Annotated in this window: 96 protein-coding genes and 4 pseudogenes (1 of these 100 running past the window's edge); 28 read left to right on the top strand and 72 right to left on the bottom strand. The window is 66.5% G+C overall.

Annotated elements, in window-relative coordinates; all coding sequences use genetic code 11:
- Positions 1–288: the end of a VC0807 family protein gene (locus tag NH14_RS22770; protein WP_052148021.1), read on the top strand. Its footprint begins 366 nt before the window's first position; the window shows 288 of its 654 coding nt (coding positions 367–654); its start codon lies off the left edge, out of view; its stop codon occupies positions 286–288.
- Between the two features lie 117 nt (positions 289–405).
- A complete protein-coding gene (locus tag NH14_RS22765) occupies positions 406–2,898 on the top strand; it encodes an FUSC family protein (protein WP_035525904.1) in 2,493 nt (830 codons plus the stop codon).
- Positions 2,899–2,979: 81 nt separating this feature from the next.
- On the opposite strand, the gene NH14_RS22760 is transcribed toward NH14_RS22765, so the two are convergent.
- On the bottom strand, positions 2,980–3,174 hold the full coding sequence (locus NH14_RS22760) for a hypothetical protein (RefSeq protein ID WP_035525902.1): 195 nt from the start codon (positions 3,172–3,174) through the stop codon (positions 2,980–2,982).
- 112 nt (positions 3,175–3,286) lie between these two features.
- A complete protein-coding gene (locus NH14_RS22755) occupies positions 3,287–3,745 on the bottom strand; it encodes an Lrp/AsnC family transcriptional regulator (protein WP_028219143.1) in 459 nt (152 codons plus the stop codon).
- A gap of 126 nt (positions 3,746–3,871) precedes the next feature.
- Here NH14_RS22755 and NH14_RS22750 point away from each other — a divergent pair, with 126 nt between their 5' ends.
- Positions 3,872–4,555, top strand: a complete 684-nt coding sequence (locus tag NH14_RS22750; protein WP_084225380.1) for a cysteine dioxygenase family protein — start codon at positions 3,872–3,874, stop codon at positions 4,553–4,555.
- 82 nt (positions 4,556–4,637) lie between these two features.
- Here NH14_RS22750 and NH14_RS22745 read toward each other — a convergent pair whose 3' ends face one another.
- The 4 genes from NH14_RS22745 to NH14_RS22730 all read right to left on the bottom strand — a co-directional run bounded on the left by NH14_RS22745 (position 4,638) and on the right by NH14_RS22730 (position 7,033).
- The gene (locus NH14_RS22745) at positions 4,638–5,282 is read right to left on the bottom strand and encodes an NAD(P)-dependent oxidoreductase (RefSeq protein ID WP_035525900.1); all 645 of its coding nucleotides are present in this window, start codon (positions 5,280–5,282) and stop codon (positions 4,638–4,640) included.
- Between the two features lie 129 nt (positions 5,283–5,411).
- Complete coding sequence (locus NH14_RS22740; protein ID WP_035525899.1) at positions 5,412–5,861, bottom strand: Rrf2 family transcriptional regulator; 450 nt, start codon at positions 5,859–5,861, stop codon at positions 5,412–5,414.
- A gap of 87 nt (positions 5,862–5,948) precedes the next feature.
- Positions 5,949–6,470: a BCAL1086 family glycoprotein gene (locus NH14_RS22735; RefSeq protein ID WP_052148020.1), complete on the bottom strand. Its 522-nt coding sequence runs from the start codon at positions 6,468–6,470 to the stop codon at positions 5,949–5,951.
- A 2-nt stretch (positions 6,471–6,472) separates the two neighbouring features.
- Positions 6,473–7,033 carry a GNAT family N-acetyltransferase gene (locus NH14_RS22730; RefSeq protein WP_084225378.1) on the bottom strand — a complete coding sequence of 187 codons (561 nt, stop codon included), beginning with the start codon at positions 7,031–7,033 and terminating at the stop codon, positions 6,473–6,475.
- An 89-nt stretch (positions 7,034–7,122) separates the two neighbouring features.
- Here NH14_RS22730 and NH14_RS22725 point away from each other — a divergent pair, with 89 nt between their 5' ends.
- Together NH14_RS22725 and NH14_RS22720 are read left to right on the top strand one after the other, a co-directional pair.
- Positions 7,123–7,704, top strand: coding sequence for a DJ-1/PfpI family protein (locus NH14_RS22725; protein ID WP_035525897.1), 582 nt, complete (start codon positions 7,123–7,125; stop codon positions 7,702–7,704).
- 206 nt (positions 7,705–7,910) lie between these two features.
- Positions 7,911–8,234, top strand: a complete 324-nt coding sequence (locus tag NH14_RS22720; RefSeq protein WP_035525896.1) for a hypothetical protein — start codon at positions 7,911–7,913, stop codon at positions 8,232–8,234.
- 19 nt (positions 8,235–8,253) lie between these two features.
- Here NH14_RS22720 and NH14_RS22715 read toward each other — a convergent pair whose 3' ends face one another.
- Positions 8,254–10,047 carry a sensor histidine kinase gene (locus tag NH14_RS22715; protein WP_084225376.1) on the bottom strand — a complete coding sequence of 598 codons (1,794 nt, stop codon included), beginning with the start codon at positions 10,045–10,047 and terminating at the stop codon, positions 8,254–8,256.
- Positions 10,048–10,488: 441 nt separating this feature from the next.
- Here NH14_RS22715 and NH14_RS22710 point away from each other — a divergent pair, with 441 nt between their 5' ends.
- Both NH14_RS22710 and NH14_RS22705 read left to right on the top strand, forming a co-directional pair.
- Entirely contained in the window at positions 10,489–11,691 is a 1,203-nt protein-coding gene (locus NH14_RS22710; RefSeq protein ID WP_035525894.1) for an ammonium transporter, read from the top strand.
- A gap of 83 nt (positions 11,692–11,774) precedes the next feature.
- On the top strand, positions 11,775–13,007 hold the full coding sequence (locus tag NH14_RS22705; RefSeq protein WP_035525892.1) for a glycosyltransferase: 1,233 nt from the start codon (positions 11,775–11,777) through the stop codon (positions 13,005–13,007).
- A 54-nt stretch (positions 13,008–13,061) separates the two neighbouring features.
- Here the strand turns inward: NH14_RS22705 and ccmI are convergent, their stop codons facing one another.
- The 14 genes from ccmI to napE all read right to left on the bottom strand — a co-directional run bounded on the left by ccmI (position 13,062) and on the right by napE (position 23,874).
- Positions 13,062–13,934 carry a c-type cytochrome biogenesis protein CcmI gene (ccmI, locus tag NH14_RS22700; RefSeq protein ID WP_035525890.1) on the bottom strand — a complete coding sequence of 291 codons (873 nt, stop codon included), beginning with the start codon at positions 13,932–13,934 and terminating at the stop codon, positions 13,062–13,064.
- Entirely contained in the window at positions 13,931–14,413 is a 483-nt protein-coding gene (locus NH14_RS22695) for a cytochrome c-type biogenesis protein (protein WP_035525887.1), read from the bottom strand. Before NH14_RS22695 ends, ccmI begins: the two co-directional genes overlap by 4 nt.
- Positions 14,410–14,946, bottom strand: coding sequence for a DsbE family thiol:disulfide interchange protein (locus NH14_RS22690; protein WP_035525885.1), 537 nt, complete (start codon positions 14,944–14,946; stop codon positions 14,410–14,412). Before NH14_RS22690 ends, NH14_RS22695 begins: the two co-directional genes overlap by 4 nt.
- Positions 14,943–16,973, bottom strand: coding sequence for a heme lyase CcmF/NrfE family subunit (locus NH14_RS22685; protein ID WP_035525883.1), 2,031 nt, complete (start codon positions 16,971–16,973; stop codon positions 14,943–14,945). The genes NH14_RS22690 and NH14_RS22685 overlap by 4 nt, the downstream gene beginning before the upstream one ends.
- The gene (gene ccmE / locus NH14_RS22680) at positions 16,970–17,479 is read right to left on the bottom strand and encodes a cytochrome c maturation protein CcmE (protein WP_035525881.1); all 510 of its coding nucleotides are present in this window, start codon (positions 17,477–17,479) and stop codon (positions 16,970–16,972) included. The genes NH14_RS22685 and ccmE overlap by 4 nt, the downstream gene beginning before the upstream one ends.
- Complete coding sequence (locus tag NH14_RS22675) at positions 17,476–17,628, bottom strand: hypothetical protein (RefSeq protein WP_167556493.1); 153 nt, start codon at positions 17,626–17,628, stop codon at positions 17,476–17,478. The genes ccmE and NH14_RS22675 overlap by 4 nt, the downstream gene beginning before the upstream one ends.
- Positions 17,625–18,368 (bottom strand): heme ABC transporter permease CcmC, encoded by a 744-nt coding sequence (ccmC, locus tag NH14_RS22670; RefSeq protein WP_052148019.1) that lies wholly within the window; start codon positions 18,366–18,368, stop codon positions 17,625–17,627. Before ccmC ends, NH14_RS22675 begins: the two co-directional genes overlap by 4 nt.
- 5 nt (positions 18,369–18,373) lie before the next feature.
- Entirely contained in the window at positions 18,374–19,042 is a 669-nt protein-coding gene (gene ccmB, locus NH14_RS22665) for a heme exporter protein CcmB (protein ID WP_035526331.1), read from the bottom strand.
- A complete protein-coding gene (gene ccmA, locus NH14_RS22660; RefSeq protein ID WP_035525880.1) occupies positions 19,030–19,692 on the bottom strand; it encodes a cytochrome c biogenesis heme-transporting ATPase CcmA in 663 nt (220 codons plus the stop codon). Before ccmA ends, ccmB begins: the two co-directional genes overlap by 13 nt.
- 66 nt (positions 19,693–19,758) lie before the next feature.
- A complete protein-coding gene (locus tag NH14_RS22655; RefSeq protein ID WP_035525878.1) occupies positions 19,759–20,376 on the bottom strand; it encodes a NapC/NirT family cytochrome c in 618 nt (205 codons plus the stop codon).
- A 9-nt stretch (positions 20,377–20,385) separates the two neighbouring features.
- Positions 20,386–20,868 carry a nitrate reductase cytochrome c-type subunit gene (locus tag NH14_RS22650; protein WP_035525876.1) on the bottom strand — a complete coding sequence of 161 codons (483 nt, stop codon included), beginning with the start codon at positions 20,866–20,868 and terminating at the stop codon, positions 20,386–20,388.
- Positions 20,869–20,880: 12 nt separating this feature from the next.
- The gene (gene napA, locus NH14_RS22645) at positions 20,881–23,364 is read right to left on the bottom strand and encodes a periplasmic nitrate reductase subunit alpha (RefSeq protein WP_035525874.1); all 2,484 of its coding nucleotides are present in this window, start codon (positions 23,362–23,364) and stop codon (positions 20,881–20,883) included.
- Between the two features lie 12 nt (positions 23,365–23,376).
- Positions 23,377–23,673 (bottom strand): chaperone NapD, encoded by a 297-nt coding sequence (locus NH14_RS22640; protein WP_052148018.1) that lies wholly within the window; start codon positions 23,671–23,673, stop codon positions 23,377–23,379.
- A 45-nt stretch (positions 23,674–23,718) separates the two neighbouring features.
- Positions 23,719–23,874 (bottom strand): periplasmic nitrate reductase, NapE protein, encoded by a 156-nt coding sequence (gene napE, locus NH14_RS22635; RefSeq protein WP_035525870.1) that lies wholly within the window; start codon positions 23,872–23,874, stop codon positions 23,719–23,721.
- An 825-nt stretch (positions 23,875–24,699) separates the two neighbouring features.
- Here napE and NH14_RS22630 point away from each other — a divergent pair.
- The 3 genes from NH14_RS22630 to NH14_RS22620 are packed head-to-tail and all read left to right on the top strand — an operon-like array spanning position 24,700 to position 32,565.
- On the top strand, positions 24,700–26,103 hold the full coding sequence (locus NH14_RS22630) for an MdtA/MuxA family multidrug efflux RND transporter periplasmic adaptor subunit (RefSeq protein WP_035525868.1): 1,404 nt from the start codon (positions 24,700–24,702) through the stop codon (positions 26,101–26,103).
- Between the two features lie 5 nt (positions 26,104–26,108).
- The gene (locus NH14_RS22625; protein ID WP_035525866.1) at positions 26,109–29,240 is read left to right on the top strand and encodes an MdtB/MuxB family multidrug efflux RND transporter permease subunit; all 3,132 of its coding nucleotides are present in this window, start codon (positions 26,109–26,111) and stop codon (positions 29,238–29,240) included.
- A 4-nt stretch (positions 29,241–29,244) separates the two neighbouring features.
- Positions 29,245–32,565, top strand: coding sequence for an efflux RND transporter permease subunit (locus tag NH14_RS22620; RefSeq protein WP_035525864.1), 3,321 nt, complete (start codon positions 29,245–29,247; stop codon positions 32,563–32,565).
- 72 nt (positions 32,566–32,637) lie between these two features.
- On the opposite strand, the gene bamE is transcribed toward NH14_RS22620, so the two are convergent.
- Genes bamE through NH14_RS22605 form a run of 3 tightly spaced genes read right to left on the bottom strand, consistent with a single transcriptional unit; the run spans position 32,638 to position 34,231 of the window.
- Positions 32,638–33,192 carry an outer membrane protein assembly factor BamE domain-containing protein gene (gene bamE, locus NH14_RS22615; protein ID WP_152617129.1) on the bottom strand — a complete coding sequence of 185 codons (555 nt, stop codon included), beginning with the start codon at positions 33,190–33,192 and terminating at the stop codon, positions 32,638–32,640.
- A gap of 50 nt (positions 33,193–33,242) precedes the next feature.
- Positions 33,243–33,671 carry a hypothetical protein gene (locus tag NH14_RS22610; RefSeq protein ID WP_052148017.1) on the bottom strand — a complete coding sequence of 143 codons (429 nt, stop codon included), beginning with the start codon at positions 33,669–33,671 and terminating at the stop codon, positions 33,243–33,245.
- Positions 33,668–34,231 carry a peroxiredoxin gene (locus NH14_RS22605; protein WP_035525862.1) on the bottom strand — a complete coding sequence of 188 codons (564 nt, stop codon included), beginning with the start codon at positions 34,229–34,231 and terminating at the stop codon, positions 33,668–33,670. Before NH14_RS22605 ends, NH14_RS22610 begins: the two co-directional genes overlap by 4 nt.
- Positions 34,232–34,563: 332 nt before the next feature.
- Between NH14_RS22605 and NH14_RS22600 the strand changes: the two genes are divergently transcribed.
- Positions 34,564–36,510 (top strand): putative bifunctional diguanylate cyclase/phosphodiesterase, encoded by a 1,947-nt coding sequence (locus NH14_RS22600; RefSeq protein ID WP_035525860.1) that lies wholly within the window; start codon positions 34,564–34,566, stop codon positions 36,508–36,510.
- A 52-nt stretch (positions 36,511–36,562) separates the two neighbouring features.
- On the top strand, positions 36,563–38,005 hold the full coding sequence (locus NH14_RS22595; protein ID WP_035526323.1) for an HDOD domain-containing protein: 1,443 nt from the start codon (positions 36,563–36,565) through the stop codon (positions 38,003–38,005).
- Between the two features lie 36 nt (positions 38,006–38,041).
- On the opposite strand, the gene NH14_RS22590 is transcribed toward NH14_RS22595, so the two are convergent.
- The 20 genes from NH14_RS22590 to hpnI form a co-directional block, all read right to left on the bottom strand.
- A complete protein-coding gene (locus NH14_RS22590; RefSeq protein ID WP_084225374.1) occupies positions 38,042–39,403 on the bottom strand; it encodes an EAL and HDOD domain-containing protein in 1,362 nt (453 codons plus the stop codon).
- A gap of 218 nt (positions 39,404–39,621) precedes the next feature.
- Positions 39,622–39,924 (bottom strand): helix-turn-helix domain-containing protein, encoded by a 303-nt coding sequence (locus tag NH14_RS22585; protein ID WP_035525858.1) that lies wholly within the window; start codon positions 39,922–39,924, stop codon positions 39,622–39,624.
- Positions 39,908–40,291, bottom strand: a complete 384-nt coding sequence (locus NH14_RS22580) for a type II toxin-antitoxin system RelE/ParE family toxin (protein ID WP_035525855.1) — start codon at positions 40,289–40,291, stop codon at positions 39,908–39,910. Before NH14_RS22580 ends, NH14_RS22585 begins: the two co-directional genes overlap by 17 nt.
- A 311-nt stretch (positions 40,292–40,602) precedes the next feature.
- The gene (locus NH14_RS22575; protein ID WP_035525853.1) at positions 40,603–41,397 is read right to left on the bottom strand and encodes an ABC transporter substrate-binding protein; all 795 of its coding nucleotides are present in this window, start codon (positions 41,395–41,397) and stop codon (positions 40,603–40,605) included.
- Positions 41,398–41,628: 231 nt separating this feature from the next.
- Positions 41,629–42,723, bottom strand: a complete 1,095-nt coding sequence (gene astE, locus NH14_RS22570) for a succinylglutamate desuccinylase (RefSeq protein ID WP_035525851.1) — start codon at positions 42,721–42,723, stop codon at positions 41,629–41,631.
- Positions 42,707–44,071, bottom strand: a complete 1,365-nt coding sequence (astB, locus tag NH14_RS22565) for an N-succinylarginine dihydrolase (protein WP_052148016.1) — start codon at positions 44,069–44,071, stop codon at positions 42,707–42,709. The genes astE and astB overlap by 17 nt, the downstream gene beginning before the upstream one ends.
- Before the next feature lie 9 nt (positions 44,072–44,080).
- On the bottom strand, positions 44,081–45,544 hold the full coding sequence (astD, locus tag NH14_RS22560; protein ID WP_035525849.1) for a succinylglutamate-semialdehyde dehydrogenase: 1,464 nt from the start codon (positions 45,542–45,544) through the stop codon (positions 44,081–44,083).
- Positions 45,545–45,586: 42 nt separating this feature from the next.
- On the bottom strand, positions 45,587–46,633 hold the full coding sequence (gene astA, locus NH14_RS22555) for an arginine N-succinyltransferase (RefSeq protein WP_035525846.1): 1,047 nt from the start codon (positions 46,631–46,633) through the stop codon (positions 45,587–45,589).
- A complete protein-coding gene (gene aruF, locus NH14_RS22550; protein WP_035525844.1) occupies positions 46,630–47,733 on the bottom strand; it encodes an arginine/ornithine succinyltransferase subunit alpha in 1,104 nt (367 codons plus the stop codon). Before aruF ends, astA begins: the two co-directional genes overlap by 4 nt.
- 35 nt (positions 47,734–47,768) lie before the next feature.
- Positions 47,769–48,986, bottom strand: a complete 1,218-nt coding sequence (locus NH14_RS22545; RefSeq protein WP_035525841.1) for an aspartate aminotransferase family protein — start codon at positions 48,984–48,986, stop codon at positions 47,769–47,771.
- Positions 48,987–49,194: 208 nt separating this feature from the next.
- Positions 49,195–50,178 (bottom strand): GlxA family transcriptional regulator, encoded by a 984-nt coding sequence (locus NH14_RS22540; RefSeq protein WP_084225394.1) that lies wholly within the window; start codon positions 50,176–50,178, stop codon positions 49,195–49,197.
- A 71-nt stretch (positions 50,179–50,249) separates the two neighbouring features.
- A complete protein-coding gene (locus NH14_RS22535) occupies positions 50,250–51,059 on the bottom strand; it encodes an ABC transporter ATP-binding protein (protein WP_035525836.1) in 810 nt (269 codons plus the stop codon).
- Positions 51,060–51,087: 28 nt separating this feature from the next.
- A complete protein-coding gene (locus NH14_RS22530) occupies positions 51,088–51,801 on the bottom strand; it encodes an ABC transporter permease (protein WP_035525833.1) in 714 nt (237 codons plus the stop codon).
- Between the two features lie 18 nt (positions 51,802–51,819).
- Positions 51,820–52,509 (bottom strand): ABC transporter permease, encoded by a 690-nt coding sequence (locus tag NH14_RS22525; protein WP_176329283.1) that lies wholly within the window; start codon positions 52,507–52,509, stop codon positions 51,820–51,822.
- A gap of 329 nt (positions 52,510–52,838) precedes the next feature.
- Entirely contained in the window at positions 52,839–53,903 is a 1,065-nt protein-coding gene (locus NH14_RS22520) for a patatin-like phospholipase family protein (protein WP_035526315.1), read from the bottom strand.
- A 140-nt stretch (positions 53,904–54,043) separates the two neighbouring features.
- A complete protein-coding gene (locus tag NH14_RS22515; RefSeq protein ID WP_407947175.1) occupies positions 54,044–54,625 on the bottom strand; it encodes a hypothetical protein in 582 nt (193 codons plus the stop codon).
- Positions 54,626–54,714: 89 nt separating this feature from the next.
- On the bottom strand, positions 54,715–55,857 hold the full coding sequence (locus tag NH14_RS22510; RefSeq protein WP_052148015.1) for a lysylphosphatidylglycerol synthase domain-containing protein: 1,143 nt from the start codon (positions 55,855–55,857) through the stop codon (positions 54,715–54,717).
- Entirely contained in the window at positions 55,854–56,834 is a 981-nt protein-coding gene (gene hpnK / locus NH14_RS22505; RefSeq protein ID WP_084225372.1) for a hopanoid biosynthesis-associated protein HpnK, read from the bottom strand. Before hpnK ends, NH14_RS22510 begins: the two co-directional genes overlap by 4 nt.
- Positions 56,834–58,255 carry a hopanoid biosynthesis associated radical SAM protein HpnJ gene (gene hpnJ, locus NH14_RS22500; protein ID WP_035525823.1) on the bottom strand — a complete coding sequence of 474 codons (1,422 nt, stop codon included), beginning with the start codon at positions 58,253–58,255 and terminating at the stop codon, positions 56,834–56,836. The genes hpnK and hpnJ overlap by 1 nt, the downstream gene beginning before the upstream one ends.
- A gap of 201 nt (positions 58,256–58,456) precedes the next feature.
- Complete coding sequence (gene hpnI / locus NH14_RS22495) at positions 58,457–59,761, bottom strand: bacteriohopanetetrol glucosamine biosynthesis glycosyltransferase HpnI (RefSeq protein WP_084225370.1); 1,305 nt, start codon at positions 59,759–59,761, stop codon at positions 58,457–58,459.
- Positions 59,762–60,487: 726 nt separating this feature from the next.
- Here hpnI and NH14_RS22490 point away from each other — a divergent pair.
- Positions 60,488–61,483: an LLM class flavin-dependent oxidoreductase gene (locus tag NH14_RS22490; protein ID WP_035525820.1), complete on the top strand. Its 996-nt coding sequence runs from the start codon at positions 60,488–60,490 to the stop codon at positions 61,481–61,483.
- A 29-nt stretch (positions 61,484–61,512) separates the two neighbouring features.
- Here NH14_RS22490 and NH14_RS22485 read toward each other — a convergent pair whose 3' ends face one another.
- Entirely contained in the window at positions 61,513–62,595 is a 1,083-nt protein-coding gene (locus NH14_RS22485; RefSeq protein ID WP_035525818.1) for an alpha/beta fold hydrolase, read from the bottom strand.
- Positions 62,596–62,837: 242 nt separating this feature from the next.
- Between NH14_RS22485 and glgC the strand changes: the two genes are divergently transcribed.
- From glgC to NH14_RS22460, 5 genes are all read left to right on the top strand, one after another.
- On the top strand, positions 62,838–64,109 hold the full coding sequence (gene glgC / locus NH14_RS22480) for a glucose-1-phosphate adenylyltransferase (RefSeq protein WP_035525816.1): 1,272 nt from the start codon (positions 62,838–62,840) through the stop codon (positions 64,107–64,109).
- Between the two features lie 71 nt (positions 64,110–64,180).
- Positions 64,181–65,641, top strand: coding sequence for a glycogen synthase GlgA (gene glgA, locus NH14_RS22475; RefSeq protein WP_035525813.1), 1,461 nt, complete (start codon positions 64,181–64,183; stop codon positions 65,639–65,641).
- Between the two features lie 194 nt (positions 65,642–65,835).
- Positions 65,836–66,711, top strand: coding sequence for a pyridoxal kinase PdxY (pdxY, locus tag NH14_RS22470; protein WP_035525812.1), 876 nt, complete (start codon positions 65,836–65,838; stop codon positions 66,709–66,711).
- A 98-nt stretch (positions 66,712–66,809) separates the two neighbouring features.
- Entirely contained in the window at positions 66,810–67,271 is a 462-nt protein-coding gene (locus tag NH14_RS22465) for a hypothetical protein (RefSeq protein WP_035525809.1), read from the top strand.
- 257 nt (positions 67,272–67,528) lie between these two features.
- Entirely contained in the window at positions 67,529–68,662 is a 1,134-nt protein-coding gene (locus NH14_RS22460; protein ID WP_052148041.1) for a branched-chain amino acid ABC transporter substrate-binding protein, read from the top strand.
- Positions 68,663–68,669: 7 nt separating this feature from the next.
- Here NH14_RS22460 and NH14_RS22455 read toward each other — a convergent pair whose 3' ends face one another.
- The 3 genes from NH14_RS22455 to NH14_RS22445 all read right to left on the bottom strand — a co-directional run bounded on the left by NH14_RS22455 (position 68,670) and on the right by NH14_RS22445 (position 73,017).
- Positions 68,670–70,613, bottom strand: coding sequence for a DUF3857 domain-containing transglutaminase family protein (locus tag NH14_RS22455; RefSeq protein WP_052148014.1), 1,944 nt, complete (start codon positions 70,611–70,613; stop codon positions 68,670–68,672).
- The gene (locus NH14_RS22450; RefSeq protein WP_035525806.1) at positions 70,610–71,671 is read right to left on the bottom strand and encodes a helix-turn-helix transcriptional regulator; all 1,062 of its coding nucleotides are present in this window, start codon (positions 71,669–71,671) and stop codon (positions 70,610–70,612) included. Before NH14_RS22450 ends, NH14_RS22455 begins: the two co-directional genes overlap by 4 nt.
- An 83-nt stretch (positions 71,672–71,754) precedes the next feature.
- Complete coding sequence (locus NH14_RS22445) at positions 71,755–73,017, bottom strand: aspartate aminotransferase type Ic (protein WP_035525803.1); 1,263 nt, start codon at positions 73,015–73,017, stop codon at positions 71,755–71,757.
- A gap of 165 nt (positions 73,018–73,182) precedes the next feature.
- Here NH14_RS22445 and NH14_RS22440 point away from each other — a divergent pair, with 165 nt between their 5' ends.
- The gene (locus NH14_RS22440) at positions 73,183–74,052 is read left to right on the top strand and encodes a LysR substrate-binding domain-containing protein (protein ID WP_035525801.1); all 870 of its coding nucleotides are present in this window, start codon (positions 73,183–73,185) and stop codon (positions 74,050–74,052) included.
- Positions 74,053–74,098: 46 nt separating this feature from the next.
- Here the strand turns inward: NH14_RS22440 and NH14_RS22435 are convergent, their stop codons facing one another.
- The 4 genes from NH14_RS22435 to NH14_RS22420 all read right to left on the bottom strand — a co-directional run bounded on the left by NH14_RS22435 (position 74,099) and on the right by NH14_RS22420 (position 78,376).
- Positions 74,099–74,755: a hypothetical protein gene (locus NH14_RS22435; protein WP_035525799.1), complete on the bottom strand. Its 657-nt coding sequence runs from the start codon at positions 74,753–74,755 to the stop codon at positions 74,099–74,101.
- A 200-nt stretch (positions 74,756–74,955) separates the two neighbouring features.
- On the bottom strand, positions 74,956–75,651 hold the full coding sequence (gene hutC, locus NH14_RS22430) for a histidine utilization transcriptional repressor HutC (protein WP_035525797.1): 696 nt from the start codon (positions 75,649–75,651) through the stop codon (positions 74,956–74,958).
- 100 nt (positions 75,652–75,751) lie between these two features.
- On the bottom strand, positions 75,752–77,299 hold the full coding sequence (gene hutH / locus NH14_RS22425; RefSeq protein ID WP_035525795.1) for a histidine ammonia-lyase: 1,548 nt from the start codon (positions 77,297–77,299) through the stop codon (positions 75,752–75,754).
- A 141-nt stretch (positions 77,300–77,440) separates the two neighbouring features.
- A complete protein-coding gene (locus NH14_RS22420) occupies positions 77,441–78,376 on the bottom strand; it encodes a LysR substrate-binding domain-containing protein (RefSeq protein WP_035525793.1) in 936 nt (311 codons plus the stop codon).
- A gap of 170 nt (positions 78,377–78,546) precedes the next feature.
- On the opposite strand from NH14_RS22420, the gene NH14_RS22415 reads away from it, so the two are divergent.
- Entirely contained in the window at positions 78,547–78,729 is a 183-nt protein-coding gene (locus NH14_RS22415) for a hypothetical protein (RefSeq protein WP_028221745.1), read from the top strand.
- A gap of 10 nt (positions 78,730–78,739) precedes the next feature.
- Here NH14_RS22415 and NH14_RS22410 read toward each other — a convergent pair.
- The 3 genes and pseudogenes from NH14_RS22410 to NH14_RS34025 form a co-directional block, all read right to left on the bottom strand.
- A pseudogene (locus tag NH14_RS22410) lies at positions 78,740–79,203 on the bottom strand (DUF899 family protein).
- A 53-nt stretch (positions 79,204–79,256) separates the two neighbouring features.
- Positions 79,257–79,586 (bottom strand): SRPBCC family protein, encoded by a 330-nt coding sequence (locus NH14_RS22405; protein ID WP_331253466.1) that lies wholly within the window; start codon positions 79,584–79,586, stop codon positions 79,257–79,259.
- 8 nt (positions 79,587–79,594) lie between these two features.
- Positions 79,595–80,056: an ArsR/SmtB family transcription factor gene (locus NH14_RS34025; RefSeq protein ID WP_331253465.1), complete on the bottom strand. Its 462-nt coding sequence runs from the start codon at positions 80,054–80,056 to the stop codon at positions 79,595–79,597.
- A gap of 152 nt (positions 80,057–80,208) precedes the next feature.
- Here NH14_RS34025 and NH14_RS22395 point away from each other — a divergent pair, with 152 nt between their 5' ends.
- The gene (locus tag NH14_RS22395) at positions 80,209–80,622 is read left to right on the top strand and encodes a beta-propeller fold lactonase family protein (protein ID WP_052148013.1); all 414 of its coding nucleotides are present in this window, start codon (positions 80,209–80,211) and stop codon (positions 80,620–80,622) included.
- Between the two features lie 136 nt (positions 80,623–80,758).
- On the opposite strand, the gene NH14_RS22390 is transcribed toward NH14_RS22395, so the two are convergent.
- Positions 80,759–82,168 carry an NCS2 family permease gene (locus NH14_RS22390; RefSeq protein WP_035525785.1) on the bottom strand — a complete coding sequence of 470 codons (1,410 nt, stop codon included), beginning with the start codon at positions 82,166–82,168 and terminating at the stop codon, positions 80,759–80,761.
- Positions 82,169–82,655: 487 nt separating this feature from the next.
- Between NH14_RS22390 and NH14_RS22385 the strand changes: the two genes are divergently transcribed.
- Positions 82,656–83,654, top strand: a complete 999-nt coding sequence (locus NH14_RS22385) for a PRC-barrel domain-containing protein (RefSeq protein ID WP_035526293.1) — start codon at positions 82,656–82,658, stop codon at positions 83,652–83,654.
- Positions 83,651–84,928: an MFS transporter gene (locus tag NH14_RS22380; protein ID WP_035525782.1), complete on the top strand. Its 1,278-nt coding sequence runs from the start codon at positions 83,651–83,653 to the stop codon at positions 84,926–84,928. The genes NH14_RS22385 and NH14_RS22380 overlap by 4 nt, the downstream gene beginning before the upstream one ends.
- Positions 84,929–85,257: 329 nt before the next feature.
- Here the strand turns inward: NH14_RS22380 and NH14_RS22375 are convergent, their stop codons facing one another.
- Positions 85,258–85,731: a DUF3331 domain-containing protein gene (locus NH14_RS22375; RefSeq protein WP_084225368.1), complete on the bottom strand. Its 474-nt coding sequence runs from the start codon at positions 85,729–85,731 to the stop codon at positions 85,258–85,260.
- Between the two features lie 775 nt (positions 85,732–86,506).
- Entirely contained in the window at positions 86,507–87,415 is a 909-nt protein-coding gene (locus NH14_RS22370; protein WP_035525779.1) for a LysR family transcriptional regulator ArgP, read from the bottom strand.
- 156 nt (positions 87,416–87,571) lie between these two features.
- Here NH14_RS22370 and NH14_RS22365 point away from each other — a divergent pair, with 156 nt between their 5' ends.
- Positions 87,572–88,189 carry a LysE/ArgO family amino acid transporter gene (locus NH14_RS22365; protein ID WP_035526288.1) on the top strand — a complete coding sequence of 206 codons (618 nt, stop codon included), beginning with the start codon at positions 87,572–87,574 and terminating at the stop codon, positions 88,187–88,189.
- A gap of 39 nt (positions 88,190–88,228) precedes the next feature.
- Here NH14_RS22365 and NH14_RS22360 read toward each other — a convergent pair whose 3' ends face one another.
- The 5 genes from NH14_RS22360 to wecB form a co-directional block, all read right to left on the bottom strand.
- Positions 88,229–89,086, bottom strand: a complete 858-nt coding sequence (locus NH14_RS22360; protein WP_237179741.1) for an alpha-amylase family protein — start codon at positions 89,084–89,086, stop codon at positions 88,229–88,231.
- Positions 89,087–89,166: 80 nt separating this feature from the next.
- Complete coding sequence (locus tag NH14_RS22355; protein WP_237179740.1) at positions 89,167–91,752, bottom strand: NfrA family protein; 2,586 nt, start codon at positions 91,750–91,752, stop codon at positions 89,167–89,169.
- Positions 91,749–93,947 (bottom strand): glycosyl transferase family protein, encoded by a 2,199-nt coding sequence (locus NH14_RS22350; protein WP_276511620.1) that lies wholly within the window; start codon positions 93,945–93,947, stop codon positions 91,749–91,751. Before NH14_RS22350 ends, NH14_RS22355 begins: the two co-directional genes overlap by 4 nt.
- A gap of 2 nt (positions 93,948–93,949) precedes the next feature.
- Positions 93,950–96,364, bottom strand: coding sequence for a cellulose biosynthesis cyclic di-GMP-binding regulatory protein BcsB (locus NH14_RS22345; protein WP_244143480.1), 2,415 nt, complete (start codon positions 96,362–96,364; stop codon positions 93,950–93,952).
- A gap of 94 nt (positions 96,365–96,458) precedes the next feature.
- Complete coding sequence (wecB, locus tag NH14_RS22340; protein WP_276511619.1) at positions 96,459–97,655, bottom strand: non-hydrolyzing UDP-N-acetylglucosamine 2-epimerase; 1,197 nt, start codon at positions 97,653–97,655, stop codon at positions 96,459–96,461.
- Positions 97,656–98,015: 360 nt separating this feature from the next.
- Between wecB and NH14_RS22335 the strand changes: the two genes are divergently transcribed.
- Positions 98,016–99,122 (top strand): zinc ribbon domain-containing protein, encoded by a 1,107-nt coding sequence (locus NH14_RS22335; RefSeq protein ID WP_035526272.1) that lies wholly within the window; start codon positions 98,016–98,018, stop codon positions 99,120–99,122.
- Between the two features lie 70 nt (positions 99,123–99,192).
- Positions 99,193–100,197, top strand: coding sequence for a hypothetical protein (locus NH14_RS22330; protein WP_052148011.1), 1,005 nt, complete (start codon positions 99,193–99,195; stop codon positions 100,195–100,197).
- Here the strand turns inward: NH14_RS22330 and NH14_RS22325 are convergent.
- Positions 100,194–100,965: pseudogene (locus NH14_RS22325) on the bottom strand (MmgE/PrpD family protein). The gene NH14_RS22330 and the pseudogene NH14_RS22325 overlap by 4 nt on opposite strands.
- A gap of 56 nt (positions 100,966–101,021) precedes the next feature.
- Positions 101,022–101,882, bottom strand: coding sequence for an HTD2 family dehydratase (locus NH14_RS22320; RefSeq protein ID WP_052148008.1), 861 nt, complete (start codon positions 101,880–101,882; stop codon positions 101,022–101,024).
- A 213-nt stretch (positions 101,883–102,095) separates the two neighbouring features.
- Here NH14_RS22320 and NH14_RS22315 point away from each other — a divergent pair, with 213 nt between their 5' ends.
- Positions 102,096–102,629, top strand: coding sequence for a LysR family transcriptional regulator (locus tag NH14_RS22315; protein ID WP_052148007.1), 534 nt, complete (start codon positions 102,096–102,098; stop codon positions 102,627–102,629).
- Positions 102,630–102,732: 103 nt separating this feature from the next.
- Here the strand turns inward: NH14_RS22315 and NH14_RS22310 are convergent, their stop codons facing one another.
- On the bottom strand, positions 102,733–105,060 hold the full coding sequence (locus NH14_RS22310; protein WP_035525773.1) for a cytochrome P450/oxidoreductase: 2,328 nt from the start codon (positions 105,058–105,060) through the stop codon (positions 102,733–102,735).
- A gap of 185 nt (positions 105,061–105,245) precedes the next feature.
- On the opposite strand from NH14_RS22310, the gene NH14_RS22305 reads away from it, so the two are divergent.
- Positions 105,246–106,784, top strand: a complete 1,539-nt coding sequence (locus tag NH14_RS22305; protein WP_084225362.1) for an NYN domain-containing protein — start codon at positions 105,246–105,248, stop codon at positions 106,782–106,784.
- A 301-nt stretch (positions 106,785–107,085) separates the two neighbouring features.
- On the opposite strand, the pseudogene NH14_RS22300 reads toward NH14_RS22305, so the two are convergent.
- From NH14_RS22300 to NH14_RS22275, 6 genes and pseudogenes are all read right to left on the bottom strand, one after another.
- Positions 107,086–107,325 (bottom strand): annotated as a pseudogene (locus tag NH14_RS22300) (hypothetical protein); the annotation flags it as partial.
- Positions 107,326–108,094: 769 nt separating this feature from the next.
- Positions 108,095–108,664: a hypothetical protein gene (locus NH14_RS22295; RefSeq protein ID WP_152617127.1), complete on the bottom strand. Its 570-nt coding sequence runs from the start codon at positions 108,662–108,664 to the stop codon at positions 108,095–108,097.
- The gene (tssJ, locus tag NH14_RS22290; RefSeq protein ID WP_168727128.1) at positions 108,661–109,179 is read right to left on the bottom strand and encodes a type VI secretion system lipoprotein TssJ; all 519 of its coding nucleotides are present in this window, start codon (positions 109,177–109,179) and stop codon (positions 108,661–108,663) included. The genes NH14_RS22295 and tssJ overlap by 4 nt, the downstream gene beginning before the upstream one ends.
- On the bottom strand, positions 109,179–111,038 hold the full coding sequence (gene tssF, locus NH14_RS22285) for a type VI secretion system baseplate subunit TssF (protein ID WP_168727154.1): 1,860 nt from the start codon (positions 111,036–111,038) through the stop codon (positions 109,179–109,181). Before tssF ends, tssJ begins: the two co-directional genes overlap by 1 nt.
- Positions 111,035–114,583 (bottom strand): ImcF-related family protein, encoded by a 3,549-nt coding sequence (locus NH14_RS22280; RefSeq protein ID WP_237179739.1) that lies wholly within the window; start codon positions 114,581–114,583, stop codon positions 111,035–111,037. The genes tssF and NH14_RS22280 overlap by 4 nt, the downstream gene beginning before the upstream one ends.
- A 70-nt stretch (positions 114,584–114,653) precedes the next feature.
- Positions 114,654–115,343, bottom strand: a pseudogene (locus NH14_RS22275) (hypothetical protein); the annotation flags it as partial.

The following is a 115,343-nucleotide window of genomic DNA, read 5'->3' as shown; positions in this document are numbered from 1 at the left end:
GAGGGCGCCGCGCGGCTCGAACAGCTTTGGAACGAGAACCGCAGCTTCGCGCGCGCCATGCGCCTGCTCTCTGTCGTCTGGGGCGCCGGGCTCATGGCCGATGCCGCCCTGCGCACGTACCTCGCCGCCACCTGGCCAATCGAGCGCGTCCTGATCGCCCTGCCGATGATCGGCTATGGCATATTCGGCGCACTGCTCGCGTGGACCTTCTGGTATCGCACGCGCATGCTCCGCATCCGCGGCACGCGCGGGCTGCTCGGCGACGCCTCCACGCTGCGCGCGGACTGATCTACGAGCGCCCCCCGCGAAATACAGAGACAGGCAGATCGCGCCCGAAATCATTTAAACTCAGCGCCACAATCAGTCCGCGGCGCACCGTCCGCACCCGAACCCCTCCGGCAGTCGATGCGCTACTCCGTAGAAATCAGGAAATTCCTTTACAGCCAGTATTTCTACGGCGGCCTGCGCATCGCGGTCGGCATCTCGCTTCCGGCCATCCTGTGCCTGTTCGTGTTCGACAAGAGCGATCTCGGTTTCACGATCTCGACCGGCGCGCTCGGCGCCTGCGTGGTCGACATGCCGGGCCCGCTCAAATATAAGCGCAACGAGATGCTCGCGTGCAGCGCGATCGGCTTTCTCTCCGCGTATGCAACCGGACTCGCCACCTTCAGCCCGGTCGCGCTGTGGGCCACCGTCGTGCCGCTCACCTTCGCGCTTTCGCTGATCGTCGTCTACGGCAACCGCTGGCCGCAGATCAGCTTCGCCACGCTGTTCATGATGGTGATGACGCTCGAAGACCACTTCACGCCGCATCAGGCGCTCGTCAACGCGTCATGGATCCTGCTGGGCGGCCTCTGGTACACGGGCTGGTCCACCCTCGTGAGCCGCTTGATGCTAGATCGCATCGAGCAGCAAGCGATCGCCGAAAGCGTGTTCGCATGCGCCGACTATCTGCTCGCGCGCGCGCAGTTCTTCGACCTCGATAACGATCTCGACGAGTGTTACCGCAATCTCGTCGCCAAGCAGATTGCGGCGGTCGAACGCCAGGACGCCGCGCGCGACATCGTCCTGCGCAACCTGCCCAAGCTCAAGAGCGGCAAGATCGACGCGCGCCGCGCGATGCACTTCAACCTGTTCATCAATACGGTCGATCTGCACGAGCTGTTCGTGGGCGCGCATACCGACTACCCGCTGGTGCGCAACACCTTTGGCGGCTCCGATCTGCTGGCGTTCTACCGCGACCTGATCCGCAAGGCCGCGGCCGATCTCGAGGACATCGGCCTCGCGGTGCTGCAAAACGAACCGCCGCGCGCGACCATCAACGTGAAGGCCGAACTGCGCGCGATCGAGTACGAACTCGAGCTGCTCAAGAAGCGCGATCTGCCCGCGACGGACCCCGAGGCCTACGCGGCGATCTCGGCCTCGTTCCGGCGCATCTGGAGCGCGACGCGCCTGATCGACCGGATGCGCCGCGACCTCGCGAACGACACGCCGCCGACCGAGACGGAGGTGCGCATCGACGAGGCGCTCGAGCGCTTCGTGACGAGCCGGCGCGTGCCCTTCCTGCAGATCTTCTCGAATCTCACGATGGCCTCGCCAAGCTTTCGCCACGCGCTGCGCGTGACGATCGCCGTGGCCGTGGGCTTCTGGCTCGGGCGCCTGTTGCCGCTCACGAACGCCTACTGGATCGTGATGACGAGCATCATCATTCTGAAGCCCGGCTATTCGCTCACGCGCCAGCGCAACGCGCAGCGTATCGTCGGCACGCTGATCGGCTGCGTGGCCAGCATCGCGCTGATCCTGCTCGTGAAAGAGCCGCTCGTGCTGCTGGTCTCGATGTTCGCGGCGATGGTGATGAGCTACAGCCTGCTGCTCTTCAATTACACGGCGAGCGTGGTGTTCACTTCGGCCTATGTGCTGCTGATGTTCCATCTGCTCGCGCCGGGCAACATGCGCATCATCGGCGAGCGTGCGATCGACACCGTCGTGGGCTGCATGATCGCGATCGGCGCGAGCCATCTGTTCCCCTACTGGGAATACCGGCTGATGGGCAAGCTCGTGAACGACATGATCGCGGCGACGCGCAGCTATCTGGAAGCGAGCTGGTGGTGGAGCGGACGCACGCGCGGCGCGCAGCCGGCGTTTACGGGAGTGGGAACAGGAGCCGCACCCGCCGCCGAAGCGGCTGCGCGCATGCCGGCCTTCGCGACAGCGTCAAGCGGTGCGCCGGTGGCTGCCATGCAGGCAACCCACGCTGCAGGCCAGCAGACACCTCGCGACCGGGAGCAGGCCGTCGGCGAGCAAGCCGCAGTGGTCGTCGAAGCCGCGACCGAAGCAATCGAAGCAACCGAGGAAGCCACAACGAAGAAGCCGCCATCGACCTCGGCTGGCGCCGCCGTCCCGGCGCTCGCGCGCGACTTCCGCTACCGGCTCGCGCGCAAGAACGTGCACATCGCGTTCGCCAATCTCGGCCAGGCATTCCAGCGCATGATGCTCGAGCCGAAGTCGGCGCAGAAGTTCGTCCCCGAGCTCAACGATCTGCTCGTGCGAGGCCACGTGCTGGCCTCGCAGATCACGGCCACGGCGCCGCTGTTGCGCGACACGGCGAAGGCCGGACCGGGCACCCAGCTCGATGCGCTAGAGCACGCGCTCAACTGCGTGCGCGAGAACCTGGTGGCCGCCGAAGCCGGCACACCGGTCCCCGACGATCAAATCGAAATCACGAAGCGCATGACGCGCGAACTCGACACGATGGTGGTGGAAACGGAGCGCTCGCTCGGCCCCGCGAGCGAATTCGCGCAGGACGTGAAGCTGCTCGCGCATCACTGCAAGCAGATGCTTGCGGCGTCCTGGATCCTTCGCAAGGACGCGAGCGTGATCCGGCTACCCGAGGAATAAAAAACGGCAGCGATAACCCATGTCGCTGCCGCATCGGGCATCGCCGGCGCTCCTCGTCACATCAGCACGCCCGGCATCGCATCACTGCGCGGCGCTGGCCGCCGACGGCGCAGCGGCGCTCGCGGCAGCGCTCGCCGCCTGCGCGCCGGCATTCTCCTCGTACTCGTGCTTGCTGCGCAGCGCATTGAAGAGCACGGTACCGATCACGACAAGCACCACCACCACTATCATCACGCCAACGCCAAAGGTGGGATTCTTCTTGCGCGGTTCGTTCATGGATCGTGCCCTGCCTGGGGGATGAAAAGAAACGCGCATTCTACGCCGCCATGCCTGCAGCGGGCTTGCAGGCGACATTACGGCGAGCGCGGAAAGACGCGGGGAAAGGCACTCAGACACCGCGCACCGGCAGCGCGGTCGAATATTTGATCTGCTCCATCGCAAAGCTGGAGCTCACGTCGAAAAGCGCAACCGCGCGAATCAACTGCTTGTAGACGCGGTCGTAATCGTCGATATCGGACACCACCACGCGCAACAGGTAGTCGGTTTCGCCGCTCATGCGATAGGCCTCCACGATCTCCGGAATCTCCTGCACCGCGCGCGTGAAGGCCTGCGCCCACGCCTCGGTGTGCTGGTTGGTGCGCACGGCGACGAATACCGTCGTGCCCACGCCCAGCTTCTTCGGGTCGCACAGCGCCACCTGGGCGCGGATGACCCCGGTCTCCTTGAGCCGCTGCACACGCTTCCAGCATGGGGTCTGCGAAAGATTCACGCGTTGCGCCAACTCCGCGACCGGCATGGTCGCATCCTGCTGCAATAGCTCCACTAGCTTTCTGTCGATGATATCCATTTCCCGTCTCCCCGCAGGATAGAAATTTCTTCTATTTTACGTCGCAGGGAGGAAAGAGAATGAAAACTCTTTCTAGGCGCCCGGGGCTATAACTTTCACATCGAGAACGACGACAAGAGCCCCGCCATGAACGCCCCATCCGAACCCGTCCTGCTTCAAGCCATGCGCTCCTCCGGCATGGCCAACGCGGCTGGTGCGGCCGAACACGATGCTGCGGTGGCGCGCCTGTGCGCGGCGCTCGATGCGGCTTTCGACGCTGGCCGCCATTCGGGCGAGCGTGGCACGCCCGCCGATTCCGATCTATCGCGCAGCGGCGCTTTCGCGCGCGGTGTGCGCGCCGCGCTGACACAGGCGCTGGCCGCCCCCGCGCTCGTCACGGCTGCGCAGCGCGAAGGCAGCGCCGAGAAGTATCGCCGCCATCTGATCGCGGCCGATCCGCTCGGGCGCTATGCAGTCGCTTCTCTCGTCTGGCAACCGGGCCAGGCGAGCCCGATCCACGCGCATCACACGTGGTGCGGCTACGCGGTGCTTGAAGGCACCTTGACCGAGATGCTCTACGTCTGGGACGAGGTGCGCCAGGGTGCGGACGTGATGCGCGCGCACCCGCGCGCGGCAGGCGCCATCAGCTTCGGCGGACGCGGGCGCGCGAACATTCACCGGCTCTCGAACGGCAGCGCTGGCGCATGCGTTTCGCTGCACGTCTACGGTGTATCGGGAGAACAGTTCGCCACGCACGTGAACGACATCGTGCCGCTCGTAAACGCCGAAACTCATGCGTCAGACACCATCGTTCTGGCGCACGCCGTATAGACACGTTCTCGCCGCCGCTGAAGCCGCCGGGCGGCGATGATCGATCTACCCGCTCGATCCCCCGATAAAGCTCCTTCGCCGATCAATACGCCACGGTTGCAATCTGGCGGATGAAGCGGCCCTGCTCCAGTTCGTCGACGAACGCGATGGCATAGTCCTCGGCGGAGATCCGGCTTTCGCCGCGCGCGTCGACGATCAAGGTGTCTGCGCCCGTGCGGAACGTGCCAGTGCGCTCACCCGGCGCGATCAGCGCGGCAGGCGCGAAGAAGGTCCAGTCCAGATCCGTCACCGTGCGGTAATAGTTCAGCGCAACGCGGTGCGCAAGCGCAATCGGCTTGTACGCGTCGGGGAAGCCTTCGGTGTCGACCAGTTGCACGCCGGGCGCGACTTCGAGCGAGCCCGCGCCGCCCACCACCACGAGGCGCGCAAGACCGGCTGCCCGCGTGCCTTCGACGAGCGAGCGGCTCGCCGTCTGGAGGTCTTCGAGCTGGCCCATGGGCGGCGCGTAGGCGCTCGCGACCACGTCATGCCCGCGCACCGCCGCCGCCACGTTCGCGGCGTCGAGCAGATCGGCTTTCGCTGCGTGGACGTTCGGCCCCGCCGCAACGCGCTCGGGCTGGCGCACCAGCGCGCTCACTTGATGGCCGCGCCGCGCTGCTTCCGCAGCGATGCGCGAACCGACCATGCCCGTTGCGCCGAACAGCGCGATCTTCAGTGACTTGCTCATTTCCCAACTCCTCTATAAAACACATGTGTAACTATATTAGTTACATTTAAGGATCCAAAAAAACGGGGCAATGCCCCGTCAGGACAAGCCCCCCGCGTTTAGCGCGCGGTTTTCACGCTGCCGCCTTCTTCACTTCCGACGCGCGCGCTCAAGCTTGCGCTCGTTGCGCTGCATGTCCTCGACGACATCGGCGAGCGTGCGCGTGGCGAGCGACGCCTCCATGGCGCGCTGCGCGTCGTCGATGATGCCGCGCAGCGTCTGCTGGATGTGCCGCCCCACCATGCAGGCCGGATTGGGCTCTTCGCGATGCATGGCAAAGAGCTGGGCGTCGTCGACCGCGCGGTAAATCTCCAGCAGCGTAATCGTGCGCGGCTCGCGCGCCAGCAGCGCCCCGCCGCCCGCGCCAAGCTGCGATGCGCTGAGCCCCGCATTGGCGAGCATCGTCAAGAGGCGGCGGATCAGCGCGGGGTTCGTGTTCACGCTGCCCGCGATCATCTCCGAGGACAGCGGCACACCCTCCTGTAACGCCAGCAATGCGAGCACATGGACGGCAAACGCGAAACGGCTACTCGTATTCACAACAAACCGGCCGCTGGAAACGCGGTGAGATAAAGTGTAACCATCATAATTACATTAATTTCGCCCGTCAACCGCAGATGCCCATCGTCATTTCGCGCCCGACGCCGCCGAGCCGGTCGCCGCTGCGCTGCTCGCAGCCCAGCGTTGCAGCGAGGTTCCCGCCATCGACAGGCCAGTGCCGGTGGCCGCGGCCGCGTTGCCGAGCAACGCGTGAGCCGCACTCGCCGCCGCCTGCCACTGCCCGCGCGCCTGCGAGGCCATTGCGTCGGCCGAAGCGCTCGCGCCCGAAGCAATCGATGCGGACGTTCCCTCGCCCTGCGACTGAAGCTGATCGCGAGTCTGCGCCTGCGTTTGCGACGCCACCTCGCCAAGCTTGCGCTGTGCGGCGTCGAGTTGCTGGTTCACGTAGCTGGCCGCCTGGTCCAGCGTCCGGGCCGCCTGCGCGCTGGCCTGGCTGGCCGCGAGCTGAGCGGCCTGCTGCGCAGCATCGGCGGACTTCTTGCTCAGATCGGCCACCGTCGCATTCTGCTTGTCGCAGCCGGCAGCGAGCGCCACGCACAGCAGCATGGGCACGATGCCCAGCCGTTTTAAAACCTTCATCGAAGACATGGTCACCCTGAAAAAAGCACCGCACACAGCGGCTTGCAAAGATGAAAACGCGGCAATGATACGCTGCCGCGCCGCACGACCTCCTGAGCGACCAGCGAAAAACCCGCGCGCTCGAACACGGGGCGCGCCAGCGCGCTGGCGTCGGTGTCGAGCGTGCTCGCCCCCGCCTCGCGCGCCAGCGCCTCCATGCGCGCGATGAGCGCCGAGGCGAGGCCGCGGCGCGTCCAGCCCGGCGCGACATAGAGCATCTCCACATGGTCGGCGGGAAAAAGCTGGCCGAATGCGACCGGCTTGCCCGCGTATTCGGCAACGAGCGTCACGCCACGCGTGAGGCGCGCATCGAAGGCGTCGAGATCGTCGGCTACCGCAGCCCAGGCCGCACGCTGCGCGCCGTCGTAGTGCGAAGCGGTCAGCGTCAGGATGGCGTCGCGAAAGAGCGCGGCGAGCGGCGCCGCGTCGCGGCGCGCCACATAGGCACGCCAGACGATGGCGTCATCTGCGCGTTGCGTATCGGGATCGGCACCGGGATTGGCCGCAGTAGCCTTCGCAAAATCGTCAAGCATGCTGAAATAGACTGTGTGGATACCCGTTGCGTTCCACCGTGCCCCACCGCAGCGGGCCACAGCAACCACAACCCTCATGGAGCCTCGCGATGGCAGTCAAGAAGATCCTTTTTCTCACGGGCGATTTTGCCGAAGACTATGAAACGATGGTGCCCTTCCAGGCGCTGCAAGCCGTCGGTCACAAGGTCGATGCCGTGTGCCCCGGCAAGAAGGCCGGCGAGCGCATCAAGACCGCGATTCACGACTTCGAGGGCGACCAGACCTATACCGAAAAGCCGGGCCATCAGTTCGCGCTGAACGCCAGCTTCGACGAGATCGATCCGCAGCAGTACGATGCGCTCGCCATCGCGGGCGGCCGGGCACCCGAGTACCTGCGCCTGGACCCGAAGGTGATCGCGATCGTGCAGCACTTCGCGCAAGCCAACAAACCCGTGGCCGCCATCTGCCATGCGGCGCAATTGCTTGCAGCAGCCGAAGTTATTCGCGGCAAGCGCATCTCGGCCTATCCGGCCTGCGCACCCGAAGTGCGTCTCGCGGGCGGCGAATATGCCGATATCGCCATTGATAGCGCCGTGACCGATGCACCGTTCGTCACGGCGCCGGCCTGGCCCGCGCATCCCGAATGGCTGCGTCAGTTTCTCGCCTTGCTCGGTACGCGCATCGAGCCCTGACAGATGAAGCGCGCGCCGCCGTGCGCGAGCGGCGCGCTGCTTTAACTACTCTAACCGCGCTAACCGCTTTAACGATCCGAATTTCAACCGATCAAGCTAATATCTGACAATACTTAACCTAATCGCGCACAAATTCGGACAATTCCGATGCGAGCCCCACCCCTGCGTTTCCGACAATATCGCTTTGATTGCGGGAAGGTACGGCGATGGATTTGATGGATTGGGTGGTGTTACTCGCGATTGCGGTGATGGCAATCGCATTCTTTTGCACGCGCACGGGCCAGCGCAGAACTTCAGCCGAACGCGCACGTCATGCACGCGGCACGCGCATGCTGATCCAGGCGGCCATCGCACTATGGGGCGCGCTGTTCGTGCTCGAGCGCACGCTGGTCTCGCCTGGCAGCTTGCCTGTCGCGCACCTGAATCCTCACACCGCGCTGGCCGTCGTGCTCGCACTGGCCGGCGCGGCCTGCCTCTGGTCGATTCGCGGCCGTAGCCTCCTCAAGCCGCGGCGCATTTTCGCCTGCTGACCCGCGCTCCCTCCATGGCCTACAAATCGGCCAGCGGCCCATCCACGGCCGGTGCGCCGACCACAGCCACGGGCGCGCTGCGCGGCACGCCTGCGTCGCTTGCGGAAGCCGGCCCTGGCCTGGACTCCGCCGGCCCCGCGCCATCGCCCGCGCCGTCGCCAGACCGCCCGAGCGTGCGCTCATGCGCGATCACGAGCGCCGCGGCGACGCCCGGCGCCGGCGGCACGACCGCAAGCGCGTCAGGCAGCGAAAGATAGAACGTCGTCCCCTCGCCTTCGACCGATTCCACCCAGATGCGCCCGCCGTGCCGCTCGACCATGCGGCGCACGAGCGCGAGCCCGATGCCCTCGCCTGGAGCGACGTTGCCGTGCATGCGCTGGAAGGCCTGAAACAGGCGCGGCCGCGCCACTTCAGGAATGCCGAGGCCGTTGTCGCGCACATAGAAAATCTGCAGCGACTCCACGCCCGGCGGCGCATCCGCCGTGCCGATCTCGACACGCCCCTCGCGCGCGGGATCGAGATAATTGAGCGCATTGCCGATCAGATTCGCGAACACCTGCTCGAGCGCGGTCGGGTCACCCCATACCGGAGGCAATCCGCGCACGCTCACCTGGGCGTTGCGCGCGCGCACCGAGGCATGCATCGCGTCCACCACGCGCTGCACCAGCTCCTGCACGTTGACACGCTGACGCCGGTACTCCACGCGCCCCACGCGCGCTAGCCGCAAGAGCGCGTCGATGATATGCGAGGCCCGCAGCACCGCCGTCTGCAAATAGCGCAGCGCTTCGCCGATGTCCTCGTTGATGATCCGCTCGACGCGCGCCCGCGCCTCGGGGCCAAGCGACGATCGCGCCACGCGCTCGCGCAAGTCCTCACACGCGTGATTGAGTTCGCGCGAAAAGCCTTGCAGGTTCACGAGCGGCGCGCGCAAGTCGTGCGAGACGCTGTGAATGAACATCTCGTTTTCCTGAGTCTGCTGGCGCAGATCCTCATTGATGCGCGCGAGCTGCTCGGCGCGGCGCGCGAGGTCGGCCTGGAAGCCGAGCCGCAGCCGCTCCGCCTCCACGAGCTGCTGGCTGATCCGATGGAGCATGAGATCGAGCTCGGCGATTTCGTCGTTGCCGGTCGCCAGCGGCGCGAGCGGCTCATTGCCCGCGAGCCGGCTCGCGTTGTCGGACAGCGCATCGAGCCGCCCGCGCACGCCGCGCGTGAAGACCCAGACGGCCAGCGCCAGGAGCATGATCGAGCCGATCACCGCGGTCATCACGAGCGACTGCTGCTGCGCGCGCGCCTGCTCGGCGTCGGTGATGCGCATCACGTCGAGGCGGCGCTCCTCGGTCTGGAACGCGGTGACCTGGGTGCGCACGCGGTCGAGCGCATCGAAGTCCGTGTAAGTGCGAAAGCGCTCGACCAGGTCGGCACGGCGTCCCGCATGCAGCAGGTCCTGAATGCGGTCCGACCACTGGCGATAGTTCTGCACTGCCTGGCGGATCCGCTGGGCGCGTTCGACCTGGGACGGGTTGTCGGCAACAAGCTCCGCGAGCCGGTCGATGCGGCGATCGACGTCCATCCACAATGCCACCGGCGTCGAGAACCGCGCGTCGCTCGCGGCCACCGCGCCGCGCAATTGCACCGATTCGACCAGCACCGGCTCCAGCACGCGGCCCGCCTGCGCGAGCACGGCCTGGCTGCGCTGGCCCAGGACCTCGGCATTCTCCGCATCGGCCTCCGCCTTCACGATGGCCGACAGCAGCGTCAACTCGAAGACGGCCGGGATCGCGATCAGCAACAGCCCTTTGGTGGTGAGGCGCATGGGATGGCGGTTCGGGAAGTCCGGACGACTAAAGGTTTGGGTTCGATCATTATTATGTCGGCGTTTGCCCGCCTACGTGCGCCCGACGTGCGAGCGATGTGTGGCCCACCGAATATTTTCGGATCGCCGACGATTGGCTTTAAAAGAAAGGTAAATCGAATAATTCGCCCCGAACTGGCGCGTCGCCTCACCACTTTGGCGCGCAGGCACTGCGATTGTGCCGATCTGTGCCATCCCATGCCGCGCCGCCTCGCACCCGCGGCGTGCGCACTTATTTCGTGCGCGCGATCACGGCGCATGAAAGGCCGCTCCGGTGCACGCGCGCACCGTCAAATGGCTTGCCGCCGCATGGCGCTCACCAGTTTGGCGCGAAGCTGGCCCGCATCTTGCTCTTTGTGCCTCCATTTATGCGCCCATTCAGGGCAAGGGCAGAACTTCAGGATGGACAATCTCAAGACCGGCACCGACACGCTGTTCCTGCTGCTGGGCGCGGCCATGGTGCTCGCCATGCATGCGGGCTTCGCGTTTCTCGAACTCGGCACCGTGCGCAAGAAGAACCAGGTCAACGCACTCGTGAAGATCCTCGTCGATTTTTCGGTCTCGACGATCGCGTACTTCTTCATCGGCTACACCATCGCCTACGGCGTGCAGTTCTTCTCGCACGCCGACGTGCTCGCCGAGCACAATGGCTATCAGCTTGTGCGCTTCTTCTTCCTGCTGACCTTCGCGGCGGCGATTCCGGCCATCGTTTCGGGCGGCATCGCCGAACGCTCGAAGTTCAACCCGCAACTGTTCGCGACTTTCGTGATCGTCGGCTTCATCTATCCGTTCTTTGAAGGCATGGTGTGGAACAACCGCCTGCATTTCGAGGATGCGATCACGCATATGTTCGGCGTGCCGTTCCATGACTTTGCCGGCTCGGTGGTGGTGCACGCATTCGGCGGCTGGGTCGCGCTGCCCGCCGTGCTGCTGCTCGGACCGCGCCACGGCCGCTATTCGCGCGACGGCCGCATCGCCGCGCATCCGCCCTCGAACATTCCGTTTCTCGCGCTCGGCGCGTGGGTGCTCGCGGTGGGCTGGTTCGGCTTCAACGTGATGAGCGCGCAGACCATCGACAAGATCAGCGGCCTCGTGGCCGTGAACTCGCTGATGGCGATGGTGGGCGGCACGCTCGCCGCCTGGCTCGCGGGCCGCAACGACCCGGGCTTCACCTATAACGGGCCGCTCGCGGGCCTCGTGGCCGTGTGCGCGGGCTCGGACGTGATGCATCCGCTCGGCGCGCTCGCGACGGGCGCAGTGGCCGGTGTGCTGTTCGTCTACATGTTCACCTGCGTGCAGAACCGCTGGCGCATCGACGACGTGCTCGGCGTGTGGCCGCTGCACGGCCTGTGCGGCGCGTGGGGCGGCATTGCGGCGGGCATCTTCGGCATGCGCGCGCTGGGCGGGATCGGCGGCGTATCGATGGGCGCGCAGATCGTCGGGACGATTGCCGGCATCGTGATCGCCTCGCTGGGCGGCGTGGCGGTTTATGGTGCGCTGCGCGCCATCGTGGGCCTGCGCGTCGATCAGGAGGGCGAATATAACGGCGCCGATCTGTCGATCCACAAGATCAGCGCGACGCCGGAGCGCGAAACGGTCTTCTAGGGTCTGCGCACCTTGGCTTCGGTGAGTGTGGCAGCCGGATAAAATCCGACTCGAACGCCGCCCCGCCCCCCGAAGATCACCGCATGAAGCTCACCGTCGTCACCTACGGAACCGAAGGCGATACCCGCCCGCTCGCTGCGCTCTGCCGGGCGCTCATGGATGCAGGCCACGAAACGCACCTGCTCGCCGACCGCGCGACGCTCGGCTCGGCCGAAGCGCTCGGCGTTCCGGCGTCGGCGCTCTCGGGCGATATACGCGCGGCGCTCATGCCGGACGCGGCGCTGGGCTCGGTGGTCAGCGGCCGGACGAGCTTCGACGCCACGGCAAAGGCGCTCGCCTCGATTGCGAACGCCAGCACGCGCGCGTGGATGCAGGAAGTGGCCGACGCCTCGGCGGGACGCGACGCCATCGTCGTCTCGGGGCTGGCCGCGTTCGTCGGGCTCTCGGTGGCCGAATACCGGCGCGTGCCGGCGCTGGGCGCGAGTCTCATTCCGCTCACGCCCACGCGCGACTTCGCGTCGCCGTTCCTGCCGCCGTCCAAAGTGCCGCGCTGGCTCAACCACGCCAGCCAACGGCTCGTGAACGCGCTGCTATGGCGCGCGTTCCGGCACGCGACCAACGCGGCGCGCGCCGAGGTCTGCGGCCTCGCGCCGCGCGGCGGCGTCTGGACCGACCATCCCATGCTCTACGGCGTCTCGCCGAATCTGCTGCCGCGCCCGCGCGACTGGCCCGCGAACGCCACGGTCTGCGGTCAATGGCGCCAGGCGTCGGGCAGCTGGACGCCGCCCGCCCCGCTCGCGCGCTTTCTGGACGCTGGCGAAGCGCCGCTGTACATGGGCTTTGGCAGCATGGCCGGCTTCGATTGCGAGCAACTTGTGACAACGCTGATCGAAGCCGCGGAAGGACGTCGCGTGCTGTTCTATCCAGGCTGGAGCGGTGTGGATACCACGCGGCTGCCGGAGAATTTTTGCGTGATCGGCGAGGCGCCGCACGACTGGCTATTCGCCCGCACGAGCGCGGTCGTCCATCACGGCGGCTCGGGCACGACGCATTCTGCTTGCCGGGCCGGCGTGCCGTCGGTGGTGGTGCCGTTCGCGGGCGACCAGGCCTTCTGGGCACACCAGCTCGCCGCGCTGGGCGTGGCGCCGGCCGCCGTCGATGGAAGGCGTTTGCACGCGAGCGCGTTGAAGCAGGCCATCGCGTTCGCGCAGCGCGACGACGTCAAGGCGCGCGCTGCCGCGCTCGGCAGCCGCATGGCGCAAGAGGATGGCCTGGGCGTCGCGGTAAGCGAGGTCGAGCGGCTGCTCGCGCGCTAGTTCGAAAGCCGTGACGGTCAAGCACGCCGTTTCGCAACGCTTCGCAAGAACCCGTCAAGGCGCCCGCACGCCATGCGCCTTCGCGGCCAGATCCTCGATCATGTCGATATTGTGCTGCGCCTGCGCGGCAGTCTGCGGATTCGCCACGGCCTTCAAACGCGTCCAATAAGCGACCGCTTGCCAATAGTCGCGCCGGTCGAGCGCCGCGGATCCCGCGAGCGCCAGCGCTTTCGCGTTGGCCGGGTCCAATGCGAGCGCAGCCTGAATGCTCTGCATCGCCTCTGCGTTCAGGTCCCCGCCGCGCAGTGTCGCGAGTTCGTCGGCGTAGTCCGCGAGCAGCCCCGGATCGGCAGGCGTCAAGGCGAGCGCGCGGCGATACGCGGCGACGGCGTCCGACGTGCGCTCCAGCGCGGCATATGAGCGCGCAAGCATCGCCCAGCCCGTAGCGTCGTCCGGTTGTTCGCGCAACCGCACCGCAAGCCGGCTCACCACGTATTCGAGCGATCCTTGCGTGCCCATATGGCTATCGGCCTGCTTGCCGCTGACGCTTTCGATCGCCGCCGCAACGGGATTGCCGACCCGCATGTAGAGCACGAGCGCCCCCGCCGGCAACAACGCCATGAGCAGCGCCGCGACCGCGGCGCGCGTCACGTTGCTCATCGGCCGTTCCCCGGCCGAAGGCGCAATCCGGTCGCTGGTGTCATCGACGAGTTGCCGCTCCAGCTCGCGCTTCGCCTGCGCCTGATGCTCGGCGGGAACGAGGCCCGCCGAGCATTCGTGCTTGAGCTCGGCCATTCCCGAGCGGTAGATCGCGACGGCCATCGTCTGCGCGTTCGTGCGCGAATCCGCGCCGCGCCAAAGCGGCACGAGCACGCACGCGAGCGCGATCGCCATCATCGCCGCGAGGATCGACCAAAAAGCAATCATGACGCCGCGCCCTCCTCCCCATGCCCGCGCAAGGCCGCGACGCGCGCGCGTTCGCCGGCATCGAGCGCCGCGGCGCTCAGGCCGCGCCGATGCACGATACTGCGCCACATCGCCCAGGCACCCGCTGCGAGCACGATGAACGGCCCCAGCCAGAGCGCCCAGGTAACCGGCTTTAGCGGCGGCCGGTACAGGACGAAGTCGCCGTAGCGGCGCACCATATAGGCCTTGATCTGCTCGTCGGTTGCGCCGCTGCGAACCTGGTCGCGAATCTGCGCGCGCAGGTCGGCGGCGAGTTCGGCGTTCGAGTCGGCGAGGCTCTGGTTCTGGCACACGACACAGCGAAAACTTTCGTCGAGCCGCCGCAGGCGCGCATCGGTGTCCGCTGCTCCCGATAGGCCTGCTGCCGCGCTCGCGCATGCCTGCGCGAGCATCAGCGCAACCCCGAGCACGGCGACCCACACTCGCACGTAACGATTCATGGCGCGCCCTCGTTCTGGAGCTTGCGCACGAGCGGCAAGATCTCGCCATCGATTCGCGCACGCGTGAGCGGGCCGGCCCCGCGATAGCGCACGACCCCGGCGCGGTCGACCACGAAGGTCTCCGGCACGCCATACACGCCATAGTCGATCGCGGTTTGCCCGGTCCGGTCGACGATCGACGATGTATAGGGATCGCCCGCATCCGCGAGCCATTGCAGCGCGTTCTGCCGTTCGTCCTTGTAGTTCAGCCCCAGCACCGGCGCAACGTGCTGGCGCGCCAGATCGACCAGCAGCGGATGTTCGTCACGGCACGATTCGCACCACGACGCCCACACGTTCATGATCCAGACCTGCCCGCGCAGGTGCTGGGTCGACAGACGCTGCGCGGGCTCGTGGAGTCTCGGCAAATCGAATTGCGGCGCGGGCTTGCCTATCAACGCCGATGGCAGCCGGCGCGGATCGTGCCGCAATCCGGCCGCCAGCAGCGCCAGCAACGCCGCGAGAACGCACAGCGGGATCAGGTAGCGCTTCATCGGCCGGCCTCGCCCGCTGCTCCCGTGCGTTTCGCGACCGCTGGCACCTCATGCACCGCCACGCCGGCGGGCCGCTCCGCCCGCTGCGTGCGGCGCTGGGCAACCAGGCGGTAGCGCCGGTCGGTTGCCGCGAGCAGTCCGCCGAGCGCCATCAGCAGACAACCGCCCCAGATCCAGCGCACGAACGGCTTGATCTGGATGCGAATCGACCACGCATTGGCGCCGACCGGCTGATCGAGCGCCACGTAGAGATCGCGCAGCACGCCGTGGTCGATGGCCGCCTCGGTGATCGGCGTGTTCTGGACCGCGAACACCCGCTTCTCGGGAAAGAGCGTCGCAACCGGCTCGCCGCCGCGGCTGGCCACGAGTGTCGCGCGCGTGGCCCGATAGTTAGGACCAGAAACCGCCTGCACGCCATCGTAGCGAAAATCGTAGCCGTTCACCGCGACGCTCTCGCCGGGCCGCAGCAGCACGTCGCGCTCGGACTCGTAGCCCTTGACGAGCGTGACGCCGACGATGAACACACCCACGCCCGCATGCGCGAGCCACATGCCCCAGGTCGCGCGCGGCACGCTGCGCAAGCGAGCGAGGATCGATCCTTGCAAGCCGCGCAAGCGTTCGCGCATGCTAACGGCCACGCTCGTCAGGGTCCACGAGGCCAGCAGCACGCCGAGGCTCACGAGCGGGCGCCAGCTTCCCAGCAGCCATGGCAATACGATTGCTGTGAGAACGCTCACGAGCGCCGCCCAACGCAGCCGCACGGCAAGCTCCGGCACGCGCGCGGACTTCCAGCGCGCGAGCGGCCCGAGGCCCATCAGGAAAATGGCGGGCGTCATGATCGGCGCGAACACGCTGTCGAAATACGGCGCGCCCACCGAGAGCTTGTCCGCCCCCAGCGCATCGAGCAGCATCGGATAGAGCGTGCCGAGCAGCACCGAACCCGCCGCCACCATCAAGAGCAGATTGTTCGACAGCAGCAGCGCCTCGCGCGAGACCGGCTCGAAACCCGCACCGAGCCCGATTTGCGGCGCGCGCCACGCGAACAGCATGAGCGCCCCGCCGGTCGTCAACGCCAGCAATGCGAGGATGAAGATGCCGCGCGCAGGATCGGAGGCGAACGCATGCACGGACGTGACCACGCCCGAGCGCACGAGGAAGGTGCCAAGCAGACTCAGCGAAAACGCGCAGATGGCCAGCAACGCGGTCCAGCTGCGAAAGCTGCCGCGCTTTTCGGTGACCACCAGCGAATGCATCAGCGCGGTGCCAGCGAGCCACGGCATGAACGACGCGTTCTCGACCGGGTCCCAGGCCCACCATCCGCCCCAGCCAAGCACGTAGTAGGACCAGCCGCTGCCGAGCGCAATGCCGAGCGTGAGGAACATCCACGCGGCCGTGGTCCATGGCCTCGACCAGCGCGCCCAGGCCGAGTCGAGCCGCCCCGCCAGCAACGCCGCGATCGAGAACGAGAACGCCACGGAAAAGCCGACGTAGCCCATATACAGGATCGGCGGATGCATCACCATCCCGGGATCCTGCAGCAGCGCGTTGAGATCGCGGCCATCCATCGCGGGGGGCATCAGGCGCGCAAACGGATTCGACGTGAGCAGCAGGAACGACAGAAAGCCCACGGCGATCCAGCTCATGACGCCGAGCACGCGCGCCACCTGCTCCATCGGCAGTTGACGGCTGAAACAGCTCACCGCCACCATCCAGAGCGTCAGCAGCAAAACCCAGAGCAGCAGCGAGCCCTCATGGCCGCCCCAGACCGCCGCCAGTCGATACATGGCGGGCAGCATCGAATTCGAATTCTCGACGACATAGACGACCGAAAAGTCGTTGCTCCAGAACGACCACATGAGCGTGCCGAACGCGAGCGCGACGAACCCGAACTGCGCGCGCGCGGCGGGCCACGCAATGCGCATCCAGCCGGCGATGCCCAACTGCGCGCCAAGCAAAGGCAGCACGCCCGTGATCAATGCGAGCATCAGCGCGAGAATCAGCGCGAAGTGACCGATCTCGGGAATCATCGCTGGACTCCCTGATCGGACAGGCCCGCCGCGACCCGCACGGCGGCAGGTTTCGTCGCGGGTTGTGCGCCGGGTTGCCCACTCCCAGCAGCCTGCCGCAGCGCGCTGCTCACCTCGGGCGGCATGTACTTTTCGTCGTGCTTCGCGAGCACTTCGTCGGCGTGAAACTGGCCGTCGTCGCCGAGCCGGCCCTGCGCAACGACGCCGCTACCCTCGCGAAAGAGATCGGGCAGCGCGCCGCGATAAACCACCCGTACCGACGACGTCGTATCGCTCACGACGAAGCGCACCGTCAACCCATCGGCATCGCGCCTGAGCGAATGACGCTCGACCAGCCCGCCAAGCCTGAAGCGCTGCGCGAGCGGCGCCTCGTGCGAGGCCACCTGGCTTGGCGTCACGAAGAACATCATGTTGCTGCGCAGTGCATTGAGCACGAGTGCGCACGCCAGCCCGGCACTGACGACCCCGGCGGCCAGCAATCCGAAACGACGGTACCGTGCTTTCACCGGCCCTCCACGGAGCGATCATCGTGCGCGCGCGCCTGGCTGCGCACGATCCACGCCTCGACGCCCAGCAAGCCGAAGGTCACGGCGAGCACCACCGCGAGATACGGCGTATGCGCGAGCATCGTCATCACGCTGGTCAGGGCATTCATGCCGGACGCTCCTCGATATGGATCCGCCATGACGACACGCGCTCGCGCGCACGCATGATGATGCGCACGCGCGCGAGCACAACGGCGATCGCGTAGCACCAGAAACCCGCGGTCATCACGACCAGGCCGCACACCATCGACGCGCTCATCGCCACCCCGCTGCCGAAGCCGAGCGACGGCCCCTGATGCAGGGTGTACCACCACTGCACCGAAAAGAAGATCACCGGGATATTCACCACGCCGATCAACGCGAGCACGGCGCACGCGCGGTCGGCGCGGCGCGTGCCGTCGATGGCCGCGTGCAGCGTCATGAAACCCGCGTAGAGGAACAGCAGGATCAGTTCGGAAGTAAGCCGCGCATCCCAGACCCACCAGGTGCCCCACGCGGGCTTGCCCCAGAACGCGCCCGACACGAGCGCGATAAATGTGAACAGCGCACCGGTGGGCGCGAGCGCCTGCGCCATCATGGCCGAGAGCCGCGCGTTCAGGACCAGATCGAGCGCACAGTACGCGGCCATCACGAGGTAGATGAACATCGACATCCACGCTGCGGGAACGTGAACGAACATGATGCGATAGACATTGCCCTGGAGGGCATCGGCCGGGGCGATCGCGAGCCCGATCACGAGCCCCGCGCATACCAGCAACACAGCCGTTATGCCGAACACCGGCACGAGCCGCTTCGCGAGGCCATCGAAAGCCGATGGCGAGGCGTAGCGGAACCAGTTCACACGCGTCATCTGCGTCACTCCATGGCAATGCGCAATGCCGCCGCGCTCGCCCATGGGCAGAGCCACGCGCCCACGCACAAGGCGGCGCCGAGCAGCGAAAAGCTCGCTTGCATGCGCCCCGGCACTCCAGCCAGATCCGCCGCGCTCACACCGAAGATCAGCACGGGCACGTAGAGCGGCAACACCAGCAGGGCCAGCACCACGCCGCCGCCGCGCACACCGAGGGTCAGCGCCGCCCCCATCGAACCAATCAGGCTCAGCAGCGGCGTTCCGAGCAGCAAGGTGCCCATCAGGTAAAGCGTTGCGCGCCAGTCCAGCGCGTACTGAAGCGCGACAACCGGCACCAGCAGCACGAGCGCCAGCCCGCTCGTCAGCCAGTGAGCGACGATCTTGCCGAACACGATCGCAGGCAGCGGCAGCGGCGAAAGCAGCATCTGCTCGAGCGCGCCGCTCGCGTAGTCGCTGCCGAACAATTGCCCAGCCGACAACATCGCCGCAAATAGCGCCGTCACCCACAGCACGCCGGGCGCGATCGTCTGCAGCGTTTTCGCTTCGGTGCCGATGGCGATTGGAAAGAGGCTCGATGCAACGACGAAGAACATCAGCGCGCCCAGCGTGACGCTGCGTCTGCGCCAGCTCAGCATCAACTCGCGGCGGATGATGCTGGGCATCACTTCAAGCATGCGCCGCTCCGTTCGAGATAGAGATGACGCGTGCGGGCCGCTCCGCTTTCCAGCGGCCGGTGCGTTGTGAGCGCGACGATGCCGCCCGCGCGCAGATGCGTATCGACGCAGGCAGTGAACCAATCGGTTGCGGACGCATCGAGTGCATCGCCGGGTTCGTCGAGCAGCCACAGCGGCTTGCGGCCGAGCATCAGGCGCGCCAGCGCGACGCGGCGGCGCTGGCCCTGCGAAAGGCGGCTCAGGCGCGTATGCCTCAGCGCGTGCAGCCCGGTTTGCTCGAGCACTTTGTCTTCGTGCGAGGCCGGATCGTTGCTGCCATCGTTGCCGCCTGGCGCATCGGCTGTGCCGAGCAACGCCGCAAAGCGGATGTTCTCCAGCACGGTGAGGTCGTCGCTGACGCCGTTGGCATGCCCGACGTACGCAAGCTCGCTGCGGAACTGGCGCGGCGCGCGGCGCACATCGTCGCCGCGCCAGCAAACCCGCCCCCTCGCAAGCGGCAGCAGGCCCGCTAGCGCACTGAGCAAGGTCGTCTTCCCGCTGCCGTTCGCGCCGTGGATCTGCAGCGCCCATCCCGGCTCGATGCTGAGGTCGATGCCGCTTACGATCGTCCGGCCGCCGCGCTCGACGGCAAGCTGTTCAATGGAATACATGGCAAGAAGTCGTTGGCGTTGGCGTTCAACCAGGTCCCCCATCTCAGGAACCATCGAAAGAAAAGCTCACTGCTTTTTCCCGCTGCCTCCCAGTGCGCCGTCCTGCGCCGCCTCGGCCATGTTCGGCAGGTGATGCGCAATGCCCTTGTGACAGTCGATGCAGGTCTTTTCTCCCGTTTCGAGGAAACGCGTGTGCGCCTCCTGAGCGCGCGGACTCTGGCGCGTGAGATCCATGTATTCGAACGAGTGGCAGTTGCGGCATTCGAGCGAATTATTCGCCTTGAAACGCGCCCATTCGTGCTCGGCGAGTTCGAGCCGCTTGGCCTCGAACTTCTCGCGCGTATTCACCACGCCGAAGATCTTCGCCCACACTTCCTTCGATGCCTGCATCTTGCGCGCGATCTTGTCGGTCCAGTCGTGCGGCACGTGGCAGTCCGAGCACTTCGCATGCACGCCCGTGCGGTTGCTGTAGTGAATCGTCGTTTTCAACTCGGCGTAAGTGTTGTCGCGCATCTCATGGCAACCGACACAGAACGCTTCCGTATTGGTCCATTCCATCGCCGTATTGAAAGCTCCCCAGAAGACCACACCTGCAATGAAACCGCCCAGCGTCAGAAAGCCCAGGCTGAAAAACGCACTCGGCCGCGTGATCGCCCGCCAGTAGCGTCGGAACAAGTCGCGCATGTGAGCCCCCTATTTCTTCGCTTTCCGCGGTGCGCCCTGCGCCTTGACATCCTCGATACCCGCAAAAGTGTTCTCGACCAGCGGCTTGGCGTCCGCCTGCGGGACGTGGCATTGCGTGCAGAAATAGCGGCGCGGCGCGAGATGCCCGAGTGTCTCGCCGTCACGGTCCGTATAGTGCGAAATGCCGACCGGCACCGCGCCGCTCTCGGCCGCGCGGCTGCCGGCGTGACAGGCCAGGCATTTGTTCGCATTCCTGTCGAGCTGATAGCCATCGATCTTGTGCGGAATCGTCGGCGGCTGCTGCGCGTAGGCTCGCCCGCGAATGACGTCTTTATTTTCCGTCGGCCACATAATGGGCGGCGTCGCCTCTTCATTCAGGGGCGTCGTGCCGCGCAGCGTGTCGAAAAACGTCTTGCCGGGAACGGTAGGTTGCTGCGCCCAGGCCGCCAGCGCCACGACCGAGGCAATAATGAGCGCAATCCAGTTTCGCATGGCGGGCTCCGTTTAGACCCTGACAATCTTGACCGCGCACTTCTTGAAGTCGGTCTGCAGAGAGATCGGATCGGTGGCGTCGAGCGTGACCTTGTTGATCAACTGGCTCGAGTCGAACCACGGAACGAACACGAGTCCGCGCGGCGGCCGGTCGCGCCCGCGCGTTTCGATGCGCGTGAGAATGTAGCCCCGTCTCGACATCACCTTGACCTCGGTGCCGCGGCGCACGCCCATGGCCTTCGCATCGTCCGGATGCATGAAGCACACCGCATTGGGAAACGCGCGATAAAGCTCCGGCACCCGCCGCGTCATCGATCCCGAATGCCAGTGCTCGAGCACGCGCCCGGTGACCAGCCAGAACGGAAACTCCTTGTCCGGCGACTCGGCGGCCGGTTCGTACGGCAGCGCGAAAATCACGGCGCGGCCATCGGGATTGCCGTAGAACTGCCAACCGGTTCCGGCCTTGACATAGGGATCCGTGCCTTCCTTGTAGCGCCAGCGCGTTTCCTTGCCGTTGACCACTGGCCAACGCAGACCGCGCGCCTTGTGATAGTCGTCGAACGGCGCGAGATCGTGGCCGTGGCCGCGGCCGAAACTCGCATATTCCTCGAACAGCCCCTTCTGGATATAGAAGCCGAACGCTTTGGCCTCGTCGTTGCGGTAGCCGGCATCGGCGTCCTTGAGCGGGAACTTGTCGACCTGCCCATTGCGGTAGAGGACGTCGTAAAGCGTCTTGCCTTTATATTCGGGCTTCTTCGCCAGCAGGTCGGCAGGCCAGACTTCCTCGACCTTGAAGCGCTTCGAGAACTCCACGAGTTGCCACAAGTCTGAGCGCGCTTCGCCCGGCGGCGCCACCAGCTGATGCCAGAACTGCGTGCGCCGCTCGGCGTTGCCGTACGCCCCCTCCTTCTCTACCCACATGGCGCTCGGCAGGATCAGGTCCGCAGCCACGGCCGTGACGGTGGGATACACGTCGGAGACCACCACGAAGTTCGCGGGGTTGCGATAGCCCGGCAATCCCTCCTCGTTGATGTTCGCGCCGGCCTGCATGTTGTTGTTGACCTGCACCCAGTACGCGTTGAGCTTGCCATCGCGCAACATGCGGTTCTGCAGCACCGCGTGATAGCCAGGCTTTTCGGGAATCGTGCCCGCAGGCAACGCCCAGATGCCCTCCGCCTTTTCCCGATGCTTCGGGTTGGTCACGACCATGTCCGCCGGCAGACGATGCGAGAACGTGCCCACTTCGCGCGCCGTGCCGCACGCGGACGGCTGCCCCGTGAGCGAAAACGGGCTATTGCCGGGGGTCGAGATTTTGCCGGTCAGCAGATGCAGGTTGTAGACCATGTTGTTGGCCCATACCCCGCGCGTATGCTGGTTGAAACCCATGGTCCAGAACGACACGACCTTGATGTTGGGATCGGCGTAAAGCTGCGCGAGCTGGTCGAGCTTCGCCTTCGACACGCCCGAAATTTTGGTCACGTAGGCAGCGTCGTACTTCGAGACGAACTTCGCGAACTCGTCGTAGGTGATGGGCTTGGCCCCGCCCGGGTCCTTGGCATTCTGCGCGGCTTTCTGCAGCGGATGGTCGGGGCGCAGTCCGTAGCCGATATCGGCGTTGCCTTGCTTGAACACCGTGTATTTGTCGACGAAGTCGCGATTGACCTTGCCGTTCTTGATGATGTAGTTCGCGATGTAGTTGAGCACCGCGAGATCGCCCTGCGGCGTGAACACGATCGTTTCGTCAGCGAGCTCGCACGAGCGGTGCTCGAAGGTCGACAGCACCACCACCCTGGTCTTCGGCGCGCTGAGGCGACGCGACGTCACCCGGGTCCACAGCACCGGATGCATCTCGGCCATGTTCGACCCCCACAGCACGAACGCGTCGGTCTGCTCGATATCGTCGTAGCAGCCCATCGGCTCGTCCATCCCGAACGTGCGCATGAATCCCTGGACCGCGGAGGCCATGCAGTGCCGCGCATTCGGGTCGAGGTTATTGCTGCGAAAGCCGGCCTTCATCAGCTTGACCGCCGCATACCCTTCCCACACCGTCCACTGGCCGGAGCCGAACATGCCCACCGCCGTGGGCCCCTTGTCCTTGAGCACGCGCTTCCACTGCGCGGCCATCTCATCGAAGGCCCGATCCCAGGAGACCGGTGCGAACTCGCCATTCTTGTCGTACTTGCCGTCCTTCATGCGCAGCAGCGGTGTCGTGAGCCGATCCTGCCCGTACATGATCTTCGAGAGGAAATAGCCCTTCACGCAGTTCAGGCCGCGGTTGACCTCCGCCTGCGGATCGGCCAGCGTGGCGACCACCTTGTCGTTCTTTACGCCGACCTGCACGCCACAACCGGTGCCGCAGAAGCGGCAAGGCGCCTTGGACCATTTGAGATCGTCGTCCGCCGCCAGCACAGCGCCGCCTGGCAGGGTGACGCCCGCAGCCGCGGCGGCCGCTGAAGCCGCGGTTTGTTTGATGAATTCGCGACGGGTCAGCTTCATCGACAAACTCCCCTATTCCGGCGATTCGATGTTCTCGTGATGCTGATAGACGAGCGCGGAGGCATGGACCCCCGGCAAGGCATTGATTGCACTGAGCTGCTCTTCGATCGCCCGCGAGTGCGCGCCCTCGAGCGTGACGACCATGCGGCCGTCCGGCGTCGCGGCGTGAACCTGCGCGCCGGGCAGCATGCCGAGGGTTTGGGAGATGCTCTCGCACCGATCGCTTTGGGCGTATATCACGACCCCCGCTACATGAAACTCGTGGGATGTGGCCTTATCGCAGGTTGCATTTTGAGTTTCAACGGACATGGCAGTGCCGCCCTCAGGATGATATTCGCTATGGATAACTAAAAATTAGTGTGGCGGGCCGCCGATCAGCAACTGGTAAAACCACACCGCGAATCCGTATGCGGCAATGAGCGCTACCGTGAGCACGGGGACCATAACGACGGTCAGGAACAGGAAGCTGCGCAGTTCCTCTGATTTTCGCACCGGGTCGATATCGCTCATTCGGAATGACCTCTTGGATTCGCTTACGCGAACTATTCAAAAGATGTACGAGCAGCGGATATATTCTTGTTAAACAATTACAAGATAGTCAAGAATAAATTTGATTTTCTGATTGGTTTGATAACGATTCGAGAGAGCGGGCGCGAACAAACCTCTGGGCGCAAAAAAAAAGCGCCACGTGCGAACGTGACGCTTTGAAAAGTTCTAGCCATTCCGAGGGCCGTGCTAGAACCTGAGAGACGGTAATCGACCGCTGGCCGGGCCGACGCATTTATGCAAAATGCATACTCCGAGATACTTAAAAACCCCGCAACGGTGGCGGGGTTCTCGGCATGATTCGGCGTCTTGGAGGCCACGTCGAAAGTGCGTTAGATTTTTTATCCAGACGGTGACTAAGTCAAGCAAAATCTCGCCAGAATGCGTGAACAGTCAAACATTTGCCTTCAATTCCCCGCTTACCTGTTATAACCCTTATTTTCGCCCCCCAATTCGCCGACCGCCTCTCATAACGCCCGGGCAAGCTGTAACCACCGTAATGCACCGAAAGATACCGCGCTGGACTGTAACGGAGCCAGCAACGTAGCATCATGCTTTTTGGCTGCATCGGTCTGCCATCAAGGCGCCGGGGGTGAAAAACGGCCCAGCGGCCCATCGGCTTGCTTCCCGACAAGCACCTGACATCGACCTTGCCCGCGTCTCGCGTAGCATCGCGTCATGCGTAACCCATGCGCGATCCAAGCACGCCCCATGCACGACCGAGGGCGCGCGCCCGACCAATCCGCTCAACCGACACGCACGTCACCGATTTTGTTACCGACCTGACCGATGGATAAAGAAGAACAGCGCCCGGATTCCCCTCGTCGAGACACCCCGCCCTCCCCTGCCGCCCCGGGCGGCCCGGCGCCGCGCAAGCGCCGCGGCAAGCTGATCGCGTTCGCCATCGTGCTGGTCGTCGCCGCCATCGGGTTGCTGCGCTGGCAGCCCTGGAACAAGAACCCGAATGGCGCGGCCGGCCCCGCTGCCGCAAGCGGCGCGCGCACGCGCCACGGCGGTCCCGGTGCGATGGCGAACCAGCCGCAGCCGGTCAGCGTGGCAACCGCGAAGTCCGGCGACATGCCCATCGTCATCACGGCGCTCGGCACGGTCACGCCGCTGGCCGCCGTCACGGTGCGCACGCAACTTTCCGGCACACTGCAAAGCGTGAACTTCGAGGAAGGCCAGATGGTGAAGAAGGGCGACGTGCTCGCGCAGATCGACCCGCGCCCCTATCAGATCTCGCTCGCCAATGCCGAAGGCCAGCTCGCGCGCGATCAGGCGCTGCTCGCCACCGCGCGCCTCGACCTCAAGCGCTACCGGACGCTGCTCGCCCAGGACTCGATCGCGAGCCAGCAGGTCGACACGCAGAGCTCGCTCGTGAAGCAGTACGAGGGCACGGTCAAGTCGGATCAGGCCAACATCGACACCTACAAGCTCGATCTCGCGTACGCGCGCATTACCGCGCCGGTTTCCGGGCGCGTGGGCCTGCGCCAGGTCGATCCGGGCAACTACGTGACGCCCGGCGACACCAACGGCATCGTCGTGCTCACGCAGTTGCAGCCGATCAGCGTGATCTTCACAACCTCCGAAGACAATCTGCCGCCCGTCCTCAAGCAGTTGCGCGCGGGCACGAAGATGTCGGTCTCGGCCTACGACCGCAGCAACACCACGCTGCTCGAAAACGGCTTCCTGCAAACCCTCGACAACCAGATCGACACCACCACCGGCACCGTGAAGCTGCGCGCGAGCTTCGCCAACAGCGATGGCTCGCTGTTCCCGAATCAGTTCGTCAATGCGCGGCTACTCGTCGACACGATTCATAACGCGGTGATCGTGCCCACCTCCGCTGTGCTCAATGGCTCGCAAGGTACGTATGTCTATGTGGTGAAGCCCGACAACACCGTCACGGTGCGGCTCGTGAAGGTCGGCCCGGTGGACGGCGAGCGCACCAGCATCGCCTCCGGCCTCGCCGCCGGCGAGCGTATCGTGACCGACGGCTCGGACCGCCTGCGCGAAGGCTCGAAGATCGCTATCCCCGCCGCGCGGCCCAGGCACGCATCGGGGGCTTCAGGAGCCTTGGGCGCTTCGCGCGCCATGAGCGGCGGCGCATCGTGGGCCGCCGCGGCATCGGGCGCGGCATCAGGTGCACACCGCGGCCATCGGTCCAAGACCCCTGAAGCATCGGGCCAGTAAGCCGCATGAATCCATCCCGCGCCTTTATTCTGCGTCCGGTCGGCACGGCGCTGCTGATGGCGGCGATCATGCTGGTCGGCCTCGTCGCGCTGCGTTTCCTGCCGCTTTCCGCCCTGCCCACGGTCGATTACCCGACCATCCAGGTGCAGACCTTCTATCCGGGCGCGAGCCCCGAAGTGATGACCTCCTCGGTCACCGCGCCGCTCGAGCGCCAGTTCGGCCAGATGCCGTCGCTCAACCAGATGTCGTCGCGAAGCTCGGCGGGCTCCTCGGTCATCACGCTGCAGTTCAGCCTCGACCTCCCGCTCGACGTCGCCGAGCAGGAGGTGCAGGCGGCCATCAACGCCGCGGGCAACCTGCTGCCCTCGGACCTGCCCGCGCCGCCGATCTACGCCAAGGTCAACCCCGCCGACGCGCCGATCCTCACGCTCGCGATCACCTCGAAGACGCTGCCGCTCACGCAAGTCCAGGACCTCGCCGACACGCGCCTCGCGCAAAAGATCTCGCAGGTCGCGGGCGTGGGCCTCGTGAGCGTCACGGGCGGCCAGCGCCCGGCCGTGCGCATCCAGGCGAATCCGCGCGCGCTCGCGGCCTACGGCCTGAATCTCGACGACCTGCGCACGAGCATCTCGAACCTGAACGTCAACACGCCCAAGGGCGGCTTCGACGGCCCCACGCGCGCGTACACGATCGACGCGAACGACCAGTTGACCGACGCCGAAGCCTATAAAGAAGCCGTGATCGCCTACCGTAACGGCCGCCCGGTGATGCTCACCGATGTCGCGAACATCGTGCAGGGCGCCGAGAACACCAAGCTCGGCGCGTGGGTGGACAGCACGCCCGCGATCATCCTGAACGTGCAGCGCCAGCCGGGCGCCAACGTGATCCAGGTGGTGGACAGCGTCAAGAAGATCCTGCCGCAGCTGCAGGAAGCGCTGCCCGCCTCGCTCGACGTGCAGATCGTCACCGACCGCACCACCACGATCCGCGCCTCGGTGCGCGACGTGCAGTTCGAACTGCTGATGTCGGTGGTGCTGGTGGTGCTGGTGATGTACCTGTTCCTCGCCAACATCTACGCGACCATCATTCCTAGCCTTTCGGTGCCGCTCTCGCTGATCGGCACGCTCGCGGTCATGTACCTGTGCGGCTTCTCGCTCGACAACCTTTCGCTGATGGCGCTCACCATCGCGACCGGCTTCGTGGTGGACGACGCCATCGTCATGATCGAGAACATCGCGCGCTACGTGGAGGACGGCGAATCGCCGCTCGAAGCCGCGCTCAAGGGCTCGAAGCAGATCGGCTTCACCATCATCTCGCTCACGGTTTCGCTGATCGCCGTGCTGATTCCGCTGCTTTTCATGGGCGATGTCGTAGGCCGGCTCTTTCACGAATTCGCGATCACGCTCGCCGTGACCATCGTGATCTCGGCCGTGGTCTCGCTCACGCTCGTGCCGATGATGTGCGCGAAGATGCTGCGCCACACGCCGCCGCCCGAGAGCCATCGCTTCGAAGCGCGCATGCACGCGTTCTTCGAGCATGTGATCGCGCGCTACGGCGTCGCGCTCGAATGGGTGCTCGCGCGCCAGCGCCTCACGATGCTCGTGTTCTTCGCTACGCTCGTGCTCACCGGCATCCTCTACGTGGTGGTGCCCAAGGGCTTCTTCCCCGTGCAGGACACTGGCGTGATCCAGGCGATCACACAGGCGCCGCAGGCGGTCTCGTACGCGTCGATGGCCGAGCGCCAGCAGGCGCTCGCCGCGGAGATCCTCAAGAACGAGAACGTGGAGAGCCTCACGTCGTTCATCGGCGTGGACGGCACCAACATCACGCTCAACAGCGGGCGCATGCTCATCAACCTGAAGCCACGCGACGACCGCAGCGAAACGGCGAGCCAGATCATCCGCGACCTCCAGCAGTCGGTCTCGCACATCACGGGCGCGTCGCTCTACATGCAGCCGGTGCAGGACCTCACGATCGATTCGACCGTGAGCCCGACGCAGTACCAGTTCATGCTCACGACGCCCAACATCCAGGACTTCGCCACCTGGGTGCCGAAGCTCGTGCACCGGCTGGCGCAACTGCCCGAACTCGCCGACGTCGCGACCGACCTGCAGGACCAGGGCCAGTCGGTGTTCATCGAGATCGACCGCGCCAGTGCCGCGCGCTACGGCATCACGCCGGCAACCGTCGACAACGCGCTCTACGACGCCTACGGCCAGCGCATCATCTCGACGATCTTCACGCAGTCGAACCAGTACCGCGTGATTCTCGAAGCCGATCCCGTGATGCAGCACTACACGGATTCGCTGAACTCGATCTACCTGCCTTCCTCGACCTCGACCACGGGCCAGGTGCCGCTGTCGGCCATCGCGAAGTTCCACGAGCGGCCCGCGCCGCTGCTGGTCTCGCACCTCTCGCAGTTCCCGGCCACCACCATCTCGTTCAACCTCGCGCCCGGCGCGTCGCTGGGCGCGGCGGTCAAGGCGATCCAGCAGGCCGAGCAGGAGATCGGCCTGCCGCGCTCGTTCCAGACGCGCTTCCAGGGCGCGGCGCTCGCGTTTCAGGCCTCGCTCTCGAACGAGCTGTTCCTGATCTTCGCGGCCATCGTGACGATGTATATCGTGCTGGGCGTGCTCTACGAGAGCTTCGTGCACCCGATCACGATTCTCTCGACGCTGCCGTCCGCGGGCATCGGCGCGCTGCTCGCGCTGATCATGACCGGGCACGATCTCGACATCATCGGCATCATCGGCATCGTGCTGTTGATCGGCATCGTGAAGAAGAACGCGATTATGATGATCGACTTCGCGCTCGACGCCGAGCGCAACGAAGGCAAGCCGCCGCGCGAAGCGATCTATCAGGCCTGCCTGCTGCGCTTCCGGCCGATCATGATGACCACGCTGGCCGCGCTGTTGGGCGCGCTGCCGCTGATGCTCGGCACCGGCGCGGGCTCGGAGCTGCGCCGACCGCTCGGCATCGCCATCGCGGGCGGGCTGATCGTGAGCCAGGCGCTCACGCTCTTCACCACGCCCGTGATCTACCTGGCGTTCGACCGGCTCGCAACGCGCATGCGCCAGCGCTTCGGCGGCGGCTCCCATCGCACTCCGCCCGCGCCTTCGTCCCCGCCGGAGCACTGACGCGATGAATCTCTCGCGCCCGTTCATCAACCGCCCCGTCGCCACCACGCTGCTCGCGCTCGGCATCGCGCTCGCGGGCCTCTTCGCGTTCGCGAAGCTGCCCGTCGCGCCCTTGCCGCAAGTGGACTTCCCCACCATCTCCGTGCAGGCTTCGCTGCCGGGCGCGAGCCCGGAGACCGTGGCCACCAGCGTGGCGAGCCCGCTGGAGCGGCACCTGGGATCGATCGCCGACGTCTCCGAGATGACCTCGCAGAGCTCGGTGGGCAGCACGCGCATCACGCTGCAATTCGGCCTGAACCGCGACATCGACGGCGCCGCGCGCGACGTGCAGGCCGCCATCAACGCCGCGCGCGCCGACCTGCCCTCGAGTCTCCGGCAGAATCCGACCTATCACAAGGTCAACCCCGCCGACGCGCCGATCCTGATCCTCGCGCTCACCTCGCCCACGCTCAGCGCGGGCCAGCTCTACGACTCGGCGGCCACGGTGCTGCAACAGTCGCTCTCGCAGGTGGACGGCGTGGGCGAAGTCGATGTGAGCGGCTCGGCCAACCCGGCCGTGCGTGTGGAGCTGGAGCCGCACGCGCTCTTTCACTACGGCATCGGCCTCGAAGACGTGCGCGCGGCGCTCGCCTCGGCCAATGCGAACAGCCCGAAGGGCGACATCGAGTTCGGCCCCAAGCGCTACCAGCTCTACACCAACGACCAGGCGAGCAAGGCGAGCCAGTACAAGGACCTCGTGATCGCCTACCGCAACGGCGCGGGCGTGAAGCTCTCGGATGTGGGCGAAGTGGTCGATTCGGTCGAGGACCTGCGCAACCTCGGCCTCGCCAACGGCAAGCGCTCGGTGCTCGTGATCCTCTACCGCCAGCCCGGCGCGAACATCATCGAGACCGTGGACCGCGTGGTCGCGATGCTGCCGCAACTGAAGGCCTCGCTGCCCGCCGACGTCGAGGTGATTCCCGCCTCGGACCGCTCGGTCACGATCCGCGCCTCGCTCAAGGACACCGAGCACACGCTCATGATCGCGGTGGCGCTCGTGGTGATGGTGGTGTTCCTGTTCCTGCGCAACTGGCGCGCGACGCTGATCCCGAGCGTGGCGGTACCGATCTCGATCATCGGCACCTTCGCGGCCATGTACCTGATGGGCTTCTCGCTCGACAACCTCTCGCTGATGGCGCTCACCATCGCGACCGGCTTCGTAGTGGACGACGCCATCGTCGTGCTGGAAAACATCTCGCGCCACCTCGAGAACGGCGTGCCGCGCAGGCGCGCCGCGCTGCTCGGCGCGCGCGAAGTGGGCTTCACGGTGCTCTCGATCAGCGTCTCGCTGGTGGCCGTGTTCCTGCCCATCCTGCTGATGGGCGGCATCGTCGGGCGCCTCTTTCGCGAGTTCGCGCTCACGCTCTCGCTCGCGATCGGCGTGTCGCTCGTGGTCTCGCTCACGCTCACGCCGATGATGTGCTCGCGCCTGCTCGAACAGCCGCAGGAGAAGAAAAAAGAAGGCCGCTTCGGCCAGTGGCTGGAGCGCGGCTTCACGCGCCTGCATCGCGGCTACGAGCACACGCTCGGCTGGGCGCTCGCGCATCCGCGCCTGATTCTCATGACGCTCGTGGCCACCATCGCGCTGAACGTCGTGCTCTATGTGTATATCGCCAAGGGCTTCTTCCCGCAGCAGGACACGGGCCGCCTCGTGGGCGGCATCCAGGCCGACCAGTCGACCTCGTTCCAGGCGATGAAGGTGAAGTTCGCGGAGATGATGAAGATCGTCGGCGAGAATCCAGCCGTCGATCAGGTGGTGGGCTTCACGGGCGGGCGCGCAACCAATTCGGGCTTCATGTTCGTCTCGCTCAAGCCCAAGAGCGAGCGCAAACTGTCGGCCGATCAGGTGATCGCACAGTTGCGCGAGCCGCTCTCGCACGTGGCGGGCGCGCGCACCTTCCTGCAGAGCGTGCAGGACATCCGCGTAGGCGGGCGGCAGTCGAACGCGCAGTATCAGTTCACGCTGCTCGCCGACAACACTGCCGACCTCTACAAGTGGGCGCCGAAGCTCACCGAGGCGCTGCAGGCGCGCCCCGAACTCGCCGACGTGAATTCGGACCAGCAGCAAGGCGGCCTCGAATCGATGATCACGATCGACCGCGCGAGCGCCGCGCGCCTGAACATCAAGCCCTCGCAGATCGACAATACGCTCTACGACGCCTTCGGCCAGCGCCAGGTCTCGACCATCTACAACCCGCTCAACCAGTACCACGTGGTGATGGAAGTCGCGCCGAAGTACTGGCAAAGCCCGGACATGCTCAACCAGATCTGGGTGAGCACCTCGGGCGGCAGCGCGAGCGGCGCTCAGAGCACCAACGCAACGGCGGGCACGGTCACGGGACCGGCCACGTCAAGAGCATCGACAGGCGGCACGGGCGCAAAATCAGGCACAAGCTCGGCCTCGAGCGCTGCGGCCATCGCCGCCGACTCCGCGCGCAATCTCGCGATCAACTCGATCGCGGCGAGCGGCAAGTCGAGCGCCTCCTCGGGCGCGGCTGTCTCCACCGCGAAGGAAACGATGATCCCGCTCTCGGCGATCGCCTCGTTCGGGCTGGGCACGACGCCGCTCTCGGTGAATCACCAGAGCCAGTTCGTGGCCTCGACGATCTCGTTCAACCTGCCGCCGGGCAAGTCGCTCTCGGACGCCACCCAGGCCATCTACGACACGATGGCGCAGATCGGCATGCCGCAAACCATCCACGGCAGCTTCCAGGGCACGGCACAGGCGTTCCAGCAGTCGCTGAACAACCAGCCGCTGCTGATTCTGGCGGCGCTCGCGGCGGTGTATATCGTGCTGGGCATTCTCTACGAGAGCTATATCCACCCGCTCACGATTCTCTCGACGCTGCCATCGGCGGGCGTGGGCGCGCTGCTCGCGCTGCTGCTGTTCAAGACCGAGTTCAGCATCATCGCGCTGATCGGCGTGATCCTGCTGATCGGCATCGTGAAGAAGAACGCGATCATGATGGTGGACTTCGCGATCGATGCATCGCGCCAGGGCCTGAGTTCGCGCGACGCGATCTATCAGGCCTGCCTGTTGCGCTTCAGGCCGATCATGATGACGACCTGCGCCGCGCTGCTGGGCGCGCTGCCGCTCGCGTTCGGGCGCGGCGAAGGCGCGGAGCTGCGCGCGCCGCTCGGCATCTCGATCGTGGGCGGGCTGATCGTGAGCCAGGCGCTTACGCTCTATACGACGCCGGTGGTGTATCTGTATATGGACCGCCTGCGCGTGTGGTGGGATGCGAAGCGCGGGCGTGTGGAGCCGCCGCCGAGGGTGCTGGAGTGAAAGGCGACTGAAGGCTGGATGTGCGTCGGCGGCTGCTCTGCTCCTGGGATTCAGCCGTCAACGCGCACCGCTTCAATGCTGCTCATGCCCCGGCGCATCCGAGCGCGAAGTGCGGACCACGAGCCCATCGGGCGAAAAATGCGCGTTGAACATGCCATCCCCGGCCACGCCGCCTTCGGCCCAGTGCCAGCTCCACACTTCCTCGTGGCTCAGCGCGTATTTCGCGATCGTGGCGGGCTTGCCGAGCAGGCGGCGCACCTCGTCCTGCGTCATGCCGGGCACGACCTGAGCGATATTGCCCGCCGTGAGCGCCTGGGTCATCGCGACCAGCTTGCCGTCAGCGTCGAAGTCGAGCATCCATGTGGTCAGGCCGTTCGGGCCGCGCGGATATTCGAGGCGCTGCGCGCCGTCGTCGTCCTCCCACACCATCTCCGGCTTGCCCGCCTGACGCCGCACGTCCTCGACCGTCGAGACGCCGATTTTCAGGCCGCCGAACGCCATGGAATCCGGTTTGACGGCGTTCACGGCATCGGCGACTTTCTGCTGGTCGCAGGCGGTCAAGAACGTGGCACTCGTGGCCGCGAGCGCAAGTGCTGCACAAAAGCTGCGAAAAATGCGGTGAAGCATGAGCAATTCCGATGAGTTCAGACAAGCAGCGTTCGACCCCGCGCCGCGTTTCAAAGTTTCTGCGCAATCGCCAGCGTAAAAATACGCGCCCAGCGCTTCGCCTCGCGCTCGCTCGGCATCGGCAGCGACCAGAGCAGCGGGCCCGCGTCGGCCACGCGGAGCTGGACCTGCCAGCCGCTTGCGTCGCGCGCGGGCTGAGCGCCTTGCAGATCAGCGAAGATGTATGCGCCGCGCGTCTCGCCGAGCTTGATTTCGCACAGCCGCTTGCCGGCCGCGAGCCGCACATCGCCCCACGCGCCCGCGACGCGATGAGTCCAGTCGCCCTCGCCGCGCAGGGAAAGAAGGAAACCTGCAAGATACCAGCGCGCACCAAGCACGGTCCTGGCGCGATGGCCCGGGTTTGCCGCAAGGCAAGCCCAGACGCGCGGCCGGCGGCGCGCGGCACAGGACGTGCTACGCGCCGCCAGCATGGCGATCATTGTTGCGGATGCTGCGCCGCCCATTCCTTCACGGCGCGCAACGTGTTCTCCACGTGCTTGTCGGGCGAGAGGCTCGTGTATTCGTAAATGATCTTGCCGTCCGGCGCGATCACGTAGGAAACCCGGTTGGCCATGGCTTCGTGCATCGGCATCGACGCGTCGTAGGACTTGATGATCTTCGAATCCTCGTCGGCGGCAACCGGGAACTTGCTGCGGCACTCGCTCACCGAGAACTTCGTGAGCGTGTCGATGTTGTCGTGCGAAACGCCAATCACGGTCGCGCCGTACTGCTTGTACTGGTCGACGGCTTCGGCAAAATCATGCGCCTCGATCGTGCAGCCCTTGGTGAACGCCGCCGGGTAGAAGTACAGCACCACCGGCCCCTTCTTGAGTTCGCTGGCCAGCGAGTAGTTATAGGTCTTGCCGCCCAGCGACGCCTGCGTCGTGAAGTCGGGCGCTGAGTCGCCCGGCTTGAGCGTCGCCTGCGCGCTCAGCGTAAAGAATGCGAGTCCGGCGCACACGAGCGCCGCGGCCCCCGCCGCGAAATACCTCGGTTTCATGTCGGATGTCCTCTTATGACTGCGAATGCGTCGCCGGTTGCCGGGCCAGCGCGGCAGCCCGGACACGGGCGGCGCTGCATGGCGAAATGGTCTGCGGTGCGCCGGCCTCGGTCGGCCGCGTCCAGCGACGGCCCTATTGGAACATACTCCGCCGGCGCGCGCAGGGTACGGAGCAGCCGGCCTTGCCTCGTACCGCGAGGTTCCCGCGCGGCCGATTTTCCACCGATAGCTAAAGATTTCGCTGCGGGAGTCGATATCTCGGTCTGATGGGCGCGTCAAGCGGCGCTCCCAGCTCGACCCGCAGACTCGTACATAGGTTGCCAGCGACACACATGGAAGCGAACAGGATTACCTCGCCCCTGCCGGGGTGGCTGCGCACGGTCATGGGCCGCCTGCGGCCACGCACCATCCGCACAGGCGAGCAGGACGGAGCCCGCTGCGGCGCCCTGCTCGCCTGTGCGGATGGTGCGAGTGAGGCGAGTGGGGCGCCCGGCCACCCGGCGGCCGCGGACGGCCGGGAACTTGCGCGCGCCGCAACCAGCGAGGCCGCCGGGTCCGATGCCGTCTCGCGCGCGTTCGAGCAGACCGCCGCCACGGTGGATTTCCTCGTGCACGTCGACCGCAATCTGCGCTTTCTCTACGTCTCCGACGCGAGCCTGCGCTTTGCCGGCTATCACCGCGAGTTCCTGCTCGGCGCGTCGCTGCACGACCTCGTCGCGCCCGGCGATCTCGAACGGCTCGACGCGCTGTTCGCCCGCGCACTGCTGAGCGGCGCAGTCGAAAAAGACACGATCGATCTCGTGAAGGCGCTCACCTATCCGCTCGCCGTCGAGCTGCGCGTGCAGCGCGCCGCCTATGCGGGCGTGGACGGCTTTTCCGTGGCCGGCTTCGACGTCTCGGACTGGCAGCGCGCGCAGACGCGGCTCACGCACGCGCTCCACCACGATCCGCTCACGGGCCTGCCGAACCAGGCGGGGCTCGATCCCGAACTCGAACGCGCCCTGGCCGAAGCCGACCGCCACGGCACGCCGATCGCCCTTCTGCTGCTCGATCTCGACGACTATCAGCGCGTGAACCGCGCGCTAGGCTACGATGCCGGCGACGAATTGCTGCGCGAAACCGCGCGCCGCCTCGCGCACCTGACCCAGCAAGGCGAGTTCATCGCGCGCACGGGCAGCGACGAATTCGCCATTCTGATCACGCCGCCCGCCGACATCCGCAGCGCCGCCGAAACGCTCGCGCGCCGCCTGCTCACGTCGATCCTGCAACCGTATTCGTTTCGCGACCAGCCGGTGCATCTGGCGGCGAGCATCGGCATTGCGTTTTATCCCGAGCAGCACGCGGACTGCTGCGAGAGCAACGAAAGCGATATGCAGCCGGACAGCCCCTCGCTGATCCGCCGCGCCGACCAGGCGCTGCAACAGGCCAAGGCCGCGGGCGGCAACACGCTGATGCTGCATGTGGCCGACCACGACCCGACCGACACGCTGCGCCTCAAGCTCGAATCGGATCTCCATGACGGCGTGCGCAACGGCGAGTTCTCGGTCGCATTCCAGCCCATCACGAGCAGCGCCACGCACGGCGTGGTCGGGGTCGAGGCGTTGATGCGCTGGCAGCATCCCTTGCACGGCGACGTGTCGCCATCGACATTTATTCCGCTTGCGGAGTCCGTCGGCCTGATTAATTATCTCGGCAACTGGGTTTTGAAGGCGGCCTGCATGCAACTGACCCAATGGGACGAGCAAGGCATCGCCTTGCAGTACGTCGCGGTCAACGTGTCGCCGCAGCAGTTCCGCAATCCACGCTTCAAGGAGAGCGTCGAAGAAGCGCTCGGGCTCACCGGCATCGATCCGCGCCGGCTCGTCTTCGAGATCACCGAAAGCGTGCTGATGCATGATCCGCAGCACGCAGTCGCGCTGCTCGAGGAGCTTACGGCGCTCGGCATCCGCTTTGCGGTGGACGACTTCGGCACCGGCTATTCGAGTCTTGCGTATTTGCAGCGCTTCCCGCTTTCGAAGCTGAAGATCGACCGCAGCTTCGTCGTGAACCTGCTCACCTCGCGCAACGATCAGGCGATCGTCAATGCCGTGGTGGGCCTCGCGCGCACGCTCGAACTCGAACTCGTGGCCGAAGGCGTCGAGACCGAGGCGCAGCGCGAGCTGCTCACGAAGATGGGCTGCGATCATATCCAGGGATGGCTCGTCTGCAAGGCATTGCCTTCGGAGGAACTCTCGCAGCGTTTCGAGTCGCGCACCTTGCACGTTCACAGCGTGCATTGAGCATGGCACCGACCGATACAAGCAGGCCATTAGCGAAAATGACATGGTTCAGATGGTAAAGGCAGTCCTGCTCGACCGGCTCTGGGCTCGCATGAACGAGCGCGGCGACTTCCCCATGCTGTCGCAATCGCTGCGCTCGACCGTGGCCGCCATGACCAACGACGACTACGACTTCAGCGCGCTCGTGAAGGTCGTGCTCTCGGACTTCGCGCTCACGCAAAAGGTGCTGCGTCTGGCCAACTCCGCCATGTACATGGCCTTCGGCGGCAACATCACCACCGTCACGCGCGCGCTGATGGTGCTCGGCATGGACGCGGTCGGCCATCTCGTGGTGGGCTTGAAGATCGTCGATCACTTTCATCACAGCGCGCCGCGCCGCATCGACGCCAAGCTCGAACTGAACCGCACGATGCTCTCGGGGTGCGTCGCGCGCAAGCTCACCGAACGCGGCGACCTGCGCGCGGGCGAGGAAGCCGTGGTCTGCACGCTGATGCGCCAGGTGGGCAAGCTTCTCGTGGTTTTCTATCTCGAACCGGAGTGGGACCAGATCCGCCGCGATTGCGACCAGGGCGCGGCCGAGGACGATGCCTGCATCGACGTGCTGGGCGTGACCTTCGCCGAGATCGGCCAGGACGCGGCCTCGCGCTGGCGCCTGCCCGAAGCGATCCGCGACGGCATGGGCGAATACGATCCTGCGGCCAACGAGCCGCGCCAGGTGCAATGGCTGCGCGCCATCACGAACTATTCGACCGAGGTGGCGCGCGTGCTCACCACAGCGAGCCTCACCGACGAAGCGCGCGAAGAACACATTGCCGAACTCGCGCAGCACTATGGCCGCGCGCTCAACACCGACCCGGAAACGCTCGTGCAGATGAGCCTCGCGCTCGCCCGCGAGGAAGCCAACGATGGCGTGATGCGCGAGATCGTCGAGCTGCGCGCGAACGCCGACGCCATTGCGCGCGAGTCGCTCAACCCCGAGGCGCGCATCTCGGCAGGCGTGGAAGATCTGCGCGCGCTGCCGCCCGGCAGCCCGCTCCAGACGGCGCTCACGCTTGCCACGGAGACCGTGCTGGCCGGGCTCGGATTCGCACGCACGATCGTGTTCGTGCGGCGCGGCTCGAACATGTTCGAGGCGCAGCGCGGCTTCGGCCCGCAGGTCGAGGGCCATCTCGACAAGCTCGCATTCAGCGCGGCGTTCCAGCCCGACGTGTTCCATCTCGCGATTGCGAACTCGGTGGGCATCTTTATAGAGAATGCGCGCGACCCCAAGATGCTCGCGCGTCTGCCCGCGTGGTACCGCGCGCGCCTCGACGACGCGCGCGCGTTCGTGTTGCTGCCGGTAGCCCACGCCGGCGAGCCGCCTGTGGCGCTGCTCTACGGCGACTGGCTGCTGAGCCAGGAGCCGCGGAAGATATTGCCGAAGGAAATGAGCGCATTGAACGAGCTCGCTCACGAGCTCGCGCGGTTTTTCTCGGCGAGTCCGGTGAAGCTGTAGGTGCAGGTGCGGGCGAGCTCGCCGGCACCTCGATCGTCAATCCTCGATCCGCTCCAGGCCCTCGGCCTCGGCATTGCGCTCGGCCGTGCCGGCCCACGCCGCCGCCGCGAGCGCAAGCGCCGCCAGCGCGCCCGCATCGAGCGGCGCTAGCGTGGCGCACACGGTATCCACAGCTGCCCAGTCGGCGCGCTCGAGTGCCTCGCTCACGTCGAGCAGCCGGCCCAGCACGCCTTCGCGGCGCGCGATGGCCGCGCGGATCGGCTTGGCTAGCCTGAGCACTTCGAGCGTCTGGTCGAGCGGACCGCCGAACACGGCGTCGACGAACGAAAACACGCCAACGAGAAACGCCGCGTCTTCCTCGGCGGGCCCGGCTTCGGGCAGTAGCGCGGCGGCGAGTTCCATGAAGCGCGCACGCGTGGCGGCCAGTTGCAGGAGCGGGTCGTCTTCCAGCGCGATCTTGCGAGCGTCCGCGTACAGCAACAGTTGCGTCCAGCGCGCGATGCGATTGGTGCCCGTTGCGTTGATCGCCTCGCGCAGCGTGCTCACCTTGCGTCCGAGACTAAAGCTGCTCGAATTCGCGAGCCGCATCAGATGCATCACCAGCACGGAATTGAGCTTCAGCTCCGCTTCGAGCTGCATCACGGTCGGCTCCGAGGCCAGCAGTTGCAGCAGGCCCAGCAATGCCTGGCGCGGCGCGCTCGCCCGGCGCGCCCCGCCGCCCTGCGGCTTTGCGAAGTAATAACCTTGGAAACGGTCGAAGCCCAGCGCGTGAGCGCGCTCGTATTCGGCGTGTGTATCGATGTCGAGCGCCACGAGGATCTTGCCCGCCGCCTTGAGCACACTCGCAAACTTCGGCAGCAGCGCGGGCGCGATGCCGCGCGGATCGAGTTTGACCGCGTCCGCATAGGGCAGCAACTTCGCGAACGACTCGTCGGCCTGCGTAACGTGATCGAGCGCGAAGCGATAACGCTTGCCGTGCAGCTTGACGAGCCGCGCGATCAGTTCAGGATCGGCGCCAATGCCGGGCGGCAATTCCAGCATCACGCGATCGGCGGGCAGGCGCAGCAGCACGTCGTCGAACAGCAGCTCGCGCGTGACGTCGAGCCACGCCGGGTGGCCGGTAAGCGCCGCACGCAAAGTGGAAGTAGCGAATGCTTCGACGAGCGCTTTATTCTGCGCCGCGTTGCCGTCGGACGACGGCTCTTGCGCGACGCCTTCGCGCGCAACCACGCGTGGCGCCATCTCGAACGCGCAAAGCACGCCGTCACGATCGAGCACGGGCTTGCGAGCGAAATAGGCGTGACAGGAGTGGGCCGATGGTTCCGCCGGCGTGCCGGTCGTTCGATGGCTGTCTTCGACGCCCGACATGCGCGGCCGGTCTGCGGCACTGAAGCTCATGGGTCCCCCGCGAAGCGCCACGCTGTACGCGGCGTCTGGTCGTATGGTCTCTTGCGATGTGTTCTTGCTTGTTCTTGCCACCCGCTCGCGCGCAGCCAGCAAGGCCACGGCGGCGTTTTCTTTCTTGAGCGATTTTAGCCTGGGCCCATCCAGCGCGCATATGAAGCGCGAAGCCGGATGAAATAAAAGCGACTCCTCGACGCTGGCCGGGCAAGCGGTCAGATGATGGCCTGCAAGCCCTTGTCGGCAATGACGTTGAGCAGTTTGAGCGCCGGTCCGGTGGGATGGGTCTGGCCTTGTTCCCACTTGCGCACGGTAGAAGCCGACGTATGCAAGTGGAGCGCGAATACCGGCTGGCTGAATTTCAGGTCTTCACGCAGGCGCTTGATGTCGGCAGCGCTGAATTCACGCACCGGGGGCGGGCAAATCGCGTCGAACTCGCGCATCGTGACTTTGTCGATCGCGCCGGCTTCATACAGCGCGGCCAGGTCGTCGCGCAGAGACTCAATGATCTTGCTCACAATGCACCTCCAATAACACGCCAGCCTGCAGCGCCCTCGCCAGGGCTTGCTCTGGCATTTCCAGAAACACCTTGCCGGCGAACTGCAAGCCATTTTTCTCGTCCTGCGTGATGTTCGCCTTGTCGCTTTTCGGGAACCCGTGCAGGAACACATAGCGACTACCGATCCGTGCCGACAGCAGCGTACGGTAGCCACCACGCTTGCCGCAACCGAGGCGGGCCACTCTCATTTTGTAGAGAAAGCCGCCGAGGTCCGCGTCGATCAACCCGCTTCGCATCTCCCGGACTGCTTTGCACAAGGTTGCGTCCGGTAGCTTCTCGGCCGCTTGCCACCGGGCAAAGTCCCTCCGTTTAAAAACGCGCTTCATCTCGATCTCCAGACTATACCCGAAACGGGCATACTTTTACCAGCCCTGATCTGCCGCCTGGCGCAAGGAATCGTCTCGGTTGGAATATGACGACTGCCCCATCGCGACCAGCCAGGGAAATCTTGCCTGGAAAATCCGGGTGCTAACCTATGTCGAAACGCGTAGGCGTGCATCTGGAGTTGTGCTGCATCAACTCCAGGCTTGGTGAGTTGGTGAGCGCGATCTGCACCGTGACGACGCTTCAAAACAAAAAATGCCGGCGAAGCAAAGCCTCGCCGGCATCCACAAGAAACTCGCTCGTAAAACGCCTTTTACTTGAGCACGACCTTCACGTCGAAGTACTTCGCAGCGATCTTGTCGATCGTCCCGTCAGCCTTGAGCTCCTTGAGCGCACCATTGAGCGCGGCCTTCAGCGCCGCGTCGTTCTTGCGCACGCCGTAGCCGACGCCTTCGCCGAGCAGCTTCGCGTCGACGATCTTCGGTCCCGCGAAGGCGAAACCCGCGCCCTGCGGCTTGTTCAGGAAGCCCTTCGACGCTGCTTCGGCGTCCTGGAAAGCAGCATCCAGACGGCCCGAGGCGAGGTCGGCATAGATCTGGTCCTGGGTCTGATACGGCACAACGTCGACGCCCGCGGGCGACCACTTGGCCTTCGCGTAAGTCTCCTGGATCGTGCCCTGGAGCACGCCCACGTGCTTGCCTTTGAGCGACTCGGGCGTAGGCAGCAGCGGGCTGCCCTTCTTCGCGATCATCTGGTTGGGAATCGCGTAGATCGGATCGGTGAAATCGATGGCCTGGCGGCGCTGATCCGTGATCGTCATGTCCGAGTTGATGGCGTTGAACTTGCGCGCCTGCAGCGCCGGAATCAGGCCGTCGAACGAGTTCTCCACCCACACGCACTTGACCTTGAGCTTCGCGCAAACGGCGTTGCCCACGTCGATGTCGAAGCCCTGCAGCTCGCCGCTCGGCGACTTCGATTCGAACGGCGCATACGACGCCTCGACGCCAAAGCGGATTTCCTTGAGGTCAGCGGCATGGGCTGCGCCCGCAGCCATGGTGAAGGCCGCGCACAGCGTGAAGGCGGCCAGCTTGTTCCAGTTCATGTTCATCGGTGTCTCTTTCCAGTCGAATTGCAGCGCGCTTCAAGCGTCTGTTCAGAGGTCTGCTTCAGAGGTCATGAGGCGCGCTTCGGCGCAGGATCGCTGCGCCAACAAAGCGGTTCAAACCGGCGCATCGTCTATGACGCGCCCCAGCAACCGCGAGGGCGCGATTGTACCTTGCTCATACCGCGCCCCGCGCCGCCGGCCGGAAAACCCCGCCAGGCGGGGTTTTCGCGTGGTTCATGTGAGTGAAGCGAGGGTTTCGGCGGTCGTGTCGACCACCAGCAGGCCCGCGCGCAAGCCGGGCTTCACGGTGGGATTCGGAAACACGATGCGCTCTTCGTCGCGCGCGACGACGTAGCGATACGCGCCGTCCTCCGCGAGCAGCGTGCCGCGCGCGAACGGCGTGAAGTTCGCCACGTCGGCGGCCACGTGCAGCGCGAACGCGTCGCTCTGCTTCGTGATCTGGCCGATCACCGTGAACACGCGCGGCATCGGCGCGTCCTGGGTCGCCTGTGCGCCCGAAACGAGCCTGCGCACGGCCGCGTCCGCTTGCGCGAAGCGCGCGAGATCGTTTTGTCCGAACGGCCGTACCTTGCCGAGTTCGAGCGTGCATGCGATGGCGCCGCAAGCATCGGCGGTAAATGACGAGTACGTCGCGCCCTTCTCCGTGTGGATCAGGACCGCGGCGATATTCGCGTCGGCGAGCCAGTCGAACATCGCGCGCGTGGGCGCGTCGCCCGTATAAGGCAGCAATGCGAACTGCTCGAATGCGGAAGCGCGGATCGCCGTGTGCAGGTCGAGGTGCCAGCGCGCGCCGGAGGCATCGGACGCTTCGACAAAAAAGCGCTGCGCCGCCGTTTCGAGCGCAACGGCGCGCGGCGCCTCGCGGCTTTGCGGCACGCGCGCGTGGCGGCCGCTGAAGAGGCGGTTGAGGTCGTCGTCTTCGTAGCGCGTGGCGGCGCGCATCGCGACCACGTTGCCGAGCACGACCAGCAAACGGCACGCGAGCACAAGATGGCCTGCTGCCAGATCGGCGACCATTCGCGAAAGCAGTTCGATGGGCGCGGTCTCGTCGCCGTGCACGCCTGCGGAGAGCAGCACGCTCTTGAGCGGCTCGCCGCGCGCGCCGCCGGTGTGCACCGGCTCGAGTTGCAGCACGCCCTCATCGAGCCATTGCCAGCGCACCGCACCATACGCGCAGGTGCCTTGCACCTCGGCGGCGCTGGCAGGCCGCTCGCCTGCCAGCGTCGCAGCCAGAAAATCTGCGAGGCAATCGGGCGTGGCCGCGCTCGCCGTCTGCGGCGAGCGGAGCGCCTCAGCGCTGGAAGTCATAGAGCGACCCCAGACCGAGAATCTGCGTGAGTTCGTCGAGCGCGGTGCGCGACTCCACCAGCAGCGCCGGATCGGTGAGATCCTGGGGCGCGAGGCGGTCGCGGTAGTGCTTGCCGATCCACGCGTCGAGCTTTGCGAACAGCGCATCGTTCATCCACACGCCCGGCGCGACCGCTGTGCGCTCGGCCTCGCTCAGCACCACGCGCAGGCGCAGGCATGCGGGGCCGCCGCCGTTCTTCATGCTCTCGCGCAGGTCGAAGACGAGCACCTCGTCGATTGGGCCGCTCTTCGCGGCCAGCTCGTCGAGATAGTTCGCCACGCGCGGATTTTCGCGACATTCCTGCGGCACGACGAGAATCTGTTTGCCGTCGGCGCGGCTCAAAAGCTGGCTGTTGAACAGATACGACGAAACGGCATCGGCCACGCTCACCTGCGCGTCGGGCACTTCGATTACGTCGAACGGTGCGCCGTGCGCTCCGAGCTTCCTGCGCAGTTCGTCGTAGACGTTGTTCTGGTCAACGAATGCCTGCTCGTGGCAAAACAGCGTGCTGCGGTTGCCCACGGCAATCACGTCGTTATGGAACACGCCGGCGTCGATCACCTCGGGGCGCTGCTGCGCGAACACCGTGGTCTCTTCGGTGAGGCCGTGGCGCTGCGCGATCGCGCGGCTCGCCTCGAAGGTCTGGCGCGCCGGGAAGCGCTTGGGCTCCGGCCCGCGCCGGTACTCGCTGCGGCCATAAACGAAGAACTCCACGCCGCGCTCGCCGTACTGCGCGCAAAAGCGCGTGTGGTTCGCCGCGCCTTCGTCGCCAAGCGCGGGCGTGCCTGGCAGCGCGTCGTGCACCACGAAGTGCGACGGGTTCGCGAAGATCGTCCCGAGCGTGCGGCGCGTGGATTCGTGCTCGATGGCGCGATGGAGCTTGCTGCACAGGTTCGCGGGCGTGAAGTGCACGCGGCGCTCGGGGGTGTCCGCCGAAGGACTCACGGTGGCCGCGTTCGCGGTCCACATCGCGGAAGCCGAGCTTGCTGCCGCGAGCAGTTCGGGCGCGTCCTTCGCGGCGCGCGCGATGGCGTCGGCGTCCTTGCCCGTGAAGCCGAGTTCGCGCAACAGGCGCATCGCGGGCCGCTCCTGCGGCGGCAGCACGCCCTGCGCGAAGCCGAGATCGGCGAGGCGCTTCATCTTGCGCAGGCCCTGCTGCGCGGCGGCGCGCGGGTTCGCAACCGACTTCTCGTTGTTCTGCGAAGCGACGTTGCCGAACGAAAGCCCGGCGTAGTTGTGCGTGGGACCGACGAGGCCGTCGAAGTTGGCCTCCAGGGTACCCGTGAGTGCCGTAGTGAGTTGGGTCATCGTCGATCCTCAGAATTGAAGGCCCGGCGAGACGCTCGCGGGCATGGTCAGCTGTGCGCTCTCGACCGAAGCCATCGGCCAGGCGCAGTAGTCGGCGGCGTAGAATGCGCTCGGACGATGGTTGCCCGAGCGGCCCGGGCCGCCGAAGGGCGCGCCGCTCGACGCGCCGTTGGTCGGGCGGTTCCAGTTCACGATGCCCGCGCGGATCTCGCGCGAGAAGCGCTGCCAGAGCGCCGCATCATCAGCGAGCAGGCCCGCCGAGAGGCCGTAGGCCGTGTTGTTGGCCTGCGCGATGGCGTCGTCGAAACCGGCGTAGCGGATGATTTGCGCGAGCGGCCCGAAGTGCTCTTCGTCGGGCAGATCGGCCACATTCGTCACGTCGAGAATGCCGGGCGTGACGAAGCCGAGCGACGGGTCGCGCTGCTCCATGCGCAGCAGGGACTTCGCGCCGCGCTCGAGCAGATTCGCCTGCGCGTCGACCAGCTTCGCTGCCGCGCGCGCCGAGATCACCGCACCCATGAACGGCTGCGGCTCGGCGTTGTATTCGCCCACCGCGATGCGCGAGGACACCTCGACGAAGCGCTCGATGAAGCGATCGCCGAACGCGCCGGTGGGCACGAGAATACGGCGCGCGCAGGTGCAGCGCTGCCCCGCCGAAAGAAACGCCGACTGGATCGCGTGATGCACGGCGGCGTCGATGTCTTCCACGGGCGCGACGACGAGCGGGTTGTTGCCGCCCATCTCCAGCGCGAGCACGATCTCGGGGCGGCCGCCGAACTGGCGATGCAGCAGCGTGCCCGTATCCGAGCTGCCCGTGAAGAACAGCCCGTCGATCTGGCGATGGTTCGCCAACGCGATGCCGGTGTCGCGCTCGCCCTGCACGAGATTGATCACGCCCGCGGGCAGCCCCGCTTCGCGCCAGATCTCAACCGTTGCGCGCGCAACGTCCGGCGCGAGCTCCGAGGGCTTGAACACGACCGCGTTGCCCGCGATCAGCGCCGGCACGATGTGCCCGTTGGGCAAATGACCGGGGAAGTTATACGGGCCGAACACGGCCACCACGCCGTGCGGGCGATGGCGCAGCACGGCCACGCCGTCGGCCATGTCGCTGCGCTTTTCGCCGGTGCGCTCGCCATAGGCCGTGATCGAGATCGCGACCTTGGCGGCCATCGACGCGGCTTCGGTGCGCGCCTCCCAAAGCGGCTTGCCGGTCTCGCGGCCGATGGCCTGCGCGAGCTGCTCCTTGCGCTCGGTGACGAGCGCCGCGAAGCGCTTGACGATCTCGCAGCGCGCCTCGAACGGCGTCTGCGACCATTCGACGAACGCGCGGCGCGCCGCGCTCACGGCGCGGTCCACGTCCTCGGCGCTCGCGGCGTTGCCGCTCCACACGGTCTCGCTCGTGCCCGGATTGCGCGAAACGAATGCGGGGCCGCTAGCCGCGCACCATTGTCCATCGATGAAAAGCTCGTTCATGGTCATCCTTATCTTTCAGCGTGGCTTCCGCAAGCCCCGCCCTTAACCTTGTTTCGGCTTGTGCGCCGCACCCAGCACGCGCACCGGATCGCCTTGCGCGACGTTCAGCGCCGCCGCTTCCTCGGCGCTCAGCGTGAACGCGCCGTCGCGCACGACACCCGGAGCGAAGCCCACGCGGAAGTCGGTCAGCGACGTGTTCGACACGAGCGAGCGCACGCCCTCCTCCGCCTGCGCCGCGCCCGCGGTGCCACCAATATGCACCGGCACCACCACGCTCTCGCGCACCGTGCGCAAGTCGGCGGTATGGCATTCGAGCACGGGACCCGCATCGAAGATATCGACGTGATTCTCGTAGCGCAGTCCTTCGGCTTCGAGCATGCGGCGCGCCGGCACCGTGTCCGCGTGCGTGAGGCCCACGCAGGCCTGCGCATCTTCGGGCAGCAGCTCGACATACACCGGAAAGCGCGGCATCAGCTCGGCGAGAAATGCCTTGCGGCCATGCGAACTCAGGTAGTCGGCGGCATTGAAGTCGATTTGATAGAAGTGCGAACCGACCGCGCGCCAGAACGGCGAAGTGCCATCCGCGTCGAAGTGGCCGCGCAACTCGGCGCACAGACGCTCCGGAAAGCGCTCGCGGAACTGCGCGATGAACATGAAGCGCGAGCGCGAGAGCAAGCCGCCCATACCGCCCGTGCGATAACGCGGCGAGAGGAAAAGCGAGCACACCTCGGCATAGCCCGTGAGGTCGTGCGAGATGTTGAGCGCGCGCATGCGCGTCCAGATGCCAAGGTCCTGGCTCGCGTGCACGACCGTGCTCACACGATAGTTGTAGAACGGCTGCTGCAGGCCCACCGCGGTTTCGATCCCGCACACGCCGGCCACGTCGCCGGTCGCAGTGTCTTCCATCACGAAGAAGTAGCCCGCCTCGCTCTGCGCCGCCTCGCCAGCCAGCGTGCGGCGCGTGCGCTCGATGCGTGCCGCGAGCGCCTCGCGGTCGGGCTTGAAGGTGGTGAGGCCGGGGCCGGTTTCCTGGGCAAGCGCGACGAGCGCGTCCACATCGCCCGTCTGCACGACGCGTACCACGATCATTGCGCTTCTCCAGTCGGTTGTTCCATCGAGTCGTCTTCGCTGTGGCGATAGAGCGGCGCGCAGCGCACCGCCTCGCCGTCCTGCACGTTGAGCGCCGCGCGCGTGGCCGCGTCGAGCGGCGCGGCTGCCGGCGCGTGTGCGACATGACCCGCGCGCCCCGCTGCTTCCGCCACCTCAGGCAGCGTCGCCAGCACGCAGCGGAACTCGCCGCCATGCTGGCTCGCGACCAGATACTTCGCGCCCTGTGCCGCGCCGGCGCTCTCGCGCACCGTGCGCGTCTCGTTGCCCTCGACCGACGACGTGCGGTCCACCTGCGCGGTCATCACCGGGCCCGCATCGAAGATATCGACATAGCGGTCCGTCTCGAAGCCCTCTTCCAGATGGATCTCGTAGGCGAGCAAGGCGCTCGGGTCCGGCTCGCCCAGCACGCGCTGCGCGGCCTCGGGCAACAGCGGCACATAAAGCGGGTACGCGGGCATCACTTCGGCGATGAAGGTGCGGCTGCGGCCGCCCGAAACCATTTCGATGTCCTTGAAATCGCGTCCGAAGAACTTGCGCCCCACGGCTTCCCAGAACGGCGAGACGCCCGCGTCGTCCGTTACGCCGAGCAGCAGCGAGAAAACCTCGGGCGTGAAGCGGCGGCGGTTCATCGCGATGTACATCATGCGTGCGCGCGACATCAGATGCGCGGCCGCATCGCCACGCAGCGCGGGCTCGATATAGAAGCCCGCGAGCCGGCTCTTGCCCGTGAGCTCGTGCGACATGGTGAGCGCATGAATCTTGCGATTCACGTGCAGCTCGCGCGAGGCGTGAATCAGCGCGTCGTTGCGAAACGCGTAGAACGGCTCCGAATAGCCCGCCGCCGCCACGATGCTGGAGGTGCCGACGAGCTTGCCCGTGGCTGAATCTTCGAGCACGAAGAGATAGAACTCCTCGCCGGGAAAATCCACCTGGGCGCGAAACGAATCCTCGGACAGCGCGATGCGCGCTTCCAGCGCCGCGCGGTCGTGCGGCAGCGAGTGCAGCACGGGCTGCGCGGTGCGGGCCATGTGGGCGATCGCATCGAGATCGGAGAGCCTTGCGGGGCGAACGAATAGCATCGTCGGTCCTGTGGTCAATGGGGCGCGGCCGGCGTTCAGCGCGTGCCGATCACATCTTCGAAAGCCTTCTCGAGGCGTGCGAAGCCCTCGTTCAGGTCCGCCTCGGGAATGATGAGCGACGGCGCGAAACGCAGCACTTCGGGGCCGGCGATCAGCATCATCACGCCGCGGTTCGCCGCCGCCGCGTTGAAGTCCTTCGCACGGCCCGCGAAGCGCGCGTTCAATTCGGCGCCGATCAGGAGACCCTTGCCGCGCACTTCCTTGAACATGTCGAAGCGTTCGTTCAGGTGCGCGAGCTTCGCGCGAATCGCTTCGCCGCGCGCGCGCACGCCGGCGAGCAGCGCCGGGTCGCTCACGAGCTCGACCACCTTGTCCGCGATCGCCGCGCCGAGCGGATTGCCGCCGTAGGTCGTGCCGTGCACGCCCACCTTGAAGTGCGCCGCGATGGCTTCGGTCGTGAGCATCGCGCCAATCGGGAAGCCGTTGCCGAGCGCCTTGGCCGTGGTGAGGATGTCCGGCGTCACGCCGGTATCCTGGTACGCGTAGAAGGTGCCGGTGCGGCCCACGCCCGTTTGCACTTCGTCGAAAATCAGCAGCGCATTGTGCGCGTCGCACGCTTCGCGCAGCGCTTGCAGGAAGGCCGGATCGGCGGGAATCACGCCGCCCTCGCCCTGCACCGGCTCGACGATCACGGCGCAGGTTTGCGCACCAATCGCGCGCTTCGCGGCTTCGATATCGTTGTACGGCAGATGCACGATGCCCTGCGGCACTGGGCCGAAGCCCTCCGAATACTTGGGCTGGCCGCCCACGCTCACCGTGAAGAAGGTGCGGCCATGGAACGACTGCGTGAACGAAATGATCTCGGTCTTCTGCTCGCCATGACGGTCGAACGCCACGCGGCGCGCGAGCTTGAGCGCGGCTTCATTGGCCTCGGCGCCCGAGTTCGCGAAGAACGCGCGATCGGCGAACGTGAGGGCTTCGAGCTTCTTCGCGAGGCGCAGCACCGGCTCGTTGGTGTAGCCGTTGCCGATGTGCCAGAGCTTGCCGCCCTGCTGGTGCAGCACGCGCAGCAGTTCGGGATTGGCGTGGCCGAGCGACGTCACGGCGATGCCGCACGCGAAGTCGACATAGTCGCGGCCTTCGGTGTCCCAGACGCGCGAGCCTTCGCCACGGTCGGGGACGAACGGCGCGGGCGAAAAGCACGGCACCATCACTTCGTCGAAGGTCTTGCGGCTCACGGTCTGGTCGTTCATGGCGAATCCTCTTGGGCTCAAATTGGTTTCAGGCTGGGGCGGCGTGCGTCTGTTGCAGCGCAACGCCCTTTTCAGCATTAGCAAAAACAGTGTAGGCAACCACGCCGCAATCGTCTTGCGTAACCGCGACGTGTTTTTTCGTCGTCGCCCGAATGCGAGCGGGATCAAGTGCAATCAGGTACGGCCGGTCAGGCGCGATCAGATGAAATCAGTTGCGCTCCGGCGGCTCCACGAGCGCGCCCGCGCGCGGCTCCAGCGCCGCCGCCCCGGCCGCGCCGCCGTGCTGGCGCTCGATCCAGTTGCGGCGATCCTCGCGCGGCGTCACGCCGAAGCGCTCGCGATAGGCATTGGAAAAATGCGCGGCCGACGAAAACCCGCAAGCCAGGCTGATCTGCACCACTGACTTGCTGGTGCGCTGCAACTGCGAGCGCGCCTTCGCGAGGCGCAGGCCCAGGTAGTACTTCGACGGCATCGCATTGAGGTACTGCCGGAACAGGCGCTCCAGCTGACGACGCGACACGCCCACGTGGCCGGCGATCTCGTCGGTCGTGAGCGGATCCTCGATGTTCGCCTCCATCAGCATGAGGGCATCGTTCAGGCGCGGATGGCGCTCGCCAGGCGCGGTCACGAACGGAATGCGCTGGCGCTCGTCGCCGCTTCTGAGCGTGCTTGCGCCGAGCGCGTCGGCAATGCGGTCCACGAGTTCGGGGCCGTGCTCGCGGCCGATCATCGCGAGCATGAAATCGAGCGTCGCCTGGCCGCCCGAGCAGGTCGCGCGGTCGCGGTCGATTTCATAGATGTGCTGCGTGACGATTGTGCGCTCGAACTGCTCGGAGAACTGCTGATAGGTCTCCCAGTTCACCGCCACGCGATAGCCCTGCAACTGGCCCGCCATCGCGAGCCACCAGATGCCGTGGTGGATGCCGGTGACGAGCGGCGTGCGCTGCCCCACGCGCGCGAGGCTCGCGAGAAACAGGCGATAGTCGGCGAACTGCTGAAAGCGCTCGGTCACGACGATGAGCCAGTCGCACGCTACGGCGTCGCCGAACGCGCAGTCGGCGGGCCATTGCGCGCCGCCCGAGAGCGGCACGGGCCGGCCGTTCCACGAGCACATCTGCCAGCGGTAGAGCGCGCGGCCGTCGATTTCGTTGGCGAGGTTCAGGGCGTCGACGATTGGGCCGACACTCGACATCGAGACCGGCGGCAACGCGACGATCGCGACCTGGGTCGTGCGGGACGCCGCTTGCGACACGTCCTGGCGCCCTACTTGAGGCTGCCCGAGAGGAACTGGCGCAGGCGCTCGCTCCTCGGGTTGCCGAGCACGTCGGTGGGCGCGCCTTCTTCCTCGGTGCGGCCCTGGTGCAGAAACATCACATGATTGGAGACGTTGCGCGCGAATCCCATCTCGTGCGTGACGACGATCATTGTGCGGCCTTCCTCGGCGAGCTTCTGCATCACCTTGAGCACTTCGCCCACGAGCTCGGGGTCGAGCGCGGACGTGGGCTCGTCGAACAGCATGACGTCGGGGTTCATCGCGAGCGCGCGCGCAATCGCCACGCGCTGCTGCTGGCCGCCCGAAAGATGCGAGGGATATTGCTTTTCCACGCGCGGCGCGAGGCCGACCTTCTCCAGATAGGCACGCGCACGCTCCTCGGCTTCCTTGCGCGGCACGCCGAGCACGTGGATGGGGGCTTCGATCACGTTCTCGATCACGTTCATGTGCGACCAGAGATTGAAGTGCTGGAACACCATCGCGAGCTTGGTGCGGATGCGCTGGAGCTGCTTGTGATCGGCCACGTCGAGGTCGCCGTTGCGGCCCGCTTTCGTGCGCACGGTTTCGCCGTCCACCACGATCTCGCCCGCGTTCGGCTTCTCGAGGAAATTAATGCAGCGCAGGAACGTGCTCTTGCCCGAGCCGCTCGCGCCGATGATGCTGATCACGTCGCCCTTCTTCGCGTCGAGCGAGACGCCCTTGAGCACTTCGTTGTCGCCGTAGCGCTTGTGGATGTCGCGGGCAATCAGCTTGCTATCCGCTGCCGATGGGTTTTGCGGCGCGCGCGAGGTCGTTTGCATCGTCTGAACCAAGGTGGTCTCCCAAAAATTATCGCGTACGCACGGCAAGGTGGCCGAGCCAGCGCTTCTCTGCGCGGCGGAACGCAGCCACCAGCATGAACGATACCGCACAGTAGATCAGCGCCGCGAGCCCGAACGACTCGAACGAGCGGTAAGTGGCCGAGTTGGCGTCGCGCGCGACCTTGAGGATGTCGGGCACGGTTGCCGTGAACGCGACCGTCGTTGCATGCAGCATCAGGATCACTTCGTTGCTGTATAGCGGCAGCGCGCGGCGCAGCGCCGAAGGCAGCACGACGCGCCAGTACATCGTGAACGGGCTCATGCCGTAGGCGCGCGCCGCCTCCACTTCGCCGTGCGAGGTCGCGCGAATCGCGCCCGCGAAAATCTCGGTCGTATAGGCGCAGGTATTGAGCGCGAACGCGAGGATCGCGCAATTCAGGCCGCTGCGGAAAAACGCGTCGAAGAGCGGCTCGGCGCGCACGAAGGCAAGGCTGTACACGCCCGTGTAGATCAGCAGCAGCTGCACATAGAGCGGCGTGCCGCGAAACACGTAGGTGTAGAAGCGCACCGGCAGCGAGATCCAGCGCCGGCTCGACACGCGCGCGACCGCGAGCGGCACCGCGCAGACAAAGCCGAACGCCACCGAGATCACGAGCAGCCACGCCGTCATGGCGAGGCCCGAAACGTGCTCGCCGTCCCAGTAGAGGAATGCGCGGCCGAATTGTTGAATGATTTCGTTCATCGCTTGGGGCTCCCCGGCTTACAGTTGCGCGTGGCGCACGCCCGCCGAATAGCGGCGTTCGAGCCAGATCAGCGCGAAGTTCGAAATGGTGGTGATCGCGAGGTAGATGAGCGCCGCAATCACGAGGAAGAAGAACAGGTTGAAGGTACTGCGGCCCGCGTCCTGCGCGGCCTTCACGACATCGGCGAGACCGATGATCGAAACCAGTGCGGTCGCCTTCACGAGCACCTGCCAGTTGTTGCCGATGCCGGGCAGCGCGAAACGCATCATCTGCGGAAACAGGATGCGCGCGAACACGCGCACGCCGCTCATGCCATAAGCATGGCCCGCTTCGAGCTGGCCGCGCGGCACGGCGAGAAACGCGCCGCGGAAGGTCTCGGTAAAGTACGCGCCGTAGATGAAGCCGAGCGTGAGCACGCCGGCCACGAACGGGTCGATGTCGATCTGCGCCATGCCGAGCGCATCGGTGACCTCGTTCACGCCGATCTGGATGCTGTAGAAAAGCAGCAGCATCAGCACCAGATCGGGCACCGAGCGAATCAGCGTGGTATAGGCCGTCGCGCAGGCCGCGAGCGGCCGGTTGAACGACAGCTTAGCCGCCGCGCCCGCGAGACCGAGCAGCACGGCCACGCCAAGCGAGAGCAGCGAAAGTTCGATCGTTTTGATCGTACCGGCGAGCAGCACCGGGCCAAAGCCGTAGAGCATCACGCGCGTCTCCGTGAAAGTCGTTATCGACGCTCCGGGGGTTTGCCGCGGGCGTCGTTTTGAAGGTGTGCGCGGATGGTCGCAGCGCAAAATGGAATGCTCAAACGCGCGCGCCTGCAATGCTGCATCGCAACATACGGCGCTTTACCCGTCTGGCCGGCGTTTGGGCCCGCGCCGTCAAGGGCGCGATGATTTTGTAAGCCGAAAAAACACCTGCCGGTCAGGCGTGGCGTTTTCACAAGTTTCGGGTCGCTTTTTCGATAGAAGCGATGACGCCTCGTCCGGCGCGCGCCGGGCGACGGAACGCCGGGATGCCGCGAGGCGCCGCGGCGCTACTCCATCCCCAACTGCGCCTTGATGGCGGGCAGCATGTATTGCACGGCCGCGCGCCCCTCCGCGATCGCCGGCCCGGCGCGATGAAAGTCGAAAATCCCCATGCCGCCCAGACGCGGCTGGATCAGCACGTCGGCGGGCTCGCCCGCCAGGCGGCTGCGCGTGATGCGCACCTGCATGATGTCGATGCTCTGTGCGATTGAACTCAGCAAGGACGGCACGCGCGCACTGGGTCGCGGCGCGACGCGCACGTCGGGGCCGCCCAGCGTGCCCGGCCCCGAAGGCTGCAGCCAGTTCGGAAACGGCCTGCCATTGCGGCGCAGCAGCAACGGGGGTTCCGCGCGGTGCGCGCCGGGAGGCGCATCGTGCAGCGAGCCGACTTGTTCATCGGCAGGCATATCGAGCGGCAACTCCGGCTCCGCTGTGCTCTCCGGCAACGCCCCCCCGGCCGGCGTTTCGCGCGGCACGGTATCGATTGCGCCGCCCAGGTCGCGGCCATTGAGAATGTCGTGATTGAGGTCGACGGCGATCACCGTGTCGGCGCGCATCGCGCGCGCCGCCGAGACCGGCACCGGGTTGCTGAGCCCGCCGTCCACGAGCCATACACCGTCGTGCCAGATCGGCGTGAAGAGGCCCGGAATCGCAATCGAGGCACGCACCGCGTCCACCACGCCGCCATCGCGCAGCCAGACCTCGCGGCCCGTGTCGAGCTCGGTGGCCACCGCCGCGAACGGCAGCGCCAGGTCGTCGATCGTGCGCCCGTTGAACTGCTTCGCGAACAGGTCAATCACCTTGCGTCCGCCCAGCAGCCCGCCGGAAAAGCGCAAGTCGAGCAGACGCACGACCGTCTGCCAGGTGAGCTTGCCGACCCACTCTTCGAGCCAGTCCAGATCGCCGTTCGCGTAGACGGCGCCCACGAGTGCGCCGATGGAGGTGCCGCACACCACGTCGGGTTTGATGCCCGCCTCCTCGAGCGCGCGTATCGCGCCAATATGGGCCCAGCCGCGCGCCGCCCCGCCACCCAGCACGAGCCCCACGCGCGGCGGACGCCGACGTTGCATCATCATGCGCGCCTCCCGCGTCTACCGGTTTGCCTCACCTGCTTCGCCTTCTTCAACACTTTGCCGAGTAGATTCAATGTCCTGTGTCCGCTTTCTGATTCCGATTCCGGCGCCTGCTCGCCCTCATTCATGTCCAACGACCGTCAACGCCCCCGGATCACATCGGAGCGCGAGGTCGTCGAGACCCGTCCGTCGGGCCCGAAGTGCACGTTGAAGTACGCTTCCTGCGTAACGCCGCCTTCGAGCCACTTCCAGCTCCACACCGTCTCCTTCTTGAGCCAATATGCAGCCACCTCCCCCGGCTTGCCAAGCAAGCGCCGGACCTCGTCCTGGCTCATACCGAGGCGCACCTTCGCGAAATTCTCGGCGGTGAGCACCTGGGTGATCGCCACGAGCCGTCCATCCGGGCCGATGTCGGCCATATAGGTCTTGAGCCCCGCCGGGCCGCGCGGATATTCGAGCCGCCGCGAGCCGTCTTCGAACACGCGCTCAGTCTCGGGCTTGCCCATCTGCTCGCGCACCTGATCGAGCGTCGAGACGCCGGGCGTCATGCCCTTGAGCAGCAGCACGTCGGGCTTCACCGAATCGAAGAAGGTCTTGAACGTCTGCCGGAGGGCGTCGAGCATGGTGTCGATCTGGCGGTCGTCGCAGCCCGTGAGCGTGAGCGCCGCCAGGGCGGCGCATGCCACCGCGCGCGAGCGTGCGGATGAAAAAATGGACGGCATGCTGGGCATAACGGAAGCAGCGCTTGCCGCGCATGTGAGGGCGGAGCTGGCCGTCGGCTCAGCATGCGCTTACAACCCACAATGTACCGTCAATGCGGCTGGTCGTGGCGGGCCTTCGAGTTCGAATGCGGCTCATGCAACGCCTGGGACGCCCGCACGCGAGCGCCGGCCGCGGCAGGCAGCGCCTCGCTCGCGGCAGCGGCGGCGCGCTTGCTGTCGCGCAGCGAGCGGCGCGTGCGCACGATCTCGGCGGCCTGCCAGGACAGCAGCGCGAGCACGCCAAACACCATCTCGCGCATGCGCTTGACGAGCGCGAGCGAGAGCGCCACGTCCGGGCTCACGCCGAACAACTGCGCGAGCAGCACTACGGCGACTTCCTGCACGCCGAGGCCCGCCGGCACCATGAAGGCCGCGTGGCGCACGGCCTGGGTGATGGCCTCGATGGCGAGCGCCTCGCCCACCGTGACCGGATGGCCGAGCAGCGTGAGCGCCCACCATGTCTCGAACGCGCCGAGCATGTAGCCGCCGAGCTGCCAGAAGAACGCGCGGAACATGAGGCCGGTGCGCGACATGAGCTGGTCGAGGTCGGCGTCGAGCTGCTTGCCGTCGATGCCCATCATGAGCGGATTGTTCGCGCCCAGCAGGCGCGCGGCCCAGCGCTCGATCGCATGAAACACCCCGCCGCGACGCAGCAGGAAGACCGCGAGCACGGGCAACGGCGCGGTGAGGAGCAGCGCGAGCGCAATCGTGACGATGGTGCGCAGCGATCCGCCATCGCCCGTGGCCGCCACGATCAGCACGACGCCGAGCGCCGAGAACGCGTATTGCACGGCAATCGTCACGAACACCTCGACGATCACCGAGGCCGTGACCCGGCTCATGTCGCGGCCATCGTCGCCATCGTCGCCATCGTCGTCAGCGCGCAGCTTCCAGCGCGCGAGCCGCACACCGACGATCTCCCCGCCCACGCCCACCACGGGCAAGAGGCGGTTGACGGCCTCGCGCACGGTCGCGACCCACCAGAGGAAACCGAGCGGCGCGCGCTTGTCGAGCAGGAGGCGCCACGCATGCGCATCGAGCAACAGCGGCAGCGCGTGGAACGGCACGAGCCAGAGGAGCACCGGACCCGCCGCGCCAATCACGCGCACCACGTCGCGCGCGCCATCGTGCACAGCCAGCCCGATCAGAATCGCGATCCCGACCGGCAGGCCCAGCCATTGAAGCCACTTCATGACGATGCCTGTGTCTCCTGAGTCTTGCTTGCCAGCGCGGGTGCACCGCCCGATGCAGAGGGCTTCACCGCTACCCGGTCGAAAAACACGTCGGTGAAGCCGCCATGGCGCACGCCCGCGCGCTTCAGCGCTTCGGCCACGCGCGGCGAGATCAGCGCGTCGAGTTCGTCGGCGTGCCGATACGTACGCATCGACGGCGTGATCGGCCCCTCGCCCGCGGCGGGCGCCTCGGCCGGATGGCAATAGATCTCGCCCACGCCCTGCGCCGGCAGATGCGCGAGCGCGTCGAGCAGCACCGCCTCGTCCATCGCGCCCGTGTTCGCCATGCCCACGACGTAATCGTTATGCGCCACGCCCACACGCGCGAGACGCGCGCGCACGAGCACGAGCCAGGGCTTGAGCGCAAACGGCGCGCCCGCTTCCAGCGGCAGGCGCATCGCGCGCAAGCCGTACTCGCGGCCGATCGAGAGGATCAGCGAGAGCACCGTGGGATGCAGATGGAAGTGTTTGTGCGTGTTCACGTGATCGAGCGCGAGCCCGGTCGCCGCGAACGCCTCGAATTGAGCGCGAATCTCCAGTGCCAGCTGGGCGCGCACGTGCGGCAGGAAAAAGAAGCGAAAGCCGTCGAGCACCATGTTGTCGCCGAAGCGGCCTTGCGCGTCGACTAGCGCGGGAATCCGCGCGCGCGGCAGCATGGCCGCGCCGTCGGCGAGCACGAGGTGCAGGCCCACGCGCAGGTTCGGCAGTTGCCGCGCGCGCGCCACCGCATCGGCGGCGGCGGGCGCGGCGACCATCAGGCTCGCGGCGTTGAGTACGCCGTCGCGATGCGCGCGCTCGACCGCCGCGTTGACCCGCTCGTGCAGGCCGAAGTCGTCGGCAGTGAAAATCAGCGCGCGCCCGCCGCTGCCGCCTTGTCCCGCGTTCACAGCATCGGCGGCGATGCGCGCAACGCCATCCGCGCGCGGCGGCGCATCCATCATGCCTCGTGGGCGCGCAGGAAGCGGAAGAACTCCACGCCCTCGCGCAGGCGGCGCTTCATCATGTCCCAGCTCGTGAGCATCTCACGCACGATTTCCCAGATCTTCGACGGACGGAAATAGAACTCGCGATAGAACTGCTCGAGATGGTGATAGATCTCGTCGCGCGACAGATGCGGATAGCCGATCGCCGCAAGCTGCACGCCTTCCTTGCTCACGAGATTGATGGTCTTGTTCTCTTCCATCCAGCCGTTCTCGACGGCCTGCTTGTAGAGCGTCGTGCCCGGATAAGGCGCCGCGAGCGAAACCTGGATCGTGTGCGGATTGATTTCCTTCGCGTACTCGATGGTCTTCTTGATGGTCTCCGGCGTCTCGCCCGGCAGGCCGAGAATAAAGGTGCCATGGATCTTGATGCCGAGCTTCTTGCAGTCCGCGCTGAAGCGGCGCGCGAAATCAGTGCGCACGCCCTTCTTGATGTTCACGAGGATCTGGTCGTCGCCGCTTTCGAAGCCCACGAGCAGCAGGCGCAGGCCATTCTCCTTCATGACCTTGAGCGTCTTGTACGGCACGTTCGCCTTGGCGTTGCACGACCACGTCATGCCGAGCTTGCCAAGGCCGATAGCGATGGCTTCGGCGCGCGGCAGGTCGTCGGTGAAGGTGTCGTCGTCGAACATGAGCTCTTTCACTTCCGGCATGTTGTCGCGGATCCACTTCGCTTCCGCGAGCACGTTCTCGACCGAGCGCGTGCGGTAGCGGTGGCCGCTCACCGTCTGCGGCCACAGGCAGAACGTGCAGCGCGACTTGCAGCCGCGACCCGTGTAGATCGAAACGTACGGGTAGTTCAGGTAGCCGATGAAGTAGTTGTCGATCTTCAGATCGCGCTTGTAGACCGGCGCCACGAACGGCAGCTCGTCCATGTTCTCGAGGATCGGACGCGCTTCGTTGTGCTCGATCGAGCCGTCCTTTGCGCGCCAGCTCAAGCCCTTGATCTCGGCGAACGGCTTGCCTTCGGCGATTTCCTTGCAGGTGAAGTCGAATTCCTCGCGGCAGACGAAATCGATCGCCTCGGTGGCCGTGAGCGAGTTGTGCGGATCGACCATCACCTTCGCGCCCACCATGCCGACCAGCAGCGACGGCTTGCGCTTTTTGAGGTCTTCTGCGAAGAGCGCGTCGGTCGGGAACGACGGCGTGCTCGTGTGAATGATCACGAGGTCGTAGTCCATCGCGATCTTCAGCGTTTCTTCGACGCCGATGCCGTCGGCGGGCGCGTCGAGCACGCGGCTGTCCGGCACGAGGGCAGCGGGCTGGGCGAGCCAGGTCGGATACCAGAACGAGCGGATCTCGCGCTTCGCCTGATAGCGCGAGCCTGCGCCACCGTCGAAGCCGTCATAGGACGGGGCCTGCAAAAACAGCGTTTTCATGAGAGGAGTGCTCCGCCAACCCTTTTGTTTAATGGGCATGAATGAACGACAAGCGCGCGCGCTGGCTCAAGGCCGGCGCGGCACGCCACAATTTGGGGTGCGCCTGGGATTCATATCCCGGGGCGCTTTGGTCCGGCATGCCGGACCTGATCTATCCGGGCCTGATTCATCAGGCCCAACTACGCCGTGCCTGCCACGGCCTCAACGGCCGTCCGACACTTCGACGACCGCCCGGCGCGGCGCCGCGCTCACGCGCGCTTCGCCCGCACCTGGCATGGCGGCCACGTCGGCCGCGGCCACGACGTCGGGGTTGGCGACCGGCACGCGCACGCCGCGCCAGATCACGTGCGAACCGAATACCGCCGCCAGCCATTGCAGCAGCAACAGCGTGTCGCGCAATGGCACCAGCGGCAAATCGCGCCAGAACGCCCGCAGGCTCGAACTGCCGCGCGCATGCGAGGCCAACCGCGCGATGATACCGCCAACCGTGCTTGCGCCGAGCACAGCCAACGCGACCCTCGCCACTGCGCCGGCCCCCGCCATCGTAGTGCTGGCCGCGAGCTGCCAGTACGCGAGTGCGCCCAGCACGAGCCACGGCGAAGTAAAGGTGATGAACAGCGACGCGAAACCCGCCGGATTGACCGAGCGAATCGTGCGCAGCCAGCGCGTCTCGCGCAGCCACAGCGTGCGGAACGTCGGCTCGATCACATCGGTGGCGACCAGCACCGGCGCGAGCACCGTGGCAAGCCCGTGATCGCGTGCGAAGCGCGCGAGCTGAAAGTCGTCGGCAAGGCAATCCTTGAGCGATTCGAAACCGCCGATACGCTCGAGCGTGCCACGCGAAAGCGCAAGCGTCGCGCCGAAGCCGAACGCGCGCGAGCCCGTGGAATGCGCGACCCGCACCGAAGGCGCGAACCACTCGTTGATAAAGAGCGCGCCCACGCGCGGCCAGAAACCACCGACACTGCGCGCGCTGTAGAGACACGTGACCACGCCCACTTGCGGGTCGGCGAGCGGCGCGGTGACGATCTCAAGATAATCGGGCTCCACGGCGATGTCGCTGTCGGCGACGATCAGCACGTCATGGCGCGCATGCGCCGCCATATTGATGAGATTGCTCACCTTCAGGTTGCTGCCGTGCACGCGCGAGTCGATCACGAGCGCGATGTCGTGAGCCGGATACGCGGCCTGCAGCCGCCGCACGACGGCAATGGCGGGATCCTTCGACGAGGACACCCCGAAAATCAATTGATAACGCGGATGGTGCTGCTCGCAGAAGGTGGCGAGGTTTTCGAAGAGACGGGGCTCGGCGCCGCACAGCGGCTTGAGCACACTCACCGGCAGCGCCGCGCGCGCGCGGGCGCGCCGGGCCGCCATACGCACCTGCGCGGCGGAGCCCAGACGCGGCATGCTCAACGCAGCACAAATAGCGTAGAAGGTAGTCGCGCAACACAGCGCGATCACCAGCCACCACGCCGGGGACAGAAAACCCAGCACTGCAGTCATGCCTCGATGCCTCGCGCCCAGCGCCATGCCGTCGCGACGCAATCACGCGGCGCGCCGGCCAACTCGAGCGTGTCGCCTGCTAACATTTGCCTACCCCGGAAATCACGAAAATTGACCCGCGCATCGTATCCGCGTCGCATATTCGCCGCCACCTGCGTAACAGACGGCTACACATTTCTGACGCCGCGCCAATCAACCGATGAATTGATTAAGCATTGCCTGGAAAAAGGCGCACCGTGCTTTTTCGCACCCCTGCTCGCGCCCTGATTCAAAGGGAAAAATTGTAGCAGCAACGCCCTCGCGCCGCTTCCGGCGCTCTCGCAAAAATGCTTCTCACATTTGCAAAGACGGCAATTCTTGCATGTGGTCCACACCAAGCTTCCAGCGCCTTATAGATCCAGAACAATTAGCAAGCTTATTGAAATAAATTCTTAACAATATTGAATAGCGCTTTAGTCGAGCCGACCGAATATCGATATAAACAAGAATTATTCTGATTCAATTTAAAAAATGGTTTGCAAGCGAACCGCGGCGGCCCCACCTTGGCGGCCCCACCGGAAACCACGTGGGGCGCATGGGTTCCCCGATCCTGTCAGCAGGATCCGGAGCGCTTTGGCACAATGCCTCGACCTTGCGTCTGCCTTGCAGCCGCCCCAGCGCCCACCCGGCGCGCTCCCGGGGCCAGGCTTGCGGCACGCTCCATGAACACTGGAACGCCACCCGCCCATGATTCCCTTCTCCGTCCTCGACCTTTCGCCGGTGCCTGCCGGCTCCAGCGCCAGCGTCGCGCTGCGCAACACGCTCGATCTCGCCCAGCATGCCGAGCGCTGGGGCTACCACCGCTACTGGCTCGCCGAGCACCACAACATGACCGGCATCGCCAGCGCCGCCACCTCGGTCGTGATCGGCCATGTGGCGGGCGGCACGCGCACGATCCGCGTCGGTTCGGGCGGCATCATGCTGCCCAATCACGCGCCACTCCTGATCGCAGAGCAGTTCGGCACGCTCGAGGCGCTATATCCGGGGCGCATCGACCTGGGGCTCGGCCGCGCGCCCGGCACCGACCAGACCACGGCGCGCGCACTGCGCCGCGACCTGCACGCGAGCGCCGAAGCCTTTCCCGACGACGTCGCCGAGTTGCAGCGACTCTTCGCCGATCCGGTGGAAGGCCAGCGCGTGCGCGCCGTGCCGGGCGCGGGGCTGCACGTGCCGCTCTATATCCTCGGATCGAGCCTGTACGGCGCGCAGCTCGCGGCGGCGATGGGCCTGCCGTTCGCGTTCGCCTCGCACTTCGCGCCCGATCAGTTGCTCACCGCGCTGCGCGTCTATCGCTCGCAGTTCCGCCCGTCGGCCACGCTCGCGAAACCGCACGCGATGGTGGGCGTGAACGTGTTCGCCGCCGAAACCGACGACGAAGCCCGCTTGTTGTTCACCTCGCTACAGCAGCAATTCGTGAATCTGCGGCGCGGCACGCCGGGGCAGCTCCCGCCGCCAGCCGAGCAAATCGCCGCAAACGAATTCGAGCTTTCGAGCGTCGCGCATTCGCTCGCGTGCTCGGTGGTGGGCGACCGCGCGAGCGTGCGCGCGGGACTCGCTTCGGTGATCGAGCAGACCCAGGCGGACGAGCTGATCGTCACCGCGCAGATCTACGATCACGCCAAGCGCCTGCGCTCGTTCGAAATCACCGCACAGGTGCGCGCGGAGATGGCTGAGGCCCGGTGACTCCAGCCGGGCCAGGCGCGAACTACGAACTATCGTGACTGGCCCGGCAACGCCGCCAGCCCGCTGAGCAACGCGGCGTGAAACGCCTCGGGGTCCTGCATCTGCGGCGCATGGCCGAGTTCCGGGAACTCCACGAGCTTCGCGTTCGGGATGGCCTGCTGCGCCGCCTTCGCCAGCGCTGGATAGTGCCCGAGCTGGGCACGCACCTCGGGCGGCGCGGCATCTTTGCCAATGGCGGTCGTGTCCTTGTCGCCGATCAGCAGCAGCGTCGGCACTTTCAGCTGGCCGAATTCGTAGATCACGGGCTGCGTGTAAATCATGTCGTAAAGCAGCGCCGAATCCCACGCGACCTGCTGCTTGCCCGGCCCCCTGTACATGCCGGCCAGCATCTGCACCCACGGCTCGTAGCGCGCGCTCCAGTGGTCCGCGTAATAAGTCGACCGCTCATAATTGCGGATGCCGTCGGCGCTCGTTTTCAGTTCGCGCGCATACCACTCGTCCACCGAGAGCGAAGGCACGCCTTTCGCTTTCCAGTCCTCGAGCCCGATCGGATTCGCGAGCACCAGTTGCTCGGTCTCGCGCGGATACATCAACCCATAGCGCACCGCGAGCATGCCGCCCGTCGAATGGCCGATGACGGTCGCGCGCTGCACGCCCAGCGAAGCGAGCAGCGCATGCGTATTGCGTGCAAGCTGCTGGAAGCTGAATTGGTAAGCCGCCGGCTTGCTCGATTTGCAGAAACCGATCTGGTCCGGCGCGATCACGCGATAGCCGGCGTCGGTCAGCCGCGTGATGGTCTCGCCCCAGGTGGCGGCGCAAAAGTTCTTGCCGTGCAGCAGAACCACAGTGCGGCCGTTGGGCTTTTGCGGCTGCACGTCCATATAGGCCGTATGCAGCGTCTGCCCTTGTGACGTGAAGCTGAACTCGCGCACCGGATGAGGATAATCGAAACCCTGAAGCTCGGGACCATAGGCGGGGCCATCGGTCGACACGGCAACCGGGGATGCTGCAGCGAAAGGCGCATTCGCGCCGTTCCCGGCAGCACACGCGGCAAGACCGGAAACGGCGGCGCAACAAGCGGCGATGGCGCAAAGCTTGCGTATCGGAAACATGGGCGATCACGGAGTGCCTGGAACACCAGCGATTCTAGCCGCCACACGTTGCCGCCCTGTGCAATGAATTCGCGCAAGATGGCTTTCAGTGCTAGAACAGTCAATGCGCGGTCACAAAAACGACGCCGGCGACGGGAATACCTAATGGGCAAACCCAAGGGAAAGACCCAAAACGCATCCGGCGCACGAGCCGAGGCACAACGAACCAGGCCATACCCCGGGGGCACAACAGGGAGACGCTCATGGAAACTCCGGCAAGCCTCAACGATCTGCAGCGCACCACGCTCGCGATCGTGCTCGCGGGCGGACGCGGCACCCGCCTCGGTCCGCTCACCAACAAGCGCGTGAAGCCAGCGGTCTACTTCGGCGGCAAATACCGCATCATCGATTTCGCTCTCTCCAACTGCCTGAATTCGGGCATCCGCCGCATCGCGGTGGTCACGCAGTACAAGGCCCATTCGCTGCTGCGCCACCTGCAGCGCGGCTGGGGCTTCCTGCGCGGCGAGTTCAACGAGTTCGTCGACCTGTGGCCCGCGCAGCAGCGCGTGGAAGGCGCGCACTGGTATCGCGGAACGGCGGACGCCGTCTATCAGAACCTCGACATCATCCGCTCGATCTCGCCGAAGCACGTGATCGTGCTGGCCGGCGACCACATCTACAAGATGGATTACACGCGCATGGTGGCCGACCATGCAGCGAGCGGCGCGGACTGCACGGTGGGCTGCATCGAGGTGCCGCGCCTCGATGCGCGCGCGTTCGGCGTGATGGCCGTGGACGAGTCGCGCCGCGTCACGGGCTTCGTCGAGAAGCCCGACGACCCGCCCGCGATGCCGGGCCACCCCGACATCGCGCTCGCGAGCATGGGCATCTACGTGTTCGAGACCGCCTATCTGTTCAAGCTTCTCGAAGAGAACATCGCGCGCACGGCCACCGACCACGACTTTGGCAAGGACATCATTCCGCGCGTGGTCACCGACGGCCATGCGATCGCGCATCCGTTCAGCCTCTCGTGCGTCTCGTCCGATCCGAATGCCGAGCCCTACTGGCGCGACGTGGGCACCATCGACGCCTATTGGTCCGCCAATCTCGATCTGGCCTCGACGATTCCGGCGCTCGACCTCTACGACCGCAACTGGCCCATCTGGACCTATCAGGAGCAGTTGCCGCCAGCCAAGTTCGTGCGCGACCTGAACGGACTGCAGGGCTCCGGCACGAACCTGATCGTGTGCGGCGGCGGCGTAATCTCGGGTTCGCAGATCTCGCGCTCGGTGATCTCGTCGAATGTGGTCGTGAAGTCGTTCTGCAACATTGCCGAGGCAGTCTTGTTGCCCGAGGTGACGGTGGGCGCGAGCTGCCGGCTGCGCAAGGTGGTGGTGGACCGCGGCTGCGCGATTCCCGACGGCACCGTGATCGGCGAAGACCCCAAGCTCGACGGCGAGCGCTTCTACCGGACCGAGGACGGCGTCGTGCTGGTCACCGACGAAGCGCTGGCGAAGCTCAGGCGCGGCGGCTGAGCAATACACAAGCGCGAGGCCCGCGCCCCTTCAACCCTCGACAGTCGCTCGACCGCAAAGGCCCCATTCCGATGACGATCCGCGTTCTGCACGTAGCCAGCGAGCTCTATCCGCTGCTGAAAACCGGCGGTCTCGCCGATGTCACGGCCGCCCTGCCCGTCGCGCTGATCGAGCAAGGCGCCGATGCGCGCGTGCTGCTGCCGGGCTTCGCGAGCGTGGCGGCGGGCCTAGCCGACCTGCGTCCGGTCGCGCGCCTCGCGCGCACATTCGGCGCGCCCGAAGCGTCGCTCGAACTCGGCCACCTGCCGGGCAACGGCCTGCCCGTCTACATGATTCGCGCCGACGCGCTCTACGCCCGCCCAGGCAGCCCGTACCTCGACGCCGACCAGGTGCCCTACGGCGACAACGCGCAGCGCTTCGCGCTGCTCGGCTCGGCCGCCGCGCAGCTCGCCCAGCACGCCGATCCCGACTGGACGCCCGCCATCGTGCACGCGCACGACTGGCACGCGGGGCTCGCCCCCGCTTACCTGCGCGCGGCGGCGCGCGAGCGTCGGCTTGCCGGCACGCGTACCGTCTTTACGATCCACAACCTCGCCTATCAAGGCATTTTTCCCGCGCAGCAGTTCGACATGCTGGGGCTGCCCGCCGACTTCTTCGACATGCACGGCGTGGAGTTCTACGGTCAGCTTTCATTTTTGAAAGCCGGTCTTTATTTCGCCGACAAGATCACCACGGTAAGCCCGACCTATGCGCGCGAGATCCAGACCGTCGCCCAGGGCTGCGGGCTCGAAGCGCTGCTCAAGGGCCGCGCGCACGATCTGGTGGGGATCCTGAACGGCGTCGATTACGCGATCTGGAATCCGGCCCACGACGACGCTATTGCCGCGCATTACTCGGCTGCGCACATGAGCGGCAAGCCGCGCTGCAAGACGGCGCTGCAAGCGCGCCTGAAGCTCGCGCAGCGGCAAGACGCGCCCGTGTTCGCCGTGGTGAGCCGCCTCACCGAGCAAAAAGGCCTCGACCTGCTGCTTGGCGCGGTGCCCGAAATCGTCTCGCGCGGCGGGCAGCTCGCCGTGCTCGGCACCGGCGACGCGAGCCTCGAACAGGGTTTCACGCGCGCGGCGCGCCAACATCCCGATGCCGTGGCCGTCGAGCTTGGCTTCGACGAAACGCTCGCGCACTCGATCGTCGCGGGCGCCGACGTCATGGTGGTGCCCTCGCGCTTCGAGCCGTGCGGGCTCACGCAGCTTTACGCGCTCGCCTACGGCGCGCTGCCGCTCGTGCATCGCGTGGGCGGTCTCGCCGACACTGTCGCCGACGCCTCGCTGGAGAATCTCGCCGATGGCCTCGCCACCGGCTTCGTATTCGAGCGCTTCGAGCCCGACGCGCTCGCTGCCGCGATCCGCCGCGCCTTCGCGCTCTACGCGCGCAGCCACGACTGGCGCGCGACGCGCGAGCGCGGCATGCATCAGGACTTCGGCTGGGCCGCATCGGCACAACGTTACATGTCGCTCTATCGCGAATTGGCCTGAAATTTGGCCTGAAGCGGCGCACAGTTTGCACAACAGCTCACACAACCGCTTGCACAACACTTCGCACACCGGAACGCAACCTGCGAGACGGCTACGCGCAACACTGCACGCACGTGAGCATCGACTGGGCGCGGCGAATTCGGTTATCGTTGCCGCACCGCGCTAATTTTCGCGTCTCGCCCCACAGAACGCCCATGAAAAACGTTTTGAGCATCCAGCCACACGTCGTGTTCGGCCATGCGGGCAACAGCGCCGCTGTGTTCCCGATGCTCCGCCTCGGCGTGAACGTTTGGCCGCTCAATACCGTGCAGTTCTCGAACCACACGCAGTACGGCCACTGGACCGGCAGCGCGATCGATGCAGAGCAGATGGTCGATCTTGCCGAGGGCATTGGCGCAATCGGCGTGCTGCCGCGTTGCGACGCGGTGCTCTCGGGCTACCTCGGCACGCCCGAGCAGGCCCAGGCGGTGATCGACGTCGTGCGCGCCGTGAAGGCCGCTAATCCACACGCGCGCTACTTCTGCGACCCGGTAATGGGCACGGTCAACGGCGAAGGCAACGGCTGCAAGGTCGAGCCCGGCATTCAGGAGTTTCTGGTGCAGCACATGCCCGAAGTGGCCGACGCGCTGATGCCGAACCACAGCGAACTGCAACGGCTCGTCGGGCGCGAGATCGAGACCGCCGAGGAGGCTGTCGACGCCTGCCGCCAACTGCTGGAGCGCGGCCCGAAGCTCGTGCTCGTCAAGCATCTGCTCGACCGCAACAGCCCCGCGGACACCTTCAACATGCTTGTCGTGAGCGAGCACGAGGCGTGGCTCGGCCAGCGCCCGCTCTATCACTTCGCGCGCCAGCCCGTGGGCGTGGGCGACATCACGAGCGCCATCTTCGTCGCGCGCCTGATGAACGGCGACGCGCTGCGGCCCGCGTTCGAGCACACGCTCGCCGCCGTGAACGCGGTCGTGAAGGCCACCTACGACGCGGGGCGCTACGAACTGGAAATCGTCGCGGCGCAGGACCAGATCGCGCGCCCGCGCGAATGGTTCGACGCCTGGGCCATCGACATGGACTGAAGGCGAGCCGCGCGGCCTATAATGCGAGCCGCGCGATGCGCTGCTCCAGCGCAAACGCCGCGCCGTCCCGCGTCCCCCGTTAGTCAAGAGATCGATCGATGTCCCACCCCATCCGCAGCGAACAGGAAGAGTATTTCGAGCAACTGTGCCTTGCCGTCGACGCCGGCGAGACGCACGAGCAGGAAGCCATCGAATACTTCGAAGAGCAAAGCCATGAAGCCGATTTCGACGCAGCCGTCTGGCTCGACATCGCGCTTTATCACGCACCCGAAGTGGCGCGCGGCATCATCGACTTCGTCGACGAAGAAGACCGCCAGCGCAGCGACATCGCACAGACCATCGCCGACAATCTCGACATTGCCTATGGCGACGAAGACTGCGAGCGCTTCGAGACGATCGTGCGCTTTGCGCTGGCCAACGGCGTGCCCGTCGATCTGGACGTGGTGCTCGACGGCTGCAACCGCGCGCTCGACGACCTCGAAGGCTGGGCCAACGAAGACACCATGGCGCCGCTCGTGCGCCTGCGCGAAACGCTGCTTGCGATGCAAGCGGAGCGTTGAGCGCAGGACCACAACACGCACGCAGCACGCTCGAACCACAACGTAGAAAAACACCGCTGCGCCCACGCCGCGAGCTTTGCATGGGATCGGAGTAAGCACTAAACCGCCAACTCTGATCGACAGCTAAAGCGCCAACTCTGGTCGACACAGGAGCCACGATGAAATCGCGCCACACGCCATGCCGCCCGTCCGGTGCGCTGCCCCGTCCGACGCGGCGCGCCGCACTGCTCGCGATCACGCTCGGCGCGCTCTCGTGCATGCTCGCCACGGCGCCCGCCAGCATCGCGCACGCAGCCGGGCCGCTCACCGTGCTCACCGTGCGGATCGGCTTCGCCGCGCCACTGAGCGGCGACTACGCCGACTATGGCCGCGACCTGCAAAAAGGAGCGCAGTTCGCCATCGACGACGCCAACGCGCAAGGCGTGAAGATCGGCGATCAAACCGCGCACTTCGAGCTCGTCAGCTTCGACGATCGCGCCGACCCGCGCGGCGGTGTGCAGGCCGCTACGCGGCTCGCAAACGAGAATGTGGCGGCCGTGGTCGGCCACTTCAACTCAGGCGCGGCCATCGCGGCCTCGCGCATCTACGAAAGCGCCGGCATCCCCATGATCGCGCCCATCGCGACCAATCCCACGCTCACTTCGCAAGGCTTCGCTAACACCTTCGTGGTGGTCGCCAACGACGCGTGGACCGCCGGCGTGGCGGGCGCATGGGCCGTCGAAGAGATCAAGGCACGGCGCATCGCCATCGTCGACGACCGCAGCGCGTTCGGCCAGGGCGAAGCCGACGTGTTCGAGCGCACCGTGAAGGCGCGTGGCGGCATCGTGGTCACGCGCGACTTCACGACGGGCGCATCGGGCGGAACAGGCGATAGCGTCGACTTCGGCCCGCAGCTCGCGCGCATCCAGGCCGCCAACGCCGACCTGCTCTATTTCGGCGGCCTCGCGCACGAGGCCGCGGCGCTCGTGAGGCAAATGAAGGCACGCAGCATGAGCGTGCAGTTCGTGGGCGGCGGAGGCGTCGCGCTTCCCGACTTCGTGCGTCTCGCGGGCGTGGCAGGCGAAGGCGCGCTCGCGTGGGAGTACGGCCGCCCGCTTGCGCAGCTGCCTGACGGCCCGCATTTCGCGCAACGCTTCAAGAGCCATTTCGGCGTCGATGTGCTCGCCTACGCGCCGTTCGGCTATGACGCGGCATGGGCGGCCATTCACGCGATGGCGGCCGCCAGATCGGCGAATCCCGCGGTCTGGCGCGGCGCGCTCAAGACCCTGTCCTTCGATGGCGTAACGGGCCGCATTGCCTTCGACGATCAAGGCGCGCTCAGGAACGGCGCAGCGACGCTCTATCGATTGAAGCAAGGCGCGTGGGTGCCTGTGACTACGCGCGGCGGCTAACGCGCGCTCATCGGCTCCGGGCACGCACGACGATCTGCGCACGCGTATCGCGCTGCATGCGCACGAGCGCGTCGCGCATCTGCGCGAACTGATCCGGCGAGCACATCTGCCGCCCGAAATGCGCGGCAAGCCTGCGCGAAATCTGCACCGTGCGCGACGCCGGATCGAACACGTAGTGCGATGCATAGTCGAGTCGCGCGCCATCCGCGCCCGCGCTTGCCGAGATGTCATGCGGCAGGTCGCTCACGCGCGCGAATGCGGGCAACACAATTTGCGCGTGCTCCTCGAAGTCGCCGCCCACACAGGCCCACGGCTGCGTGCGCTTTGGCACCGCGAGCCACGCGTCGAGCTGCGAGGCGATGCCGCCCGGCAAACTGCTCAAGGCGGGCAGCGCCGTCGTGCCGTCGCGCCAGACGACATGGTCGAGCGTGCCGGCGACCGTGACGGTGAACGGCCCGCCGGTTGCATCGAGCGCGCTCGTCGAGACCCGCGCGGTGCCCGCCAGGCCAGCCTGGCGCAGACGCTGCAAGGCGATCTCCCGCGCCTGGCGGCGCGTCGCGCGGCGCAGCGTGTTGCGCTCAGGTTCCGCACCGGCGCCCGTGTCCTCCACGCGATAGCGATACGCAGCGCCGCCATCGGCGCCCACGTCGATTTCGAGCCGCACCGTGCGCTCGCGCGGCTGCGTGGCGGGCGTGCGCACGAGCACGCCGTCGTCGACGAGCAGCGCCGGGCGATCCAGCACACCCGCCGGCAAATAGCCGAACGCCACGCCGCCTGATGAGGTATCGGCGAACACGCCCAGGTCGGGCAGCCAAGCGATCACATGATCGATCGCCTCCACGCCGTATCCCGGCACCGATGGCAACGCATAGACCGGACCAAGATTCAGCAGTGCCGCTTCGGCGCGAATGCCCACCGCCGCGAGCAATGCCGTGAACAGCGCGACGTGGTCCTTGCAGTCGCCGTAACGTGCGCGCAGGATGTCGACCGCGTGGTGCGGGGCCGCTGCGGTCTCGCCCAGAAATAGCGCCACGTAGCGGATATTCAGGCGCATCCAGTCGTAGATGCGCGCGGCCTTCTCGAGCGGATCCGCAAGCCCCACCGTCAGCGTTTGCGCGAGGGCCGCGATGGACGGATCGGTCGCGGTGGGATCGGCGGCAGCATCGCGGTAGCGCGCGGCAAAGGCCGCGTAGTCGGGCAAGGTCGTCACCATGAGGCGCGCGCCCCAGTTCACGCGCGAGACGGCGCCCGGCTCCAGCGGCGCGTAAGGGCCATGGCGATACTCGAAGGCGTAGCGCGTGCGGCCGTTCGCAGTCACGGGCGCGAGCGCTTCATAACCGCGTGCATCGACATGAAGCGGCAAATCGGCCGGCAGATCGAAGACGAGACGCTGAAGCTCGACCGGCTCGACCGGCGGCTCGGCGAAGTACGAGAACATGCCGGCTTGCATCGCCTTCGCACGGTGCTTCGTCCAGATTAGGCGCACGCGCGAGCCCGGCTGCACGCCAGGAAAGATCACGGTGCGCAATACGCCGTCCTGGAAGGTCGGCGCGCCCGCCGAGCGCGGCTCCTGAACGTCGCGGATCGCGCTTGCGCCCACTTCGTGCAGCGTGCCGTCGGGGTCGACGGTTTGCGCTGAGAGCGCCGTGATCGTTTCGGAATCCTTGTTGAACCAGACGTAGCGCTGCGCGATGGCGTCGACGCCCGCGGTGGTGTTGGCGCGCATCGTCGAATCGTCGTGCTCCTCGATCGAGCCGTCGTGCTGCACGACGAATTCATGGACGTCGCGCTCGAGCGTGGCGGGCGGCAAATCGGTGAGATCCAGGGATTCCTCAGGCGCCTGCGCTTGTGTCTGCGCATCGGCCGGCGGCTGCGCCTGTGCGCACGGCCACGCGAACACCAACGCCAATGCAAGCGCGAATGCACCGGCCCTTGCGCGCGCGGCGTTCATGGCGACTGCATCGCCGCCGCGTTCGCTGTGTCCGTCGCGTTGGGTGCAGACGTCGCGCGCGGCCAGGACGTCGCCGCGAGTTCGCGCTCGCGCATCGCGTCGCGCCACGCTCGCGGGCTCGCGCCGAACTCCGCGCGAAACGCCGCGTTGAAGTTGGACAGATCGTTGAAGCCGCTCTCCAGTGCAATATCGACGATCTTCTCGCCGCCCTCGCCGGCACAGAGCTGCAGCGCGGCCACGCGCAGGCGCGAGCGCAGCAGGTATTGATGCGGCGTCACGCCCGCTACCGCCGAAAAGGTCCGCAGGAAGTAGAACTCGCTCACGCCCGCCGCCGCCGCGAGGCTCGCGAGCGTATGCGGCGAATCGGGCGTCTCTTCGATCAGACGCAGCGTCGCGGCCACCCGCGCGGCCGCGGCCGCCGATGGCCGCGATCCAGCCGTCGACCCGGCCCTTCCTTGCAGGGAATCCGGCCCGCGCACATCCTTGCCGTCCGCGCTCACGCGCAAGGTCGCGACCGCCAGCGCGATCGCCAGTTCGTCCCACGCAGCGGGGACTCCGGCCCCACGCTCCAGCGCCTCGACGTTCGCGCAGGCGCGCGCGACGAGCGGCGCGAGCGCGCGCAGCGGCGGCACGCGCAGCGCGCTCCAGCGCCGCGCGCGGGGCACGAGGCCCGCTGCGGCGGCCTGCTCGTCGAGCCAGTCCGGATCGAAATGAAACGAGATGCAGCGGTCGCCCGCGCCGTGGCGGTGGCCGCATTCGAAGCACGCGCCCGGCTCGCCCAGCATGAGCGCGCCGGGCGTCATCAGTTCCGTGCCGCGCCCACGGCCGGCCTTGCCCGACCCGCAGCGGTAGCCGAACGAGCCGGCCGCGACGATCGCGAGGCACGCGCTCGCATGGCGCTCCTCATAGGGCCGGTCGGCGGGGCCGAACGTGCAGACGACGTCGTCGACCTGCCAGCCGGGGCCTGACGCGAGCCTGCGCGCGAGCGGCGGACGCGCCGCGCCCTCGCGCGTGCGCTGCGCGAGGGCGCGTTGCAGACTGGCGGCGAGAGCGGACACGCAGGCCTCCTGCTAGACGATAGGTGGACGACGGAGTTCGCCTTTCGTTGTAGCACATCGTTTTGCTGCATGTCGCGCCGCGCTCAGACCGCCGCCACCTCGCGCGCTTCTAGCGAGCGCAGCAGCGACGCCGCAATCCCATGAGCCGCGAGCCGCACCTCTTCCAGCGACGGAAACGATGGCGCAATGCGCAGATGGCTGTCCTCGGGATCGACGCCATAGGGAAACGCCGCGCCCGCGGGCGTCAGCACGAGCCCGGCCCCGACGGCCAGCTCGACGGTGCGCCGCGCGCAACCCTTCGGCGTGTAGAGACTGATGAAGTAGCCGCCGCGCGGCACGTTCCAGCGCACCTCGGGCACCTGCGCAAAACGCGCGCGGAACACCTCGTCCACGGCGGCGAACTTCGGCGCGAGCAGTGCGCGATGGCGCGCCATCAGCGCCTCGAGCCCCGCGCGATCGCGGATAAAGCGCACATGGCGCAACTGATTGAGCTTGTCCGGGCCGATCGTGCGCGCCGCCGCACAGCGCTGCCACCAGGCCACATTGGCTGGCGACGCGGCCAGCCACGCGAGCGCACCGCCCGCGAAGGTCGCCTTCGAAAGCGAGGCGAACACGAGCGCGCGCTGCGCATACCCTGCCGCCGCGCACGCCTCGATGATATTGGGCGTCTCGTGCCGCTGACCGGTGAGGTGGTGAAAGCGATAGGCGTCGTCCCAGAAGAGGCGGAAGTCGGGTGCGGCGGCGGGCATGGCGGCAAGCCTTTGCACCACCTCGTCCGCATAGATCGCGCCCGTGGGATTGCTGTAGAGCGGCATGCACCACATGCCCTTGATCGTGGCGTCATCGCGCACGAGCGCTTCCACTGCGTCCATGTCGGGGCCGTCATCGCGCATGGGCACGGCGATCATGCGCACGCCCAGCGCCTCGCAAATCGCAAAGTGCCGGTCGTAGCCTGGCGCGGGGCACAGGAAAGCAATTTCGCCCTGCCCGCGCCACGGCGCGCCGCGGCCCCCACCCTCGCCCACCGGCACGCCGTGGAGCAGCGCGAACACGAGCGCGTCATGCATGAGTTCGAGGCTCGAATTGCCGCCCGCAATCACCTGCGCCGCAGGCACGCCCAGCAGTTCGGCACCCAGTTCGCGCGCCTCGGGCAAGCCCGAGGCGAGGCCGTAGTTGCGGCAATCGAAGCCGTCGCTCGCGCGATAGTCCGCAACCAGCGCGGCATCGAAAAGCCCCTGCGAGAGATCGAGCTGCTCGGGCGCTGGCTTGCCTCGCGACATGTCGAGGCGCATTCGCAATTGCCGGAATTGTTCGTAGTTCAAATCAATTGACGTGTTGGTCGACATGGGTTTTCCCGGCATGAAAGTGTGAGAGCGAAGCAAAACAGCGTTGGAACACGGATCGTGCGAACCAGCATACGAGCGTCGCAACGTTCAGGCAAACGCGTTATATTGAATGTTTCGATCAGATTTTCTGATGCCGCGTTTCCCCATGGCGCGCATTCCGTACCCATGAAGACCCTCGATTTCGATGTCCTTGCAATGGTGGTGGCCGTAGCCGATGCCGGCAGCTTCGTGCGCGGCGCAGCGCTCGTGCACCGCTCCCAGGCCGCGCTCTCCATGCAGATCCGCGCGCTGGAGGACACGCTCGGCAAGCCGCTTTTCGTTCGCGCGCCGCGCAACGTCACGCCCACGCCAGACGGCCACACGCTGATCGCCTACGCGCGACGCATGCTCGCCCTGCGCGACGAAGCGTGGGCCTCGCTCGCGCACCCCGAGGTCACCGGCCGCGTGTCGATCGGCATGCCCGATGACTATGCGTCGTCGCTCTTGCCGCCGGTGCTGCGCAAGTTCTCGGCGAACTGGCCGAAAGTGGAGATTCAGGTGGTCGGGCTGCCGAGCAGCGCGCTCGCGCCGCTCGTGAAGGAGAACAAGATCGATCTGGCCTGCGTGACGGGCACGCGCGAGCTCGCCGGCGAATTCATCCGCTTCGAGCCGATGGTCTGGGCCGGGCCGCCCGCGCAAGCGAGCGCGGCGATCGGCCGGGAGGTCTGGCGCGAGCGGCCCTTGCCCATCGCGCTCTTCAGCGCGGGCAGCGTCGCGCGCTCGAACGCGATTGCCGCGCTCGAACGCGAAAACATCGCCTATCGCACGTCGTATGAAAGTCCGAGCCTGATGGGGCTGTGCAGCATGGTCGCGGCGGGCCTCGCGGTCGCGCCGCTCGCGCGCTGCGCGGTGCCTGAAACCTTCGTCACGCTTGGCCGGCAGCACGGGCTGCCCGCCTTGCCCGAACTCGAAGTGGTGCTCGCGCGCAGCGTCCGCTCGAACCGGCCGACCTGCGACTTTCTCGCCGAGCAGATTCTCGCGGAACTGCGGGTCTGAGGCACTGCCACGCGCGAAATCGCGGCTCTGGCCGCAGCCGCCGGAATCAGTCGTCGATCGATCGGGTAAGCAATGCGTGAAGCCGCGTGATGTGGCGCAAAAGCAACTCGCGATGCTTCTCGATCTGCTCGAGGCGGCCTTCGAGATCGGCCCGCGAGCGCTCGTCGTGCTCGGCATGCGCAATGACGTCTTCGATGCGCGCGCGCAACGCCTCCGGCTCCACCGGCAGCATGCTCAGGTGCCGTTCGAGCTTGCGCACGTCCTGCGCGGCCAGCTCGCGAATCTTGCGCGTGCCGGCGGAGCGCCGTTGCGCGTCCTGGGCGGCCATATCCTGCGCGCGCCGGGCGTCCGCGCCGTGGCCGAAGATCGGCTCGGTGCGCAGCACGGGCGCCTTGCGCACCGGATGCGCGGTGCCGCGAAAGCGCGCGCGCGGAGTTTCGTCGGCAATCGCGTCGCGCGCCTCCTGGGGCACCTCGCCGGCTCCGTGCGGCTCGTCCATCCAGCCTTCGGGCAAGCCCGTGACGGCCTCGATGCCGCGCACGAACTCCGCGCTGAAGTCGCGCTGCCCCGAAGCAATCAGCTTCATGTAGCTCGCCGAAAACGTCATCATCCTCGCGAGCCGCGTGACCGCGCCCACTTCGCGCGTGAGCAGCGCAAGGTTCGCGCGCCACGTGGGCATGAGCGTTGCACTGGAATCTTCCATTGCGGAGGTCCTCCCTCGTGGGCCGGGCAAGCCTGGCCGATGCCTGAAGGTTAGCCGCATCGCGAGGCAGGACGCAACCCGCAAGCGGCATCATTGCAATGCGAATGAAAGGAAGAGGGGCAACGGCGGGAAATGCGCCGGAAAACGCGACAGGGAGCGCAACGGGGAGCGCAACGAGAAGCGCGCCGGCGAGGCGCCGGCTAGAAGTGCCCCGTGAAGCGATATCGGCTGCCCGGATGCCACAGGTTCGCCACCGATGCCACACGCCCGCTCGAGCGGGTGCGCCGGTGCAGGACGAGACACGGCTCGACGTCTTTCATCTTGAGCCGAGCGCGCGTGTCGCCCCGCGGGGCGAGCGCCTCGATGCGGTACTCCACGCCCTGGAGCGGCGCAACGCGCATGAGGTAATGGTTGGGCGTGGTGGACGTAAAGTCCTGCTCCACGTAATCGGGCGCGACATCGGGATTGACCCAGCGTTCCTCCAGCTGCACGGGCTCGTCGTTCTCGAAGTGCAGCATGCGCGAGTAGAAGACCCGGTCGTTCGTGCGCAGCCCCATTTCGATCGCGAGCGCCTCGTCGGCGGGCAGCACGCCGATCTCCAGCACCTCGGCGCGATAGCCGTGGCCGCGCGCGAGGATTTCGTCGGAGATGCTGCGGATCGCCACCAGCGTGGACTCGTACTTGGGACGCGCAACGAAGGTGCCCGCGCCCTGCACGCGCGTGAGCACCTGCTCGGCGGTCAGCTCGCGCAGCGCGCGATTCACCGTCATGCGCGCGACCTTGAACTCGCGCGCGAGCTCGTTCTCCGAGGGCACCTGGTCGCCTTCGCTCCATTCGCCCGCGTGGATGCGCGCAAGAATGAAGTCCTTGATGCCCTGGTATGCGGGTGCGTTCATTGCGTGGTCGAATGGGCCGATGGTTTCGATGGCGCGTCACGCGCGCATCGCGCCACCGGCCGCATCTTCGCCGTTGCCTTCAATACGACGTATACAACGCTTAATGCGCTTCTTGATGCGCTTCCGACTCGAACGCGAACGGGCTGTGCGCGGCGATGGCGCCGTTCTGCACGAGCTCCGTCATGGCCGCGATATCGGGTGCGAAGTAGCGGTCCAGGTCGTAATGCGGCACTTCCTTGCGCACCGATGCCATCACCTTCTGCAGCGCCGGGCTGGTCGCGTGCGGCGCGCGCAGGTCCACGCCCTGGGCCGCGGCCAACAGTTCGATTGCGAGGATGTTGGCCGTGTTGCCGGCGATGTCGGCGAGCTTGCGCGCGGCGAAAGTCGCCATCGACACGTGGTCTTCCTGGTTTGCCGAAGTCGGCAGCGAATCCACCGAAGCCGGATGCGCGAGCGTCTTGTTCTCCGAAGCCAATGCCGCCGCCGTTACGTGCGCGATCATGAAGCCCGAGTTCACGCCGCCGTCCTTCACGAGGAAAGGCGGCAGGCCCGAGAGCGTCGCGTCGATCAGCAGCGCGATGCGGCGCTCGGCGAGCGCGCCGATTTCCGCGGCGGCCAGTGCGAGATTGTCGGCTGCGAACGCCACCGGCTCCGCGTGGAAGTTGCCGCCCGAAATGACTTCCTTGGTGTCCGGGAAGATCAGCGGGTTGTCCGAGACCGCGTTGGCTTCGATCAGCAGCACTTGCGCGGCATGGCGCATCTGGTCGAGGCACGCGCCCATCACCTGCGGCTGGCAGCGCAGCGAGTACGGGTCCTGGACCTTGCTGCAATCGCGGTGCGAAAGGTTGATCGCCGAGCCGTCGAGCAGCGTGCGATAAGCCGAGGCCGCTTCGATCTGGCCGCGATGGCCGCGCAGTTCGTGAATGCGCGCATCGAACGGCTTGACCGAGCCGGCTGCCGCGTCCACGCACAGCGCGCCGGAAACCAGCGCCGTGCGGTACAGGTCTTCGATTGCGAACATGTTGTAGATCGCCAGCGCCGTCGAGGCTTGCGTGCCGTTCAGCAGCGCGAGGCCTTCCTTCGCTTGCAGCGCGATCGGCTTGAGGCCGGCGGCGGCCAGACCCGCTTCGGCGCTCGCGCGCTTGCCGCGGATGAACACTTCACCCACGCCCAGCAGAACCGCCGACATGTGCGAGAGCGGCGCGAGGTCGCCCGAAGCGCCCACCGAGCCCTTCACCGGGATCACGGGCAGCACGTCTGCATTGAACAGCTTGATGAGCATTTCCATCACTTCGCGGCGAATGCCCGAATGACCGCGTCCCAGGCTCGACAGCTTCAGCGCCATCATCAGGCGCACGACCGGCAGTTCCATCGGCTCGCCCACGCCCACGGCGTGCGAGAGCACCAGGTTGCGCTGCAGCAGTTCGAGCTGATCGATCGGAATATGCGTGCTGGCGAGGCGGCCAAAGCCCGTGTTGATGCCGTAAGCGGGCTCACCCTTGGCCGTGATCTCGGCAACGGTGCGCGCGCTCTCGTCGATCGCGGCAAAGCTTGCCGGGTCGAGCTGAAGCTGGACGCTGCTGCTGTCCGCGGCGCGCGCGATCTGGCGCAGTTGCGGGAGGGTCAGATGGCCGGGCGTGAGAAGCATGATCGAATCCTGTCTATACAAGTCAAGTGACGTGGAGTCTAGCCTGGCGAGCCTGTATAGACAACCTCCACGAGCACCCCGCTGCCCTGGGGCAATCCATGAGTGCGCGCGGACATCGACACGGCGGTCCAGGCGTGCCCGTCAGGCAAACGCTTCGAGCCTGCCGCCGATAAATGCGAGGAAACCCTGCACGCGCGCGGCAAGCGCGGCGCTGCGGTAGTAGACAGCGTAGATCGGCTGTTGCTCGGCAACAAGCGCGTCGTCGAGCAGGGTCACGAGGCGGCCCGCCGCGCGATCCGCTGCGGTCATGAAGTCGGAGAGGCAGGCGACGCCGGCGCCGGCGAGCGCGAGCTGGCGTATCGTCTCGCCGCTCGACGCCGCGAGCGCCGGGTGGGCCACGAAGCCATCGGGCGTGGCTGGCGTCTCGTCGAGCAGCGAAGCCTGTGCCGCGAGCGACGCCAGGCCAAGCGGCCAGCTGTTCGCCTGCGCGGGCGCTGTGAAGCCAATCAGCCGGTGCTCGCGCAGTTGCGCGAGCGTGCGCGGCGTGCCGCGCGCCGCGAGATACGCCGGGCTCGCCACCACATGGCGCCGGCTCGCGCCCAGCGTGCGCGCGTGCAGCGCGGCATCCTCGAAAGCGCCGATGCGAATGGCGATATCGACGCGCTGCTCGTGCAAATCGGCCATGCGCTCATGGCTCGTGAGTTCGAGCTCGATCCCCGGATAGCGTTCGGCAAACGCAGCCACGTGCGGCACGATGCAGTGAAGCATGAAAGGCGCGCCCGCATCCACGCGCAAGCGTCCCGAGGGCTGTTCGCGATGGCGCGAGACGGCCTCCTCGGCGTCTTCCATTGCCGCGAGAATGGCGCGCGCGCGTTCGAGAAAAAGCTCGCCTTCCTCGGTCAATTGCAGACGGCGCGTGGTGCGCACAAGCAGCGCCACGTCCAGTTGCTTTTCGAGCCGCGTAAGCGCCCGGCTCACGCCGGAGACAGTCTGCTCGAGTTTGTCGGCGGCGGCGGTGATCGACCCCGCATCGATCACCGTGACGAATACGAGCAATTCGTCGGTCGATGTTTTCATTATTGATCCGCAGTCAAGATTGATCCGAGCCTAACACGGCTGGCTACGCCCAAGAAGCCGCCCGAATACGTGTCCCGCAGCACCATGTTGTTGCGTATCCGTAAGGTCGGTTCGATAGAATCGCCACGGTTTGCACTATCCGCCGTCGCATTTTTTATTTCCGGCAACCCATGCCACTCGCGCTGAACTTCTACTGGCTGACCAATCTGCTCGCCATCCTCTTCGTGGTTGCGTGTCTGTACGACTCGCGCTACGACGAATATGGCACGCTGACGCTCGCCGCCGCCGCGATGGGCCTCATTGTGATGGCCATCGAGGTATTGCTGCGCCCCGCCTTCGAGATGTCGCTCTAGCGCTCTAACACTATTGCGCTTTGTGCTCGTGCGCACAGCATGGCTTCTGCACGGCATCATCCAGTGCTGCGCTGTCTTCATAGCGATCGTGGTGACGCATCCACTCGCGCATATCCTTCTTTTCGTTGCGCCCTTTGGCCGTGAATTCGAGCATTGCATAAGCGCCGAGCGCCATCTCCACGCCACGCGCGTAAGCGGAATACGTGTGATAGACGTTGCCCGCTTCGTCGCGATAAAACGCGCTGATGCCCGGCAATTCGTCAGCAACTGGCTGCGCGGCCCGAATAGCTCCGCGAGCGTGCGCGTGCCTTGCGGCGTGTCGAACACATAGGGCTTCTCCACCTTCACCCATGGCAGCGCCTGACGCTTCGCCACCAGCGCGTCGCGTGCATGCGTGAACGCACGCTCCTCGCGAAGCAGCGCCTTGCGCGCCGCCATCCATTCGTCCTCCGAAACAATTGGGTGCCGTTGCATCATTACTACCTCCTTCCTGTCGATCTGACCAAAGCCGGCTCAACCGAATGCCGTCATTCGAACAGATCCATCAGACGGTCGAGCGCGCTCGACCATCCTTCGCGATGCGCGTCGCGCGTGGCTTCGTCGAACAAGCGTTCGTGGCGCAGCATGACCTCCGTGGTCGCGCCGTCGGCGCGCAGCACGACAGTCACGCGCGACTCGCGCTCGGGCGCGCTGCGCCACGCCCATGTGAATGCGAGCTTCTCCTCCGGCACCACTTCCAGATACGTGCCGCTCGCGTCGTGCTCTTCGCCGTCGGGCGAGCGCATGATCACGCGAAAGCGCCCGCCCACGCGCACGTCGGCCTCGGCATGCAGGCAGATCGTGTCGAGCGGATGCATCCAGCGTATCAGTTGCTCGCCTTGCGTCCATGCCGCGTAGACCTTCGCGGCGCTCGCATCGATGCGGCGCCTGACAATGAGGCTGGGGCCGGCGCGGGCGGCGGCGCTGGTTGCTCCTGCGCTGTGTTCCGTGCTGTGTCCCGGACTGCTGGGCTGGGTGGACATGCCTCCTCCTCCACAAAAGCGGCAAGATGATCGAGTGCGCTGTTCCAGAAGCGTTCGTAACGCGCGAGCCATTGCATCGCGTCCTCCATCGGCCCCGCCGCAAGCCGGCACGCCACCGTGCGCCCGGTCTTCGCGCGCGTGACGAGCCCCGCATCGGCGAGCACATCGAGATGCTTCATCACCGCGGGCAGTGAAATCGCGAACGGCTGCGCGAGTGCGCTCACCGAAAGCTCGTCCTGCAGGGCGAGCCGGGCCAGTAGCGCGCGCCGCGTGGGGTCGGCCAGCGCCGCAAAGGTGCGGTTCAAGGCGTCGTCTTCATGCTTAACCATGTGGTTAAGCATAGGAGGTGATGCGCCGATGTCAAGGCGGCGCTTGCACAGCTCGTAAAATGACGGCGTCGCGCCCCGGCACCTTTACGCCGGCATGCCCTCTTAAACCATCCGGAGTCCTTTGCGCCATGCCGTCCAAAATCCGCAATTCCCTGCTCTGGATCTTCGACGCCTTCGAGCGCGACCCCGGCTATCTGCACAAGCTGATGTTCGGCGCCGACGCCGCCTATATGGACGGCCTGCTCTGCCTCATCGCCGCCGACCGCGAAAAGCCCTTTAACGGCCTGCTGGTCTGCACGTCGCACGATCGGCACGCCGCGCTCATCGACGAAATGCCCTCGTTGCAGCCGCATCCAGTGCTGGGCAAGTGGCTGTACGTCACGCAGGACGATGCGCAATTCGAAACCGTCGCGCAGCGCCTTACCGAACTCGTACTGGCGCGCGACCCGCGCGTGGGCGTGGAGCCCAAGCCGCGCAAACCGGCGCGCAAATCAACCGGCAAATCGGGCAAGGGACGCGGCAACAGCGTGCTGCCGAAGTGAGGTAGCGCGCAATCCCGCCCCCAAATGCCGCACGGCCCGCGCCGCCATAAAGCGAACGCGGGCCGTGAAGCCGGCAGGACGGGCCGCCTCGGGTCCGTCTTGCCGAAGACCGGGCTATGTGGGCGCTAGCGGCGCATCAGATAGCCCAGCCGCCCAGGTAGAACGCCACGAGCACAGCGGCGATGATCACCGTGCCGACGTTGAGTTTGCGGAACTCGCCGCTCACCACGCGGCCGATCACGAGCGTGGCGAAGCCCAGCATGATGCCCGTGACGATGTTGGCGGTGAGCACGATGAACACGGCGCACACGAGGCCCGACATCGCATCCACCATGTCGTCCATGTCGAGACGCGAGACGCTCGAGAGCATCATCAGGCCCACGTACATGAGCGCCGGCGCCGTAGCGTACGAAGGCACGAGGCCCGCAAGCGGCGCGAAGAACATCACCGCGAGAAACAGCACGCCCACCACGGCTGCGGCCATGCCGGTCTTGGCGCCGGCAGCCACGCCCACCGTCGATTCGATGTAAGCCGCCGCCGGCGCGCCGCCGAAGAAGCCCGAGAAGATCGAGCTGACCGAGTCGGCCGTGAGTGCGCGGCCGCCGTTGATGATGCGGCCGTTGGCGTCGAGCTGGCCAGCCTGGCCTGCCACGGCGCGGATCGTGCCGGTCGCGTCGAACACCGCGGTCATCACGAGGGCGAGCACGCTCGGCAGCACGGCGAGCGAGAGCGCGCCCTTGATGTCCATTGCGCCGATCAGCGAGGCATGGCCCGGCGCCGAGAGCGACGGCCATGCGAACACGCCGTGGAACTTCACAGCCGGATCGATCGCGAGACCGAGCGCCGAGATCGCGACGATCACGATCAGGATCGAGCCCGGCACGCGGCGGCGCACGAGGCCGAAGATCGCGGCAAGACCGACCACCGAGAGGATCACGGGCAGCGAGGTGACGGGACCGAGCGAAACCGGCAGGCCAGCGCCCGGATTCTTGATCACGAGGCCCACGTCGTTGGCGGCGATCAGCAGCAGGAACAGGCCAATGCCGATGCCCGTGCCGTGGGCGATGCCGTGCGGCAGGTTGCGCAGGATCCACGAGCGCACGCCGGTTACCGAGATGCCCGTGAACACGAGGCCCATCAGGAACACGGCGCCCAGTGCGACTTCAGGCTTCAGGCCCTTGCCGAGCACGAGGCCGAACGCGGTGAACGCGGTGAGCGAGATCGCGCAGCCGATAGCGATCGGCAGACGCGCCCACAGGCCCATCAGCAGCGAACCGAACGCCGTGGTGAGACACACGGCGACAAACACCGCGCTGGTATCGAAGCCCGCCTTGCCGAGCATGCCGGGCACGACGAACACGGAATACACCATCGCAAGGAACGTGGTGATGCCGGCGACGCTTTCCTGGCGCACCGAGCTGCCGCGCGCGGAAATATCGAAGTAACGGTTGAGGAAACCGGTCGAGCCAATGGCGTCGGCGGTATCGCCCTCGCGGATCGCAGCGGTGGCCAGTTCTGCCACCTGCTGTGCCTGGGGTTCCATCATGGTGAGGCCTCCTTTATCAGCATGCTGAAACGGTCCGCGATTATGGGGCGGATCCGTCATCAGGTTCGTCTCGTCTGGATTGACTAGTGGTGTCGACGCCAGCCAGGCGCGCCTTGCGGCGCGCTATACCCATTCATTTATTTGACATCTTTTTACAGGGTCGAAGATTAGGCGAACCCGTCCCATGCTCCCATCGCGCGAATCACATTGCCGGCATGCCGCGACGCTTATATCGCCATGCACTAGGCGCAAAACGCCACCGGGCCTCGTGTTTACCCCGGGGCCGCCTGGCGCTCCGCCAGCGCTCCGATGCGTTCGCGCCCTGCCTGAAATGCGCCCGAATGGCCCCGCGAGAAGGGTTTTGTCAGCAGATTAGCGGCAGTTTGGGCCGGAATACGGCCCCATGCGGGTTAAACTCTCACGCACCCCGACCCGGTTTTCCCCTCGCCGCGCGCCACGCGCCGGTCGCTCCATGGAGTTTCTGTTGATGAGAGGCGGTTTCGCACGTCCCGTTATATCCCTTCAGTACGCCCTCGCCCTGCTCTTGCTGGTCGCGTTGTCAGGCTGCAGCCTGTTCACGACCCAGCCGCCCGCGCCCATCGTCGAGGCGCCCGTTGGCGTGAGCGAGACCGAACCGATCGTCAGCGAGCCCGAAGCGGCCGCCGCCCCCGAGACCGCCAGCGAGCCGGCCGAAATTCCGGGCGCCAAACCGGCCCCCAAGAAGTCGCGCCCCCCGCTCGTGCGGCGGCCCAAGCCCGCGCCGCCGCCGCCCGCACCCGCGAGCGCGCCCCCCGCGCCGCCACCCGCCCCGCTCGTGCAGACCCGCACCCTCGATCGCAGCACCTTCCGCACGCTGCTCGACAGCGAAGTGCGCAAGCCCGACGGCAAGGTCGTCGGCCGCGCCGTCGACATGGTCGCGGGCCCGGGCGGCAAGCCGCAGGAAGTGGTCGTGAACCTGCAGGGCTTCATGGGCGTGGGTGACCGCAAGGCCAACTACCCGTGGAGCGCCGTGCACATCAACACCCAGGCGAAGACGCCGGCCATCACGCTCGCGCTCACGCCCGCCCAATTGCAGATTCCCGACCGGCCCAAGTCGGGCGCGCCCCAGTCCGGCAACGCCGAGGCAAGCCCGACGCGCCTGCCGATGCTCGACGCCAACGTCGAGCGCGCCAACGGCGCCAAGGTTGGGCGCGTCGTGGACGTGCTGATCGGCGGCAGCGCCGACCCGCTCGCGGTCGTGCTCGATGTGAGCGGCACGCTGGAGAAGCGCCGCACCATCGCCGCCGACTGGTCGGCGCTGCACTTCGTGACGAAGAACAACGCGCTCGAAGCCCAGCTCGAGATGAGCGACCAGCAGATCGACGCCTCGCCCGCCTATGCGAACGATCAGCCGGTTCGCGCCGTCAGCCCCGCAGCGCCGCCAGCAGCACCTGCCGCACAGGCTGCGCCGGCCGCTCCTGCAGTTCCCGCGCGCGGTGCCCAATGACAGGTACTACGCAACCCAAACCCAGTCTGCGAAGCGTGCGCGCGCTCGACTGGCTCAACTTTTTCGTCGCGAACGTGCAGACAGGCTTCGGCCCGTTCATCGCCTCGTATCTCGCCTCGCATAAATGGACCCAGGGCGAAATCGGCCTGGCGCTCTCGGTGGGCACGATCAGCGCAATGGTGAGCCAGGTGCCGGGCGGCGCGGCCGTGGACGCTCTGCGCAACAAGAAAGCCGCCGCCGCCTGGGCGATCATCGCCATCATTCTCTCGGCGGTGCTGCTCGCCTCGAGCCCGACCGTCGTGCCGGTGATGGCCGCCGAGGTGTTCCACGGCTTCGCGAGCTGCATGCTGGTGCCGGCCATGGCGGCGCTCGCGCTGGCACTGGTAGGCCGGCAGAACCTCGGCGACCGGCTCGGGCGCAACGCGCGCTGGGCCTCGATCGGCAGTGCGGTCGCCGCGGGCCTGATGGGGCTGTGCGGCGAATACATCTCGCCGCGCGCGGTGTTCTGGCTCACAGCGGCGCTCGCGCTGCCCGCGCTGGTCGCGCTCGCCATGATCGAGTACGACAAGCACGCCCACGCGCCCAAGCCGCTGAAAAGCAGCCCCGACGACAAGCCCGCGAAAGCCGCAACGGCTGCACTCCCGGGCGAGCCGCGCGAAACCATCCTCGACCTGCTGCGCGACAAGCGCATGCTGACCTTCGCGGCCTGCGTGGTGCTGTTCCACCTCTCGAACGCCGCGATGCTGAATCTCGCGGCCGGCGAAGTGACGGCGGGCATGGGCGACAACGTGCAGCTCGTGATTGCGGCGTGCATCATCGTGCCGCAAGCGATCGTCGCGCTGATGTCGCCGTGGGTGGGCCGTACCGCGCAGCACTGGGGCCGCCGCCCGGTGCTGATCCTCGGCTTCAGCGCCCTGCCGTTGCGCGCGCTGTTGTTCGCCGCGGTCGGCAACCCATACTTCCTCGTGCCGGTGCAGATGCTCGATGGCATCTCGGCCGCCGTGTTCGGCGTGATGCTGCCGCTCATCGCCGCCGACGTGGCCGGCGACAAGGGGCGCTACAACCTGTGCATCGGGCTCTTCGGGTTATCGGCGGGCATTGGCGCCACGCTCTCCACCGCGCTCGCGGGGTTTGTCGCCGATCATCTGGGCAATACCGTGAGCTTTCTGGGCCTCGCCTCGGCGGGCGCGGCAGCAGTGCTGATGGTGTGGTTCGTGATGCCCGAGACGCGCGACGCCTCTGAAGAAGAAACCGTCGGCGACAAGACCGCATGACGGCGCCGTGAAGCCGCAGCCCGCTGGCCCGTACCGCAAACGGGCCGGCGGCGCGAGGGGCGTCGGATGAGGAAAGAGCTGGATGCTGCGGAAAAGGCGATAAAAAGCCCGCAGCCCGCATCGAGCGTTCGATGCAGGCTGGCGCATGCGACACAAACAGACACAAGCAGCAAACCTGCCGCTGCAATCTCGGCGCGGCCGCGAGGCGGCCATGAAATGGCTGCCGGCTGATGTATGGTGCAACTGCGATGCAACTGCGATGCAACTGCGTGCGACGATGCGGCTGTGACGCGACTGCAGTGCGGCGTCAGGCGCGCGCCACGCAGTGCTTACGCCGCGAGCGCCTCGTCGAGACGTGCAGCCACGACGCCGCTGGGAAAGGCGTCCAGCTTGCTCGCAAGGATCATGGCGTCGGCATTGGCCGGGCGATGACGGCGGTTGGGGCTGGGGCGGAACACGGCGTCGCCGCGGCGGATCTTCTCGCCGGTCAACGCGCACACCGCGCTGCGACGCGCGGTGCAAACCCGCCACAACTGGTCGGAATAACGCCCATACGTGGCGTCGCTCCAGCAGACGGTGATGCTTTCCGGATCGTGACGCCGAATCAAGGTAATGCCTTGTGCATCCCACGAACGCACGGTGGCGCGGCGCCGATTGGCCGCTTCCGAAGCGCTGCGTGTGATGGGTACCGGTTTGCAACTCCTGATGCATTCAGGTTCGCCGTCCGGGCCCAAAGGCTCCGAGGCGGCGGACAGAAGATCAATGGTTTGTTGCCATGCGCTGCCGGTATCTAATTTCGTCATAATGCACCTCGTGCACGTGGAAACGATTCAAATATGCCGGTCGAATAAGCACTCTGCCACGCCCGGATTATAGCGTGCGATTCTCGCAATCCACAGAAAAAACTGAATATTCACACAATAATCCCCATGCGGGGCAAATGCAGTCATCGGACATTCAAGTTGCAATTGTAAGACAGTGATGATCGTTTCTTTACATTTACTTCTGCAACTTTTTTGCCGATTTGTTGATCTTTAACATTCGCCGCCAGGAAAAAATAACCGGATACGTGTCATTGCTCGTTGATCGACGATGCATGAGCAAGACTACTGCAGGCGCCTGCCGCGCTCCTGCACTGGATCGGCCTCAACAGGCTTTTTATCCCTTTCCATCCATTGCCGGGCGGCGTGGCAGCGGCATCCCGTCACGCCCACCGTTGCGTTTCGATCAACGAAACGCATGACCATTTCATGACACACGCATATTGAGGTTTCTCATCATGCAGGACAACGTCAGGGCGCGGGGGATTGTCGCACATGGCATGCGGATCCATGGAGAACGGGAATTCGAGACTCCCCTCTATTTCATGCGGTATTAATCTAAAATGAATTGTGCTTTAGCGTTTTTTGTCATGCCCTTATGCGACGAATCGACAAATCACGCGTAATAGCAACAGCGGCAACCGCGATTCCGGCCAAATTCGACAATTCAAATGTCATCCAATGAGCGCGGCATTTGAGCGTCAATCCCGGCGCAATGGTTGGGCGCGCAACGAGTCGGTCCGCGCCAGCTAGCGGATCAGGCCCCACGCCCCTGATCGAGGAATTCGGCCGCGCGGTGCTTGAGCATGGCGCCGAAGTCGTCGAGCCAGCCGATCGACAAACGCCAGCTTTGCCAGTAAAGCTCGACGTCGAGCGTACGTCCCGGTGTGAGCTCAACGAGTTCACCGCGAGCGAGATGCGGCGCGATCATGCGTTCGGGGCACATGCCCCACCCCAGTCCGCTCACGCAGCAGCGCAGAAAACCCGCCACGTGCGGAATCCAGTGCAGCGGCGCGTCCACCTGCGCGCGCGTGATGCGTCGCACGAAACGCTTTTGCAGCTGGTCCTTCGGATTGAACTCCACACATGGCGCGCGGCGCAGTGCCTCGCGCCCCACGCCCGCAGAAAAATAGCGCTCAAAAAACGCCGGCGAGCAAACCGCGAGGTAACGCATGCGCCCAAGCCGCGTCGAGCGGCAGCCCTGCACGGGCTCAGCCTGGGTCGTCACGGCGCCCTGCACGCTGCCGTCGCGCATGCGCTGCGCGGTATGGTCCTGGTCGTCGATCACGAGATCGAGCAGGATGCCGCGCTCGACACAAAAGCCCGCCACGGCGTCGATGAACCAGGTGCCCACACTGTCGTCATTGACCGCGACGCGCAAGGTGGGGCGCGATGCGTCGAGCGCTGCGGCCACCGTGGGCATGCCGCCGCCGAGCTCCGCCTCGAGCAGTTGCACGCGCTCGGTGTGGCGGCACAGCAGCGCGCCCGCCGCCGTGGCCACGCAGGGCTGGCCGCGCTTCACGAGCACGGTGCCCACGCGCTCCTCCAGCAGCTTCACGCGCTGCGAGACCGCCGAAGGCGTGACGTTGAGCGCGCCGGCCGCGCGATCGAACGAGCCATGCCTGACCACGGCAGCGAGCGCGTCGAGCAACGCATAGTCGAGCATTAGCGTTCCTTAATCCGGTTTAAGAAAATTAGCTTCGCTTAAGCTAGCCACGGCGGCAGACTAACGCCGATTGCTTCCTCTGTCCATGCGCCCGCCGCAACGTGCTCGTCACCTTGCGCCTTGCGCCCCATTTCGGCCACCGGCCGCGCAACCATCATGAACTGGCTCGCTTTTTCGCACGGCGCGGCGCTCTGCGCCTCGCTCATCGTCACCATCGGCGCACAGAATGCCTTCGTGCTGCGCCAGGGTATTCTGCGCTCGCACGTCGGCAAGATCGTGCTGCTGTGCACGCTCTCCGATTTCATTTTGATTGGCGCGGGCGTGGGCGGTGCTTCCGCGCTGGTCGAGCGCTATCCCACCTTCGTGCATCTCGTGCTTTATGTGGGGCTCGCGTGGCTCGTGTGGTTCGGCATCGGCGCGCTGCGGCGCGCGATGAAGCCCTCCCATGCCGTGCTGGAGGCAGCCGGCGCGCAGCAAGCGCCCGTGCAGCGCGCGTGGCCGATCATCCTGATGACGCTCGCGTTCACCTGGCTCAATCCGCACGTCTATCTCGACACGTTTTTGCTGATCGGCACGGCCGGCGCGCGCGAGCCGCAAGGCAGCCGGCTCGCGTTCGCGATTGGCGCGATGGGCGTGAGCGCGGTGTGGTTTATCGGCCTCGGTTACGGCGCGCGCGTGCTGGCGCCGCTGTTCCGGCGCGCCGGTGCGTGGCGCGTGCTCGACGGCACGATCGGCGCGATGGTGCTCTTCATCGCGTTCGCCCAGTTGCGCTGATTGTGCTGAATATGCCGACTGCGCCTGGGCGTGGCGCGTTCAGGGCGCTGCGCTCTTGGGCGCGCCGCTGCCCGCGGGGTGCTGAATCGCGAGCAGCCCATCGACGAGTTCGTTCGACAGATAATGCGGTCCGTCGAAGATATAGACGCGATAGCCGTGATACCGCTGCAGTTGCGGCGCCAGCTCCGCCGCCGTGGCCGAGCGGAAACCGCCGCCCTGCTTCGGCCTGAACGCCTCGGCGATGATGCGCACGCGGTCCTTGCCCAACCGCGCCGCGAGCGCATCCGCATACTCGCGCGCCGCCTCCGGGCCGCGCGCATACACCCCGCAGCCGTCTTGCAGCATCACGCCCACATCGTGCGGCAGCCAGGCGTCGAGCCACTTCGCCAGCGCCTCGCCGCCGACATTGCTGTTGTCGTAGACGCTGATCCACAGCGGATGCGGCAAGCGTTCCAGCAAGGGTGCGAGGCGCTTCGCGTCGGTCCAGGTCGGATCGACTTCGACCGGAAAGTACCAGCCGGTGATGTGCACGGGCGGACGTACAGCCGCGACCTTGAGCGAGCGCTCGACGAGTTCTTCGACGTTTGCGCGCGCCCTCTTCTCATCGGCATATCCGGCGAGGCCCACGATCACGCCGCGCGCCCACGGCTCGTTGGCAATGCGCACCCAGTCCGGCAAGCGCGGCGCGGGCAGCCCCGCGCCAGCCATGTAAGCGACGTCGTCGACGGCGATCCATTGCACGAGCAACTCGTTGATGCCGAGCTTGTCCCAGTTGCCATGCGGATTCAGCTGGTCGTTGCTCAGTTGCCAGACCACGCCTTGGGCGAGCGAATCGGCGTGGGCCGGCACTTGCAGCGTGCAGCCGGCCGCCGCGAACGCGCAGAGCGATGCGGCCATCACACGCACAAAACGTGCTTGAAGGCGAGCTTGAAAACGGCGCTGAAAAAGGCAGCGAATCAGCATGGTTAGTCTCTCCCTCACCACGACAGCACAGTGCCGAAGAACACGCCGCCAGCGCGATCGTCGCCGCTCAAGCGCCAGCGGTATTGCACCGAGACGTCCACATACGAGCGCGGCGCGTTGTAGAAACTGTCGCGGAACCAGTAGCGCGTCGAAAAGCCCACGCCCATGCCGACCGGCACGCTGTGATTGATGCTCGAATCGTAGTCCATGCCGATCACGCCATAAGGAAACACGGTGAGCTTCGGGCTGATGCTGTCGAGCCGCCACGTGCGCCCCAGCTCGAGATAGCCGGTGCCGTAGTTCCAGTCGTTGCTCACGTAATGGCCGACCTCGCCATAGCCCTGCAAGGTCCACCACGAAGGCACGTCGAGCCGGCGCTCGGTGCCGAAGCCGCCTGAATACGCCAGACGCAGGAGCCAATCGGAAGGCGCATGCGAGCCGATCGGAATGAGCCGCTCGAACGCGATGATCGCGTCGATCGATTCGAACGGCTTCGCGCGCGCCCCCACGGCGCCGATCGTCGTCGAGATGCCGCTGGGCGCGTCGCCCTTCGCGCCGAAGTTCTGATAGGCGCGCGCATAGACCTCGAAGTTGCGGTCGCCGAGCGAGCCGAACGGACGCCAATAGCCTTCGATGCCGGTCTGCCAGTCGTCCGCGCCGGGTACCGATCCGGTCGTCACGCCCGGCTGCAAGCCCGCGCCGCGATAGTTCAGCGAGGCGTAGACGCCCCAGTCGCGCGTGACGTCCGCGTGCGCGTTGCGCAGATCCTGCAATTGCAGCAGCGTGGCGGGCGCGGCGCCGTCGGGCGGCGAAGTGCCGTAGTCGATCGCGCGTTCGAAATAGCGGGCGGCCGCCTCGTCGAAATGCGCGCGGTACGCGCTGTAGCCCACATCACCCGCGGCCTGCGGCGGCAACGCGTGCGCCGCATCGGCCTGGGCGAAATAATCGTAGGCGCGCCGGTCCGCGCCCGCGCGCTGCGCGATATAAGCCGCTGCCAGCGGCGGCATGCCATCGAGCAGCCCCGCATCGAGGGCCGCACGCGACTCGCGCTTCGCGCCATCCATGTCGCCGGCCGCCACCAGCGCATCGATCAACTCGATGCGATGCTGGGGATCGCTGGGCGCGGCTGCCGCCGCCTCGCGCGCGTAGCGGACCGCCGCGGCCTTGTCGCCGCGCTGCGCCGCGAGAATATAGGCGCGACGCGCGGCGAAACCCGCATCGGCCGCGTAGACATCGCAAGCCGTGCCGCTCGCGTCGACGGTGCAGTCGAACACCGGGCGCGCCGCTGTCGCCACGCGTTCGTCCTTTTGGGGTTGTGCTGGCTGTTGCGTCTGCGTGAGCGCTGTGCGCGCGGCGTACCGGCGCGCTGCAATCGGCGCATCGGTGTCGTCGCCTGCGGGCTTGAGCGGCGCGAGCAGATCGAGCGCGCGCTGCGGCTCACCTTCGGCGGTCCAGACATCGGCGATAACCACGCGCGCCACGCGGCGATCGCGCGGCGACGCATCGGTGATGCGCAGCGCCTGGGCGAAATCGTCGTCGGCCTGCGCGCTCTGCCCCAGCGCCGCGCGCGCATAGCCACGCGTGACGTATAGCATCAGCGCCGGTTTAACCCCGGCGGCCAACGCATCGCTCGCAGCCGCGTCGAGCCCGGTCATGTCGCGCTGCGCGGCGAGCACGTCGAGCAGTTGCAGACGGTAGCCGATGCGGTCCGGCGCATAGGCGATCGCGGCGCGCACGTGCGATGCCGCTGCGGGCAGGTCGCCACCCTGCTGCGCGGCCTGGGCCGCCGCCGCTTCGCGCGGTGCGAGTCGCGACCCCGCTTGCAGGCGGCGCGCGCGCAGTTGCATGCGCAGTTGGGTGTTATCGCCGAAGCGCCGTTGCGCATCCTCCGCAAGCTGCAACGCGGCGGCATCGTGCCCCGCCGCCATGGCCGAATCGATCGCGAGCAGCCGCAGGCGCAGCACGTCGGGCCGCAGCGCGATGGCTTCGTTTGCTGCGCGCAGCGCACCTTCGTAGTCTTTCGCGGCGTACGCGCGATAGGCATCGCTGGCGAGCTCCCACGCGCGGCCCGTGAGGTTGTCGGGCGAGCCCGTGCCCGGCGGCGCAGCCGCGGCGCGCGAGCCTAGCGACCGCGTGCCTTGCGCAGGGGCAAGCGCGGCCACCTGCGTATCGATCTCCCGCTTGCGCGCAACGAGTGACGCGTCTGCCCCGAGTTGCGCGATCGCATCCGCAAGCGTGCTGCTCGCGCCGCGCCAGTTGCCCTGCGCCGCCTCGGCATTCGCAAGCAGCAGGCGCAGCGACGCCACATCGGGCCGCTGGCGTATCGCCTCGCGTGCATAGCGCTGCGCCGCTGCATAATCGTGCTTCGCATAGGCGTCGTAGCCCTGCTGCGCCACCCGGTACGCCGCGCCCGCGAGCGGCAGCGTCACGCTTGCCGAGGGCGCGGTTTCGCCCCACGCGGGCGCCGCGCCCACCAGGCTTAAGGCACTCACCCCGCTCACGAGGCCCGCACACGCAGCCGCCATCGATGCCGCCCCGGTCCATGCCGTGCAACGCTCCCGCATCCCCAATCGCTCCAGATTCTTCTGATTCTTCTTCATGATGCCGACACCACTGCCGCGCGCCTGCGCGCCTGCTCGGCCATCGCCGCCGCCAGCGCTTCCGGCGTGATGACGCCCTGCTGGACCATGTAATCGCCGATGCGCCCATGCTCGTTGGGGTGATAACGCTGCAGCGCCGCCTCGAAGGCCGCACGCTTCACCGCGCCCTGCTCGATGAGCAGATCGCCCAGCAGCGGCACGGGCGGCGTGCGCCGGGCGCTCGCTTGCGGGTCCGGCATGGCTTGTTGCGCTTCACCCTGACTGCCGCGCTGCGTCTCACCGTGTACCGGCACGCCGCGCAGCAAACGCATGCCCTCGACGATCTCGCTTTCGCGCGCGATGCGCTGCACGATCGGCAACGCGGACTGCGCCTGCAACGCCGCAAGCGCCTCTTCGCCGAGCGGACTCGCGCACAGCACGAGCGCGTGCCCCGCGCCATCGTCGCCTTGCGGCAGCACGCGGTAGCGCACCACGAGTTCGAGCGGCAGATCCTGCGCATGGCTCGCGAGCCGCGCGGCGTCCAGCGGCGCGCGCTGCAAATCGGACTGGAATGCGATTGCCTCGGCCAGCGTCTCTTCGTCGAGCCAGCCATGCGCCATCAGCACGCGGCCCAGCGGCGTCTCCTGCGCCTGCCCCGCCGCGAGCGCCTTTTCCAGCTGCTCGGGCGCGATCGCATGCCACGAAACCAGCAGCTCGCCGAGACGCTGACGCCTGTCCTTGAAGCCGTCGGACGACGGGAAATCGTGCATCGTCTTATCCCACACGAGCCGCTTGCCGGTGATGAGATAGCCGAGGTACATCTTCCACGCGCGCGACACGGCCATGAAGTTCACGAAGTTGCCGATCACCATGCGCGGTATCGAAAGCAGCCCGTGCTCCCAGCCATAGAGCCGCGAAACGAAGTACACCCGCTGCCCCGTGCGCATGACCAAGGCGATGCCGTTGGCCCACAGCAGCGCGGTGAACCACGGCGAACTGGAGAACGGCGAAGCGACCAGATCGGGGCGCACCCCGAGCAGATCGGCGTAGGTGAAGAGCAGGAACTGGATCAGCAGCACATAGGCGAGGATGCCCACGAACGCCGTAACGGTGCCCTTGCGGTCGCGCGCGAGCAGATAGCGGTTGGCGAGCGAGCCCACCCAGCCCACCTGCTCCCAGCCCTGCAAGCCGATGCCGAGCGTCCAGCGCGCGCGCTGACGATAAGCGGTCCGAAACGTATCGGGAAAGTACTCGCGCACGCATAGCGGCATCGTGAGCGTGAACTCGCGCACGGGCCCGAGGCCGAACCATGTCTTGCGGCGCGTGGCGAACTGCACCGGAAAGCGCGCGAAGATCGAATTCATGCCCATGCGGCCGAGGCGCTCGCCCACGTCGTAGTCTTCGGTGAGCGTCTCGGTGTTGAACGGCTGGTTCTGCGTTTCTTTCGCGAGCCCCACGAGCGCGCGCCGCGAAAAGCAGGTGCCGACGCCCGCCGAAGGCACCGAGCCCGAAAGGCTCTCGCGCACCACGAGGTCCTTCGCGTGCCACTCCGCGAATTCGTCCATATAGGTGCCGGCCACGAGTTCGTACCATTCGCGCTCGAGCGAAGCGACCGGCAACTGGATCATGTCCTTGCGCGGCAGCAGGTAGTTGAAGAAGCGCAGCTCCAGCGGATGCAGCACGTCCTCGCTGTCGTGCAGGATCACGCCCGCGAACTCGATGCCGGCTTCTTCTTCCTTGCGAAATATCGCCTGCACGATCCAGTTCAGGCAGTCGGCCTTGCAGGTGGGGCCGTCGTGCGGCACCTCCACGCGCTGCAACTGCTTGTAGCGCCGCCGCATGCGCTCGACTTCGGCGATGGTCGCCGCATCGTTCTGGTAGGTGCCGGCGAAGATCACATAGTTGCGGTAGTCGAGCACCTTCACCGCGTTCTCGACCATCGCCGCGATCACGTCCTCCTCGCGCCAGGCCGGCACCATGATCGCGAGCCACTGCTGCTCGCGCTCGTAGAGCTGCTCGGCGCGCAGCGGCTGATGGCGGCGCTCGACGGTGAAGTGGCGGAAGGTCCTGCGCACCCAGTACCACGCGTCGATGAACAGATCATCGATGCTCGAAAGCAGGATGATCACCGCCACGGCCGTCGCCAGGTACTCCATGCCCTGGTAGTAGCGGCCCGCCAGATAGTTCAGCCACCAGTCGATCGTGTTCCAGCTCACGCTCAGTCCTGTTTGTTGCCAGAGTTATCGGAGTTGCTGGAACTGTTGCCAGCGCTGCCGCCGCTGCGGTCCTGGTCCGCGCTTTCGCTCTCCCTGGCCTTGACCTCGGCCTTCGCCGCGGCAGCCGCCGCCGAACGTGCTCGCGCACGGCTGCGCGCGAAGCCCGCTCCAAAGATCAGCGCGAGCAGCGCCACAATCGAAATCGTCGGCACGCCCCAGCCGGCCCAGTGACGCGTGAGCCACGCGCGCTGGTCGTCAAGAGGCGGCACGCCGCCCGCGTACTGGGTGTCGAACTGCTTGAGCACGCCCGAGCCGGCGACGATCGCCACATCGCCTTGCAGGTACTGGAGGCTCGCGGGCAGCTCGGGCGGCGCGCCCACGCTGCGATAGAGCACGCCCGGCGTGCTGCCCGAGCGCACCACCTCGATCACGCCGAGCTTCGCGAGCCCCGAGACGTCCATCAGCGTCGCGCCGCCGCGCCCCTTGAGCGTCACGCGGCCGTTATCGAAGCTCGCGTGGCCGTCCTGCTTGTCGAGCGTGACATCGGCGGCGAGGAACGGGCCCGCCGGCTGCGCGGCCTGGCCGTCGGCCACCGCTTGCAGCGTCGCGCGCGTGGGCGACACGCCCGTGGCATTGGCCAGACGCGCGACGCGCGGCAGGCTCGCCACCGGATCGGCGAGATACGACTGCGGCACGAGCACGGTCGCCTGCTGCGAGAAGCGCACGATCATGCCCGTGAAATTCTCGGCGAGCGGCCCCTGGCCGAGCACCAGATGGCTGCCGGGCAGCACCGCCACGGGGTAGCCCTGCTCGCGCGGGCGGCATTCGCTCCGCGGCGGGCGCTGGAACAGCACGCGCAGCGTATTGGTAGTGCCGAGCGCGTAGGCCGGAATGTCGGCGCTCACGCGTTGCTGGCGCCCGTCGGTGTCGAGCAGCTTCGCGCCGATCAGCACGCCGTTGAAGAACACCGACGCGGTCTGGCCGTTGCGTTCGGCCGCCGGCGCCGCCGCGAGATCGAGCTCCACGCGGCGTGGAATCTCGCCGTTGCCCGATACCGCCGCGAGATCGAAATTCGCGTCCCACGTGGCGCTCGTCAGCACATTCAAGGTGCGAGGCGTGCCGCCGACGAGCGACAACGCAAGCTGGTCGGTGCTGCCGCCCGCGCTGCGGTTTGGCGAGGCGGCCAGTTCGTGCACCACCAGACGGTTCGACGCCCCCACGCCGCTCCACACGCGCGAGAGCGCGCTCATGCCGAGGTCGTCGCCGACCACGACCGTCGGCAAGCCGCCCGGATGCGCGAGCGCGACCTCACCCTTGACGAGCGGATCGGACGACGCCGCGAGCAACGGCCCGCCCGCGCGCTTGCGCCACGCGTCGAACGCCTGCGCGGCCTCCGGCGACACGCCCTGCACTTGCGCGCGCAACGCGTCGAGCGCCTCGCCGATATGCGCGCGCAACGCGGCATCGTCGATCACGACGTTCGGCGCGAACGCGCCCTCGGGGGCAAGCGCGATGAGCGCGCCCAATTCGGCGGGGTTCGCGAGCTTGTGGTCGCCGCCCGCAGCGAGCGCCGCGAACGCGGGCACGGCCTGCAATGCCGCGTTCATCTGCACGCTGCCCAGATGCACGGTGTCGCCCACGGCGGGCATGATCTGCGTGACCGGGCTCGCGCCGCTGCGCATGAGCAGCGCTTCGACCCGCCACGCGACGTCGTAGGCCGCGGCGTCGAGCTTCGCGCCGCTCACCATGACCACGGGCTTGGACGGCAGCGCGCTCCATGCGGTGCGCACGTCGTGGATCGACGCGGCGTCGAACTGGTAGCTCAGGCGCGTCGTGGGCGCGACGCGCCAGAGATTGGCAATCGCGGTCTGGTCCGTGCAATACGCGTCGCTGAGCACCGAGGACCATTGCAGCCCCACGCGCACGAAGCCCGAGGGGCGCGGCGCGCCATCCACGCCGAGGCTGATCGATCCGTCGCCTTGCGCTTCGGTCAGATTGCGCGACTGCACGGGCGTGCCGTCAAGCGAAAGCAGAAAGGTCGTGCGCCCGCCATTGCCGCGCATATAGTTCGCGTCGAGTTGCAGCGTCGCGTTCTGGATGGGCAGGTCGGCCGGCACCGGCAGATAGAGCTCCTGCACGGCGTCGGGCGCGCGCAGCACGACCGGTTCGCGTATGCCGAGATCGGCGAGCGAGACGGTGCGCGACTCCACGCGCCCCGCGCCGAGCTGCGCGAACGCGCCGGCGAGGTCCGCGGGCGCGGCATGAGCGCCGGCACTTAGCGCGCTCATTGCAGCGGATGCGGCGTACTGCGCATAAAGCGCCACTGAAATGCGCTTGCCGCGCGGGCGGCGCATGCCTGCCACGCTCTCGGGATCGGCCGCACCAGGACCCCGATGCAAGGTCGAAATCGATTTCACGTCATGTCTCATGGTGTGGGCGTCATGCGCTCAGGTGCGCGCCTTGTTTGCTCTTGTTGCTTATGTGAGGCCGCCTCGCGGCGCCCCTCTTCGCTTACTGCGCGTCCGGGCGGGCGGCCAGCACAGGATGCGCATAGCCCGGCAGCGCATGGCTCCCGAACGGCGTGAACGGCTTGCCCACGAGCGAAGCGACGATGCGCTCCGAAGCGTGGCCATCGCCATAGGGATTTACGCGGCGCGCGTACGCACTGCGCGCCGACTCGTCGACGGCGAGTTCGAGCACCGCGTTATAGATCGCGTCGCGGTCGGTACCGATCAGCTTTACCGTGCCGGCGGCCAGCGCTTCGGGCCGCTCGGTCACGTCGCGCATCACGAGCACCGGCTTGCCGAGCGCGGGCGCTTCTTCCTGCACGCCGCCCGAATCGGTGAGCACGATGGCCGCGCGCTGCATCAGGCGTACGAACTCGGGATAGTCGAGCGGATCGGTCAGGTGGACGTTGGGCGCGTTGCCGAGCGTCGCGAGCACCGGGCCGCGCACGTTCGGATTCAGGTGCACCGGATAGACGATCTGCATCTTGCCGGTTTGCGCGAGCGCTGCGAGCGCCGCGCAGATCTGCTGGAAGCCCTCGCCGAAGCTTTCGCGGCGATGGCCGGTGACGAGCAGCAGCGGCCGGCCCGTGCCTGCGGGTTCGAGAAATGGAAACTGCGCGTCGATGCGCGCGCGCATGGCGTCGTCGCTATCGAGGCGCGCGCACATGAGCCGCAGCGCATCGATGACCGTATTGCCCGTGACGACGACGCGCCCGGTGAGCGCCTCCGCTTCGAGGTTGGCCTGGGAGCTGGCCGTGGGCGCGAACAGCTGGTCGGCCACGACGTCCACCACGCGCCGGTTCATCTCCTCGGGCCAAGGCTCGAACATATTGCCCGTGCGCAACCCCGCCTCCACATGTCCCACCGGAATGCGCCGGTGAAACGCGGCGATCGCGGCCACCATGCTGGTGGCGGTGTCGCCATGCACGAGCACGCGATCGGGCGCAACCTCGGCGAGCACGTCGTCGAGCCCCGCGAACAACCGCGAGGTGAGCCCATTGAGCGACTGGTTGGCGGTCATCGCCGCCAGGTTGTAGTCGGGCGTGATGCCGAACAGGTCGAGAACCTGCTGCAGCATGCTCTGATGCTGCCCCGTCACGCAAACGAGGGACTGCACGCCGGGCTCGGCTTCGAGGCACTTCACGAGCGGCGCCATCTTGATGGCTTCGGGCCGCGTTCCGAATATCGACAGGATGCGCACGTGTGCAAGCTTCCGGTTATGAATGGTAAAGACGCGACGGCAAAACGGCGGGTGCAATGAACCGTTTCGCGCAAGCCCCCTGGTGCGTACGTCTATCGACGGCGGCTTGCCATGCAGCAATCCTGGCCGTGCCATTCGTCCGATCGCACTTTCGCGACACTCTACCTTTTTCGAGTGAACCGACGCCAATAATTGTCCGATAAAAAAGGCGCGCTGGCGATTATTCAATTCATTGAAATGTGCTCGCCAATCGTTGCGCGTATTGCAATATTGGCAACACGCGCCATCGGCCCGCGCGCCGCGCCATTTACAATGGCGCTCGCCCATTGGCTTTTCGTTGCGCTCTCCCAAGAACCGTCCATGAACACCAGCCAGGCTTATTCGCGGCCCGCCCGCCTGTTGCAGATTGCCTCGTGGATCATCGCGATCGTGTTCGCGCTGTTCCTCGACATGCTCGGCAGCCTCGTGATTCGCGACCTCATGTTTGCGCCGCAAGGCGGGCCGCCTCGTGTCGAGCAATTCGTCGACCGCGCCGCCATCGCGCCGCTCGAAGCACAAACGCGCGATCTGGAGCGCCAGCGCAGCGCGCTCGACGACAAGGCGCAGACCCTGCGCATTGCGTACGACCGTGCGAACACCGACTATCGCAACGCCCGGGAGAGCCTGCGCAACTGGATCGCCACGCGCACGGCCACGGGCGACAACCGCAACGACATCGAACTGCTCGCGCGCACGCGCAATCTCGACCTGTTGCAGGCGAGCGTGATCGACTGGCAGCGCCGCCGCGACGCGCTCGCCGACCAGCAGCGCGCGCTCGACGCACGCACGGAGCAATTGAACGCCCAGCTCGCTCGGGCCCAGGCCGGCGCCGACGCCCGCTACGCCGCTGCGCAACGGCGCTACGAACTCACGGTGTTCGGCTGGCGTCTCGCGCTCACGCTGCCGATCCTGCTCGTGGCCGTATGGCTCTTCGTGAAGCGCCGCAAAAGCCGCTACTGGCCGTTCATTTACGGCTTCGGGCTGTTTGCGCTGTGCGCGTTCTTTGTCGAGCTCGTGCCCTGGCTGCCCGATTTCGGCGGCTATGTGCGCGTGCTCGTGGGCATTGCGCTCACAGTGTTCGCGGGGCTCTACATGCTGCGCGCGTTCCAGCGTTACGTGGAGCGAAAACGCGCGGAAATGCAGCAAAGCCAGAGCGAGCGCGCCCGCACCGTGGTCTACGAAAAGGCCATTGGCGCATATCAGAAGAAGCTGTGCCCGTCTTGCGACAAGCCGTGGCATCTGGGCGGCGACCAGGTCTCGTTCTGCATTCACTGCGGGCTGAGGCTTTTCGAAGTCTGCAACTGCGGCGCGCGCAATTTCGCGTTCTTCCCGTTCTGCAATCAATGCGGCACGCATGTCACCCACGCCGACAACCGGGAAGCCGGCGCCGGGCAAGCGGATTCTGCGGCGGATTCCGCGCATCAGTGACAGAATTGATCGTTTTCCCGACGCTGCAAATAATCGAATAACACGACCTAACCACACGAGACGCTTTCAGATGGACGATCAGGTACTCGACGCCTTCGACACGGCGCAATTGATCCCTGACTTCAACGCGCCGCAATTGCCGAGCGAGCCGCCCGACCGCGCGACGCTCGAGGCCGCCGAACGCAATACGCGCTACTGGACGAGCGCCGAACCCGGCCCGCTTACGCCCGGCTCCGACGCGCACCGCCGCGAAACCAGCCGCATGTTCCGCGAGACCTTCAACCCGTACCGGCCCTCGGTGCTCGAATGGCCCTCGCTCGAGCCCGCGGCGCTCAAGCGCATCGTCGATCTGCCGATCTGGGACATCGCGGTGCAGACCGAGGGCAAGGCGCGCCTGCGCATGGCAGCCTATGCCGCGACGGTCGATGACCCCGAGATGCGCGCCGCGCTCGCGCTCAACGCGTGGGAAGAAAACCGCCACAAGGAAGTGCTTTCGCGCATGGTGCGGGCCTATGGCATCGCGCTCGCGAGCGAGCCGCCTTACGCGTTTCCGAAGGACGCCGAGTGGGCCTATCTCGTGACGGGCTACAGCGAATGCGTGGACAGCTTCTTCGCATTCGGTCTGTTCGAAGTCGCGAAGCGCTCGGGGCTGTTTCCGCCCGAGCTCATCGACACGTTCGAGCCCGTGATGCAGGAAGAATGCAGACATATCCTGCTGTTCGCGAACTGGGTGGCGTGGCACCGCGCGCGGCTTTCGTGGTGGCGGCGCATCGCCTTCGAACTGAAAGTGGCGCGCGTGTGGGTGTTTCTGGGCTGGGAGCGCATCGGCCTCGCGCGCACCATGGACGCCGAGGGCAACGAGCAGCAGCAGGACAACAACTTCACGGTGAACGGCGCACAGTCGGTCTCCGATGTGGACATCAACGTGCCGGATCTGATGCGCCTGTGCCTCGAAGAAAACGACCGGCGCTTCTCGGGCTACGACCCGCGCCTGCTGCGCCCGGAGACCATGCCGAAGCTCGTGCGCTTCGCGCTGCGCTTCATGCGCAGCAAGCCGGCCGCGCAGAAAAGCTAAAGCACCGCCTCAAAGAGCGCGCCCACGCGCGCGGCATCGGCAATGCGCCACGCTTGCTCCAGCAATGCGTGCGCCTCGTCTTCGCTCGCCGCATGCGAGAAAGCCGCGAGACGCACGAACTTCGTCGCCAGATCTTCGCGCGAGAGCGTGTTGCCGGGGTCGCCCTTGGGCTCGTCCACGCGCGCATGCAGCGTGCGGCCGTCGCGCGTGCTCAAGCTCACCTTGCCGATCCAGCGCGCCGGATACGCGCGGTCCGCTTCTTCGTCGAGCACCATCGCCACGCGCTCGCGGAACACCGCGATGTTCGCTTGTGCGTAGTCGTGTTCCAATTCGTTCACGCCCGCATAGCCGCGATACGCGCACAGGCCCAGCACCGTGCCCATATTGAACTTCGCCTGGTGAACCGTGCTGGGCGTGGTCACGCTGCCCAGCACGTCGATGGCGCCCTGATGCACGTGCGCGGTCACGGCTGCGATGTCGTCGGGCGCGAGCCGGTGTTCGGCCATCGCGGCGAGCAATGCGTCGGCGGCCGGATGGGCCGCCATCAGCCCGTTAGCGGCGGCCATGGCCGTGTGGGCTTTGCGCGCCGCGCGCCGCGCGGGCGAAGCGCGCAATGGTCTCGACGGGGCGCGCGCCCTTGCCGCCGAGCGCGGAGCCGAGCCAGTCCACATAGAGATTGACGGTGCGCTCGACTACCGGCGCGGGGATGGCGTCGAAAACGAGCGTGGCGGCAAAGGCCGCGAGGGTACGGCTGGGGTGATCGGTCATCGTGAGATTCATCGTTGCATAAGCGAAATGCGCGGCTGAAGCAGGCTCGATCCGGTTCAGGCAAGCGTCGCGGTGGCCTGCATCGTCAGATAGCCATCGTGGTCCTTGGCCCACAGTTCGATCGTGCGGCCGTCCCCGACGGGCTTGCCGCACAGCGTGAACGCATTGCCGCCGAAGGTGGGACGCACGGCGCGAAACGCGAAGCTCGCGACGGTCCCGTCCGGCCGCTCGCGATGCACGAGATCGAGCAGCAGCGTGGCGATGAGCGGCCCGTGAACGACGAGCCCCGGATAGCCCTCCTCCTGCGTGACATACGGAAAGTCGTAATGGATGCGATGGCCGTTGAAGGTGAGCGCTGAATAGCGGAACAGCATCACGGGGTCGCCCACGAGCGTGCGCGACCAGGTGTTGTCCGCAGGCGCCACGATGGGTTTCGGCGCGCTCGCGCCAGGCTGCGGCGCGTCGCGATAGACGATGTCGTGTTCCTCCTCGATGCACAGCGCGCCCGCCGATTCGTAGCGATGCTGGACCGTCACGAACACGAGCCGGCCGCTGCGCCCGGTCTTGTCTTCGATATTGGCAATCGTCGAGGTGCGCTGCGCCGTCTCGCCCACGCGCAACGGCGCGTGGAACGTGAGGCGGCCGCCCGCCCACATGCGGCGCGGCAGCGCGACGGGCGGCAGGAAACCGCCGCGCTTCGGGTGGCCATCCGCGCCCACTTGCGCGAGCGGCGCGACCGGCAGGAAATAGAGCCAGTGCCACAGCGGCGGCACCGCGTTGCCCGGCGCATCGCGGTCGAGCGTGGCCGCGAGCGCGCGCAGCGGGAACGAGGTGATCTCGTCGGTGAGCGTTTCGGTCTTGTCGAGCCACGCTTCGAGCGGCACGGTTTGCGAGACTTCCTGTTCTGATTGAGACACGACACATCTCCGGTAGGGCGATAAATGGAAATCAGGCCTCGTCGGGCGGGCCTCGCGGCTTTTCATACCGCTTTTCATACCGCTTTTCATACCGCTTTTCATACCGCTTGTCACGCCGCTTGTCCGGCTTGCAGCTTGACGCAATGCGCGCGCGCCCACAATTCGAATTTGCCGAACGCGGGATTCGTCCACGATTAACCCGTAATTCCGCTAATGGCGCGGGCCAGCAGCCTCACGCGCGGCACGGAACGCGCGCATCTCTCGCTGCCCGCTGCAAGCATGCGCATCAAAAACCTCGAAGAGCAAGTCGGCGTAAAACTGCTCTTGCGCACGAGCCAGGGCGTGACGCTCACGGCGCCCGGCGCAACCCTGCTCGCGCAGGCAAGCGAGATCGACTTTGCCCAGACGCTCGGCTACGACTTCGTGGGGCCACCCGGAGAAAGCGCGATCCACGCGTTTCTCAAGCGCGCATCCTCGGATTTGCAGCGCACCATCCGCTGGCGCATTCAGGTCGGCAGCTTCGAAGCCGCGTGCCGCATGATCGAAGCGAACATCGGCATTGGCGTGCTGCCCGAGGGCACCGCGCGCCGCCATGCGCAAACCATGGCGCTCAAGATCGTGCCGCTCACCAACGAGTGGGCCGTGCGCCAGTTGCAGATCTGCGTGGCCGATGGCGACGCGCTGCCGCTGTTCGCGCGCGAGCTTGTCGATCTGCTGGTGGCGGACGGCATCGAGCCGCTCGAATGAGATGGGCTGGCGCGCTCATGTCGTTCACGATACCGATGGGCGTCATGCTGCGAGAGGTGACTGAAAACGTGCGCCCGCAGTGCTGCGCCGCCTCCACGTTGCGCTAAAGCTCGAGTATCAACCGTTTGCCCTTCGCACGCGAGCAGCAGGTCATCATGCGCGTCTGCGTCTCGCGTTCTGCACGCGTGAGCACGACGTCGCGGTGATCGATCTCGCCTGCCAGCACGCGCACCTCGCACGAGCCGCACAGGCCCTCCTCACAGTCGCTCTGCACGTCGATATTCGCGGCGCGCAGCGCTTCGAGCACGGTCTGCTCCGCAGCCACCTCCAGCACGACGCCCGAGTCCTTGAGCTCGACTTCGAACGCATGCTCGTGCGCCGGGTCAAGCGTGCCCGCGCGCGCGACGAAGTGCTCCATACGCAACGCGTCTTCGGGCCACGCGGCGCTCGCGGCAGCCAGCGCATCGAGCATGCGCGCGGGGCCGCACGCATAGACGCGCGTGTGCCCGTCCACGCGCAGTGTGCCGAAATCGTTGCGCGTGCCTTCATCCGAGACGTAAAGGCGCAGCCGTTCGCCATGCAACCGCATGAGTTCCGCGACGAACGCCATGCCGCCGCGCGAACGACCGCTATAGTGCAGTTCGTAGTCGATGCCGAGCTCGCGCGCGCGACGCGCCATTGCGCTGATCGGCGTGATGCCGATGCCGCCCGCGATGAAAATGGCCCGATGCCCGGATTCAACAACTTCATCGAGCCGGAAGTGATTGCGCGGCCCGCGAATTCTCACGCGCATGCCCTCGCGCAGCGTGTCGTGGACCCACGCGGAACCGCCGCGGCTTTGCGTTTCGCGCAGCACCGCGATTTCGAACGCGCCCGTATCGGCCGGGTCGCCGCACAGTGAATACTGGCGCGACAGCGCACCCTCGCTACCGTTGCCGCCTTCGCCATAGTCGCCGCATTCGAGGTCGATATGCGCGCCCGGAGCCCAGCGCGGCAGCGTCGCGCCCTCGGGCGCGGCCAGACGCAGCCGCACGATACCTTGCGCCACGGTGTCCATGCGCTCGACCACCACGGGCCGGCTCAGGGCATGCGACGACGGCTCGCCAATCCGTACGGACACCCGCGCGCCAGACAACGTGGAATGTCTGCGTTCAGGGTTTTGCGCCGGATCCCATTCCACCCACAAATGCTCCGGACCCCGAAACGAGGTATTGGGCACGTAGGTGAACTTCTGCTCCGCGAGCCGCATATGGGGCAGCCGGCGAGTGAACTCATCGAGAAAGATCTGCATCTCCATGCGCGCGAGATTCTTTCCCATGCACTGATGCGCGCCATAGCCGAACGTGACGTGATCGCTCGCGTTGTCGCGGCGAATGTCGAACAGATCGGCATCGGTGAAATGGCGCTCGTCGTGATTCGCCGACGAGGTCACGATCAGCAGCTTCGAGCCCGCGGCAATGTCGACGCCGCCTATCTGCACGTCCTTCGTCGCGAGCCGCCGCCACGCCGCAATCGAGCCGTTGTGGCGCAGGCATTCCTCCACGGCGTTAGGTATCAGGCTCGGGTCTTCGCAAAGCTCGCGCCACGCGCGCGGATGCTGCAACAGCAGCTTCATCGCATTGGCCGTGGCGTTGGCCGTGGTCTCGTGCGCGGCCACGATGCCCGCCATCATCATCGAATGCAAATACGAATCCGTGACGATCTCGGGATGCGCCTGCTGCTTGCGGATGCCGTATTGCATCCAGCCGGGGCCCTCGGGGTTCTGGCGCATTTTCTCCAGCACCTTGCCCGCGAACTGCCAGAAGTTGCCCACCGCGTGCGCCACCGCCACCTGCTCCTCGGGGCGTGGACGCCCCCAGGTGTTGACCGTGTGCGCGATCGAGTAGCGGCGCAGCATGTCCATGTCTTCCTCGGGCACGCCGAGAAAATGCAGCGCCACCGTGAGCGGCACTTCCCACAGCATCTCGTCGACGAGATCGGCGCGGCCCGTGTCGATGAACCGGTCGACGTATTCGCGCGCGAGACGCCGCACCAGCGGTTCGTGGCGCTTCAGATGCTCGGGCGTGAACGGCTCCATCAGCACGCGGCGGCGCGGCATGTGCGCGGGCTCGTCTTCGTTCACGAGCGTGCGGTTCATGGCGTAACCGTACGATTCGAGCACCGCGTTGGCCTCGGGCCCCGTGGGCGTGATTTTTTCGAGCGCGATGGAGGGCGAGAACGTGAGGTTGTCGCGGAAGATCGCCTTGATGTCGTCGTAGCGCGTGACCACCCAATAGCCCAGTTGCGGGCTGAAAAACACGGGCTCCTGCTCGCGCGCCCAGCGCACGTATTCGGGCGGGTCCTGCTGGTAGCCGTCGCTGAACGGGTCGAACGCCGCCGCGTTCGCGCTCACGGGGCAGCGTGCCCAGGCCTCGCCGCGTGCTTCGCTCATGGTGTCGCCTCCTGCATCGCTGTCATGCTTGTTTCCATTTGCGTAACTCTAGTACGCCTCGCGCGATGCAAAAGATCGGGGTTAACCTCCAAGCGCGCGGTCAGCGCGGTGCCGGTGTTTTCGGTCCACATCGCGGCGAGGGGCTATCATGTGCGTTCGAACAGCAGATGGAACGAACGAATCACATGGCCTCCCCCCAGGAAAACGTCAGCATGGCGGTGTTCTGCGACTTCGAGAACGTCGCGCTCGGCGTGCGCGACGCGAAGATCGACCGTTTCGATATCAAGCCCGTGCTCGAGCGGCTCTTGCTCAAGGGCAGCATCGTCGTGAAGAAGGCCTATTGCGACTGGGACCGCTACAAGGGCTTCAAGGCGTCGATGCATGAGGCAAGCTTCGAGCTCATCGAAATTCCGCACGTGCGCCAGTCGGGCAAGAATTCCGCAGATATCCGCCTCGTCGTGGACGCACTCGATCTCTGCTATACGAAGTCGCACGTGGACACCTTCGTGATCGTGAGCGGCGACTCCGACTTTTCGCCGCTGGTCTCGAAACTGCGCGAGAACGCCAAGAAGGTGATCGGCGTGGGGGTGAAGCATTCCACCTCCGACCTGCTGGTCGCGAACTGCGATGAGTTCATCTTCTACGACGACCTGGTGCGCGAGCTCGCGCGCGAGCAAAAGGAACGCGCCAAGGCGCGCGGCGAAGGCGGCGCGAACGCGAAACGCCAGTCCGGCGACGAGCGGCGCAACGCTGCCGAAAGCGCGGACGAACGCGGCGAGGAACGCAGCGAAGAGCGCAAGTCCAAGGCGATCACGCTGGTGGTCGAGACGCTCGACGCGCTCGGCTATGAGCGCGGCGACAGCGGCAAGATCTGGGCGTCGGTGCTCAAGAGCGCCATCAAGCGGCGCCGCCCCGACTTCAACGAGGCACGCTACGGCTTCCGCGCGTTCGGCAATCTGCTTGAAGAAGCGCAGGCGCGCGGCCTGCTGGAAGTGGGCCGCGACGAGAAGTCAGGCACCTATGTGACGCGCACGAGCCAGCCGGCGAGCGCCACAACCGCGAGCCCTGCGGAAGAAGTCGCGCCGCCGCGCGCAGAACGCACGGAGCGCGCGGAAGATTCAACGCGCTCGCGCCGCAAGGGCCGGCGCGGTGGGCGCGGCGCGGCCACTGCGGGCGAGAACGGACACGAGCAGGCGCGCGAAGCGAGCGAGATCAGCGAAACGCGAGAAGCGCAGGAAAAGGCCGAAGCGGCTGAAGCGCGTGTGTCGTTCGAATTCGAGCAAGCGCACGAGTCCGGGGCCGGCGCAGCGATATCGAACGGCGACCTCTTTACCGAGACCGCTTCGGCGCACTCGCGCGAGGCGCATGCACAGGTTCACCACGAAGCGCAGCACGCGGGCGACATGCCGCTCTTCGTGCAGCCACAGCACGGCGCGCACGAGCACGCTGCAGCCGATGCACCGCCTGCCCGAGAGCATCAAGCCTCCGAAACGCCCGAAGCCCCGCAGCGCGCGCGCAAGACCGCATCGCGCAAGAGCACGGCTCGCAAAAAGGCTTCCAGGGCCGCTGCGCAGGAAACCCACGCCGAGCCGCCGCGCGACGTGACGGAGCCGCCCGCGCTCGAAGCGAGCGCCGATGCCGAACCCACCGGCAAGAAAGCCAAAGCGCCGAAGAAAACCCCGGCGCGCGCCCGCCGCCCGCGCAAGGCAGCGGAAGAAAGCTGATCGCAGCACGATGACCGGCGCGGCCGCGTAAAAAGCGGCGTCAATCGCCGCCGAACGGATTCGCCGGGCGCTTGCGCGGTGGCGGCTCGCCAGCGCTGTCCTTCGGCGACGCAGGGCTGCCGAATGGATCGGCGCTCGCCTTCGAAGATCCCGCCGGCTGCGCCCCGGCAAATGGATTCGCTGCCGGCGCGGGCCCGGGGTTTCCCGATGAGTCGCTGAACGGATCGACCTTCGCCGGCGCATGCGAACCGCCGAACGGATCTTCTGCTGGAGCGCGCGTGGCCTCGCTCTCCTCCCCCTCTTGCGCAGCAAGGTTGTACTCCGCCTGCACCTGCGCGAGCACGCCGGCGATGCTCGCCTCGAACCCCGCCGCGTTGCCGAAATTGCGCATCGTCCAGTTGCAGCCCGTGCGATCGGGCGTCTGTGGCTGCGGGCGAGGCACGCCGATCTTAACGCCGTCGTCCACGACTTCCTGGAGCCGGTGGATCCGGCGCTTCACTTCTTCCTGCAGCCGCGATGCGTTGAGAGTCTTGCGCAACATCGGCACCTCCTTTTCCATGCTCGATCCGGTGAAGGAGTCTAGCGCACGGTATGGCGCGAAGCGAAATGCGTTTGCGGTTATGGCGCGGCGTCGCACGGCGCGTCGATGGCGGCGCTTTCGGCCGTGTCATGGGTGTTGGGAACGGGCGTGGCGGCGCTCTCCGCTGGCGTCGGAGCGGGCGCGGGCGCCCCCGTATCGTGCGTATCCGCGCTGCCCGCGAGCAGCACGTCCGGATGCGCGCGCGGCGGACACCAGGATCATCTGAGCACGACCGGCGGCTTCGTTGACCACACATGGCCCAGCCGTCACTCCCATTGCAACGGGTGCATAACCGAGACGTACACGTCCCACAGGCATCGTCCACCACGAGCAGCCGCGACCTCGCGCATCCTCCCGATCCCCAGCCGGATTCGCTCGTGATAGCACAGGCGGCACCAGTGCCGCTTCGCGGTGACGGCTCGTCCACTCATGCCCGTTGGCACAGCGCCACCGTAAAGGCTGACTCTGATTTTCGTAGGCCTGGGACAGGCACTCGCCCCCATGGCTGGCCGCCAGCGCGCGCATCGCGCTGATCGTGTTGCTGCGACGCTCGTCATAACACTGCCGGCACCATGTGCCCTTCTTCACGTTGCCTGCACTCGCGAACCAGCGGTGTCCTTCAGCACACTCCCACTCCAGTGCCGTGTCGGTGACATACTCAGCCGACAGGCACCGGCCTCCGCGCGCAGCCGCGATCGCACGCATCTCTTCGTAATGGGTCGGCTCATCGTTAAACGGGCTGACGCAGGTCGCACATGATCAGCGTATTGAGCATCAGCGAAATCTGCTGCAACGCCTGCGCGTAGTCCCCAAGCTGCGTATCGCCCGGAACGGCCTCTCCAGGTAGCGCACCGGCCCGCTGCCAGGCGGCCATCAGCAGGGAGTTGGTCGCGATCGCGACATAGCCCGCCGCCGCATTCGCGCTGTCGGCAGACAGGAGCGCACGGCGCACTGGCGACGTATCGGCGGGAAGGGTGCCGATCTGCTGCGCCGCGTGATCCAGAGACCGCCCTGCCAGCCAGACGAAATAGCGCTGACTGTGCGCGCCCGCCGTGGCATCGGACACCCCCGCCGCGTTCTCGCGCTCGAAGGTAGCAGCATCGTCCGCCGGCACGCGCGGCAGTTTCGCCCGCAGCAGCGGTGTGGCCTTCGCGATATCCAGAGCGCCGGTCGCCCGAAGCTGCTGGCATACGCGAAGCGCGTCACCGGACGCCTGTGGCCCTCCGGCGGCAACAGCGCCCTGCGCGACCAGCAGGGCTGGCAGCAGCAGAGTCACCGCGTATAAATACGGATTCCTCATTTTTTATGCTCCGTATCGAGAACGAGATTGCGGTCGGCCGCGACGAGCCTGACCGGGTCGGTCTTTTTCCACTGCGATTTCGGGATCAGCACCGACCACTCGGCGTCGGACGTGTCGCGAAAGAACGCCGCCACGCCCACGAAGTTCGCCTCGTCGCCGATGGGCTCCGACACCTTCAGCGTCTGCCCCGGCCCGAGCGTGACGTCCTCGCTCCAGAGTGTCGCGGCCTTCAGCGTGTCGCTGCCGCCAAGCAGTTGCGCATAGGTGGCCGTCGCAAAGGGCCGGTCGTCCTTCAACTGGACAATGCGCAGCACGACCGGCAGCGACGCGCCGCGCGTGTCTGGATTGAGCGCACCGCGCGCGACGATGGTGAGGTTCATCTGCTTCACCTTCGACACGAACACGGCCTGCGTCGCCGCCACCGTGCCGTCCTTTACCGACTGCAACATGCCGCACGACGCAAGGGCCGCGGCGAGGCCAGCAATCAGCGTGCCTTTCACGATCGTGTTTTGCATCAGAAAGGCGCTCCCGTGAACTCGATGGCCGGATAGACGGTCTCCTTTCCGTCGATGCTCAGGATCAGCCGCATGGAATGGTGGAAGCAGGCGTAACGGCCTATGAAGTGGTTGAGCACGTCGCCAAAGAGTACCGCGTCGCCGGGTCCGTCAAAGGCGGCGAGGTCGAGGTCGACGTGTACGCAGACCTCGCGGTGCATGCAGGCCCGCTGAAGGACGTTTTTCGCGGACAGCCGCACCCAGCGGATTGCCTCGATACGCCGCGCCGGCCCATCGTGCGGTACCCAGTCGTAGAGTTCCAGCGTCTCCTGCAGCGCCTCTTCGCCCTCCACCGAGATCCGGTTGATCTCGTTCGCGCCGCCCGCCGTAAACTGGCCCAGCACACGCAAGTCATATCCCGGGTAATACCGCGGCGGATAGRCCGGTGSCGTCGGCGCCGTCAGGTTGCGCACCGATGCGATGCCGGTAAAGCCCGCGACGGTCTCGGTAATCGTCGCTTCGGTCAGCGCCATGGCCGGCAGGCGCCCGTTGTTCGCGAGCGCGCGCACCGTCAGGTAGCCGTCCGGCGGCGGGCGGTCCTCGTCATCCTGCGCGTCGCGGTGCGTGCCCGACCAGAGCTGGCCTTCCAGCGTGACCCACAGTTCCCGCCCGTTCACGCCGTAGCGTGTCGAGGTGAAGTAGTACCGCTCCGGCCTGTCGTAGCGCGTGAGCCAGCCACGATGCCGGAAGCTCCTGAACGCCCGGTAGGCATGCTGCGCACTGCTCTCCGGATTCGACGCGATCACCGCGAGCAGGTCGTACAGTTCGACATGACCGGCGAGGCCGGGCTGCGCCACAATGTGGTGTTCCGTGTCGTGCCAGCCGGCAGGCCGCAGCGGCAGCGCGTCGACCTCAAACAGGTTGATGACGGGCGTGCAGAAAAGACGGAAGCTGCCTCGGCTGACCGGATGATCGCCGGGCATCCGCCCGTCGAGTTCGATCTCGAACGTCATCTGCGTTTCGCCGGGCGGCAGCACCGCCGTATCGAAGCCGCACAGGTCGACGAAGTGGAACTTCTGCGGAAAGACGAAGTATTCCAGCATCGTCTGCTCGCGGTCGAGCTCCTCGTCGCGCTTCGCGTCCGTCACCGGCCACAGCCGCGTCGACGGGCCGAAGCCCGACACCTCGAAGCGCACGTCGGGCTGCGGCTGCAGTGCGCCATCGCGTACCGACGGCAGGCGCAGGCTGATCGCGGCCACCTGGCGCGTCAGTGCCGCGTACAGCGCGGCAGCGGCGGGCCGGTCGCCGTGCAGGTAAAGGCGGATGCGCGACAGGTCAACGCGCTCGCGCTGCTCCCCAAGCCAGAGGCCGAAGGTGAGGCGAATGACCGTGCGTCCGTCGGCGCGCACCGCGACGAGCACATCCTCCACCGAAAGCGGCAGCAGATCGACCGCCTGCGTCGTCCGGTACGGGCACTGCACGCCCTCGGGACCGATGGGGGCCGAACGCACCACGGCGCCCGCCGGGATCTGCGCCGGCGTCTGGACGGTACGGTTCAGCGGTGTGCATTCAATGACCGACAGCGAGGGAATCGCCCGACCCGCGTACTCGTACAGGTTGTCGATCAGTGGGTCGGTAATCTCCGGCATGGCGTCGCCGAGCTTCATGCGCAGCCGCGCCATGAGGAACGCGAAGCCCTCGAATACGGCCCGGACCTGATCGTCCTCTTGACCATACTGCATGCCCAGACGCCGTGCAGCCTCCGGCTGCTCGCGTGCAAACTCGCGACCCGCTTCGCGCAGGTAGCGCATTTCACCGTCGAAATACCTCAGGAACGGATTCTCGTGCCCGGAAGGATTCTTCTTCCACGGTGCGGTCATGGCTGCATCTCTGATGGCAGGGGCGGCAGGGAAGGCAGACCGGAGATCACCCCGGCGCGGCCCGTGACGAAGATGCGCTCCGGCATCGTGAAGCCGCGCAGCCTGAGCAGGTCAAGCGGCCCCGCGCCCGCCTGCACGCGTAGCAGGTAGCGCAGCGGCGACGCTGTATCGCTGCCCGCTGTGGCCGAAGCGGCCTTCGTGTCGCCGCTGGCCGCTGCGCCATTCCAGACCAGTTCGAAGCGCGAATCGTCGAGCGGCTTGACCTGGGCCTTCTCGAGCATGCGCAAAAACGCCCAGTCTCCGGTTGCATCGGACGCGATGCGCGTACCCGCATCGAGCGACTGCCAGGTCAGCGAGGCGTGGCCGGCGAGGCCGTTGCCCGGCCACACAAGCGGCGTCCAGGTCTCGCGCTGGTTGAAGTAGACGATCTGCTGTCCGTCGACCGTCAGTTCGGTACGCGTCACGCCGGGCGTGGGCTGCGGCATGATGTCGAAGTGATAGCCCGCCTCGCCCTGCGCATACAGGCGTGCGCCAAGCGGGCCCATCAGCCGCAGCATGGCGAGGAATTTCGGGTCGAACTGCAGCGACTGCGGCGCAAGTTCGTTCGGCACCCACTGGTCGCCCTGACGCTTGAGCACGCCGGACAGCTCGATCTCGACAAACCGGCTGATCAGCCCCGTATCGGGTCGCACGTACCGGCCAAACTCGGCGAAGGACGCATCCGAGCCCGTCGGCGCGAACGGATAGCGCGAGGCGAACGCCGCCTGGAAGGGTGAGTACACGGCAGCGCGCCACGCGTCGTTCAGGCTTGCGGCGGCAGGCTGGAGTATGGCCTGCCAGGCCGCGTCGAGCGGCTGCACGAACATCGTCTGGCCGAAGCCCGCCCACTGCGCGCCCAGGCTCGCAGCAGTCAGCGCCGCGTCGTCGTGCGCCTGCGTGAGATCCGAGAGCTTGCCCTGGAATACCGCCTGCGCGAGCCCCCGCGCCATCGCCTGCGCGTCCGGGCTCGACTGGATCTGCTGGAGCTTCAGGCGCACGGTCGTATCCGCCGTGAGGACGCGCGAGAGGCTGACGCCATTAAACGCGGCGGCGTTTGCAGCATTGCTTTTGCCGGTCTTGCCGCTGCCCACACCCGGGCTCGCATCGCCCATCAGCGCGAGCAGCGGCCCGAACGAGCGATCGAGCGGATTCACGACGGGCGGCTGCGTCGCATCGCGCTCGCTCCCGCCGAGGAGTCCCTGCGCCTTGCGCACCAGTGTATCGGTGAGCGCCTGCGAGGGACGGCCCGCCTCGCCCTGGTACTGCACCGCCTTCATGACCGCCAGCAGCGGCGAGGTTTGCGCATCGGTGAGGCGCGTAAGCTGGTCAATGACGCCGGAGAAGCTCGTCGCCGGGATCAGATGGAAGCTGTTGAGCATGGTCGCCCAGGCCGCCGTGTAGTCCGTGAAGTAACGCGTTCGCAGCCGCTCGCGCAGATCGTCGGTCTCGCGCTGCTGATCGAGTGCAGTTCGCGCCGCGCCGACCGCTCCTTCGACGACCAACGCGCTCACCTGGGCAGTCGGCTGTTCGCCGGTCAATACCCAGTCTCCCTCGACGTGCTGCTCCTTCGCGGCGTCGTCGATCGCCTTTTCGATCACGCCGTCCCAGGCCGCGCGCGTGAAGATGCCCGGTACGGTCTGCGTGGTCGTGAAGAGGCCGTGCGCGTCCGTCCCGGCGAGCAGCGTCGCGAGCGAAATATCCGCGTACTTGCCGCGCGCTTCGTCGAGGACTCTTTGGTAGAGCACGTCATCGCTCGCAGAAAGTCCGATCTGGTTCACCAGCGTCGAGCGCATCTGCGTGACGAGCGGCATCGACGCACTGATCCGCCATTCGGGATGCGCCTTGAGGTGATCCGACCAGAAGCTGGCGAGCTGCTGCGAGGTATCGAGCCACTCGCCCGGGCGCATGCCGGCAGGCGCGGGCCAGACGGCCAGCAGTTGCGACTTGAGGAACGGCGCGTCCGTCCGCGCTGGCGTAGCGAGCATCAGGTACGCCTTGAGCCGGTTGTAGGCGAGCTGCTGCGCGTCGTGGCTCTGCTGCTCGTCGGCGCGAACCTGCGAAAGCTGCCCGAGCTGCCCCTCCAGCGCCGCTACGGCAGGCTGGCGCAGGTTACGCAGGGCGACGGTCTGGTACGGCCGCCAGAGCGCGTCGAGCAGTTCGTCATTGCGCGAGAGGCCCGCGCGCAGATACCACGGTGCGCCGTGCTGGCTGCGGTATTCGAGCGTCCCGATCTGCTGCTGGAGGGCGAGTTGCGTGCGCATCGCCTGAGGAGTTCCGGGTGTCGCCGCCAGTGCGGCGGCGGCGGTTGTTTCGGCCTCGCGGATGAGCGCGTGGTTGCCGAGGCCCGATATCATCAGCGCGACGATCCAGGCCACGGCGCAGGCAATACCGGCCGTCGCCAGCACATTCGGCCAGTAAAAACCGGTGCGGCGACCGCGATAGTTGGGCGAACCCGCTGCGATCTCCTGCCAGACCGGAACCAGCGCGGCCGGCTGGACCCGCGTGACGGTCATGGTCTGCGCCGGCAGCGCTTCGGCGGCCTGCGCGGATGCGCCGTCGCCACCGTCGACGACCGGCACCGGTACGACGGTCGGCCCCGGAAAGACCGGCGCGAACATGACGCCCGCCAGCGGCGCGCGCAGCCAGTTCGAGGCCGCCAGCGTGCGCAGGCTCGTGGCAATGCGTTCGGCGTGGTCACCGATGTACTTCGAGACCTCCATCATCCAGGTCACCCGAAGCTCGTCCCGGGTGCAAAGGTGTACACCCGCGTCCGCCGATCTATGCTCAACCTCGGCGAGCAGTTCCGGCAATCTCGCGGCGGCGGCCTGCGCCGGCCTGCGCGTCCCGTTCGGCATGAAGGCGCCGACGGCGTCGAACCGCTCCGGCTGACTGCCGTGCGCCTCGACGGGATGCAGGAACGTCACGGGCGCCGCCCAGCCGAGCGCCGTGCCAAGCGTCGAGAGCGTGCGCGGCAGTTCCATATCGGCATCCCCGGCGCGGGCAACGTGAACCACGCCGTCAACCGGATAACGGCCACGCAACCGCCGGATCTGGCCGAGCCACTTCGTCGGCTCGATGCCGTCCGGGGCCGCATGGACAAGGATGATCTCGCCCACGTGCAGGACGCCCGCCTGCCTGAGCCCGGGCGCGACCTGGTCGACCCGCTCGTCGGTACCGTTCACCAGCAGCCAGCGCAGGCGACTGCGCCAGAACCAGCCGTGCACGACACGCAGTTCCTCGGCCATGCGTTGCAGCCGGGCATCGCGCCTGAGCGGTTTTTGAGGCTTGACGTTGTCACCTGCCTCCCGGCGAAACAGCCGCCCGGCGAATGCGTAGGTACCCGTAGCAAACAGGACAACATGAGCGACGACGACGACCGCGAAGGTCGAGAGAATGGCGATGATCGCCCACAGCCGCGACTCGCGCGACGTTATGCCGAGCATGTCGCCGTGCAACGATACGAAGCCGATCGCGAGCAGCGCTATGGCCAGGGCGACGACCGGCAACCCCCAAATCGCGAGACGGCTGGACGGGGCGGATTCTTCCGCCGGTGCGGCATGCTCAATTGGGAGCAGGTTAAGCCTGGGGTCTGTCATCGGAAATCGGGTGGTTGTCGGTTGTGCTGGGCATGACATGCAGGACCGCAGACTGCATGCCGTCGATAATGAGTTGCGGGCCATCTGCTACGCCCGACTCGACGGCAGCGGCGACGGACAGCCAGCCGTTGCCGTCGCCGAAGTCGCCCACGATGCGGTCGGGTCTGCGCTGTGCCTCGTCCTTCGTAAGGACGTCCATATGGGCCGCGTAGAGCGCCTTGTCGCATCCATCGACGGGCCGGGTAATCCACGCACGGACGAGCGAGGCATAGGCCGTCTTGCCCCATAACGCGGCATTGGCGAAGCCATATGCGGCTCCGCCAGCCAGGCCCTGGACGGGCCGATGCAGGAGCGCCGCGACCCTGACCGTCTCCGGCAGCTTGAAGTACCCCGCCGAGAGCAGAACGGCGACGCATCCCTCGGTGCTGCCTTCAGGGGGGCCGTTCTCGTGCCAGGCGGTCGCCACGACGAGCAGCGGACGGGCCTCCCTCGCGTCGAGCCAGGCATCGGCCACCATCAGGCCATCGGAAGCCGGTACCGCCTGTACCGCAAGCGACGGCAGGCCCGCTATACGCAGCGCTTCGACGACCCGCGCGACCTCCGCCTGCTCCCGGCCCGGGGCACTCAATACGCGGACCTGCGGCCACCAGACCCGCTCGTAGCACGTCAG

Source organism: Paraburkholderia sacchari (assembly GCF_000785435.2).
GTDB classification, from domain to species: Bacteria; Pseudomonadota; Gammaproteobacteria; order Burkholderiales; family Burkholderiaceae; genus Paraburkholderia; species Paraburkholderia sacchari.
This window is presented reverse-complemented; position numbering and strand designations above follow the sequence as displayed.

Excerpts from the sequence above, each read along its gene's own strand:
- NH14_RS22765 (WP_035525904.1), top strand. The coding sequence starts at position 406 with ATGCGCTACTCCGTAGAAATCAGGAAATTCCTTTACAGCCAGTATTTC.
- NH14_RS22760 (WP_035525902.1), bottom strand. The coding sequence starts at position 3,174 with ATGAACGAACCGCGCAAGAAGAATCCCACCTTTGGCGTTGGCGTGATG.
- NH14_RS22755 (WP_028219143.1), bottom strand. The coding sequence starts at position 3,745 with ATGGATATCATCGACAGAAAGCTAGTGGAGCTATTGCAGCAGGATGCG.
- NH14_RS22750 (WP_084225380.1), top strand. The coding sequence starts at position 3,872 with ATGAACGCCCCATCCGAACCCGTCCTGCTTCAAGCCATGCGCTCCTCC.
- NH14_RS22745 (WP_035525900.1), bottom strand. The coding sequence starts at position 5,282 with ATGAGCAAGTCACTGAAGATCGCGCTGTTCGGCGCAACGGGCATGGTC.
- NH14_RS22735 (WP_052148020.1), bottom strand. The coding sequence starts at position 6,470 with ATGTCTTCGATGAAGGTTTTAAAACGGCTGGGCATCGTGCCCATGCTG.
- NH14_RS22730 (WP_084225378.1), bottom strand. The coding sequence starts at position 7,033 with ATGCTTGACGATTTTGCGAAGGCTACTGCGGCCAATCCCGGTGCCGAT.
- NH14_RS22725 (WP_035525897.1), top strand. The coding sequence starts at position 7,123 with ATGGCAGTCAAGAAGATCCTTTTTCTCACGGGCGATTTTGCCGAAGAC.
- NH14_RS22720 (WP_035525896.1), top strand. The coding sequence starts at position 7,911 with ATGGATTTGATGGATTGGGTGGTGTTACTCGCGATTGCGGTGATGGCA.
- NH14_RS22715 (WP_084225376.1), bottom strand. The coding sequence starts at position 10,047 with ATGCGCCTCACCACCAAAGGGCTGTTGCTGATCGCGATCCCGGCCGTC.
- NH14_RS22710 (WP_035525894.1), top strand. The coding sequence starts at position 10,489 with ATGGACAATCTCAAGACCGGCACCGACACGCTGTTCCTGCTGCTGGGC.
- NH14_RS22705 (WP_035525892.1), top strand. The coding sequence starts at position 11,775 with ATGAAGCTCACCGTCGTCACCTACGGAACCGAAGGCGATACCCGCCCG.
- ccmI (WP_035525890.1), bottom strand. The coding sequence starts at position 13,934 with ATGATTGCTTTTTGGTCGATCCTCGCGGCGATGATGGCGATCGCGCTC.
- NH14_RS22695 (WP_035525887.1), bottom strand. The coding sequence starts at position 14,413 with ATGAATCGTTACGTGCGAGTGTGGGTCGCCGTGCTCGGGGTTGCGCTG.
- NH14_RS22690 (WP_035525885.1), bottom strand. The coding sequence starts at position 14,946 with ATGAAGCGCTACCTGATCCCGCTGTGCGTTCTCGCGGCGTTGCTGGCG.
- NH14_RS22685 (WP_035525883.1), bottom strand. The coding sequence starts at position 16,973 with ATGATTCCCGAGATCGGTCACTTCGCGCTGATTCTCGCGCTGATGCTC.
- NH14_RS22675 (WP_167556493.1), bottom strand. The coding sequence starts at position 17,628 with ATGAATGCCCTGACCAGCGTGATGACGATGCTCGCGCATACGCCGTAT.
- ccmC (WP_052148019.1), bottom strand. The coding sequence starts at position 18,368 with ATGACGCGTGTGAACTGGTTCCGCTACGCCTCGCCATCGGCTTTCGAT.
- ccmB (WP_035526331.1), bottom strand. The coding sequence starts at position 19,042 with ATGCTTGAAGTGATGCCCAGCATCATCCGCCGCGAGTTGATGCTGAGC.
- ccmA (WP_035525880.1), bottom strand. The coding sequence starts at position 19,692 with ATGTATTCCATTGAACAGCTTGCCGTCGAGCGCGGCGGCCGGACGATC.
- NH14_RS22655 (WP_035525878.1), bottom strand. The coding sequence starts at position 20,376 with ATGCGCGACTTGTTCCGACGCTACTGGCGGGCGATCACGCGGCCGAGT.
- NH14_RS22650 (WP_035525876.1), bottom strand. The coding sequence starts at position 20,868 with ATGCGAAACTGGATTGCGCTCATTATTGCCTCGGTCGTGGCGCTGGCG.
- napA (WP_035525874.1), bottom strand. The coding sequence starts at position 23,364 with ATGAAGCTGACCCGTCGCGAATTCATCAAACAAACCGCGGCTTCAGCG.
- NH14_RS22640 (WP_052148018.1), bottom strand. The coding sequence starts at position 23,673 with ATGTCCGTTGAAACTCAAAATGCAACCTGCGATAAGGCCACATCCCAC.
- napE (WP_035525870.1), bottom strand. The coding sequence starts at position 23,874 with ATGAGCGATATCGACCCGGTGCGAAAATCAGAGGAACTGCGCAGCTTC.
- NH14_RS22630 (WP_035525868.1), top strand. The coding sequence starts at position 24,700 with ATGGATAAAGAAGAACAGCGCCCGGATTCCCCTCGTCGAGACACCCCG.
- NH14_RS22625 (WP_035525866.1), top strand. The coding sequence starts at position 26,109 with ATGAATCCATCCCGCGCCTTTATTCTGCGTCCGGTCGGCACGGCGCTG.
- NH14_RS22620 (WP_035525864.1), top strand. The coding sequence starts at position 29,245 with ATGAATCTCTCGCGCCCGTTCATCAACCGCCCCGTCGCCACCACGCTG.
- bamE (WP_152617129.1), bottom strand. The coding sequence starts at position 33,192 with ATGCTTCACCGCATTTTTCGCAGCTTTTGTGCAGCACTTGCGCTCGCG.
- NH14_RS22610 (WP_052148017.1), bottom strand. The coding sequence starts at position 33,671 with ATGATCGCCATGCTGGCGGCGCGTAGCACGTCCTGTGCCGCGCGCCGC.
- NH14_RS22605 (WP_035525862.1), bottom strand. The coding sequence starts at position 34,231 with ATGAAACCGAGGTATTTCGCGGCGGGGGCCGCGGCGCTCGTGTGCGCC.
- NH14_RS22600 (WP_035525860.1), top strand. The coding sequence starts at position 34,564 with ATGGAAGCGAACAGGATTACCTCGCCCCTGCCGGGGTGGCTGCGCACG.
- NH14_RS22595 (WP_035526323.1), top strand. The coding sequence starts at position 36,563 with ATGGTAAAGGCAGTCCTGCTCGACCGGCTCTGGGCTCGCATGAACGAG.
- NH14_RS22590 (WP_084225374.1), bottom strand. The coding sequence starts at position 39,403 with ATGAGCTTCAGTGCCGCAGACCGGCCGCGCATGTCGGGCGTCGAAGAC.
- NH14_RS22580 (WP_035525855.1), bottom strand. The coding sequence starts at position 40,291 with ATGAAGCGCGTTTTTAAACGGAGGGACTTTGCCCGGTGGCAAGCGGCC.
- NH14_RS22575 (WP_035525853.1), bottom strand. The coding sequence starts at position 41,397 with ATGAACATGAACTGGAACAAGCTGGCCGCCTTCACGCTGTGCGCGGCC.
- astE (WP_035525851.1), bottom strand. The coding sequence starts at position 42,723 with ATGACTTCCAGCGCTGAGGCGCTCCGCTCGCCGCAGACGGCGAGCGCG.
- astB (WP_052148016.1), bottom strand. The coding sequence starts at position 44,071 with ATGACCCAACTCACTACGGCACTCACGGGTACCCTGGAGGCCAACTTC.
- astD (WP_035525849.1), bottom strand. The coding sequence starts at position 45,544 with ATGAACGAGCTTTTCATCGATGGACAATGGTGCGCGGCTAGCGGCCCC.
- astA (WP_035525846.1), bottom strand. The coding sequence starts at position 46,633 with ATGATCGTGGTACGCGTCGTGCAGACGGGCGATGTGGACGCGCTCGTC.
- aruF (WP_035525844.1), bottom strand. The coding sequence starts at position 47,733 with ATGCTATTCGTTCGCCCCGCAAGGCTCTCCGATCTCGATGCGATCGCC.
- NH14_RS22545 (WP_035525841.1), bottom strand. The coding sequence starts at position 48,986 with ATGAACGACCAGACCGTGAGCCGCAAGACCTTCGACGAAGTGATGGTG.
- NH14_RS22540 (WP_084225394.1), bottom strand. The coding sequence starts at position 50,178 with ATGTCGAGTGTCGGCCCAATCGTCGACGCCCTGAACCTCGCCAACGAA.
- NH14_RS22535 (WP_035525836.1), bottom strand. The coding sequence starts at position 51,059 with ATGCAAACGACCTCGCGCGCGCCGCAAAACCCATCGGCAGCGGATAGC.
- NH14_RS22530 (WP_035525833.1), bottom strand. The coding sequence starts at position 51,801 with ATGAACGAAATCATTCAACAATTCGGCCGCGCATTCCTCTACTGGGAC.
- NH14_RS22520 (WP_035526315.1), bottom strand. The coding sequence starts at position 53,903 with ATGATGCAACGTCGGCGTCCGCCGCGCGTGGGGCTCGTGCTGGGTGGC.
- NH14_RS22515 (WP_407947175.1), bottom strand. The coding sequence starts at position 54,625 with ATGCCGTCCATTTTTTCATCCGCACGCTCGCGCGCGGTGGCATGCGCC.
- NH14_RS22510 (WP_052148015.1), bottom strand. The coding sequence starts at position 55,857 with ATGAAGTGGCTTCAATGGCTGGGCCTGCCGGTCGGGATCGCGATTCTG.
- hpnK (WP_084225372.1), bottom strand. The coding sequence starts at position 56,834 with ATGGATGCGCCGCCGCGCGCGGATGGCGTTGCGCGCATCGCCGCCGAT.
- hpnJ (WP_035525823.1), bottom strand. The coding sequence starts at position 58,255 with ATGAAAACGCTGTTTTTGCAGGCCCCGTCCTATGACGGCTTCGACGGT.
- hpnI (WP_084225370.1), bottom strand. The coding sequence starts at position 59,761 with ATGACTGCAGTGCTGGGTTTTCTGTCCCCGGCGTGGTGGCTGGTGATC.
- NH14_RS22490 (WP_035525820.1), top strand. The coding sequence starts at position 60,488 with ATGATTCCCTTCTCCGTCCTCGACCTTTCGCCGGTGCCTGCCGGCTCC.
- NH14_RS22485 (WP_035525818.1), bottom strand. The coding sequence starts at position 62,595 with ATGTTTCCGATACGCAAGCTTTGCGCCATCGCCGCTTGTTGCGCCGCC.
- glgC (WP_035525816.1), top strand. The coding sequence starts at position 62,838 with ATGGAAACTCCGGCAAGCCTCAACGATCTGCAGCGCACCACGCTCGCG.
- glgA (WP_035525813.1), top strand. The coding sequence starts at position 64,181 with ATGACGATCCGCGTTCTGCACGTAGCCAGCGAGCTCTATCCGCTGCTG.
- pdxY (WP_035525812.1), top strand. The coding sequence starts at position 65,836 with ATGAAAAACGTTTTGAGCATCCAGCCACACGTCGTGTTCGGCCATGCG.
- NH14_RS22465 (WP_035525809.1), top strand. The coding sequence starts at position 66,810 with ATGTCCCACCCCATCCGCAGCGAACAGGAAGAGTATTTCGAGCAACTG.
- NH14_RS22460 (WP_052148041.1), top strand. The coding sequence starts at position 67,529 with ATGCTCGCCACGGCGCCCGCCAGCATCGCGCACGCAGCCGGGCCGCTC.
- NH14_RS22455 (WP_052148014.1), bottom strand. The coding sequence starts at position 70,613 with ATGAACGCCGCGCGCGCAAGGGCCGGTGCATTCGCGCTTGCATTGGCG.
- NH14_RS22445 (WP_035525803.1), bottom strand. The coding sequence starts at position 73,017 with ATGTCGACCAACACGTCAATTGATTTGAACTACGAACAATTCCGGCAA.
- NH14_RS22440 (WP_035525801.1), top strand. The coding sequence starts at position 73,183 with ATGAAGACCCTCGATTTCGATGTCCTTGCAATGGTGGTGGCCGTAGCC.
- NH14_RS22435 (WP_035525799.1), bottom strand. The coding sequence starts at position 74,755 with ATGGAAGATTCCAGTGCAACGCTCATGCCCACGTGGCGCGCGAACCTT.
- hutC (WP_035525797.1), bottom strand. The coding sequence starts at position 75,651 with ATGAACGCACCCGCATACCAGGGCATCAAGGACTTCATTCTTGCGCGC.
- hutH (WP_035525795.1), bottom strand. The coding sequence starts at position 77,299 with ATGCTTCTCACGCCCGGCCATCTGACCCTCCCGCAACTGCGCCAGATC.
- NH14_RS22420 (WP_035525793.1), bottom strand. The coding sequence starts at position 78,376 with ATGAAAACATCGACCGACGAATTGCTCGTATTCGTCACGGTGATCGAT.
- NH14_RS22415 (WP_028221745.1), top strand. The coding sequence starts at position 78,547 with ATGCCACTCGCGCTGAACTTCTACTGGCTGACCAATCTGCTCGCCATC.
- NH14_RS22405 (WP_331253466.1), bottom strand. The coding sequence starts at position 79,586 with ATGCATCCGCTCGACACGATCTGCCTGCATGCCGAGGCCGACGTGCGC.
- NH14_RS22395 (WP_052148013.1), top strand. The coding sequence starts at position 80,209 with ATGCCGTCCAAAATCCGCAATTCCCTGCTCTGGATCTTCGACGCCTTC.
- NH14_RS22390 (WP_035525785.1), bottom strand. The coding sequence starts at position 82,168 with ATGATGGAACCCCAGGCACAGCAGGTGGCAGAACTGGCCACCGCTGCG.
- NH14_RS22385 (WP_035526293.1), top strand. The coding sequence starts at position 82,656 with ATGAGAGGCGGTTTCGCACGTCCCGTTATATCCCTTCAGTACGCCCTC.
- NH14_RS22380 (WP_035525782.1), top strand. The coding sequence starts at position 83,651 with ATGACAGGTACTACGCAACCCAAACCCAGTCTGCGAAGCGTGCGCGCG.
- NH14_RS22375 (WP_084225368.1), bottom strand. The coding sequence starts at position 85,731 with ATGACGAAATTAGATACCGGCAGCGCATGGCAACAAACCATTGATCTT.
- NH14_RS22370 (WP_035525779.1), bottom strand. The coding sequence starts at position 87,415 with ATGCTCGACTATGCGTTGCTCGACGCGCTCGCTGCCGTGGTCAGGCAT.
- NH14_RS22365 (WP_035526288.1), top strand. The coding sequence starts at position 87,572 with ATGAACTGGCTCGCTTTTTCGCACGGCGCGGCGCTCTGCGCCTCGCTC.
- NH14_RS22360 (WP_237179741.1), bottom strand. The coding sequence starts at position 89,086 with ATGGCCGCATCGCTCTGCGCGTTCGCGGCGGCCGGCTGCACGCTGCAA.
- NH14_RS22355 (WP_237179740.1), bottom strand. The coding sequence starts at position 91,752 with ATGAAGAAGAATCAGAAGAATCTGGAGCGATTGGGGATGCGGGAGCGT.
- NH14_RS22335 (WP_035526272.1), top strand. The coding sequence starts at position 98,016 with ATGAACACCAGCCAGGCTTATTCGCGGCCCGCCCGCCTGTTGCAGATT.
- NH14_RS22330 (WP_052148011.1), top strand. The coding sequence starts at position 99,193 with ATGGACGATCAGGTACTCGACGCCTTCGACACGGCGCAATTGATCCCT.
- NH14_RS22315 (WP_052148007.1), top strand. The coding sequence starts at position 102,096 with ATGGCGCGGGCCAGCAGCCTCACGCGCGGCACGGAACGCGCGCATCTC.
- NH14_RS22310 (WP_035525773.1), bottom strand. The coding sequence starts at position 105,060 with ATGAGCGAAGCACGCGGCGAGGCCTGGGCACGCTGCCCCGTGAGCGCG.
- NH14_RS22305 (WP_084225362.1), top strand. The coding sequence starts at position 105,246 with ATGGCCTCCCCCCAGGAAAACGTCAGCATGGCGGTGTTCTGCGACTTC.
- NH14_RS22295 (WP_152617127.1), bottom strand. The coding sequence starts at position 108,664 with ATGAGGAATCCGTATTTATACGCGGTGACTCTGCTGCTGCCAGCCCTG.
- tssJ (WP_168727128.1), bottom strand. The coding sequence starts at position 109,179 with ATGCAAAACACGATCGTGAAAGGCACGCTGATTGCTGGCCTCGCCGCG.